Annotated in this window: 96 protein-coding genes (1 of these 96 only partly in view); 29 read left to right on the top strand and 67 right to left on the bottom strand. The window is 71.9% G+C overall.

What is annotated here, in order from left to right:
- Positions 1–125: 125 nt before the first annotated feature.
- Both ACWD0F_RS12235 and ACWD0F_RS12230 read right to left on the bottom strand, forming a co-directional pair.
- A complete protein-coding gene (locus tag ACWD0F_RS12235) occupies positions 126–1,301 on the bottom strand; it encodes a hypothetical protein (RefSeq protein WP_449874565.1) in 1,176 nt (391 codons plus the stop codon).
- A gap of 70 nt (positions 1,302–1,371) precedes the next feature.
- Complete coding sequence (locus tag ACWD0F_RS12230) at positions 1,372–3,210, bottom strand: AMP-dependent synthetase/ligase (protein ID WP_449874563.1); 1,839 nt, start codon at positions 3,208–3,210, stop codon at positions 1,372–1,374.
- Between the two features lie 149 nt (positions 3,211–3,359).
- Between ACWD0F_RS12230 and ACWD0F_RS12225 the strand changes: the two genes are divergently transcribed.
- Both ACWD0F_RS12225 and ACWD0F_RS12220 read left to right on the top strand, forming a co-directional pair.
- A complete protein-coding gene (locus ACWD0F_RS12225) occupies positions 3,360–4,838 on the top strand; it encodes a peptide MFS transporter (RefSeq protein WP_449874561.1) in 1,479 nt (492 codons plus the stop codon).
- Positions 4,839–4,848: 10 nt separating this feature from the next.
- Entirely contained in the window at positions 4,849–5,457 is a 609-nt protein-coding gene (locus ACWD0F_RS12220; RefSeq protein ID WP_449874559.1) for a trimeric intracellular cation channel family protein, read from the top strand.
- Positions 5,458–5,548: 91 nt separating this feature from the next.
- Here ACWD0F_RS12220 and yczR read toward each other — a convergent pair whose 3' ends face one another.
- Positions 5,549–6,979 carry a MocR-like transcription factor YczR gene (gene yczR, locus ACWD0F_RS12215; RefSeq protein ID WP_449874557.1) on the bottom strand — a complete coding sequence of 477 codons (1,431 nt, stop codon included), beginning with the start codon at positions 6,977–6,979 and terminating at the stop codon, positions 5,549–5,551.
- A 63-nt stretch (positions 6,980–7,042) separates the two neighbouring features.
- Between yczR and yczE the strand changes: the two genes are divergently transcribed.
- The 3 genes from yczE (at position 7,043) to ACWD0F_RS12200 (ending at position 9,804) form a co-directional block, all read left to right on the top strand.
- On the top strand, positions 7,043–7,651 hold the full coding sequence (yczE, locus tag ACWD0F_RS12210) for a membrane protein YczE (protein ID WP_449874555.1): 609 nt from the start codon (positions 7,043–7,045) through the stop codon (positions 7,649–7,651).
- A gap of 79 nt (positions 7,652–7,730) precedes the next feature.
- On the top strand, positions 7,731–9,485 hold the full coding sequence (locus tag ACWD0F_RS12205; RefSeq protein WP_449874553.1) for a glycoside hydrolase family 15 protein: 1,755 nt from the start codon (positions 7,731–7,733) through the stop codon (positions 9,483–9,485).
- A 73-nt stretch (positions 9,486–9,558) separates the two neighbouring features.
- A complete protein-coding gene (locus tag ACWD0F_RS12200; RefSeq protein ID WP_449874551.1) occupies positions 9,559–9,804 on the top strand; it encodes a hypothetical protein in 246 nt (81 codons plus the stop codon).
- 16 nt (positions 9,805–9,820) lie between these two features.
- Here ACWD0F_RS12200 and ACWD0F_RS12195 read toward each other — a convergent pair whose 3' ends face one another.
- The 6 genes from ACWD0F_RS12195 to ACWD0F_RS12170 form a co-directional block, all read right to left on the bottom strand.
- Positions 9,821–10,735 carry a lytic murein transglycosylase gene (locus tag ACWD0F_RS12195; protein ID WP_449874549.1) on the bottom strand — a complete coding sequence of 305 codons (915 nt, stop codon included), beginning with the start codon at positions 10,733–10,735 and terminating at the stop codon, positions 9,821–9,823.
- A 66-nt stretch (positions 10,736–10,801) separates the two neighbouring features.
- On the bottom strand, positions 10,802–11,491 hold the full coding sequence (locus tag ACWD0F_RS12190; protein ID WP_449874547.1) for an MBL fold metallo-hydrolase: 690 nt from the start codon (positions 11,489–11,491) through the stop codon (positions 10,802–10,804).
- A gap of 185 nt (positions 11,492–11,676) precedes the next feature.
- Positions 11,677–14,970 carry a PQQ-dependent sugar dehydrogenase gene (locus ACWD0F_RS12185; RefSeq protein WP_449874545.1) on the bottom strand — a complete coding sequence of 1,098 codons (3,294 nt, stop codon included), beginning with the start codon at positions 14,968–14,970 and terminating at the stop codon, positions 11,677–11,679.
- Positions 14,971–15,063: 93 nt separating this feature from the next.
- Positions 15,064–16,374, bottom strand: a complete 1,311-nt coding sequence (locus ACWD0F_RS12180; protein WP_449874543.1) for a sugar phosphate isomerase/epimerase family protein — start codon at positions 16,372–16,374, stop codon at positions 15,064–15,066.
- A gap of 140 nt (positions 16,375–16,514) precedes the next feature.
- Complete coding sequence (locus ACWD0F_RS12175) at positions 16,515–17,690, bottom strand: ROK family protein (RefSeq protein WP_449874541.1); 1,176 nt, start codon at positions 17,688–17,690, stop codon at positions 16,515–16,517.
- Between the two features lie 356 nt (positions 17,691–18,046).
- Positions 18,047–20,563: a glycoside hydrolase family 3 protein gene (locus ACWD0F_RS12170; protein ID WP_449874539.1), complete on the bottom strand. Its 2,517-nt coding sequence runs from the start codon at positions 20,561–20,563 to the stop codon at positions 18,047–18,049.
- Between the two features lie 742 nt (positions 20,564–21,305).
- Between ACWD0F_RS12170 and ACWD0F_RS12165 the strand changes: the two genes are divergently transcribed.
- Positions 21,306–22,265: an arabinan endo-1,5-alpha-L-arabinosidase gene (locus ACWD0F_RS12165; protein ID WP_449874537.1), complete on the top strand. Its 960-nt coding sequence runs from the start codon at positions 21,306–21,308 to the stop codon at positions 22,263–22,265.
- 82 nt (positions 22,266–22,347) lie between these two features.
- Here the strand turns inward: ACWD0F_RS12165 and ACWD0F_RS12160 are convergent, their stop codons facing one another.
- Complete coding sequence (locus ACWD0F_RS12160) at positions 22,348–23,355, bottom strand: MsnO8 family LLM class oxidoreductase (RefSeq protein ID WP_449874535.1); 1,008 nt, start codon at positions 23,353–23,355, stop codon at positions 22,348–22,350.
- 196 nt (positions 23,356–23,551) lie between these two features.
- Between ACWD0F_RS12160 and ACWD0F_RS12155 the strand changes: the two genes are divergently transcribed.
- Positions 23,552–24,658 (top strand): substrate-binding domain-containing protein, encoded by a 1,107-nt coding sequence (locus ACWD0F_RS12155; RefSeq protein ID WP_449874533.1) that lies wholly within the window; start codon positions 23,552–23,554, stop codon positions 24,656–24,658.
- On the opposite strand, the gene ACWD0F_RS12150 is transcribed toward ACWD0F_RS12155, so the two are convergent.
- Entirely contained in the window at positions 24,653–26,638 is a 1,986-nt protein-coding gene (locus tag ACWD0F_RS12150; protein WP_449874531.1) for a DUF2264 domain-containing protein, read from the bottom strand. The genes ACWD0F_RS12155 and ACWD0F_RS12150 overlap by 6 nt on opposite strands.
- Before the next feature lie 308 nt (positions 26,639–26,946).
- Here ACWD0F_RS12150 and ACWD0F_RS12145 point away from each other — a divergent pair, with 308 nt between their 5' ends.
- The 4 genes from ACWD0F_RS12145 to ACWD0F_RS12130 are packed head-to-tail and all read left to right on the top strand — an operon-like array spanning position 26,947 to position 33,635.
- Positions 26,947–27,972 (top strand): LacI family DNA-binding transcriptional regulator, encoded by a 1,026-nt coding sequence (locus tag ACWD0F_RS12145; RefSeq protein WP_449874529.1) that lies wholly within the window; start codon positions 26,947–26,949, stop codon positions 27,970–27,972.
- Positions 27,969–29,969: a beta-galactosidase gene (locus tag ACWD0F_RS12140; RefSeq protein ID WP_449874527.1), complete on the top strand. Its 2,001-nt coding sequence runs from the start codon at positions 27,969–27,971 to the stop codon at positions 29,967–29,969. Before ACWD0F_RS12145 ends, ACWD0F_RS12140 begins: the two co-directional genes overlap by 4 nt.
- Complete coding sequence (gene yicI / locus ACWD0F_RS12135; RefSeq protein WP_449874525.1) at positions 29,966–32,233, top strand: alpha-xylosidase; 2,268 nt, start codon at positions 29,966–29,968, stop codon at positions 32,231–32,233. The genes ACWD0F_RS12140 and yicI overlap by 4 nt, the downstream gene beginning before the upstream one ends.
- Before the next feature lie 10 nt (positions 32,234–32,243).
- Positions 32,244–33,635, top strand: coding sequence for a GH1 family beta-glucosidase (locus ACWD0F_RS12130; protein WP_449874523.1), 1,392 nt, complete (start codon positions 32,244–32,246; stop codon positions 33,633–33,635).
- Here ACWD0F_RS12130 and ACWD0F_RS12125 read toward each other — a convergent pair.
- From ACWD0F_RS12125 to ACWD0F_RS12095, 7 genes are all read right to left on the bottom strand, one after another.
- Positions 33,632–34,462, bottom strand: coding sequence for an SAM-dependent methyltransferase (locus tag ACWD0F_RS12125; protein WP_449874521.1), 831 nt, complete (start codon positions 34,460–34,462; stop codon positions 33,632–33,634). The two genes, ACWD0F_RS12130 and ACWD0F_RS12125, sit on opposite strands and share 4 nt — an antisense overlap.
- A 57-nt stretch (positions 34,463–34,519) precedes the next feature.
- Entirely contained in the window at positions 34,520–35,575 is a 1,056-nt protein-coding gene (locus tag ACWD0F_RS12120; protein ID WP_449874520.1) for a uroporphyrinogen decarboxylase family protein, read from the bottom strand.
- Positions 35,576–35,596: 21 nt separating this feature from the next.
- Positions 35,597–36,238, bottom strand: coding sequence for a nitroreductase family protein (locus tag ACWD0F_RS12115; RefSeq protein ID WP_449874519.1), 642 nt, complete (start codon positions 36,236–36,238; stop codon positions 35,597–35,599).
- A gap of 141 nt (positions 36,239–36,379) precedes the next feature.
- The gene (locus ACWD0F_RS12110) at positions 36,380–37,543 is read right to left on the bottom strand and encodes a globin domain-containing protein (protein ID WP_449874517.1); all 1,164 of its coding nucleotides are present in this window, start codon (positions 37,541–37,543) and stop codon (positions 36,380–36,382) included.
- Positions 37,544–37,583: 40 nt separating this feature from the next.
- Positions 37,584–38,045, bottom strand: coding sequence for an RrF2 family transcriptional regulator (locus ACWD0F_RS12105; protein ID WP_449874515.1), 462 nt, complete (start codon positions 38,043–38,045; stop codon positions 37,584–37,586).
- Between the two features lie 37 nt (positions 38,046–38,082).
- On the bottom strand, positions 38,083–39,183 hold the full coding sequence (locus ACWD0F_RS12100) for a glycoside hydrolase family 53 protein (RefSeq protein WP_449874513.1): 1,101 nt from the start codon (positions 39,181–39,183) through the stop codon (positions 38,083–38,085).
- Between the two features lie 12 nt (positions 39,184–39,195).
- Complete coding sequence (locus ACWD0F_RS12095; RefSeq protein WP_449874511.1) at positions 39,196–41,181, bottom strand: beta-galactosidase; 1,986 nt, start codon at positions 41,179–41,181, stop codon at positions 39,196–39,198.
- Between the two features lie 180 nt (positions 41,182–41,361).
- Between ACWD0F_RS12095 and ACWD0F_RS12090 the strand changes: the two genes are divergently transcribed.
- The 5 genes from ACWD0F_RS12090 to ACWD0F_RS12070 all read left to right on the top strand — a co-directional run bounded on the left by ACWD0F_RS12090 (position 41,362) and on the right by ACWD0F_RS12070 (position 46,367).
- Positions 41,362–42,687 (top strand): ABC transporter substrate-binding protein, encoded by a 1,326-nt coding sequence (locus ACWD0F_RS12090; protein WP_449874509.1) that lies wholly within the window; start codon positions 41,362–41,364, stop codon positions 42,685–42,687.
- On the top strand, positions 42,684–43,568 hold the full coding sequence (locus ACWD0F_RS12085) for a carbohydrate ABC transporter permease (protein ID WP_449874507.1): 885 nt from the start codon (positions 42,684–42,686) through the stop codon (positions 43,566–43,568). Before ACWD0F_RS12090 ends, ACWD0F_RS12085 begins: the two co-directional genes overlap by 4 nt.
- Positions 43,568–44,446 carry a carbohydrate ABC transporter permease gene (locus tag ACWD0F_RS12080; RefSeq protein ID WP_449874505.1) on the top strand — a complete coding sequence of 293 codons (879 nt, stop codon included), beginning with the start codon at positions 43,568–43,570 and terminating at the stop codon, positions 44,444–44,446. Before ACWD0F_RS12085 ends, ACWD0F_RS12080 begins: the two co-directional genes overlap by 1 nt.
- Complete coding sequence (locus ACWD0F_RS12075; RefSeq protein ID WP_449874503.1) at positions 44,443–45,438, top strand: LacI family DNA-binding transcriptional regulator; 996 nt, start codon at positions 44,443–44,445, stop codon at positions 45,436–45,438. The genes ACWD0F_RS12080 and ACWD0F_RS12075 overlap by 4 nt, the downstream gene beginning before the upstream one ends.
- Positions 45,439–45,536: 98 nt before the next feature.
- On the top strand, positions 45,537–46,367 hold the full coding sequence (locus ACWD0F_RS12070) for an SAM-dependent methyltransferase (RefSeq protein ID WP_449874501.1): 831 nt from the start codon (positions 45,537–45,539) through the stop codon (positions 46,365–46,367).
- Between the two features lie 45 nt (positions 46,368–46,412).
- On the opposite strand, the gene ACWD0F_RS12065 is transcribed toward ACWD0F_RS12070, so the two are convergent.
- The 5 genes from ACWD0F_RS12065 to ACWD0F_RS12045 form a co-directional block, all read right to left on the bottom strand.
- On the bottom strand, positions 46,413–46,787 hold the full coding sequence (locus tag ACWD0F_RS12065; protein ID WP_449874499.1) for a YchJ family protein: 375 nt from the start codon (positions 46,785–46,787) through the stop codon (positions 46,413–46,415).
- Positions 46,788–46,850: 63 nt separating this feature from the next.
- Positions 46,851–47,687, bottom strand: coding sequence for an NAD-dependent protein deacetylase (locus tag ACWD0F_RS12060; protein ID WP_449874497.1), 837 nt, complete (start codon positions 47,685–47,687; stop codon positions 46,851–46,853).
- Positions 47,688–47,886: 199 nt separating this feature from the next.
- Positions 47,887–50,466 (bottom strand): hypothetical protein, encoded by a 2,580-nt coding sequence (locus ACWD0F_RS12055; protein ID WP_449874495.1) that lies wholly within the window; start codon positions 50,464–50,466, stop codon positions 47,887–47,889.
- Between the two features lie 11 nt (positions 50,467–50,477).
- Positions 50,478–51,899, bottom strand: coding sequence for a hypothetical protein (locus ACWD0F_RS12050; RefSeq protein ID WP_449874493.1), 1,422 nt, complete (start codon positions 51,897–51,899; stop codon positions 50,478–50,480).
- Complete coding sequence (locus ACWD0F_RS12045; RefSeq protein WP_449874491.1) at positions 51,899–54,403, bottom strand: hypothetical protein; 2,505 nt, start codon at positions 54,401–54,403, stop codon at positions 51,899–51,901. Before ACWD0F_RS12045 ends, ACWD0F_RS12050 begins: the two co-directional genes overlap by 1 nt.
- A 442-nt stretch (positions 54,404–54,845) precedes the next feature.
- Here ACWD0F_RS12045 and ACWD0F_RS12040 point away from each other — a divergent pair, with 442 nt between their 5' ends.
- The 3 genes from ACWD0F_RS12040 (at position 54,846) to ACWD0F_RS12030 (ending at position 59,671) form a co-directional block, all read left to right on the top strand.
- Positions 54,846–55,952, top strand: coding sequence for a PP2C family protein-serine/threonine phosphatase (locus tag ACWD0F_RS12040; protein ID WP_449874489.1), 1,107 nt, complete (start codon positions 54,846–54,848; stop codon positions 55,950–55,952).
- 93 nt (positions 55,953–56,045) lie between these two features.
- Entirely contained in the window at positions 56,046–57,209 is a 1,164-nt protein-coding gene (locus ACWD0F_RS12035; RefSeq protein ID WP_449874487.1) for a pyridoxal phosphate-dependent aminotransferase, read from the top strand.
- 149 nt (positions 57,210–57,358) lie between these two features.
- Positions 57,359–59,671: an ATP-binding cassette domain-containing protein gene (locus ACWD0F_RS12030; RefSeq protein WP_449874485.1), complete on the top strand. Its 2,313-nt coding sequence runs from the start codon at positions 57,359–57,361 to the stop codon at positions 59,669–59,671.
- Positions 59,672–59,745: 74 nt separating this feature from the next.
- Here the strand turns inward: ACWD0F_RS12030 and ACWD0F_RS12025 are convergent, their stop codons facing one another.
- Both ACWD0F_RS12025 and ACWD0F_RS12020 read right to left on the bottom strand, forming a co-directional pair.
- Positions 59,746–60,627: a hypothetical protein gene (locus ACWD0F_RS12025; RefSeq protein ID WP_449874483.1), complete on the bottom strand. Its 882-nt coding sequence runs from the start codon at positions 60,625–60,627 to the stop codon at positions 59,746–59,748.
- A 33-nt stretch (positions 60,628–60,660) separates the two neighbouring features.
- Positions 60,661–61,557 (bottom strand): S66 peptidase family protein, encoded by an 897-nt coding sequence (locus ACWD0F_RS12020; protein WP_449874481.1) that lies wholly within the window; start codon positions 61,555–61,557, stop codon positions 60,661–60,663.
- 147 nt (positions 61,558–61,704) lie between these two features.
- Between ACWD0F_RS12020 and ACWD0F_RS12015 the strand changes: the two genes are divergently transcribed.
- The gene (locus ACWD0F_RS12015; protein ID WP_449874479.1) at positions 61,705–62,589 is read left to right on the top strand and encodes a sulfotransferase family protein; all 885 of its coding nucleotides are present in this window, start codon (positions 61,705–61,707) and stop codon (positions 62,587–62,589) included.
- On the opposite strand, the gene ACWD0F_RS12010 is transcribed toward ACWD0F_RS12015, so the two are convergent.
- From ACWD0F_RS12010 to ACWD0F_RS11960, 11 genes are all read right to left on the bottom strand, one after another.
- Positions 62,561–64,447 (bottom strand): ABC transporter ATP-binding protein, encoded by a 1,887-nt coding sequence (locus ACWD0F_RS12010; protein ID WP_449874477.1) that lies wholly within the window; start codon positions 64,445–64,447, stop codon positions 62,561–62,563. The two genes, ACWD0F_RS12015 and ACWD0F_RS12010, sit on opposite strands and share 29 nt — an antisense overlap.
- Before the next feature lie 186 nt (positions 64,448–64,633).
- Positions 64,634–65,455 (bottom strand): enoyl-CoA hydratase/isomerase family protein, encoded by an 822-nt coding sequence (locus ACWD0F_RS12005; protein ID WP_449874475.1) that lies wholly within the window; start codon positions 65,453–65,455, stop codon positions 64,634–64,636.
- Between the two features lie 148 nt (positions 65,456–65,603).
- Positions 65,604–65,819, bottom strand: coding sequence for a helix-turn-helix domain-containing protein (locus ACWD0F_RS12000; protein ID WP_020547488.1), 216 nt, complete (start codon positions 65,817–65,819; stop codon positions 65,604–65,606).
- Positions 65,820–65,932: 113 nt separating this feature from the next.
- Positions 65,933–67,531, bottom strand: a complete 1,599-nt coding sequence (locus ACWD0F_RS11995; protein ID WP_449874473.1) for an ABC-F family ATP-binding cassette domain-containing protein — start codon at positions 67,529–67,531, stop codon at positions 65,933–65,935.
- Positions 67,532–67,642: 111 nt separating this feature from the next.
- Complete coding sequence (locus tag ACWD0F_RS11990) at positions 67,643–70,234, bottom strand: exo-rhamnogalacturonan lyase family protein (RefSeq protein WP_449874471.1); 2,592 nt, start codon at positions 70,232–70,234, stop codon at positions 67,643–67,645.
- Between the two features lie 76 nt (positions 70,235–70,310).
- A complete protein-coding gene (locus ACWD0F_RS11985) occupies positions 70,311–71,225 on the bottom strand; it encodes a carbohydrate ABC transporter permease (protein ID WP_449874469.1) in 915 nt (304 codons plus the stop codon).
- A gap of 11 nt (positions 71,226–71,236) precedes the next feature.
- On the bottom strand, positions 71,237–72,211 hold the full coding sequence (locus ACWD0F_RS11980; protein WP_449874467.1) for an ABC transporter permease: 975 nt from the start codon (positions 72,209–72,211) through the stop codon (positions 71,237–71,239).
- 60 nt (positions 72,212–72,271) lie between these two features.
- Complete coding sequence (locus tag ACWD0F_RS11975; RefSeq protein ID WP_449874465.1) at positions 72,272–73,774, bottom strand: extracellular solute-binding protein; 1,503 nt, start codon at positions 73,772–73,774, stop codon at positions 72,272–72,274.
- A gap of 53 nt (positions 73,775–73,827) precedes the next feature.
- On the bottom strand, positions 73,828–74,457 hold the full coding sequence (locus tag ACWD0F_RS11970; RefSeq protein WP_449874463.1) for a YesL family protein: 630 nt from the start codon (positions 74,455–74,457) through the stop codon (positions 73,828–73,830).
- Between the two features lie 381 nt (positions 74,458–74,838).
- A complete protein-coding gene (locus ACWD0F_RS11965; protein WP_449874461.1) occupies positions 74,839–75,855 on the bottom strand; it encodes a LacI family DNA-binding transcriptional regulator in 1,017 nt (338 codons plus the stop codon).
- 193 nt (positions 75,856–76,048) lie between these two features.
- Entirely contained in the window at positions 76,049–76,702 is a 654-nt protein-coding gene (locus ACWD0F_RS11960) for an acVLRF1 family peptidyl-tRNA hydrolase (protein WP_449874459.1), read from the bottom strand.
- A 131-nt stretch (positions 76,703–76,833) separates the two neighbouring features.
- Here ACWD0F_RS11960 and ACWD0F_RS11955 point away from each other — a divergent pair, with 131 nt between their 5' ends.
- Positions 76,834–77,898 carry an EAL domain-containing protein gene (locus ACWD0F_RS11955; protein ID WP_449874457.1) on the top strand — a complete coding sequence of 355 codons (1,065 nt, stop codon included), beginning with the start codon at positions 76,834–76,836 and terminating at the stop codon, positions 77,896–77,898.
- 55 nt (positions 77,899–77,953) lie between these two features.
- Positions 77,954–79,228: an aminotransferase class V-fold PLP-dependent enzyme gene (locus ACWD0F_RS11950; protein ID WP_449874455.1), complete on the top strand. Its 1,275-nt coding sequence runs from the start codon at positions 77,954–77,956 to the stop codon at positions 79,226–79,228.
- A 68-nt stretch (positions 79,229–79,296) separates the two neighbouring features.
- Here ACWD0F_RS11950 and ACWD0F_RS11945 read toward each other — a convergent pair whose 3' ends face one another.
- The 18 genes from ACWD0F_RS11945 to ACWD0F_RS11860 form a co-directional block, all read right to left on the bottom strand.
- Positions 79,297–79,899, bottom strand: a complete 603-nt coding sequence (locus ACWD0F_RS11945) for a response regulator (protein ID WP_449874453.1) — start codon at positions 79,897–79,899, stop codon at positions 79,297–79,299.
- The gene (locus tag ACWD0F_RS11940) at positions 79,896–81,038 is read right to left on the bottom strand and encodes a sensor histidine kinase (RefSeq protein ID WP_449874451.1); all 1,143 of its coding nucleotides are present in this window, start codon (positions 81,036–81,038) and stop codon (positions 79,896–79,898) included. Before ACWD0F_RS11940 ends, ACWD0F_RS11945 begins: the two co-directional genes overlap by 4 nt.
- On the bottom strand, positions 81,035–81,769 hold the full coding sequence (locus ACWD0F_RS11935) for an ABC transporter permease (RefSeq protein ID WP_449874449.1): 735 nt from the start codon (positions 81,767–81,769) through the stop codon (positions 81,035–81,037). Before ACWD0F_RS11935 ends, ACWD0F_RS11940 begins: the two co-directional genes overlap by 4 nt.
- On the bottom strand, positions 81,769–82,653 hold the full coding sequence (locus ACWD0F_RS11930; RefSeq protein WP_449874447.1) for an ABC transporter ATP-binding protein: 885 nt from the start codon (positions 82,651–82,653) through the stop codon (positions 81,769–81,771). The genes ACWD0F_RS11935 and ACWD0F_RS11930 overlap by 1 nt, the downstream gene beginning before the upstream one ends.
- A gap of 69 nt (positions 82,654–82,722) precedes the next feature.
- The gene (locus ACWD0F_RS11925; RefSeq protein ID WP_449874445.1) at positions 82,723–83,265 is read right to left on the bottom strand and encodes a carbonic anhydrase; all 543 of its coding nucleotides are present in this window, start codon (positions 83,263–83,265) and stop codon (positions 82,723–82,725) included.
- 85 nt (positions 83,266–83,350) lie between these two features.
- Positions 83,351–84,196 (bottom strand): ATP phosphoribosyltransferase, encoded by an 846-nt coding sequence (gene hisG / locus ACWD0F_RS11920; RefSeq protein ID WP_449874443.1) that lies wholly within the window; start codon positions 84,194–84,196, stop codon positions 83,351–83,353.
- Between the two features lie 60 nt (positions 84,197–84,256).
- A complete protein-coding gene (locus ACWD0F_RS11915; RefSeq protein WP_132516046.1) occupies positions 84,257–84,520 on the bottom strand; it encodes a phosphoribosyl-ATP diphosphatase in 264 nt (87 codons plus the stop codon).
- A 241-nt stretch (positions 84,521–84,761) separates the two neighbouring features.
- Positions 84,762–86,456 (bottom strand): DEAD/DEAH box helicase, encoded by a 1,695-nt coding sequence (locus ACWD0F_RS11910; protein WP_449874440.1) that lies wholly within the window; start codon positions 86,454–86,456, stop codon positions 84,762–84,764.
- Between the two features lie 297 nt (positions 86,457–86,753).
- Positions 86,754–87,113 carry a metal-sulfur cluster assembly factor gene (locus ACWD0F_RS11905; RefSeq protein ID WP_449874438.1) on the bottom strand — a complete coding sequence of 120 codons (360 nt, stop codon included), beginning with the start codon at positions 87,111–87,113 and terminating at the stop codon, positions 86,754–86,756.
- Positions 87,110–87,550: a Fe-S cluster assembly sulfur transfer protein SufU gene (gene sufU / locus ACWD0F_RS11900; RefSeq protein WP_449874436.1), complete on the bottom strand. Its 441-nt coding sequence runs from the start codon at positions 87,548–87,550 to the stop codon at positions 87,110–87,112. The genes ACWD0F_RS11905 and sufU overlap by 4 nt, the downstream gene beginning before the upstream one ends.
- Before the next feature lie 2 nt (positions 87,551–87,552).
- A complete protein-coding gene (locus tag ACWD0F_RS11895; protein ID WP_449874434.1) occupies positions 87,553–88,809 on the bottom strand; it encodes a cysteine desulfurase in 1,257 nt (418 codons plus the stop codon).
- A complete protein-coding gene (gene sufC, locus ACWD0F_RS11890; protein ID WP_449874432.1) occupies positions 88,806–89,552 on the bottom strand; it encodes a Fe-S cluster assembly ATPase SufC in 747 nt (248 codons plus the stop codon). Before sufC ends, ACWD0F_RS11895 begins: the two co-directional genes overlap by 4 nt.
- 5 nt (positions 89,553–89,557) lie before the next feature.
- Complete coding sequence (locus ACWD0F_RS11885; RefSeq protein WP_449874430.1) at positions 89,558–89,875, bottom strand: Rieske (2Fe-2S) protein; 318 nt, start codon at positions 89,873–89,875, stop codon at positions 89,558–89,560.
- The gene (gene sufD, locus ACWD0F_RS11880; RefSeq protein ID WP_449874428.1) at positions 89,872–90,993 is read right to left on the bottom strand and encodes a Fe-S cluster assembly protein SufD; all 1,122 of its coding nucleotides are present in this window, start codon (positions 90,991–90,993) and stop codon (positions 89,872–89,874) included. The genes ACWD0F_RS11885 and sufD overlap by 4 nt, the downstream gene beginning before the upstream one ends.
- Positions 90,993–92,405, bottom strand: coding sequence for a Fe-S cluster assembly protein SufB (sufB, locus tag ACWD0F_RS11875; protein ID WP_449874426.1), 1,413 nt, complete (start codon positions 92,403–92,405; stop codon positions 90,993–90,995). The genes sufD and sufB overlap by 1 nt, the downstream gene beginning before the upstream one ends.
- On the bottom strand, positions 92,402–93,115 hold the full coding sequence (locus ACWD0F_RS11870) for a helix-turn-helix transcriptional regulator (protein WP_449874424.1): 714 nt from the start codon (positions 93,113–93,115) through the stop codon (positions 92,402–92,404). The genes sufB and ACWD0F_RS11870 overlap by 4 nt, the downstream gene beginning before the upstream one ends.
- 92 nt (positions 93,116–93,207) lie before the next feature.
- On the bottom strand, positions 93,208–94,590 hold the full coding sequence (locus ACWD0F_RS11865; RefSeq protein WP_449874422.1) for a multidrug effflux MFS transporter: 1,383 nt from the start codon (positions 94,588–94,590) through the stop codon (positions 93,208–93,210).
- Positions 94,591–94,684: 94 nt separating this feature from the next.
- The gene (locus ACWD0F_RS11860; RefSeq protein WP_449874420.1) at positions 94,685–95,461 is read right to left on the bottom strand and encodes a VOC family protein; all 777 of its coding nucleotides are present in this window, start codon (positions 95,459–95,461) and stop codon (positions 94,685–94,687) included.
- A 147-nt stretch (positions 95,462–95,608) separates the two neighbouring features.
- Between ACWD0F_RS11860 and ACWD0F_RS11855 the strand changes: the two genes are divergently transcribed.
- A complete protein-coding gene (locus tag ACWD0F_RS11855) occupies positions 95,609–96,517 on the top strand; it encodes an ABC transporter ATP-binding protein (protein ID WP_449874418.1) in 909 nt (302 codons plus the stop codon).
- On the top strand, positions 96,514–97,302 hold the full coding sequence (locus ACWD0F_RS11850) for an ABC transporter permease (RefSeq protein WP_449874416.1): 789 nt from the start codon (positions 96,514–96,516) through the stop codon (positions 97,300–97,302). The genes ACWD0F_RS11855 and ACWD0F_RS11850 overlap by 4 nt, the downstream gene beginning before the upstream one ends.
- A 2-nt stretch (positions 97,303–97,304) precedes the next feature.
- Here the strand turns inward: ACWD0F_RS11850 and ACWD0F_RS11845 are convergent, their stop codons facing one another.
- Entirely contained in the window at positions 97,305–98,507 is a 1,203-nt protein-coding gene (locus tag ACWD0F_RS11845; protein WP_449874415.1) for an MFS transporter, read from the bottom strand.
- Between the two features lie 121 nt (positions 98,508–98,628).
- Between ACWD0F_RS11845 and ACWD0F_RS11840 the strand changes: the two genes are divergently transcribed.
- The gene (locus ACWD0F_RS11840) at positions 98,629–99,618 is read left to right on the top strand and encodes an EamA family transporter (protein WP_449874413.1); all 990 of its coding nucleotides are present in this window, start codon (positions 98,629–98,631) and stop codon (positions 99,616–99,618) included.
- 386 nt (positions 99,619–100,004) lie between these two features.
- Here the strand turns inward: ACWD0F_RS11840 and ACWD0F_RS11835 are convergent, their stop codons facing one another.
- The 8 genes from ACWD0F_RS11835 to ACWD0F_RS11800 are packed head-to-tail and all read right to left on the bottom strand — an operon-like array spanning position 100,005 to position 107,331.
- A complete protein-coding gene (locus ACWD0F_RS11835) occupies positions 100,005–100,673 on the bottom strand; it encodes a GntR family transcriptional regulator (protein ID WP_449874411.1) in 669 nt (222 codons plus the stop codon).
- A gap of 14 nt (positions 100,674–100,687) precedes the next feature.
- A complete protein-coding gene (locus tag ACWD0F_RS11830) occupies positions 100,688–101,680 on the bottom strand; it encodes an ornithine cyclodeaminase family protein (protein ID WP_449874409.1) in 993 nt (330 codons plus the stop codon).
- Positions 101,677–102,642: a proline racemase family protein gene (locus ACWD0F_RS11825; RefSeq protein ID WP_449874407.1), complete on the bottom strand. Its 966-nt coding sequence runs from the start codon at positions 102,640–102,642 to the stop codon at positions 101,677–101,679. Before ACWD0F_RS11825 ends, ACWD0F_RS11830 begins: the two co-directional genes overlap by 4 nt.
- 14 nt (positions 102,643–102,656) lie before the next feature.
- Positions 102,657–103,658: a proline racemase family protein gene (locus tag ACWD0F_RS11820; protein WP_449874405.1), complete on the bottom strand. Its 1,002-nt coding sequence runs from the start codon at positions 103,656–103,658 to the stop codon at positions 102,657–102,659.
- Positions 103,655–104,548, bottom strand: a complete 894-nt coding sequence (locus ACWD0F_RS11815) for a dihydrodipicolinate synthase family protein (RefSeq protein WP_449874403.1) — start codon at positions 104,546–104,548, stop codon at positions 103,655–103,657. Before ACWD0F_RS11815 ends, ACWD0F_RS11820 begins: the two co-directional genes overlap by 4 nt.
- 23 nt (positions 104,549–104,571) lie before the next feature.
- A complete protein-coding gene (locus ACWD0F_RS11810) occupies positions 104,572–105,918 on the bottom strand; it encodes an FAD/NAD(P)-dependent oxidoreductase (RefSeq protein ID WP_449874402.1) in 1,347 nt (448 codons plus the stop codon).
- Entirely contained in the window at positions 105,915–106,157 is a 243-nt protein-coding gene (locus ACWD0F_RS11805; RefSeq protein WP_449874401.1) for a (2Fe-2S)-binding protein, read from the bottom strand. Before ACWD0F_RS11805 ends, ACWD0F_RS11810 begins: the two co-directional genes overlap by 4 nt.
- A 31-nt stretch (positions 106,158–106,188) precedes the next feature.
- The gene (locus tag ACWD0F_RS11800; protein WP_449874399.1) at positions 106,189–107,331 is read right to left on the bottom strand and encodes an NAD(P)/FAD-dependent oxidoreductase; all 1,143 of its coding nucleotides are present in this window, start codon (positions 107,329–107,331) and stop codon (positions 106,189–106,191) included.
- A 90-nt stretch (positions 107,332–107,421) separates the two neighbouring features.
- On the opposite strand from ACWD0F_RS11800, the gene ACWD0F_RS11795 reads away from it, so the two are divergent.
- Both ACWD0F_RS11795 and ACWD0F_RS11790 read left to right on the top strand, forming a co-directional pair.
- Positions 107,422–108,405 (top strand): COX15/CtaA family protein, encoded by a 984-nt coding sequence (locus ACWD0F_RS11795; RefSeq protein ID WP_449874397.1) that lies wholly within the window; start codon positions 107,422–107,424, stop codon positions 108,403–108,405.
- 64 nt (positions 108,406–108,469) lie between these two features.
- Positions 108,470–109,165 (top strand): SanA/YdcF family protein, encoded by a 696-nt coding sequence (locus tag ACWD0F_RS11790; protein ID WP_449874395.1) that lies wholly within the window; start codon positions 108,470–108,472, stop codon positions 109,163–109,165.
- A 22-nt stretch (positions 109,166–109,187) separates the two neighbouring features.
- Here the strand turns inward: ACWD0F_RS11790 and ACWD0F_RS11785 are convergent, their stop codons facing one another.
- The 4 genes from ACWD0F_RS11785 to ACWD0F_RS11770 all read right to left on the bottom strand — a co-directional run bounded on the left by ACWD0F_RS11785 (position 109,188) and on the right by ACWD0F_RS11770 (position 112,746).
- A complete protein-coding gene (locus ACWD0F_RS11785; protein ID WP_449874394.1) occupies positions 109,188–110,372 on the bottom strand; it encodes a PrsW family intramembrane metalloprotease in 1,185 nt (394 codons plus the stop codon).
- Positions 110,359–111,354: a cation diffusion facilitator family transporter gene (locus ACWD0F_RS11780; protein ID WP_449874392.1), complete on the bottom strand. Its 996-nt coding sequence runs from the start codon at positions 111,352–111,354 to the stop codon at positions 110,359–110,361. The genes ACWD0F_RS11785 and ACWD0F_RS11780 overlap by 14 nt, the downstream gene beginning before the upstream one ends.
- Entirely contained in the window at positions 111,351–111,734 is a 384-nt protein-coding gene (locus ACWD0F_RS11775) for an ArsR/SmtB family transcription factor (RefSeq protein ID WP_449874390.1), read from the bottom strand. Before ACWD0F_RS11775 ends, ACWD0F_RS11780 begins: the two co-directional genes overlap by 4 nt.
- A gap of 67 nt (positions 111,735–111,801) precedes the next feature.
- Complete coding sequence (locus tag ACWD0F_RS11770; RefSeq protein ID WP_449874388.1) at positions 111,802–112,746, bottom strand: heme o synthase; 945 nt, start codon at positions 112,744–112,746, stop codon at positions 111,802–111,804.
- Between the two features lie 271 nt (positions 112,747–113,017).
- Between ACWD0F_RS11770 and tkt the strand changes: the two genes are divergently transcribed.
- Entirely contained in the window at positions 113,018–115,111 is a 2,094-nt protein-coding gene (tkt, locus tag ACWD0F_RS11765) for a transketolase (protein ID WP_449874386.1), read from the top strand.
- 7 nt (positions 115,112–115,118) lie between these two features.
- Positions 115,119–115,343 carry the 5' portion of a transaldolase gene (gene tal, locus ACWD0F_RS11760; protein WP_449874384.1) on the top strand. The gene runs 867 nt beyond the window's last position, so the window shows 225 of its 1,092 coding nt (coding positions 1–225); its start codon is at positions 115,119–115,121; its stop codon lies beyond the right edge, outside the window.

Here is a 115,343-nt window from a genome sequence, read left to right as displayed (position 1 = left end):
CGTTTGTTACCGCCCCAACTCGGGGCACGTCAACCAATGACGCGTAAGGGTAAGGAATAGTTGCGACATTGTTGATCACAATTCCGCAACAACGATTTTGCGACGTTCCCTAATTCAATTATTGATTAGGTGCTTTGTAGGGATTTTGATACGTCTGTTGCGTAATGTCCTGTTCCTGGGTAGCGGATGCGCCAGTAGCCGCCCGTACGGTCCGGCACCGTGCTCATGAACGCCCCCGCCGCGTCGGTCGTCGCCAGCGCCACGCGTTCCCACGTCGCGGTGGGATCGGCGCGCCACAGGACTTCCAGCGGCTGCTTGGCGAACGGGCCGTAGTCGGTGAGGCCGCGCGGGTCGATCCTGGTCAGCGAGCCGCGCAGGCGTACGCCCGCCGCGGACTTCTCCGCGCGTACGGAGGAGAGCCTGCTCTCCCGCCTGAACTGGAACGACGCGTATTCGGTGACCGTCGTCCCGCCCTGGCCCCTGGCGGTGGCGGTGATCGTCCAGGTGCCCGTGGGATAGAAGCGGTTCAGTCTCTTGTCGGGCAGGAAGCGCCAGGTCTCCCATCCGCCGCTCATGCGGGCCGCCCCGGCCGCCGGGGCCACCATCTGGCGCCAGACGAGCCTCGGTGACACGGCGGGCGGCACGACGGCACCGGGGCGCGCGTCACCGGCGGAGACCGCGGCGGGCGGTGCGGGAGCGGCGTTCGGCTCCGGCCGCATCGGAGCGACGGCGGCCGGCGCCTCCTGGACCGGTCCCTGCTGGACTGCCTCGGGCCAGGCGGGCCCTTGCTGAACGGGCGCGGGCCGGGCGGGCCCCTGCTGCGTTTCGGGCCGGGCCGGGCCCTGCTGAAGTTCGGGCCAGGCGGGCCCCTGCTGGACGGGCTCGGGCCGCGCGGGCTGGTGCTGGATCGGCATCTGCTGGACGGGCTGGGGTTGGGCATGTATGGGCTGATCGGGCGCCGGTTGGGCCGGCGCCGGCTGAGCGGGGGCGGGGCGTACCGGCACCGGCTGGGGCCTGCCGATCGGTGCGGGCAACGGTCGTGGCGCGTCGAGCACGGGCGGCTTGCTGATGAGGAGCGGCGCCGGCGGGGCGCCCGGTTCGACCTTGACGGTGACGCCGTCCTTGCCGCTCGCCCCCTTGGCGATCACATCGATCACCAGGCGGACGGAGCCGAGCGCCCCGACCACGGGATGGGCCGGGCGCACGGTGATGGCGCGGATGACAGGCTCGGTCGCCGCGGCGGACGCTGGTATGGAGAGCGACCCCGCCGCGAGCGAGACGAGCAGAAGACTTCTGGTCATGATCGAGACGGTAGGAACCATCCGGTAATGACCAGGACCCCGACACACGCCACGTATGGCAAAGCCGGGATCAACCGGAGTAGAGGCTTTCGATGACGTCGGCGTACTTCGCGTGGATGATCCGCCTCTTGAGCTTGAGGCTCGGGGTCAGCTCCTCGGTCTCGGCGGTCCACTCGGTGCCGAGCAGCGCCCACTTCTTCACCTGCTGCACCCGGGCCAGCTTGGCGTTCGCCGCCTCGACCGCGGCGCCCACCTCCTTGAGCACGTCGGAGTGCCCGGCCAGCTCGGCGAGCGAGGCGAAGGTGATGCCGCGCGCCTGCGCCCAGCCCGGCGCCACCTCGGCGTCGAGCGTCAGCACGGCCACCGGGTGCGGCCGGTTGTCGCCGTAGGCGAGCGCCTGGCCGATGAGCATGTGCTCCTTGAGGTGGTTCTCGATCTCGGCCGGGGAGATGTTCTCGCCGCCGGCGGTGATGATGAGCTCCTTCTTGCGGTCCACGACGCGGTAGAAGCCGTCCTCGTCGACCGAGCCGATGTCGCCGGTGTGCAGCCAGCCATCGGCGTCGACGAGCTCGGCGGTGGCCTCGGGCCGGTTGAGGTAGCCGCCGGTGTCGAGCGGGCTGCGGGTGAGGATCTCGCCGTCCTCGGCCAGGCGGACCTCGACGCCGGGCTCGGCCCTGCCGACGGTGCCGAGGCGATAGCAGGCGGGGCTGTTGCCGGTGAAGGCGCCGGTCGTCTCCGTCATGCCGTACACGTCGATGACCTTGAGCCCGAGCCCGGCGTAGAAGCGCTGCACCTCGCCCGCGAGCGGCGCGGCGCCGGTGGCCGTCCACTGGGCGCGGTCGAAGCCGATCATGCCGCGGATGATCGACAGGAGCGAGGCGTCGGCCTTCTCGTAGGCGGCCTCGATCTCCGGGGTGATCGTGCCGCCGTACTGGCCGGCCTCGACGTAGGCGGCGCCGGCCGCCATGGCCTGGCGGACGGCCTCCTGCTGCTCCGCGGGCTGGGTGGCGAGGACGGCGAGCAGCCGGGCCATCATCTTCTCCCACACGCGTGGCACGCCGAAGAACATCATCGGCCTGACCTGCCCGAGCGTCGCCCCGAGGTTGGCCAGGTCGGTGCAGAAGTGCACGTGGGAGACCTTGACCAGGGGCAGGTAGAGGCTGAGGATGCGCTCGGCGATGTGCGCGTAGGTGAGGTAGGAGATCTGCGTGCCCCGGACCGGCAAGGTCGTGAGACGGTCGGTGGCGGCGACCTCGTACAAGACGTTCTTGTGGGTGAGGGGGACGCCCTTGGGCATGCCGGTGGTGCCCGAGGTGTACAGGACGGTGACCACGTCGCCGGCGGTGACGGCGGCCGAGCGGGCCTCGACCTCGGCCGCATCGGCGGCCAGCCGGGCGCGCCCGAGGGCGAGGAAGTCCTCCCAGGCCAGGTAGCGGTCGTTCCCGGCGGGGGCGCCGTCCAGCATGATGATCTTGCGCAGGCCGTCGAGGCGGTCGAGCACCGGCTGCCAGCGGGCCAGCTCGGCCGGGCCGCCGAGCACCGCGTATCTGGCGGACACGTCGCCGGCGACGAACGCGATCTGGTCGGGCGCGAACGTCGAGTAAACCGTGCAGCCGACCCCGCCCGCGTGCACGGCGCCGAGGTCGGCGAGCACGTGCTCGCTGCGGTTGACCATCATGAGGGTCACGGCCTCACCGGGTTCGAGCCCGAGGGCGACGAACCCGGCCGCGATCTCCAAGACACGCTGCCTGGCCTGCGCGTAGGTCAGCGTGCGCCAGCCGTCGCCCTCCGGGTCGGAGTAGGCGGGCGCATCCGGATGCTCCTCGGCCGCCTGTCTGAGCTGGTCGCAGATGGTATGGCCGGCGATCTGCCGCTCGATCTCGGCCCGGACCTCGAGGACTTCGGCCATGGCGCCCGCCTCCAGTCAGTATTCACTTGCATGAATGGGATGCATCGCACCACACCGGCGGGACAGCGGCAAGACCTACGAAGGAAAGATCCGTGTCCGTGACGTAGGGTGATCACCTGAACGCGTTACGTGCCATCGGGGGGCTCCACATGACAGGCGGCAGGACGTTCTTCGGGCACCCCTGGGGCCTGGCCACGCTGTTCTGCACGGAGATGTGGGAGCGCTTCAGCTGGTACGGCCTGCGCGCGATCCTGGCCACCTTCATGGCGGCCTCGCCGGCGCAGCAGGGCCTGGGCATGCCCCAGGAGACGGCGCAGGCGGTCGTCGGCGTCTACGGCGCGCTGATCTATCTGGTCGCGCTGCCGGGCGGCTGGGTCGCGGACCGGATCCTGGGCGCGCACAGGTCGGTGTTCTGGGGCGGGTTCGTCATCATGCTGGGGCACATCAGCATGGCGATCCCGGTGACGTCGCCGGTCTTCGTCTGGCTCGGGCTGCTGCTGATCATCGTGGGCACCGGCCTGCTCAAGCCGAACATCTCCGTCATGGTCGGCCGGCTCTACCCGGAGGCCGACGACGGGCGCAGGGACGCCGGGTTCTCGCTGTTCTACCTGGGCATCAACCTGGGCGCCTTCTTCGCGCCCCTCGTGGTCGGCTGGCTGGCCACCGGCGGGCGCTGGCACCTGGGCTTCAGCGCCGCGGCCGTCGGCATGGCGCTCGGCCTCATCCAGTACGTCTGGGGCGGCCGGCACCTGCGCGGCATCGGCGAGCGCCCGGGACTGCGCCTGTCCCCCGCCGAGCGCCGCCGCTTCGGCCGCCTGTCCGCCCTCGGCGTGGCGGTGGTCGTGATCGCGCTGGCCGTGTGGGCGGCGACCGGCACGTTCAGCGTCGACCGGTTCACCGTGGTGCTCACGGTCGTCATCCTGATCGTGCCCATCGTGTACTTCACCTACATCCTGCGCGGCAGCCACAACCTGACCGAGGACGAGCGGATCCGGATGAAGGCCTACATCTGGCTCTTCGTGGCCGCCGCCATCTTCTGGATGATCTACGACCTGGCGCCGAGCAAGCTGCTGTTCTTCGCCGCCGACCACACCGAGTTGTCGCTGTTCGGCATCCCGATCCAGGCGGCCACGACGCAGTCGTTCAACCCGCTGTTCATCATGATCTTCGTGCCGGTGTTCGCGGTGCTCTGGGTGCGGCTGGGGACGCGGGTGAGCACGCCGCAGAAGTTCGGCTTCGCGCTGGTCATGGTGGGGCTGAGCTTCGTGGTCATGGCCCTGGTGGCGTCGCTGGCGCAGAGCGGGAAGGTGTCGGTGCTCTGGCTGGCGCTGGTCTACCTGATCCAGGTGTTCGGGGAGTTGTCGCTGAGCCCGGTCGGGTTGTCGGTGACGACGAAGCTGGCGCCCGAGGCGTTCAAGGGCCAGATGCTCGGGATCTGGTTCATCGCGGTGTCGGTGGGCGACGCGGTCGGCGGGCAGACGGGGCGGCTCGGCCGGGTGTTGTCGGAGCCGGCGTACTACCTCGTGCTGGCCCTGATGGCGATCGTGGCGGGGGTGGCGCTGTTCATGTTCACCCGGCGGCTCCGGGTGATGATGGCCGAGCATCACGTCGCGGCGGACATGCGGTAGACATTCCGACGTGTCCGAAATTCTCGACCTGGCCGGCATCTTCGTCTTCGCGCTGTCGGGGGCGCTCATGGGCGTGCGCAAGCAACTCGACGTGGTCGGGATGGGGGTGCTGGCCGAGATGACCGCCCTCGGCGGCGGCGTCGTGCGGGACCTGATCCTGAACGTGCGGCCCATCGCCTTCCAGAGCCTGGGCTACGTGCTGGTGCCGGTGGCGGCGACGGCGATCGTGTTCTTCTGGCACGGGCACGTGGCCCGGCTGATGCCGGCCATCCTGGTGCTGGACGCGGCCGGGCTGGGGCTGTTCTGCGCGGTGGGCACGGAGAAGGCCCTGGAGTACGGGCTCAATCCGCTGCACGCGGCGCTGCTGGGCGTCACGACCGCGGTGGGCGGAGGCATGCTGCGCGACGTGCTGGCCGGGGAGATCCCCACACTCCTGTACGACCGGCAGCTCTACGCGCTGCCCGCGCTGCTCGGGTCGGCCGTGATGGCCGGGCTGTGGTGGAACGGGTGGCACGGCTGGCCGGCGACGCTGGCGGCGGCGGTGCTGGCGTTCGGCTTCCGGCTGGCGGCGATGCGGCGCAACTGGCGCGCGCCGCTCGCCCGGGGCGTCACCGACTGACGGGGTGCCGCTGACGGGTGCCGCTGACCGGCCGCCGCGACGGGCCGTCGCTGACGAGGCACCCGCCGACCGGGCGGCGGCGGGTCGGGGGTCACACCATCGCGCTGAGTGAGTCGGCGGGGCGCCGGCCGCCGAGAGGGCCCCGGTCGCGGGCGGCGCGCAGGCGGAGGACCGCGTCCGTCACGATCTGGGGCGGCAGCGTGAACGGCACGCGCACGTAACCCTCCAAGGTGCCCTCCAGGCCGAACCAGGGGCCGGGCGCGAGGCGCACGCCGTGGCTGGCCGCCGCCTCGGCGAGCGGGGTGGCGGCGGCGCCGTTCAGCCGGACCCAGAGCGTGCCCCCGCCGCGCGGCACCGTGAACGTCCACTCCGGCAGATGCTCGCGCAACCCCGCCACCAGCGCGTCGCGGGAGGCGCGCAGCGTGCGGCGGCGCTCGGCCCGCGTCTCCTCCAGCCGGTCGAACAGCCGCGCCACCACCAGTTGCTCCAGCACCGGGCTGGCGATGTCGACGGCCGCGCGGTGCGTGGCCAGGCGGCGGGCCAGCGCGGCGGTGGTGCGGATCCAGCCGATGCGCAACCCGCCCCACCACAACTTGGAGGCCGAGCCGACGCTGATCACCCGGTTGTCGGTGTCGAACACCCCCATGGGCGCCGTCCGCGGCACCTCGTCCAGCGCCAGCTCCATCCAGGTCTCGTCGATGAGCAGCGGCGTGTCCGCGCGCCGGGCCGCGCTCGCGACGGCGGCGCGGGTGTCGTCGTCCATGAGGGCGCCCGTCGGATTCTGGAAGTCGGGCATGAGGTAGGCCAGGCGGGCCCCGGACTGGCGCATGGCCCCGCTCACCAGGTCGGCCTGCCAGCCCTCGTGCGAGATCCCGACCGGGACGATCCGGGCGCCGCGCCGGCGGGCCGCGTCGATGACGTGCGGGTACGTCGGCGACTCCACCAGCACCGGGTCACCCGCGCCGACGAGCAGCCCGACGATGAGCTGGATGGCGTGCTGGGAGCCGGTGGTGACGACGATCTGCTCCGGCCGGGTGGCCAGGCCCCTGGCCGTGTAGCGGGCGGCGACGCGCTCCCTGAGCACCGGCAGGCCCACCGGGTCGTAGCCGTTGCCCATGCCGTACCTGGGCAGGTCCTCGACCGCCTCCATCATCGCCTCCCGCAGGAGCGAGGGGGCGGGCGGGGCCGCGGCGTGCAGCGGGATCAGGCCGTCGGCGTCGGTGCCGAGCCACGGGTTGTCGGCCGTCGTGGCGGGGTCGGGCAGGGCCGTCCAGCTGCCCGAGCCCTGGCGGCTCTCCAGGTAGCCGCGCTCGCGCAGCAGGTCGTAGGCGGAGGTGACCGTGGTGCGGCTGACCTCGAGGGTCTCGGCGAGGTGGCGTTCGGCGGGCAGGCGTACGCGTACCGGGATCTGGCCGTCCATGATCAGGGCGCGGACGCCGTCGGCGAGCGCGCGGTAGTAGGGGCGGGCGCCCCGGTCGACCTGGACCAGCCGGGCCACCTGAGCCGCCGAGAGATGCCTCATAAGGCCACTTTTCGCCATTGGCTCTGTTTTGGCAAGCCGGAAAGATGCCACTCTAGGACCATTATGAGTGAAACAACCGTCCCCCGTCCCCGGCTGGCTTCCTTCCCCGCCCGTCTCGCGCGCCTGTACGGCGGGCTGGCGCTGTACGGCGCCGGCATCGGGCTCCTGGTGGAGTCCGGGCTGGGCAACAATCCCTGGGACGCCTTCCACCAGGGCGTGGCCATCAGGGCGGGCCTGTCGATCGGCACGATCATCATCCTGGTCGGCGCCTCGGTGATGCTGCTGTGGATCCCGCTGAAGCAGCGGCCCGGCATCGGCACCGTCAGCAACGTGATCTTCCTGGGACTCTTCGCCGACGCCGCGATCTTCCTGCTGCCCACGCCGTCACAGCTCCCCTTCCAGGCCCTGTACCTCCTGCTCGGCGTCCCCGCCGTCGCCCTGGCCACCGTCCTGTACATCGGCGCCGGGATGGGCCCGGGGCCGCGCGACGGCATCATGACGGGCCTGATGCGGCTCGGCCTGTCCGTGCGGCTGGGCCGCTTCCTCATCGAGATCAGCGTGCTGGCCCTGGGCTGGCTGCTCGGCGGCACCGTGGGCGTGGGGACCCTGGTGTTCGCGCTCGCGATCGGGCCGTTGACGCAGCTCTTCAGCCGATGGTTCCCTCTGATGTGATCCCGCGGCCGGATCGGGCATGACGCGACATGATCGGATCCGGCCGCGGGATCGCCCCCGCGCCGAGTAGCGTCTAGGCATGCGGATCGAGGATTATGCGCTGATCGGAGACATGCAGTCGGCGGCGCTCGTGGCCAGGGACGGCTCGATCGACTGGCTCTGCCTGCCGAGGTTCGACTCCCCCGCGTGTTTCGCGGCGCTGCTGGGCAGCGAGCGCAACGGGCACTGGTGGCTGGGGCCGACCGGCCGCAAGCCCGCCACGAGACGGCGCTACCGGCCCGACACGCTCATCCTGGAGAGCGAGTGGGACACACCGACGGGCACCGTCCGGGTGACCGACTTCATGCCGCCCCGCGACCGCAACCCCGACGTCGTCCGGATCGTGGAGGGCGTCTCCGGCAGCGTGGAGGTCTCCACGCAGCTCAGGGTGCGCTTCGACTACGGGCGCATCGTGCCGTGGGTGCGGCGTAGCAACGGCCACCTGCAGGCCATCGGCGGCCCCGACTCGGTGTGGCTGCACTCCCCCGTGCCGCTGAAGGGCGGCGACTACGCCCACCGGGCCACCTTCACCGTCAACGAAGGCGACCGGCTGCCGTTCGTGTTCACCTGGCATCCCTCGCACGAGCCGATGCCGCGGCAGATCGACTCGGGCGACCAGCTCCGCGAGACCGAGGCGATGTGGGCGGAGTGGGTGAGCAGGTGCACCTACGACGGGCCCTACCGCGAGGCCGTGGTGCGCTCGCTCATCACGCTGAAGGGCCTCACCTACGCGCCGACCGGCGGCATCGTGGCCGCGCCGACCACGTCCCTGCCCGAGGACCTGGGCGGGGTGCGCAACTGGGACTACCGGTTCTGCTGGCTGCGGGACGCGACGATGACGCTCGACGCGCTCATCTCCTCCGGCTATCTGGAGGAGGCCTCCGACTGGCGCTCGTGGTTGTTGCGGGCGATCGCCGGGCGGCCCCAGGACCTGCAGATCATGTACGGCGTCGCGGGCGAACGGCGCCTGCCCGAGTTGCGGCTCGACTGGCTCGACGGCTACGAGGACTCGCGGCCCGTCCGCATCGGCAACGAGGCCGTCAAGCAGTTGCAGCTCGACGTGTACGGCGAGGTGATGAACTGCCTGTACGTGGCGCGGACCCGCGGCCTGGGCCCCGACGACCGCGCCTGGGCCATCCAGCGGCAGCTCCTCGACTACGTGGAGGACCACTGGGACGAGCCGGACGAGGGGTTGTGGGAGGTGCGCGGCCCCCGGCGGCACTTCGTGCACTCCAAGCTGATGTGCTGGGCGGCGCTCGACCGGGCCGTCAAGTACGTCGAGCGGTTCGACCGCACCGGGCCCGTGGCGAAATGGCGGACGCTGCGTGACACCGTCCACGCGGAGATCTGCGACAAGGGGTTCGACGCGCAGCGCAACACCTTCACGCAGTCGTACGGGTCGTCGGAGCTGGACGCGTCGCTGCTGATGATCCCCGTCGTGGGCTTCCTGCCCGTCGACGACCCCCGGGTGACGGGGACGGTGGCGGCGATCGAGAAGGAGCTCATGTCGGACGGGTTCGTGCTGCGTTATCCGCTGGCCGACGACAACGACGTGGACGGGCTGCCCGGCGGTGAGGGCGCCTTCCTGGCCTGCAGTTTCTGGCTGGTGGAGGTGATGGCGATGCAGGGGCGGAAGGACGAGGCCAAGGAGTTGTTCGAGCGGTTGCTGGCGCTGCGCAACGACGTGGGGCTGCTGGCCGAGGAGTACGACTCGCGCTACGGCCGCCTGGTGGGGAACTTCCCGCAGGCCTTCAGCCACGTGCCACTGATCCACGCCGCCCGCGCCCTGTCGTGACGCTTCGCCGGGTCAAGGTGCTCACCTATGAACATCCTTGATCTGCCGGGCACGCGCCGATCTCATGGCGTTCATGTCCGATTCACCCGTCCATGACGGCCGCGTAGGAGAAGTCCTGGCTGCCGACGTGGGTGCGGCTGTAGTACCCCGGCCAGAAGTCGGTGAGCCGCCCGGCGCGGACACGCTCGTGCTGACGGGCGGCCACGTCCGGCCCGTCTGGCAGGACGGCCTGATGACCCTGATCACCATGCCCGCCGCCGGCGGGCGCGTCGCCCCCGCCGAGGTGGCGAACCCGACCCCCTGCTGCGCCGACCACTGAGCACCGGCGCCGGGGCTCACACCCCGGGGCCGGTCAGGCGGCGCTCGCCGGCCGTGGTGAGGACGAAGACCTGCCAGTTGTAGTAGACGTAGTAGTTTCTGGTGTCCCGCTTGATCTGGCGGGCGTGCAGCAGGATGGCGTCGACGTAGGCCTGGGACGGGTTGTAGGCGTGCAGCGCCCGCTGGTAGTCGCGCGGGGCGCCGGTGGCGCGCAGGTAGTTGGCCGCCGCCATGACCGCGTCCTTCGGGTCCTGGATGTCGCCGCCCAGGCCGTACGCCTTCCAGGTCGCGGGCATGAACTGCATGGGCCCCTGGGCCCCCGCGTGACTGGCCGAGCGCACCCTGCCGAACTTGGTCTCCGCGAACATGACCGCCGCCAGCACCTCCCATTCGACCCCGAACCGGCGCTCGGCCTTCTTGAAGTGGCCGAGGAGCTCGGCGGCCGGGCGAGGAGCCTGGACCTTGAACACGGCGGTGGGCTTGATGGGGCGGGCCAGGGCGAGCAACTCGCGGATGGCCGCCGTGTTGTCCTTGGCCTGGGCGGCGAGGGCGGACGGCAGCCGGGCGAAGGCGCGGGCGGCGACCTTGGGATGGCGGGCGGCGTAGCGGTAGAGGCGCTGGTGATACAGGGCCAGGCGCTCGACGTCCGCGGGCGGGGCGCCCTTCTTGGACCAGGCGTCGACGGCGTCGTGCAGGGCGGCGGTGGTCCGCTTCAGGGCGGCCGCCAGGCCGGCGGCGTCGCCGGGGATCGCGGTGTCGGGGGCGGGGAGCGTCCGGCCCGGGGGCGCCGTCGTCACGGCAGGGGTGGCGGCGGGGGACGGCGCCGCCTGGGGTGCGCCGGCGGCGGGTGGCACGACGCCGCAGGCCGGCACGGCGATGAGGGCCGCGACCGCCGCCGCGGTGAGGATGCGATGTCTCAGGCGTTCCTCCATGGAGGGCCAACCTACCGTCCAGGGATCATCTCCGCAGGACCACGATCACAGCCGGGCGGTGCGGCCCTACAGCCGCACCTCGCGCAGGCGGGCCGAGGCGTCCCCGGTGATGGGGTCGCCGTGGCCGACGCAGACGAGGGACAGGTCGAGCTCCGCCAGCCGCCGGAACGAGCCCGCCGCCGCCTGCCGGTCGGCGTTGAAGACCCCGAGCATCGTCATGCCGCCGACGTTGGCGATGGTGTCGCCCGCGAACAGCAGGCCGTGGGCGGGCAGGTGGACGGCGATGCTGCCGTCGGTGTGGCCGGGGATGGCCAGGACGCGGGCGCCGCCGCCGAAGTCGAGCTCGTCGCCGTCGGCCAGCTCGCGGTCCACCCGGACGGGCCGGGGCTGCGGCATCGGCGGCAGGCTCTCGAACAGCTCCCGCTCCCAGGCGGGCAGGGTGGCGAGGTCGGGCAGTTGCTCGGCCCGCTCCCCGCGCAGCACCGGCGCGTCGGGGGCGCCCGCCATGACCTGCGCCGTGCCCGCGTCGATCTCGGCCAGGCCGCCCCAGTGGTCGGTGTGCCCGTGGGTGACGACGACGTGGCGCAGGTGGCCGAGGGTCAGCCCCAGGCTCTCGACGGCGGCCGTCAGCGCGGGGCCCGTGCCGGGCTCACCGGCGTCGAGGAGGGTGAGCGCGTCGTGCTCGCGCCACAGGTAGGCCTGCCCCACGCCGAAGCGGAGCAAGTGCAGGGAGGGAAGCAGCTCCACCATCTCCATGTGCGGCAACTTACGGCACGGCCGTCGCAAGGACGAGAGCCGTTCGCTGCGGGCGCAGGGACGCGGCCGACCCGGCTGCACCGTGCGGCCGTTCGCCGCGGGCGCGGGGACGCGGCCGGCCGGCTGCGCCGTGCGTGCCCGGCTCGGGCCCTGGCTGAGGCCGAGCCGGGCACGCGGTCCACCGCCTACGTGGTGCGCAGCCGTTCGATCAGGGCCTGGGCGTCGCGCACCAGCGCGCCCCGCACCGCCGCGTCGCGGACGTTGCCCCGCTTCTCGGCGATCTTCACGAACCGCTTGAGCGCGTCGATCGCGAGCGCGGGCCTGCCCCGCTTCTCGTGCCGCTCGGCCTGGTCGAGCTGGTCGGCCAGCTCACGGGCGGCCTTGGACGTCACCGACCCCGCCGCCTTGAACCGCGCGAGCAGCGCCCGCACGTCGGCGTAGGAGGTCGTGGTCGAGAACGTCACGGTCCCGGTCGTGACCCGGCCCGCCTGGTCGGTCGCGGTGCCGGTGAAGACGTGCTGCCCCAGCGCCAGCGTCCAGAGCTGGAGCGGCGCCCCGGACGTGACCGCCGTGCCGTCGATCTTCGCCGTGACGGAGGCGACGCCCGAGACGGCGTCGGCCGCCGAGACGACGGGGGTGATCGAGGCCGAGTCGCCGTAGGCCCTGGCCTCCACCCCGCTCGCCGACACCACCGGATCCGTCTTGTCGATCTTGACGGTGAGCGTGCCGGCGGACACGTTGCCGCCGTTGTCGGTGGCGCGGTAGCGGACCTCCCTGGCGCCCTCGGTGGTGAACGTGACCGGGTTGTTCGCGTTCAGCCAGGTGACGCCGCCGTCGAGCGAGTACTGACGGCTGGCCACCGTCCCGTTGTCGGTGGCGGTGACGGTGAGCGTGACGTCGCCGGTGTACCAGCCGTTCGCGCCGTCCGGCTGGGCCGGGTTGAGCACCGCCGTCACGACCGGCGGGCTGGTGTCGCCCACGCCGCCGCCCTGGAAGGTGAACGCGTCCACCTCCACGCCGCCGGTCGAGGTGACGTACAGGCGGCCCGTGCCGGCCGGGGCGCCGGCCAGCGCGGTGGTGACCGTCTGCCAGCCCTCTCCCGGCGGCACCGTCACCGTGGCGAACGGCTCGGCCGCCGGCGACGACCAGCGCAGCGAGAGCGTCCCGGCGCCGGAGGCCCTGGTCTGCACGCCGGTGATGCCGGCGAAGTTCACCGGGTCGTAGGCGAGCCAGTCCCCGGCGTCGAAGGAGGTCACCTTGAACTTGCCGGACGCGCTGTCGTCGGGCGCGTCCGTCACGCCGCTGGTCGCGTCGGCGTGCTCGGCCTGCGTCAGCTTCGGGTTCAGCAGCAGCGTGGCCTCGCCGAGCGCGCCCGGGATGCCGTTGGCGCCGTTGTCGCGGTAGGTGACGACCACCACGCCGTAGATGTTCTCCGTCTCACCGTGCTCCGGCGCGCTCGCCGGGGTCGGCCACGCGCCCGCGCAGCCCGTTCCGGTGGTCTCCGGGTGGGCGTGCGTGTCGTGGCCGAGGCCGAACGTCCACTGCACCCGCGAGCACACCGGCGTGTCGCCGTCCTCGGCGTCGGACACCCCGATCGTGAACGGCACCCCGTTCCCCCAGTCGAAGAACCCGCCGTTGGGCGGGGTCTTGATGGTCACCACGGGCGCGGTGTTGCCGACGGTGATCTCGGCCGAGGTGAGCCCCGCCCGGCCACCGGCGTCGGTCACGCGCAGCCGCGCGACGTACTGCCCCAGCTCGGTGTAGGTGTGGGTGGCCGTCGCCCCGGTGGCGTCGAAGGAGCCGTCGCCGTCGAAGTCCCACTCGTACGTCAGCGTCCCCGGCTCGGTGTCCGTCGATGACGTGCCGTCGAAGGCGACGGTCAGCGGCGCCGAACTGCTCGAGGTCGGGTCCGCGACCATCCTGGCCTGCGGCGTCTTGTTGCCCGGCGTGTAATCGATCCGGTAGAGACCGGCGTCGGGATTGGCGCGGAAGAACCCGTCGCCGTACTCCAGCACGTACAGGGACCCGTCCGGCCCGAACTCGATGTCCATCGGGCTGTCGGTGATGGGCTGGGCGGCGCCGCGCAGCGCGCTGTTGGGCAGGAAGTGCTCGATCGCGGTGACCGGCCCGTCCGGGTAGGTCAGCGTGAACGCCGCCAGGTAGTCCTGCGAGAACTCCGCGAAGAACGCCTTGCCGTCCCAGTACGCCGGCAGCTTGGCCGGCGCGGGGTTGTCCGGGTCGTAGTGGTAGATCGGCCCGCCCATCGGCCCCTGGCCGCCCTGCGGGTCGAAGTCGACGAGCCCGGCCCACGCGGCGGGCTGGTGGGTGTTGTTGTCGCCGTAGTACAGGTCGGCGGGCACGGCGGGCGGAAGCTGCTCGATGCCGGTGTTCCAGCGCGAGGTGTTCAGCGGCCCGGCCGCGCAGTCGAACCACTCCCCCGGCTGGGCGGTCGCGAAGTCCCAGTCGTTGTAGTTGAAGTCGTCGCCCGTGCAGTACGGCCAGCCGCTGTTCATCGGCTTGACCAGCGGGGTGATGTTCCACTCGACGTAGCCGAGCGGGCCGCGCTGGGGGTCGCCGGTGCCGGCGTCCGGCCCGTAGTCGGCCCATGACAGGGTGCCGGTCTCGGCGTCCACGTCCATCCGGAACGGGTTCCGCACGCCGGTCACGAAGATCTCCGGCCGGGTGCCCGCCGTTCCGGGCGGGAACAGGTTGCCGGCCGGCACCGTGTACGAGCCGTCGGCGGCCACGTTGATCCGCAGGATCTTGCCGCGCAGGTCGTTGCTGTTGCCCGCGCCGCGCCGCGAGTCGAAGCCGGGGTTCATGCCGGGGGCGTCGTTGTTGGGCGCGAACCCGTTGGCCCCGGGCGTGCTCGCCGGTGTGTTGTCGCCGGTGGCGAGGTAGAGGTTGCCGGCGGCGTCCCAGTCGAGGTCGCCCGCGACGTGGCAGCACTGGCCGCGCTGCGTCTCGACCTTGATGATGACCTGCTCGGTGGACAGGTCCAGCGCGCTGCCCGTCCACGTGAAGCGGGAGAGCTGGTTGTAGCCCTTCCACTGGTTCCAGTACGTCTCGTCGGCCCCGGCGGGCAGCGAGTTCGGCGCGGACCCGGCCGGGGTCGTCGCCGGGTACGGCGCCGACATGGTCCTGGGCGCGTAGTAGAGGTAGATCCAGTGGTTCTCGGTGAACGCCGGGTCCAGCGAGATCGTCTGCAGGCCGTCCTCGGAGTTGGCGTAGACGGGCAGGGTGTTGATGATCTTCGTGACGCCGGAGGCGGGATCGGTCAGCCGGATGTCGCCGTTGCGGGCGGTGTGCAGGACCCGCCGGTCCGGCAGGACGGCCAGATCGATCGGCTCACCCACGTTCTTCGTCAGGGTGATCTTCTCGTAGCTCGACCACTCGGTGGCCGGATCGTGCGCTCGCGCGGGTAAGGCGACCGCGGTGACGGCCACGAAGACCGCCAGCGCAGTGAGGGTACGCTGCATGGTGATGCTGCTCCTAGGACGAGGAGTGTCAGTGCCCGGGCCGCCACGCCCGCCGCGGCAACGGCAGGGATCGCGTGGCGGTCCGGCCTTGCCTCAGCCGCGCAGGGCGGCCATGTTGCGGTAGCTCAGCTCGGCGTAGCTCAGCGACTGCGCCGGGTCCGCGCCGGGCGCGTTGTCCTGCTCGTACATCGGGTTGTGCCACTCCCTGGCCCGCAGCCTGGAGAAGAAGCGGGCGTAGTCGATGTCGCCGGTGCCGAACGGCACCATGTCGTAGCCGTTCCCGCCGGCCGGGTTGGACGTCCCGTCCTTGGCGTGGAAGAGCGGGAACCGGTGCTCCCTGGCCCGCACGGTGGCGAGCGGGTCGAAGACGTCCGTCCGCTGCGAGCCGTCGGGCGCGGTGTAGACGCGGTGCTTGAACTGGGCCACGTGCGCCCAGAAGATGTCCATCTCGAAGTGCACGCGCCTGGGGTCGCTGATCCGGAAGAAGTACTCCAGCTTGCGGATGCCCGAGGAGCGCGTCGGCCTGCCCTGCTCGTCGAGGGGGCCGCTGTCGAGCAGGAAGGCGTAGGCCGCGTCGTGGTTGTGGGTGTAGAGCTTGATCCCGGCGTCGCAGGCGATCGAGCCGAGCTGGTTCCACTTCTCGGCCGCGACGTCCCAGTCCGCCTTGTACGCGCTGCCCGTCGGGTCGGCGCCGGTGCCCATGTGGCCCAGCCCGAGGATGTTCGCGATCTCCAGCACCTGCTTGAACCGGTCGGTGTCCTCGGGCGTCAGCGGCCACGACGCCGGGATGAACCCGTGGTTGCCCTCGGCCTCCAGCCCGTTGTCGTCGAGCCAGCGGCGCAGCAGCCGGGCGCCGTCGACGCTCTCCAGGTTCGCGCCGCCCTCGGCGTTGGCGTGCTGCCGGTAGCCGGCGAACTCGACCTGCTTGTAGCCGATCCGGGCGAGCGCCTCCAGCACGCGGCGGAAGCCCGACGGCAACTCCGTGGCCAGCGGGTCGCGCGAGATCGCGTCGCGCACGGTGTAGAGGATGATGCCGCGCTTGTCCCGCGGGATCAGCGCCCGGTGGGAGGCCGCCTGCGCGGGCTGGGCGAGCGTGACGGCCGCGGCGATGCCGGTGGTGGCGGCGAGCAGCCGGCGGCGGCTCAGCCCCAGCGCCCGGCGGAGCGTCTCACCCCGGGCCCGCTCCTGCTGGACCAGCTCCTCACGGTCGTGCGAGACGCGGTCGTGCGAGAGGCGGTCCTGCGAGAGGCGGTCCTGCGAGAGGCGGTCCTGCGAGAGGCAGTCCTGCGAGAGGCGGTCGTCCGGGGCACGGGCGTCCGGGACGCGGTCGTGTGCGGCGTGGTTCTCCGGGGGGCGGGCAGGATCTTCGTGGGCATGCCGATGGCGGGCATGGGGATGGCTCACGCGCGATTCCCTTCCTTGAGGGACGCGTGCGCCGACCACGTCGCTGCTGATCTCGCCCCGGGATCCGCGAGCATGCCACCGCCGCGGAGCTTGAGACGATCACCATTGTTACTACGCCGTCGTGACGGGGTCAATGGTGCTCAACCGGCGACCGCCCGGTCGATGGCGTCCGGCGCGAGCACGTGCTCGACCACCATGACGGCCGCGCCTATGACGCCCGCCCGGTCCCCCAGCTCGCTGGCCCTGATGCCGAGATGCTGTGTGGCCAGCGGAAGCGACCGGCTGTAGATCGTCTCCCGCACCCCCGCCAGCACCTGCTCGCCCGCCTCGGCGATGTCCCCGCCGATCACGATGACCGATGGGTTGAAGAAGTTCACGATCGAGGCCATCACGGCGCCGACCTCCCGGCCGGCCTGACGGACGAGCCGGGTGGCGCGCAGGTCGCCGGCGCGCATCAGCGCCACCACGTCCCTGCCGCCCCTGGCCTCGATCCCGGCCGCGCACAGGGCCGCCGCCATGGACGCGCCGCCGGCCACCGCCTCCAGGCAGCCGGCGTTGCCGCACCGGCACGGCGCCTCGGCGCCGGCGACCCGGATGTGCCCGACGTCCCCGGCGGCCCCCTGCGCGCCGCGGTGCAGTTTGCGGCCCGAGATGATGCCGCAGCCGATGCCGGTGCCGATCTTGATGAAGATGAGGTGGTCGACCGAGGGCCGGGCGGCCCAGTGCTCGCCGACCGCCATGATGTTGACGTCGTTGTCGACCAGCACGGGGGCTCCGAGCCGCGCGCCCAGCCACTCGGGCACGGCGAAGCCGTCCCAGCCGGGCATGATCGGCGGGTTCACCGGCCGCCCCGACCCGTGCTCGACCGGCCCCGGCAGGCCGACGCCGACCCCGCACACCTGCCCGGGATCTCGCCCGCCGTCTTCCAGGAGCTCCTGGAAGACGGCGGCGACCGCGCCGAGCGTGCGCTCGGGCCCCGCGTCGATGGGCAGCTCCACGGCCCGCTCGGCGAGCACGGTCATGCCGAGGTCGGTGACGGCCAGGCGGGCGTGGGTGGCGCCCAGGTCGGCGGCGAGGACCACCCGGGCTCCGCCGTTGAACGCGAACATCGCCGCGGGCCGTCCCCCGGAGGAGATCGAGTCGTCGCCGGCCACCACCCACTGCCGGCCGATCAGCCCGTCGAGCCGCTGCGACACGGTGGATCTGGACAGCCCGGTGAGCTCCGCCAGCTCCCCGCGGGTCCTGGCCCGCCCGTCCCGGAGGATCGACAGCAGGGCGCCCGCCCCCGTGCTGGTGTGGCCGTTGGGTCCTGGCATACCTGCCAGCTTACTTCGAATATCAACTGACTTATGTTGACAATAATTGAAAGTCGGATCTATCGTCCCGAAATATGCGGGACATATGCGGTCAACAACCCTCATATCCGGGGGTTGTCCGGCGATTCCCGAGCCCCGGCCCGGGACCACTGTTCGACGTCTGAGCTGTCCGTCCCTCTGGAGGATTCGGTCCGGCCCTCACCCGCCGTCGCGCCGAGACGCGGGCCCCCTGGGATGCCATCCGGCCCGGGTCCTCCCCGCGGCGGGCTGCCTTTCGATCGGTTGCCCGCCGTTCCGCGATCCGCCGGCCGGCCGGCGGGCGGCGAAGGGCGCGCCGGGCCGGCTCAGGGGTCGTCTCATCCGACGGTGATGTCCTGGCGCAGGCGCAGGTCCCGGGAGGAGGACCCGACGTGGACGGTGCGGCGGCCGGCGGCGAGCACCCATCCGCCGGCCGACCAGTACTCCAGCGAGCGCCGGGCCACCGTCACCGTGACGCGGCGCACCTCACCGGGCGCCAACCGCACCCGGCCGAACCCGGCGAGCGTCCTGGGCGGCATCGGCACGGGCGGGCCGGCCGGCGGCGTCAGGTACACCTGGGCCACCTCCACGCCGGTGCGGCGGCCGGTGTTGCGGACGGTGAAGGAGACGCTCAGGCCGCCGCCCGACGGGCGCACCGCCAGGTCTCCGTACGCGAACCGGGTGTAGGACAACCCGTGCCCGAACGGGAAGAGCGGCTCGATCCCCCCGGCGTCGTAGTGGCGGTAGCCGACGAAGACGCCCTCGTCGTAGCGGGCGACCCCGCCGACGCCCGGATAGCGCTCCGGCGACGCGGCCGGCGCGTCCTCGGCCCGCCGGGGAAACGTGACCGGCAGCTTGCCGCCCGGACTGGCACCGCCGAACAGGAGCGTGACGGTGGCGTCGGCGCCCTCCTGGCCGGGGTACCACATCTGCAGGATCGCCGGCACGGCGGCCAGCCACGGCATGAGCACCGGATCGCCGGTGTTGAGGACGACGGCGGTGCGGGGGTTGGCGGCGGCGACGGCGGACACGACCGCGTCCTGGCCGTCCGGCAGCGCCAGGCCGGCGCGGTCGACGCCCTCGGTCCCCTCGTTGTAGGCGAAGACGAGCACCGTCCTGGCCTTCCCGGCCAGCCGGGCGGCCTCGCGCACGGCCTCCTCGCGGCGCTGCGGGGTGATCCAGGCCAGCCTGACCCGCAGCGGCGTGCCGGCCATGCCGGTGGCGGCGATGGCGATCGGCGTGGGCCGCCCGGCCTCCAGGCGGACGGCGGCGCCGGCGTTCGTCAGGCCGCCGGAGGTCGCGATGAGGCTGCTGTTGCCGCCGAACATGGCGCCGGCGGAGCCGATCCGGACGCCGTCGACGGTCAGCGAGATGGACCCGCCGAACGACGGCAGTCCTCCCGCCCCCTGGACGCGCAGGTCGTACTCGCCACTCTCCGGGGCGGTGATCGTGCCGGTCCAGGTCCAGGAGGAGCCGGCCGGCAGCGCGTTCGCGCCGGTGTGGTCCACCTGGGCGGCGGGCTCCGGCGGGCCGCCCCGCTGGGCGCGCAGCAACGACAGCGCTCCGGCGGGCACCGGCACGCCTTCCAGGTCCACGCCGGTGGCCCATCGCACCCGGCCGCCGGAGCCGGCGCGGCGGCGCAGGACCGTCAGCGGGCTGTCGGCGCTCGCGGGGATCACCCGCGCGCTGCCTCCGCCGCCGACCAGCGGGATGGCGGCCGTGGGGCCGATGACGACGAGGTCGGCCAGGTCGGCGCGGCCCAGCGGCAGCAGGTCGTGCTCGTTGCGGAGCAGGACCGCGCCCGCCAGCGCGATCTCCCGCGCGGTCCTGGCGCCGGCGGCGGCGTCCATGGGCGGGCGCGGCCGGCCGCCGCCGAGCAGGCCGAACCGGTCGAGCTGCACCAGGACGCGGCGCACCGCCGTGTCGACCACGGACTCGGGCAGCCGCCCCGAGGTGACGGCGGCGACGAGGCCGGCGAAGTTCGCTCCTGTCGGCATCTCCATGTCGAGACCGGCGGTGATGGCGGGCACGGCGCTGTGCGTGGCCGACCAGTCGGACATCACCCAGCCCGGGTAGCGCCAGTCGTCGCGCAGCACCTCGGTGAGCAGGTGCCGGTTCTCGGCCGCGTACTCGCCGTTGACGCGCGGGTAGGCCGCCATGACCGAGCCCGTGCCCGCCGCCACGGCGGCCTCGAACGCCGGCAGGTAGATCTCGCGCAGGGTGCGCTCGTCCACCCGCGCGTCGACGCTGCGGCGGGCGTTCTCGAAGTTGTTGGCGGCGTAGTGCTTGACGGTGGCGATGAGGCCCTCGCCCTGGATGCCGTGCACCTCGTCGGCCACGATCGCCGCCGCGAGCAGCGGGTCCTCGCCGAACGTCTCGAAGTTGCGGCCCGCCTGCGGCACCCGGACGATGTTCGTCATCGGCGACAGCAGCACGTCCATGCCGAGCGCGCGGCCCTCCCGTCCGATGACGGCGCCGAACCGCCTGGCCAGATCGGGCGCGAACGTCGAGGCGAGCGCGACGGGGGCGGGCAGCGCGGTGGCGCTCGCCGTGACGCGCACCCCGGCGGGGCCGTCGGCCAGGCGCAGCTCGGGGATGCCGAGGCGGGGCACGCCGGGCACGTATCCGGCCTGGCCCTTGGGGGCGGGATCGGTGCCGCCGTGCAGCAGCGAGACCTTCTCCGCCAGCGTCAGCCGGCCCAGCAGCGCGTCGACGTCGGCGCGGCCCGCGCCCGGCACCCGGGCGAGAGCGTCGGCGCGGCGGCCGGTTCCCAGCATCGGGGCGGCGGCGGCCGCCGCGCCGAGCAGCTTGACCGCGTCGCGGCGGGACAGGGCGGGACGGAGGGCTGCGGCCATGGGTACAGCTCCTTCGGGGAACGGGCGGGCGGGCTTGGTCGCGCCTGGAACATACGAGCCGGGCGCGGGCCCGCGATAGCGCTTTCACCGCTGGACGGAAGACTTTTGCGTCACCACCGTGAAACGGGAGCGCGGGTTGACCTGCGGAGGTGGCGGCCATGACCGTCGGCCTGGTGCTGCCGGCCCACGCCGCCCGAGGCGCGGGGAGCGCTACCTAACGCTGATCCGGCGCTACCTGGCGCTGATCCGGCGCTCTGGCCGGTGCTTCATCACAACTCACGAAGACAGCGCGGGAGGCCCGCTGTTACGTTGCGCCATGAAGAGAATCGTCGCCACCGTAGCGATCGTGGCCGCGAGCCTGTTCTCTTTCTCGGTCGCCTTCGCACCGCAGGCCGGGGCCCACGGCGGGACCATCCACACCAACCATTGATCCGTTTCCGCGCTCGGCGCCCCCTCACCCGTTGAGCGCGGAAACACCCGCGCGGCGCAGCTCCGATAGGTGATGTTAGCGTTAACATCAGCGACCGAAACAGCCCTGAACCTACGAAGTCTGACAAGGACCGTCAAGGCCATCCGTCCGCGAGGCAGGCATCCTCGCAGTTCAGCGAGGCGCCGTCGATGTAAGTTTCACACCTGCCGCTCCCCAGGTTGACACCGGCGAAAAGCCGCGCCTACATTGCGTCCGACGCCGGCGCAGCGTCCGATGGGCGGACCGACCCCGTCCACTCCCCTGGGAGGACCCTTGCGCCGCCTGTCCCGTCTCCTTCTCGCCGTCGCGACCGCGCTGCCGCTCACGGGGGCCGCGCTCGCCTATCCCGATCCAGGCCGGGTCACCGGAGACGTCGTCGTGCACGACCCCACGATGATCCGCACCTCGTCCGGTTACGTGATCTACTCCACGCACGGCTACCTGGAGGCCCGCACCTCCACCGACCGGATCGCGTTCACCCGCGCCGGCTCCGCCTTCCGCACGCCGCCGTCGTGGTGGCGCACCTACTCCTCGGGCAACGACCCGTGGGCGCCGGACATCTCCCAGCAGGGCGGGAGGTACCTGCTGTACTACGCGGTCTCCAGCTTCGGCTCCAACAACTCCGCCATCGGCCTGGCCACCAGCTCGACCGGCCAGCCGGGCTCGTGGACGGACCAGGGTGTCGTGTACGCGACCACCACGAGCGCCGACCACAACGCCATCGACCCGAACCTGCTGGTCGACGCCTCGGGCCGGTGGTGGCTGAGCTTCGGCTCCTACTGGACCGGCATCCGCATGATCCGGCTGAACCCGGCCACGGGCAAGCGGCTCTCCTCCGACCAGACGCTCTACCATCTCGCCACCCGGCCCGACGCCCCCTACGCCGTCGAGGGCCCCGCCATCGTCCGGCACGGGAGCCACTACTACCTGTTCGCCTCCTACGACCGGTGCTGTGCGGGGACGGACAGCACGTACAAGATCAAGGTGGGCCGCTCCACCAGCCCCACCGGGCCCTACACCGACCGCTCGGGGCGGTCCATGCTGAGCGGCGGCGGCACGGCCGTGCTGGAGACCCATGGCCGCTTCATCGGCCCGGGGGGCCAGAGCATCCTGCACGACTCGGACGGCGACCTGCTCGTCTACCACTACTACGACGGCGCGGCGAGCGGCACGCCCAAGCTCGGGATCAACCTCCTCGGCTGGGACTCGGCCGGCTGGCCCTACGCCTACTGATCGCCCTCTCGAAGCAGGTGAGCGCCGAAGAGCCGCCCGGGCACGATCCGCTCGGGCGGCCCCGCCGGATGAAGCCCTTTTCTCATCGGGGAGGGCCGTTGGGCGCGCGCGGGTCCAGCCCGAACGCCTCGGCCAGCAGCCGGTAGCAGCGCAGCCGGTCGCCGTGGTCGTGGATCATGTTCATCACGATCAGCTCCGCCGCGCCGAGGCCGTCGCCCAGGCTGCGCATGAGATCGCGGACGCGCTCGGGCGGGCCGGCGAAATACCGCGGCCACTCGGTGACCTCGCCCTCAAGGGGATGCGGCCCGCGCGCCAGCTCCGCCGCCGCGTCCCCGGCGGCGGCGATGGCGCGGACGTCGCCGGCGAAGAGCCGCTTGCGCGCCAGCAGGTGGCTGGCCAGCAGGCGCTGCGCCTGCGCGTCGGTGTCGGCGACGTACGCGCCCACACCGAGGATGAGCAGCGGTCGCGGCCCGGCGAAGTTCTTGGTGTACACCTCGACGGCCTCGCGGGTGGTGTGCGGGCTGATGAAGTGCGCGTACGCGTACGGCAGCCCGAGCCGGGCGGCGGTGACGGCGCTGCGCACGCTGGAGCCGAGCAGCCACACCGGCGGCACGGCGGGCACCCGCGGCATGACGGTGATCGGCGCATGCCCGCCGGAGAAGTCCTCGCGCAGGTAGGCCAGCAGCGCGGCGAGCCTGGCCTCGAAGTCGTCGGCGGGCGGATCGTCCCAGCGCATGGCCCGCGCCTCGGCGGGTCCGGCCCCGCCCGACCGGCCGACGCCGAGGTCGATGCGGCCCGGGTGGAGCGCCTCCAGCACGCGGAAGACCTCGGCCACCTTGAGCGGGCTGTAGTAGGGCAGCAGCACGCCGCCCGAGCCGACCCTGATGCCGGACGTCCGCGCCGCGATCGCCGGGATCAGGATCTCGGGGGCGGGGCCCGCGTGGGACACGATGCCGTGGTGCTCGGCGACCCAGTAACGCTCGTAGCCGAGCCGGTCGGCCAGTTGGGCCAGCTCCAGCGTGTTGTGCAGGGCCTGGGCCGGAGCGGTTTCCGCCGCCACGGTGGACTGGTCGAGCACGGACAGTTTCACCGGTCGACTCCTCGGGGGTCGGGAGACGGTCCCAGTCAAGCACGGGCCAGCGGGCGCGCGCGGATCACTCCTGGCAGCCCCGTTGCTCCTGGTGGTGGAATCGTTCGATCATTTGGCCGCGGGCTTTATTCATCTTCGATCAGGTTCGATCGGTACGATGGCCGCATGGGATCGACACCAAGGTGAAGGGGTGCGCATGACGGTCTCCGACGCGCAGGGCCAGTTGCCGGCCGAGCGGCGCGCGCGGCTGATGGAGCTGCTGCGGCGGCGCGGGATCGTGCGGGTGCACGATCTGGCCTCGGAGCTGGCGGTGTCGGCGATCACCATCCGGCGCGACATCACGCTGCTGGCCGAGGAGGGGGCCGTCCGGCGGGTGCGCGGCGGCGCGGCGCTGGCGGAGGAGCCGTCCCGGCCGAGGAGCGCGCCGGCGGACCGCGCGGGCGGAGGGGACGAGGCCGCGCCGATGACGGTGGGGATGGTGGTGCCGTCGCTGGACTACTACTGGCCCGACGTCATCCGCGGGGTGCGCGAGGCGGCCGGCGAGGCCGGGGTGCGGGTGGTGCTGCGCGGGGCGACGTACCAGGTGGCCGACGAGCGGCGGCAGCTCGCCTCGCTGGTGGAGACCGTCGGGGTGGACGGGCTGCTGGTGGCGCCGACGACGGAGAGCGACGAGGGCGAGGCTCTCGTGTTGTGGTTGCAGGCGGCCGGGCTGCCGGTGGTGCTGATCGAGCGGGCGGCGGCGGTGGGACCGTACCGCGAGGCCATGGAGTCGGTGGTCAGCGACCACGCGCTGGGAGCGGCGATGGCCGTGCGGCACCTGGCCGAGCTGGGGCATCGGCGGGTGGGCGTGATCACGACGCTGTCCAGCCCGACGGCGCCGCACGTGCGGGCCGGATGGCGGCTGGCCTGCGCGGAGCTGGGCCTGGTGACGGACGGCGTGCCGGACGTGCGGACGGTTCATCGGCGGGATCCGGGATGGATGCGGGCGGTGGACGCGGTGCTCGACGCCTGCGCGGCCTCGGGGACGACGGCGCTGCTCGTGCATTCCGATCCGGAGGCGATCTCGCTGGTGGAGCGGTGCCAGGATCGCGGCATCCGGATTCCCGGGGATCTGGCCGTGGTCACCTATGACGACGAGGTGGCCGAGTTGTGCGATCCGCCGCTGACCGCCATCCGGCCGCCCAAGGCGGCGATCGGGCGGGCCGCGTTCGGGTTGCTGGCCGCGCGGCTGCACGATCCCGAACGGCCCGCGCACCGGATCGTCATCGGGCCGCAGCTCATCATCCGCGACTCGTCCTCATGACCGGGTGAGCAGGGCGGCGACGTCGAGGGCGTCGACGGTGCCGTCAGGCCAGGCCACCCGGACTGAAGACGGGCCGTCCCAGGTCACAGCGGGCGGCTGATCCGCGTCGGTCTCGGCTGATGGGCGGTGCACGGACAGGTGGATCGCCGCGTCGTACCACCTGCCTGTCTGCGCCGCCGTGGCCGTCGCGCACCACGGCACGAGGGTCCACGGGGCGAGCGGGGAGGCGTCCTCGGCCGAGGTCACGCCGTGGTCGTCCAGCCCGGCGCCGGCGCGTACCAGGGAGTGCGCCGTGCCGTCGGCGGCCGCGCTCCCCGTGCCCGCGTGCGGCGCCGACGCGGGAAGGGGCCAGCCGCCGATGCGAAGCCGCCCGGCCCCGACGGCGGCCCCGACGGCGGCAACGGGGTCGGCATCGGCGGGGTCGGGGGCTAGGCGGACGAGGCGGAGCTCCCAGGGCCCGCGCACCAGGCTGAGCACGTGCGTCCACGGCCCCAGCCGCACCTCACCCGAGCGCCCGTGCCCGTGGTCGGGGCCGGCGTCCGGCTCGACCCAGTGGGCCCGCCAGCGCGACGCCCCGGCGAGCGTCCCCGTGGCGAGCCGGTCGAGGAGGAGCGTCTCGAAGCCGGTGCGATGGCTGGGCGCTCCGGAGGCGTCGAGCAGCACCACCGACTGGTCGAGGGGATGGCCCGCGTGCTCCCCCGCGAGGACGGGAGAGGTCGCGGTCGAGTAGCCGAGGCGCGCGTACAGGGGCGAGTCGCTCAGGTGGGACCCGGGCAGGGAGTGGTCGGTGCCGTGGTTGGTCACCCGCACGACGCCGTCGCCCCGCGTGCCGCTGACGAGCCAGCCCGGCGCGCGGACGACCCGCTGGAAGTCGCCGGTCTCGACCGGCAGGGGCTCCTCGACGGCCGTCCACACCGGGTGATCGGCGGGCAGGGTCAGGCCGAAGAAGCCCTTGGCCGCCCAGTACGGCGAGCCGGGCCCCGAGTAGGACTGCGCGATCGGCCGCCACGGCCCGTGCCAGCCCAGGGTGAGCAGCCCGTCCTCGTCCGGCGCCCCGTGCTCGGCGAAGTGGCGCGCGATGCCGGACGCGGCGCGGCGCAGCAGGCCGGGAGCGGGGTCGGTGAGGCCCGCGCGGGCGCCGAGCCAGAACTGCGCCGCCGCGGCGAACCGGTAGGTCAGGCTGCGCCCCTGAATGAGCGGCGACCCGTCGGCCCCCACCAGGTGGACCGCGTCGCGCAGGTACTCCTGGAGCCGCCCCAGGTACACCGGCCGCCTGGCCTCGGCCTCCGGCTCCCCCGCGGCCATCTCGGTCCAGAGCAGCGGGTAGAACTGCAGCGCCCATCCGGCGTAGTGGTCGTAGGCGCGTTCGGCGCCGTCGGCGTACCAGCCGTGCTCGCGGGCGAAGCCGTCGGAGAGCGCGAGCCCGGCCGCGATGTCCGCCCGCGAGGACGGCCCGCCGACGGAGGCGAGGAACTGCTCGACGACGATCTGGAACCAGACCCAGTTGATCGGCGGGTAGCCGGAGCCGATCGCCGGGGCGAGGTAGGCGACGACGCGCTCCTGGACGGCGGGCTTGAGCCGGTCCCACAACCAGGGCCGCGTCAGGTGCAGGACGAGGGCGATCGAGGCGGCCTCCACCTTGGCCTGGCTGTGCTCGTCGAGCCGCACCCAGCGTTCGGGCGAGTGCGGGTCGGTGCCGGTGGCCAGGCCCTCGGCGTACCACTCCATCAGGCCGAGCGGGTCGGCGCCGCCCTCCCCCGCCACCCGGAACCCGGCGGCGAGCAGGGTGCGCGCGTAGCCCTCCAGCCCGTCGACGGCGCTCCCGTAGCCGCCCGGCCGGCCGGGGAACGTGATGCGCGCGTGGCCGGGCGAGCCGTGGCGGCGGGCCGCCAGCAGGACGCGGTCGGCGAGCGCCGCCCAGTGGTCCCTGGTCCATCCCGTGTACGGCGAAAGCCGCCGGTCGTCGTACGCGCGCATCATCCGGCCGCTCCTCCACGTGACTCCGGGCCGACGCGATCGTGACACCGGCCTTTCCGGCACGTCAAGCCTCGGCGAACCAACGTAGCCACATCTTGATTGCACCTGAGCGTTGCTGATCGATGAGACCTCTAGCGGCCTTGGCCGATCGCACCTGAGTTAACCTGATCGTCTCCGGATGAGACGCCGGGATGGAAGAATGTCCGATTTACGCCGTTGACATCACCACAAAACGGACTTTAGGTTGATGCGAAACGTTTCGACAACCGCATCGGCCTCCCGGCGGCCGACCGTGTCCAGAGGCGGAGTGCATGTCCTCGTTACGTGACGTGGCCGAGCGTGCGCAGGTCGCGGTCAGCACCGTCTCCGCCGCGCTCAACGGCACCCGCCCGGTCGCGGCGGCCACCAAGAGGCGCATCGAGCAGGCCGCCGCCGAGCTCGGCTACCGCCCGAACCTGCTGGCCAGAGGTCTGCAGAGCAAGCGCACCCGGATCCTGGCGCTGCTGTACCCGGCGCCGCGCAGCGGATTCGGGCTGACCGAGATGCAGTTCGCGACCGGCGCCGCCGAGGCGGCCGGCGAGCTGGGCTACCACCTGCTGCTCTCCCCCGAGACCGCCGACCCGATCGCGGAGCTCCGGCACCTGACCGGGCTGGGGCTGGTGGACGGCGTGCTGCTGATGGAGGTGCCGCTCGACGACCCGCGCACGGACTTCCTGGCACAGGCGGGGGTGCCGTTCGCGATGATCGGGCGCACCCGCGAGCCGGGCTCGATCGACTACGCCGACATCGACTTCGCGGCGACGGCCAGGGACGCGGTGGCGCACCTGGCCGGGCTCGGCCATCGCGAGCTGGCCTTCTTCAACCACTCGACCGACGCCTACGCCGCCCAGTACGGGCCCGCGATCCGGGCCGGCGCCGAGTTCGAGCGGGCCGCCCGCGCGGCGGGCCTCGGTTACGCGGGCGGCCTGCGCGCCGGCTCGGCCGAGGAGGGCCGCGCGGCGTTCGAGCGGCTCATGAGCGAGCATCCTGGCGTCAGCGCGGTGGCCGTGATGGACGACCACGCGGCCGTCGGGGTGCTGGCGGGCGTGGCGGCGCGCGGCCTGCGGATCCCGGACGACCTGACGCTGATGCTCGTCCTGACCTCGGCCCGGGTCGCCGAGATGTTCCACCCGAGGCTGACGACGATGGAGCCGCCGAGCGCGGAGCTGGGCCGGCTCGGCGCGCGCATGCTCATCGACCGGCTGCGCGGCGACCCGCCGCCGCAGCAGCGGCTCCTGCCCTGCCGCCTGGTGATCGGGGACAGCTCCGCAGGACCGCGCGAGGGAGGGGATTCATGACGGGCATGCGCACGCTCACCGACGGGCGCGGCCTGCTGTTCGGCGGGGACTACAACCCCGAGCAGTGGCCGGAGCACGTGTGGGCCGAGGACGCCGAGCTGATGCGGGCCGCCGGGGTCAACCTGGTCACCGTCGGCGTGTTCAGCTGGGCGCGGATCGAGCCCGAGCCGGGCGCGCGGGACTTCGCCTGGCTGGACCGGGTGCTCGACCTCATGGGCGAGGCCGGCATCGCGGTGGACCTGGCCACCCCCACGGCCTCGCCGCCACCGTGGCTGGGCCACCGCTGGCCGCAGACGCTGCCGGTCGACGAGCAGGGCCGCCGCCTGTGGTACGGCTCCCGCAACCAGTTCTGCCCGTCCTCGCCGCGCTACCGCGAGCGGGCCCTGGCCATCGTGACCGACCTGGCCGACCGCTACGCCGGGCATCCGGCGCTGGCCCTGTGGCACGTGGGCAACGAGTACGGCCAGATCTGCCACTGCGACGAGTCCGCGGCCGCGTTCCGCGCCTGGCTGCGCGAGCGCCACGGAGACCTGGACACGCTCAACGCGGCCTGGGGCACCACGTTCTGGAGCCAGCACTACGGCGACTGGGCCGAGATCGTCCCCCCGCGCCACGCCCCCTACATGATCAACCCGGCGCAGCGGCTCGACTGGCGGCGTTTCTGCTCCGACGCGCTGCTCGACCACTTCAAGGCCGAGCGCGACATCCTGCGCGAGCGCACCCCCGGCGTGCCCGTCACCACGAACTTCATGGGCCTGTTCAAACCGGTGGACGCCTGGAAGTGGGCGCGCGAGGAGGACATCGTCTCCAACGACTGCTATCCCGAGCCCGGCGACCCGCTCTCCCCCGCCAGGACGGCGCTCACCCACGACCTGATGCGCGGCCTCGGCGCGGGCCGGCCGTGGCTGCTGATGGAGCAGGCCACGGGTGGCGTCAACTGGCGCCCGCACAACCTGCCCAAGCCGTCCGGCCAGTTCCGGCTGGAGTCGCTGCAGGCGCTGGCGCGCGGCGCCGACGGGCTCTGCTACTTCCAGTGGCGGGCCTCGGCGTTCGGCGCCGAGCGCTTCCACGCCGCGATGGTGCCGCACGCCGGCGCCGGCACCCGGCTGCACGCCGAGGTCCGCGCGCACGGGCAGGAGTTGCGCCGGCTGGCGTGCGTGGCGGGCGAGCCGGTGCCGGCGCGGGTGGCGATGGTGTTCGGCTGGGAGAGCTGGTGGGCGCTGGAGGAGCGCGGGCGGCCCAGCGACCGGCTGAACGCCGACGAGCAGCTCCTGCGCTACTACCTGCCGCTGTGGGAGCGCGGCGTGGCGGTGGACGTCGTGCCGCCGTCGGCCGGGCTGGGGGCGTACGCGCTGGTCGTGGTGCCGAACCTGTTCCTCATCGGCGACCGGGACGCCGCCGCGCTGACGGCGTACGCGCGGGCCGGCGGGGTGCTGGCGGTCGGGCCGTTCTCCGGGGTCGTGGACCCGCGGGCGCACGTGCGGGCCGGGCGCTTCCCCGCGCCGCTGCGCGAGGTGCTCGGCGCCTCCGGCGAGGAGTGGCTGCCCGCCCCCGACGGGCCGGTGCGCTGCCGGTGGGCCGGCGGCGCCGCGTTCGACGCGCACACCTGGACCGAGCTGGTCGCCGCCGAGGGCGCCGAGGCGGTGGCGGAGTTCACCGAGGGCGACCTGGCGGGCCGGCCGGCCGTGCTGCGGCACCGCGTCGGGGAGGGCGTCGCCTGGTACGTCGCGACGATGCCCGGCCAGGACGCGCTCGCCGAGCTGACCGGGCGCCTGCTGGCCGACGCCGGCGTGCGCGGCGTCCTGCCGGACCTGCCGGCCGGCGTCGAGGCCGTCCGCCGCGGCGACGTCCTGTTCCTGCTCAACCACGGCCCCGGGACAGCGCACGTGCCCCTTCCCCATCCGGCGCACGACCTGCTGACCGGAGCCGGCGTGACCGGCGAGGTCACGCTGACGCCCCGCGCGGTCGCCGCCCTACGCCCCTGCGTTCCGGCATGAAGTTCAAGGACGGCCACTGGCGGATGCGTCCCGGGGTGCGCGGCGACTACGCCACCGCGGCCCACGACGTGACGGCGGACGCCGGCTCGCTGCGGGTGCTGGCCCCGACCCGGGAGATCACCCGGCGCGGCGACACCATCGACGGCCCCGTGTTGCGGGTGGACCTGTCCGCCCCGATGCCGGAGGTGATCCGGGTCCGCGTGGTGCACTTCGCCGGGTCCGTGCCCGGCTCGCCCGCCTTCGAGGTGCGCGACGAGGCGCCCGAGGTGACGATCGCCGTGGACGGCGAGGCGGCGAGCCTGACCAGCGGCGCCCTCACGGTGCGGGTGCGCAGGGACGCACCCTGGGAGATGACGTTCAGCGCGGGCGGGCGCGAGCTGACCCGCAGCGCCGGCAAGAGCCTGGGCGTCATGACCGACGCCGGCGGGCGGCACTTCCTGATGGAGAACCTGCGCCTGGGCGCCGGGGAGCTCGTGTACGGGCTCGGCGAGCGGTTCGGCGCGTTCGTGCGCAACGGGCAGTCCGTCGACATCTGGAACGAGGACGGCGGCACCAGCAGCGAGATCGCCTACAAGAACATCCCCTTCTACCTGACCAACCGGGGTTACGGGGTGTTCGTCAACCATCCCGGGCGGGTGTCGTTCGAGGTGGGCTCGGAGACGGTGTCGCGGGTGCAGTTCAGCGTGGAGAGCCACGACCTGGAGTACCTGATCATCCACGGGCCGGCGCCGGCCGACATCCTGCGCCGCTACACCGCGCTGACCGGCCGCCCGGCGCTGCCGCCCGCGTGGTCGTTCGGGTTGTGGCTGTCCACGTCGTTCACCACCGGCTACGACGAGGCCACGGTGACGTCGTTCGTGGACGGGATGGCCGAGCGGGAGCTGCCGCTGAGCGTGTTCCACTTCGACTGTTTCTGGATGCGGCGGTTCCGGTGGTGCGACTTCGAGTGGGACCCGGAGGTCTTCCCGGATCCCGAGGGCATGTTGCGCCGGCTCAAGGAGCGGGGGCTGCGCGTGTGCGTGTGGCTCAACCCGTACATCGGGCAGGCGTCGGAGCTCTTCGGCGAGGGGACCGCGGCCGGGCACCTGCTGCGCCGGCCGGACGGGACCGTCTGGCAGGATGATCACTGGCAGGCGGGCAGGGCGCTGGTGGACTTCACCTCCCCGGCCGCCCGCGCGTGGTATGCGGGCAAGCTGCGCGGGCTGCTCGACATGGGGGTGGACACGTTCAAGACCGACTTCGGCGAGCGCATCCCCACGGACGTCGTGTACGCCGACGGCTCCGACCCCGGGCGCATGCACAACTACTACGCGCTGATCTACAACCAGACCGTCGCCGACGTGCTGGCCGAGCGGCGCGGGGCGGCCGACACCGTGGTGTTCGCGCGCTCGGCCACGGTCGGCGGGCAGCGGCTGCCGGTGCACTGGGGCGGCGACTGCGAGTCCACCTACGAGGCGATGGCCGAGTCGCTGCGCGGCGGGTTGTCCCTGGGGCTGGCCGGGTTCGGCTTCTGGAGCCACGACATCGGCGGCTTCGAGGGGCGGCCCGATCCGGCGGTGTTCAAGCGGTGGGTGGCGTTCGGGTTGTTGTCGTCGCACAGCCGGTTGCACGGGAGCGGGTCCTACCGGGTGCCGTGGTTGTTCGACGAGGAGTCGGTGGACGTGCTGCGCGCCTTCACCCGGCTGAAGGCGCGGCTGATGCCCTACCTGTACGGCGCCGCGGTCCAGGCGGCGACGGACGGGCTGCCGGTGATGCGGGCGATGCAGCTGGAGTTCCCCGGGGACCGGGCCTGCGACCACCTGGACGCGCAGTACATGCTGGGCCCGGACCTGCTGGTGGCCCCGGTGCTCTCCACCGAGGGTGACGTCTCCTACTACGTGCCTGAGGGCGCCTGGACCCGGCTGCTCGGCGGCGAGACCGTCCAGGGCCCGGGCTGGCGTACCGAGCGGCACGGGTTCGACAGCCTGCCGCTGCTGGTGCGGCCGGGCGCGGTGCTGGCCACGGGCGCCCGCGCCGACCGGCCCGACTACGCCTACGCCGACGGCGTCACCCTGACCGTCTACGAGCTCCCCGACGGAGCCGCCCGCACCATCACCGTGCCCACCCCGGACGGCGGCGTCGGCGCCGTGTTCGAGGTGTCCCGCTCGGGTGAACGCGTGACGGCCCGTCGCAGCCAGGGCGCGCCCGCACCCTGGACCCTGCGGTACGCGGACGCCCGCGGCACCGCCGGGGCCGGCACCGAGCACATCGAGATCACCCTCTAGGAGCAGCCGCATGACCGCTTTCCCCGAGAACTTCCTGTGGGGCACCGCCACCGCCGCCTACCAGGTCGAGGGCGCCTGGGCCGAGGACGGGCGCGGCCCGTCCATCTGGGACACCTTCTCCCACACCCCCGGATTGGTCACCAACGGCGACACCGGTGACGTGGCCTGCGACCACTACCACCGGCTGGAGGAGGACCTGGACATCCTGGCCGAGCTGGGCGTCGGCGCGTACCGGTTCTCGATCTCCTGGCCGCGCGTGCAGCCGGGCGGTCGCGGGCCGCTCAACCGGCCTGGCGTGGACTTCTATGACCGCTTGGTCGACGGCCTGCTCGCCAGGGACATCGCCCCGGTGGCCACGCTCTACCACTGGGACCTGCCGCAGGAGCTGGAGGACGCGGGCGGCTGGCCGGAGCGCGACACCGCGCTGCGCTTCGCCGAGTACGCGCGGCTGATGGGCGACGCGCTCGGCGACCGCGTCCGCACCTGGATCACCCTGAACGAGCCGTGGTGCTCGGCCTACCTCGGCTACGCCTCCGGCGTGCACGCCCCGGCCAGGACCGAGCCCGCCGCCGCGCTGGCCGCCGTGCACCACCTCAACCTGGGCCACGGCCTGGCCGTCCAGGCCCTGCGCGCCACCGCGGCCCGGGACGCGCAGATGTCGGTCACGCTCAACCTGCACCACGTGCGCGGCGTGTCCGAGCGGGACGCCGGCGCGGTGCGCAAGGCGGACGGCCTGGCCAACCGGGCCTTCCTCGGCCCGATGCTGGAGGGCGCCTATCCGGGCGACCTCATCGCCGACACCGCCTCGGTGACCGACTGGGCCTTCGTGCGCGACGGCGACGAGGCGACCGCCTGCCAGCCGCTGGACGTGCTCGGGGTCAACTACTACAACCCCACGCTGGTGCGCCACTGGGACGGCGGCACCGCGCGGGAGACCTCCGACGGGCATCAGGACGGGGCCGCCTCGCCGTGGATCGCCTGCGAGGACGTCGAGTTCGTCCAGCAGCCGGGGCCGTACACGGAGATGGGCTGGAACATCGACGAGACGGGCCTGACCGAGCTGCTCCTGCGGCTGCACCGCGACTATCCGGGCACGCCGACGATGATCACCGAGAACGGCGCGGCGTTCGCCGACGTCGTGGCGGCCGACGGGCGCGTCAGGGACGAGCGCCGCGTCGACTACCTGCACCGGCACCTCAGCGCGGTGGCCGAGGCGATCGCGGCCGGCGCCGACGTGCGCGGCTACTTCGTGTGGTCGCTGATGGACAACTTCGAGTGGGCGCACGGGTACGCCAAGCGGTTCGGCATCGTCCGGGTGGACCACGACACGCTGGAGCGCACCTGGAAGGACAGCGCCCACTGGTACCGCGACGTGGTCGCCTCCGGCAAGCTGCCCTCCTAGGGTTTGCGGGCCACGCCTCCGACGAAGGTGTGGTAGGTGATGCCAGGAGTGGCGTGGTCTCCCTCGTCGGGGCGCCACTCCGGCAGCGGCACCAGGCCGGGCTCCAGCAGGTCGAGCCCGTCGAAGTAGGCCAGGATCTCCGCACGGGTGCGCCACCGGCCGGTACCGAGGTTCTCGTTGAAGATCTTCTCGGCCGCGAACGCCTGCTGCGACACCTCCGGCAGCGCCTCCCCCGGGTTGTGGAAGTGGGAGATGACCACGTGGCTGCCGGGGGCCAGCGGCGCCACGAGCCGGGCCAGGACCGCGCCCGGGTCCTCCTCGTCGCCCAGATGGTGCAGGAGCCCGAACAGCAGCAGGCCGACCGGCTCGGCGAAGTCGATCAGGGCCCGCGTCTTCGGGTCGTCGAAGATCTTCTCCGGCTCGCGGGCGTCGGCGTTGACGATGGCGGTGGTGTCGTCCACGGCCAGCAGGGCGCGGCCGTGCACGAGCACGATCGGGTCGTGGTCGACGTAGACGACCCGGGTGCCCGGGGCGGCGGACCGGGCGATCTCGTGCACGTTGCCCTGGGTGGGCAGGCCGGAGCCGATGTCCAGGAACTGGCGGATGCCGGCCTCGGCGGCCAGGTGGCGGACGGTGCGGCGCAGGAACTCCCTGTTGGCCAGGGCCGCCTCGGGCGCGTCGGGCGCGACCCGCAGCGCCAGCGCGGCCACCTGGCGGTCGACCTCGTAGTTGTCCTTGCCGCCCAGCATGTAGTCGTAGACGCGGGAGACACTGGGCTTGGTGGTGTCGATGCCGTGCGGCGCGCTTTCCTGCTCGCTCTCGGGCACTGTCGGCTCCTAGGTTTTCCGGGGGGTCAGGCTCATGATCCTAATTCCGAAACCCCGTCAAACACCGGCATTCGACACACCTAGTTCGGCGCGGAGCAGGCGGGCCGCGCCTGCCATGGCGCGCATCTTGCCCTCGGCGGAGGCGCGCGGCAGATACTTCATCCCGCAGTCGGTCGCGATGACGATCCGCTCGGGCGGGACCCGGTCGAACGCCCGGCGCACCCGGTCCGCCACCACCTCCACCGGCTCGACCTCCGGCGTGGACAGGTCGATCACCCCGAGGATGATCGTCTTGTCCTTGAGGTCGGACAACACCCCGAGGTCCAGCCCCGACTGCGCGGTCTCGATCGACACCTGCCCGACCGGGCAGCCGGCCAGCTCGGGCAGGAACGAGTACGCCTCGGGCCGCTCGTGGATGATCGCGGCGTACCCGAAGCAGACGTGCACCGCCGTCGTGCCGCTCACCCCGTCCAGGGCGGCGTTCAGCGCGGCGAGCCCGTAGGCGCGCGCCGCGTCCGGCCGGGCCTGCAGGTACGGCTCGTCGATCTGCACGATGTCGGCCCCGGCCGCGAACAGGTCGCGGATCTCGGCGTTGACCGCGGCCGCGTAGTCCATGGCGGCCGCCTCGGCGTCGGGATAGTGGTCGTTCTGCGCCTGCTGGCTCATCGTGAACGGCCCGGGGACGGTCATCTTGACCCGATGATCGGTGTGCGCACGCAGGAACCGCAGGTCGCCGACCTCGACCGGGCGCGGCCGGCGGATCGGGCCGACGATGCGCGGCACCGGGTTGGGGTGGCCGCTGCGGTCCAGCGCCGTGCCGGGGTGGTCGAGGTCGACGCCCTCCAGGGCGGTGGCGAAGTGGTTGGAGTAACTCTCCCGGCGGATCTCCCCGTCGGTGACGATGTCGAGCCCGGCGCGTTCCTGGGCTCTGATCGCCAGCTCGGTGGCGTCGTCCTGCGCCTGCGCGAGCAGCGGCGGCGGGACGCGCCACAACTCCTTCGCGCGGACGCGGGGCGGGAACCGGCCGGCCAGCTTGGCGCGGTCGATCAGCCAGTCGGGCTGGGCGTAGCTGCCGACCAGCGAGGTCGGCAGCAGCGGCGGCGGGGAGATCACGGGGCCCTCCTTCACACGGTCTTACCAGCGGTCGAGATGCAGCACCTCGTCGAGCGGCTGACGCGAGGCGGGCTTGAAGGTGTCCCCCGTGTAGTAGGCGGTCGGGAGGAGCACGCCCTGACGCACGTCGTCCGGGATGCCGAGCAGGTCGGCGATCTCACTCTCGTACGCCAGGTGCAGGGTCGTCCAGGCCGTGCCGAGTCCCCGGGCCCGGGCGGCCAGCATGTAGCTCCACGCGGCGGGCAGCAGCGACCCCCACAACCCGGCCTGGCTGCCCTCCGGCAGCCCGTCCCCGCCCACGGAGAGGCACCCGATGACCAGCACCGGCGCATCGCCCATGTGCTCGCCCAGGTAGACCGCGCTGTCGGAGACCCGCTGCTGCTCGGCCGACCTGACCGGGTCGTCCTTGAACAGCGCGCCGGCCGAGCCGCCTGAGGCGTGGTAGACCTCGAAGGAGCGGCGATAGTAGTCGCCGATCGCCTTGCGCGTCTCCGGGTCGGTCACCACGATCCAGTGCCAGCCCTGCCGGTTGCCGCCGCTGGGGGCCTGGAGCGCGACCTCCAGGCACTCCCTGACCAGCTCCATCGGCACGGGACGGGTGAGGTCGAGGCGCTTGCGGACGCTGCGGGTGGTGGTGAGCAGCTCATCTGGTTCGATCGTCATGCGGCCATCATGCAACGCCGGCGGATGATCCGCAGGGTCCGCCCGGCCGGTTCCGGGCCGCGAACCCGCCGCGACCGGGCCTTCAGGCCGTGAACCCGTCTCGGCCGGGCCTGCAGGCCGCGAACCTGTCTCGGCCGGGCTTCAGGCCGCGCCCAGCCACAGGTCGGGGCCGAACACCTCGTAGTGGATGTCGCGCGGCGCCACCCCGGCCGCGATCAGCCGGCCGCGCGCCGCCCGCATGAACGCCACCGGGCCGCACATGTAGACCACCGCGCCCGGCGGGATCTCGACCCCGGCCAGGTCCATCCGGCCCGCGCGGCCGCCGCCGCCCGCCTCGTACCAGAAGACGCGCTCCCCGTCGGGCAGGGCGGCGGCGAGCCGCTCCATGTCCGCGCGCAGGGCGTGGTCGGCCTCGGAGCGGTCGGCGTGCAGCAGCAGGACCCGGCGGGTGTCGCCGGTGTTCACCAGGTGCTGCAACATCGCGGTCACCGGGGTGCAGCCGATGCCCGCCGAGACGAGCACGACCGGGGCGTCGTCCTCCTGGAGGGACACGTCGCCGAACGGCGCGGACAGCGTCAGCTCGGCACCCTCCCTGGCGGTGGCGTGCAGCAGCGCGGACACCTCGCCGTCGCGCTTGACGGTGATCCGGCGCAGCCCGTCCGCGCCGTGCCAGGACAGCGTGTACTGCCGCGACTGGCGCACGCCGTCGGGCATCCGCACCCGCACGCTGACGTACTGACCGGGCCGGGCGGGCGGGACCGGCTCGTCCCCGACCGGCCGCAGGACGAGTGACACCACGTCCGGGGTCTCCTCGCGCCGCTCGATCACCTGCCAGGTCCGCCAGGTCTCGCCCTCGCGCACGCCGGCCTCGGCGTAGATCTTCGCCTCCATGGCGATCAGCGCGCCGGCCATCAGCCAGTAGACCTCGTCCCAGGCGGCCGCGACCTGCGGGGTGACCGCGTCGCCGAGCACCTCCGCGATCGCGCCGAACAGGTACTTGTGCACGGTGACGTACTGGTCGACGGTGACGCCGACCGCCGCGTGCTTGTGCGCGATCCGCGACAGCAGCGCGTCGGGGCGCTCCTCCGGGTGGTCGAGCAGCAGGCCGGCAAAGGCCGCAACCGCCCCGGCCAGGGCCCTGCGCTGCTCGCCGTTGCGCTGGTTGCCCCGGTTGAACAGCCCGTCGAGCAGCTCGGGACGCTCGGCGAACATGGTGTCGTAGAACCGCGCCGTGATGGTGTCGAGCTCCGCCCCGACGACGGGCAGCGTCGCGCGGACGACCGCCACGCTCTCCTCGGACAGCATGAGAGAACCCCCAGAGATAAATTGGTATCTGGGATTCATATTATGAGGCGGGTGCGGCGGCCCTCTCCCCGGGGGCCGTCAGGGACAGCAGCACCGCTCCCGTCGGGGCGGCGACCAGGGACTCGACGGTCACCAGGTCGAGCGAGGCGTAGAAGGCCTCCTGCGCCTGGCGCAGCGCGGACCGCAGCCGGCAGGCCGCCCGCAGCGGGCAGGGCGGGTCGTCCTCGCAGCCCACCACGTCGCCCGCGCCCTCCAGGCTGCGCACCAGGCCGCCGACCGTCGCGGCCCGCCCGGCCCCGGTGAGCTGCAGCCCGCCGCCCCGGCCGCGCCTGGCCTCCACCACGCCCAGCTCGCTGAGCCTGGCGACCGCCTTGGCGGCGTGGGTGTAGGGGACGGCGAGCAGGCCCGCGATGGCCCGGGTGGTCAGCAGGTCGTCCGGCCGCCCCACGGCCAGGCGCATCACGATGCGCAGGGAGATGTCGGTGAAGGCGGTCAGGCGCATACGTCCACCGTAGGCGACCGCCTCCACCAGGTGTGCTTCAGAGACGGCCGAGCACCGACATGGCCGGCAGGGCCCGGTCGGCGTAGTCGAACAGGGCCTGGTTCTCCCAGCCGTTCCCGGTCGACGGGTCGGCCGGGTCCCAGCCGTTGCCCTGGACGCCGGTCCAGGTGGCCTCCCAGGTGAACAGCCCGAGGCCGAGACCGCCCGGCACCTGGCGGACGATGTCGGCGACCTTGGCGAGCATCGCCGACTGCCCCTGCGGCGTCGCCGGGTAACCCGGGTACGGCTCGGCGGAGACGATGATGTTCTCCCAGTCGTCGTCGTCGGCCGTGGTGAACGGGTACGCGGTCTCCACCACGACCACCGGCTTGCCGTACCGGGTGGCGACGTCGTTGATGTTGGCCTGGAAGGCCGCCAGCGTGCCGTGCCAGTACCCGTAGTACGACAACCCGATCACGTCGTACCGGATGCCGTTCGCGCCGGCGTTGTCGAACCACCACCGGTACAACCCGTTGTCGCCCCCGTTGGCCAGGTGCAGGACCACCTTGGTCGAGGCCGACACCCTCTTGACCGCGTCGTACCCGGCGTTCAGCAGCGCCGCCGTGTTCGCCCAGGTGGAGTTGGCGCCGTCCGGCCAGAGCAGGCCGCCGTTGATCTCGTTGCCGACCTGCACCATGTCGGCCGTGGTGCCCTGGCGGCGCAGCGCGTCGAGGACGTCGAAGGTGTGGTCGTACACGGCCTGCCTGAGCTGGTCGAGCGGGAGCGCCTGCCACGCGGCGGGCTTGAACTGCTTGCCCGGGTCGGCCCAGGTGTCGGAGTAGTGGAAGTCCACCAGCAGCCTCATGCCCTGCGCCTTGATCCGCTTGGCGAGCGCGAGGACCTGCTTCTTGGTGTTGTAGCCGTCGGCCGGGTTCACCCAGACCTTGAGCCTCATGTAGTTCAGGCCCGCCTGCGCCAGGATGCGCAGCGCGTCGCCCCTGCGCCCCCGGGCGTCGCGGTAGACGCCGCCGAGGGCCTCGGACTTGGCGAGGCTGGAGACGTCGGCGCCCCTGATCGGGAGCCGGGCGTGGGCCTGCGCCGGTTGCTGCGCGCCGAGGAGGGCCGCGAGTAACAACAGCGCGGTCAGGATGCGTTTCATCGAGGGGTCTCCCTAGGGTTGGGGGGATTCCGCTATGACCGTGACCGCGCCGGCCGCGACGGTGACCGAGCCGTCATGGCGGACGCCGTCGAACAGGCTCGTGCCGGTCACCCCCTCGACCGTCACGGGCGCGTCGCCGTGGTTGATCAGGAAGACGTGGCCGCCCCTGCGCACCAGTTCGAGGGTGTCGGGCAGGCCACGCGGGCGCGGCACGCCCGCGTGGTCGAGCACCTGGCCGAGCAGGTCGCGCAGGCCGGTCACGGGAGCCGTGGCCAGATACCAGGCCGTGCCGGCGCCCAGGTCGTGCCGGGTGAAGGCGGGGTGGCCCGCGTCGGGTCCGTCCGCGAAGTCCCGTACGGCGACCGCGCCGGCCGCCCGGACCCGCTCCGACCAGATCCGCGCGGCCTCTCCCGAGGTCAGGGTCACGCTCTCGTGCTCGCGCAGGGGGTGGAACTCCTCGATCGACAGGCCGAGCAGCTCGCGCAGCGCGCCGGGGTGGGCGCCCGGGTGGATGGTGTCGTGCTCGTCCACGATGCCGGAGAAGTAGGACACCAGCAGGTTGCCGCCCGCTTCGACGTACCGGTGCAGGTTCTTGGCGGCGGCCTCGGCCAGCAGGTACGAGCTCGGCGCCACCACCACCCGATACCCCGAAATATCAGCGGAAGGGTGGACGAAGTCCACCGTGACGTGCTCCCGCCACAACGCCTCGTAGAAGGCGTCGATCCGCTCACGGAAGGTCAGATCGACCGACGGCCGCCAGTCCAGCTCCAGCGCCCAGTACGCCTCCCAGTCCCACACGAGCGCCACCTCGGCCCGCACCCGGCCGCCCCGCACCCCGGCCAGCTCACGCAGGTCGGCGCCGAGCCGCACCACCTCGCGCCACTGCTCGGAGTCGGTCCCCGCGTGCGGCACCAGCCCCGAGTGGAACTTCTCCGCCCCGAACCGCGAGGCTCTGAACTGGAAGAACAGCACGCTGTCCGAGCCGCGGGCGACGTGCGCGAGGCTGTTGCGGCGCATCTCGCCCGGCCGCTTGGCGATGTTGCGCGCCTGCCAGTTGACCGCCCCCGCGGAGTGCTCCATCAGCATCCACGGCGCGCCGCCCGCCACCGAGCGCGCCAGGTCGGCCGACATGGCCAGGTCGATGTGGTTGTCGGGCTGCTCGGCCCGCAGGTAGTGGTCGTTGGCGATCACGTCGAGCTCGCGGGCCCACTGCCACAGGTCGGCGGACTTGCAGTTGACGGTGCCGGCGAAGTTCGTGGTCACGGGCAGGCCAGGGGTGATCTCGCGCAGGATGTCGCGCTGCAGCGTGTAGTGCGCGCGGTGCTCGCCGTCGCTGAAGCGGGCGTAGTCGAGCCGCTGGGCCGGGTTGACGACCGTGTGGTTGAAGCGGGGGGCGTCGATCTCGGACCAGTCGGTGTAGGACTGGCCCCAGAAGGTGGCGCCCCAGCTCTCGTTCAGCGCCGGGAGGTCGCGGTAGGTGTGCCGGAGCCAGTCGCGCCAGGCGGCCACGCTGTGCTCGCAGTAGCACTCGCCGAGCGGCGCCCCGTACTCGTTGTGCACGTGCCACATCGCCACGGCGGGATGGCCCCGGTAGTGCTCGGCCATCGCCCGCACCAGGCTCGCGGTGGCCTCGCGGAAGGCCGGGGCGCTGGAGCAGGCGCTCTGCCGGCCGCCGAACCCGATCCGCGTCCCCTCCCTGGTCACCGGGAGCGAGTCGGGGTGCCGGGCGACGAACCAGGCGGGCGGGGCGGCCGTCGGCGTGGCCAGGGCCACCGAGACGCCGCCCGCGTGCAGCCGGTCGAGGATCTCATCCAGCCAGCCGAACTCGTAGCGCCCGCGCGCGGGCTCCATCGGCGCCCAGGAGAACATGCCCAGGCTGACGAGGTTGACGCCGGCCTCGCGCATCAGGGCCACGTCCTCCTCCAGGACCTCGCGTGGCCACTGCTCTGGGTTGTAGTCCCCGCCAAAGGCGATACCGGCAGGACGCTCCGGATACATCCATCCCCCTAGAGATTCTTCTGTGAACGTGCACAGTAATCCTCACCTCGGCACCAGGGGAACCGCTACCGGCAAATTGCTTGCTGCAGCAGGAGGTTAACGAGAACGTAACGACCCCTTGACGGCTATTTCGCGGCTGTTCCACTCTGTGCACGTTCACAGAACCTTCTGGAGGTACGCATGCGCGCCCACCCCCTTGGAGCAGCCCTGGCCGTCGTGCTCACGGCCACCCTCGCGAGCTGCGGCTCCAGCGAACCCGCCGAACCCGGCGCCGGCCCCAAGGCGGCGCAGAGCCGGACGGCCGCCGCCCAGGGACCCGTCAAGCTCACGTACTGGACCTGGGCCCCCAACATGGACAAGGTCATCGCGGGCTGGAACCAGAGTCATCCGGACATCCAGGTGACGGTCAGCAAGCAGGCCGGCGGCGACGACGCGGCCGCCAAGTTCCTCACGGCGGCCAAGGCCGGCAACCCGCCGGACCTGGTGCAGGCGGAGTATCAGCACCTGCCGTCGTTCATCGCCGCCGACGCGGTGGCCGACGTCAAGGCGGAGACCGCCGCGATCAAGGGCCAGTTCAGCGAGGGCCTGTGGGGCCTGGTCACCCTCGGCACCGACGCCGTCTACGCGATCCCGCAGGACAGCGGCCCGATGATGCTCTTCTACCGCAAGGACCTGTTCGACAAGTACGGCCTCGCGGTCCCGAAGACCTGGCAGGAGTACGGCGAGGCCGCCCGCACGGTCCGCGCCAAGGACCCGAAGGCCTATCTCGGCACGTTCTCCAGCAAGGACCCGGGAGCGTTCACAGGCTTGGCCCAGCAGGCGGGGGCGCAGTGGTGGTCGATCAGCGGCGAGTCGTGGAAGGTCGACATCGCCGACGAGCCCACCAAGAAGGTCGCCGACTACTGGGGCGCCCTGGTCAAGGAGGGCGCGATCGACGACATGCCGTTCTTCACCCCCGAGTGGAACAAGGCGCTCAACGACGGCAAACTGCTGACCTGGCCGTCGGCGATCTGGGCGCCGGGCGTGTTGTCGAGCAACGCGCCCAAGGCCAAGGGCAAGTGGGCCGTGGCTCCGCTCCCCCAGTGGAACGCGGGCGAGAGCTTCAGCGGCTTCTGGGGCGGCTCGTCGGTCGCCGTGGCCGCCAAGTCGCCGAACAAGGCCGCTGCCGCGCAGTTCGCCACCTGGCTGAACACCGACCCCGCGGCTCTGGACCTGCTGGTCAAGGAGGCCGCGATCTACCCGGCCTCGACCCAGGCGCAGGCGGCGCTGACCCAGGCGCCCGACTACTTCTCCACCCAGCCCGACTTCTGGCAGCAGGCCGCGGCCGTGTCCGCCGGGGCGCGCGGCTTCACCTTCGGGCCGAACGTCGGCGTGACCTACAACTCCTTCAAGGACGGCTTCGACAAGGCGCTGCAGAACAAGTCGCCGTTCTCCGAGGCCGTGCAGGGCATGCAGGACGCCACCGTCGCCGACATGCGTAAGTCCGGCTTCACGATCGCGTCATGAAGCGCTCGGAGAGGGGGGCGTGGCCGTACCTGTTCCTGACCCCCGCGATCGTGCTGTTCACGCTCTTCCTCGCCGTGCCCATCGGCTACACCGCCTATCTGGCGATGCGCCGTACCAGGGTCTCCGGGCTCGGGCTGGGCAGGGGCGCGCGCCGGGAGGTCTACGTCGGGTTCGACAACTTCTCGGCCGCGCTGACGGACGCCGAGTTCTGGAGCGGTTGGTTGCGGGTGCTCGGCTACGGCACGCTGGTGCTGGTCGTCATGCTCGGGCTCGCGCTGCTGTTCGCGCTGCTGCTGGACACGGCGCGGGTGCGGCTGGCCCGCTTCTCCCGGATCGCGATCTTCCTGCCGTACGCGGTGCCCGGGGTGGCGGCCACGCTGCTGTGGGGCTTCCTCTACGTGCCCTCGCTCAGCCCCATGCGGCAGATCCTGGACATCGACTTCCTGGGCGCGACCACCATCACCTACTCCATGGCGAACGTGGCGGTGTGGGGCGGGACCGGCTTCAACATGCTCGTGCTCTACACCACGCTCCGGGCGATCCCGCGCGACCTGTACGAGGCCGCGCGGCTCGACGGCGCCTCCGAGCTGCAGATCGCCGTCCGCGTCAAGATCCCGATCCTGACCCCGGCGATCATCCTCACCACCGTGTTCTCGATCATCGCGACCGTCCAGGTCTTCACCGAGCCCACCGCGCTGCGCCCGCTGACGAACACGATCAGCTCCACGTGGAGCCCGCTCATGAAGGTCTACCGCGACGCGTTCGTCACCGGCGACCTGTACTCGGCCGCCGCCACCTCGATCGTCATCGCGGCGATCTCGCTCGTCCTGTCGTTCGGGTTCCTGCGCGTCGTCCGCGACCGCGCCTTCGGGGAGGGCTGATGGCCGGGGTCACCGCCACCACCACGCACCGCCGGGCGCGCGCGTCCGCGCGCGTCCCGCTCGGCCTCGCGCCGACCGGGCTGCTCCTGCTGGGCGCGATCTACTGCCTGTTCCCGGTGTGCTGGGTGATGATCGCGGCCACCAAGTCGCCCGGCGAGCTGTTCACCACCTCGACGCTCTCCTTCGGCACCGGCTTCCTCGACAACGTGACCGAGCTGTTCGCCTACCGGGACGGCGTGTACTGGTCGTGGGTGGTCAACACGCTGCTGTACGCGGGCGGCGGCGCGCTGCTGTCCACCGTCGTCTCGGCCGTCTCGGGATACACGCTGGCGAAATACCGCTTCCCCGGCCGGAACCTGATCTTCAACCTGCTCATCGGCGGCATCCTGGTGCCGGCCGTGGTGCTGGCGGTCCCGCAGTATCTGCTGTTCTCCAAGATCGGCCTGGCCGACAGCTACTGGGCCGTGCTGCTGCCGCAGATCCTGCACCCCTACAGCATCTACCTGGCCCGCATCTACGCCACCGCGGCCGTCCCCGACTCGCTGCTGGAGGCGGGCCGCATCGACGGGGCCGGCGAGTGGCGCCTGATGTCGCGGGTGGCGATGCCGCTGATGGTGCCGGGCATGGTGACGATCTTCCTGTTCCAGTTCGTGGCGATCTGGAACAACTTCCTGCTGCCGTTCATCATGCTCGGCGACGACGGCAAGTTCCCGCTGACGGTCGGCCTCTACACGCTGCTGGCCGCCGGCGCGAACCAGCCGTCGCTCTACAACCTGATCCTGACGGGCGCGTTCCTGTCGCTCGTGCCGCTGATCGCGCTCTTTCTCACGATGCAGCGATACTGGAGGACCGACCTGTCCTCCGGAGCCGTGAAATGAAGCGCCCTACGATCCACGATGTCGCCGCCGCCGCGGGCGTCTCCCGCGGCACGGTGTCCCGCCTGCTCAACGGGGACAAATATGTGAGCCCGGCGGCGCGCGTGGCCATCGAGCAGGCCATCTCCGAGACCGGCTACGTCGTCAACCGGGCCGCCCGCAGCCTGGTCACGCAGCGCACCGGGTCGGTCGCGATGGTGTTGTCGGAGCCGCACGAGAAGTTGTTCGAGGACCCCAACTACAGCACGCTCATCCGGGTCGCCATCAGGATGCTGGCCGAGCGGGACCTGTCGCTGGTGATGATGATGGCCGGCGACGAGGGCGACCGCGAGCGGGTGGTCCGCTACGTGCGCGGCGGCCACGCCGACGGCGTGCTGCTGGTCTCCACGCACGCGGGCGACCCGCTGCTCGACGCGCTGCGCACCGGCCCGCCCGCGGTCTCCTGCGGCGCGGTCATCGGGCGCGAGACCGTCATCCCGTACGCCGCCGCCGACGAGCGCCTCGGCGCCCGCCAGATGACCGAATACTTCGTCGGCCTCGGCCGCCGGCGGATCGGCATGATCACCGGGCCGATGGACACGCCGGGCGGCATCCAGCGGCTCGAAGGCTTCGCCGACGTGCTCGGGCGCAAGGCCACCCAGAAGCTGATCGCCCACGGCGACTGGACCCAGGCCAGCGGCGAGCGCGCGATGACCGAGCTGCTGGCGCGCGCGCCCGACGTCGACGCGGTCTTCGTGGCCTCCGACCTGATGGCGGCGGGGGCGCTGGCCGCGCTGCGGGCCGCGGGGCGGCGGGTGCCTGACGACGTGGCCGTGGGCGGGTTCGACGACTCCTCGGTGGCGATCTCGACGCATCCGCCGCTGACGACGATCCGGCAGCCGCTGGCCAGGATGGCGCAGGAGACCGTCCGGTTGTTGCTGGCGCTGATCGACGGGGCCGGGCACGTGGAGCCGGTGATACTGCCGACCGAGCTGGTGATCCGGGAGTCGGCCTGACAGCATGCCGGGCAAATGCCGAAAAACTCGGAAATGCTGGGCTTGACGAGCGTACGATCTTGCGAACCGTCTCTCCGACGCAGGCTAAGGAGCCGACCGTGGCCGACAGCGAGCAGGAGCGCGCGCCGCAAGGGGTGGACACCACCAGACCCAGCGTCTCCCGTGTCTACGACGTCATGCTCGGCGGCAAGGACAACTACGAGGTCGACCGCCAGGTGGCCGCGAGGGCGCTGGAGATAGCGCCGGACGCGCCCGAGGCGGCCAGGGCCAACCGGGAGTTCCTCGGCCGCGTGGTGCGGTTCCTGGCGGCGGAGGCCGGCATCCGGCAGTTCCTGGACATCGGGTCCGGGCTGCCGACGCAGGGCAACGTGCACGAGATCGCCCAGTCCACGGCCACCGGCACCCGGGTCGTCTACGTCGACCACGACCCGATCGTGCTCGTCCACGGCCGCGCCCTGCTGGCGGTCGACGACGACACCGCGATCGTGGCGGCCGACCTGAGGGAGCCCGAGGCCATCCTGGCCCATCCGGACGTGCGGCGGCTCATCGACTTCGGCGAGCCGGTCGGGTTGCTGATGTTCGCGATCCTGCACCACCTGACGGACGCCGAGGACCCGGCCGGGACCGCCGCGCGCCTGATCCGGCACCTGCCTGCGGGCAGCTACCTCGCGCTCTCCCACTTCCACAACCCGGGCCCGGCCCTCCCGGAGGTGTCCGAGCAGGCGTTCGAGGCCGAGAAGATCTTCAACGAGACGCTGGGCACGGGCCGCTGGCGCACCCGCGAGGAGATCCTGACCTACTTCGACGGCCTGGAGCTCGTGCGGCCGGGCCTGGTGCCGCTGCCGGAATGGCGTCCTGACTCCGGCGATCAGGCGGAGCCCGGCATCACCTATCACACGTTCGTCGGAGCGGTCGCCCGCAAGCCCTGAGGCCGCCGGTCGGAGCGGTCGCCCGCAAGCCCCTGAGGCCGCCGGTCACCTCGCGCCCGCGTACACCCAGCGCCCCTCGAACCGGACGAACCGGCTGAGCTCCTCCATCTCGCCCGGCCGGCCGCGATCGACGTAGTGGGCGCGGAAGCGCACGGTGCCCTCGGTGTGCACGACGCTGCCGCCGGTGCACTCCAGCACCTCCAGCCGCAGCCACCGCACCTTCTTGTCGAGGTCGAGCCGGGCCGGACGGTCGTCCGGATGCCAGGTGCGCAACAGGTAGGCGGCGTCCGCGACCCCGAAGGCGCTGAATCTGGAGCGCATCAGCCGCTCGGCGGTGGCGGCCACGCCCTCACCGCGGTGCAACCTGCCGCAGCAGTCCTGGTAGGGGGCGGGCAGGCCGCAGAGACAGGAACGAGGCATGCGCCCATTCTGCCCTGACCCAGGCGATGAGCCGCTCCAGGACCGGACGCCCTCACTGCCCTCCTACGGTGCCCCGAGGCGGGCGGTCAGGTCGCTGAGGGTGGCGCCGAGCGGGGCGTCCAGGGTGAGCGCGGCGTCGGCGTCGCCGCCGGTCGGCCCCTGGTTGACGATGGCGATCGGGATGCCCAGCTCCGCCGCCTTGCCGACGAACCGCAACCCCGACTTGACCGTCAGCGACGACCCGAGCACCAGCAGCGCCCGCGCCCCCGCCACGAGCGCGAAACACTCGTCCACGCGCAGGCGCGGCACGTTCTCGCCGAAGAAGACCACGTCGGGCTTGAGCAGCCCGCCGCAGCCCGCGCAGTCCACCACCTGGAACCCGGCGACCTGCGCGTCGCTCAGCACCGCGTCACCGTCGGGGTTGATCACACCGGCGGCCTCCCAGCCGGGGTTGGCCTCCCGCAGGCGGCGCTCCAGCTCGGCGCGCGGGGTGCGCTCCCGGCACGACAGGCAGACCACCCGGTCCAGCCCGCCGTGCAGCTCGATCACCCGCCGTGCCCCGGCCGCCTGGTGCAGGCCGTCGACGTTCTGGGTGATGATGCCGGTCAGCAGTCCGCGCCGCTCCAGCTCGGCCACGGCCCGGTGGCCGGTGTTGGGGCGGGCCAGCCCCATCTGCCGCCAGCCGACGTGGCTGCGCGCCCAGTAGCGCCGCCGTGCCTCCGCGCCGCCGACGAACCGCTGGTAGGTCATCGGCTCCGCCGGCCTGGCGCGGCCCGTCGGCCCCCGGTAGTCGGGAATCCCCGACTCCGTCGACAACCCGGCCCCGCTCAGCACCGCCACGCCTCCCCCACCGACCAACTCGGCCAGCACGGCGGGCGCGGCCGCGACCGGGTGCCTCATGGTGCTTCCTGTCACATGTCCATGGTGCCCGACGCCACGACCTGCCCGTCCCCCGGCCTCGGTGGCCGGTTCCGAACGCCACGACCTGCCCGTCCCCCGGCCTCGGTGGCCGGTTCCGAACGCCACGACCTGCCGTCCTCCGTCCCCGGTGGCCGGCTGCGAGACCATGACCACCCGCGCGCCGGGTGCCGCGATCCCCTCACCCGCCGTCTGCGGGCTCCCCTCGGACGAAGCACCCGAGACGCAGCTCAGCGCACTGCCCCTCGCCGTCCACCCGCCACCACGACGCGTCCGGCGCGGGCAGCATCTCGGTGACGATCACCTCCGCGGGTTCGCGCCTGGCCAGGTCCTCGACCGCGAGCGGATCGCAGAAATCGACGTAGAAGGGCCGGGACTCGGCGGGATGCCGGACGAACACGTGCCGGGGCAGACCGTGTTCGCCGCGTAGCCGATGCACGGCCAGCCATCGGTCGAAGGCGTCCGCGCCGCGTTCCGCCGGCAGCGGCAGACGCCATCGGGCCCGCTGATAGACGACGTCGTCGATCATGACGCGCGGCGTGCGCGCGCCCAGATCGACGAGTACGGGCGCGAGCGCGGGCAACGACACCGCCCGATACGCCTCCGTGCTGACGTCGCCCGGATGGAGCCGCATCCGCCGCCCGCGTACGTCCACCGCGTCGCCCCGGGCGGGCACCCGCACCTGCGCGACGGGAACCACCTGCTCACGCGGCTTCACCGACCACCCGCCCGCCTCGATGGAGAGCCCCGGCGGCTCGGGCGCCGGCCGCGACGCGCTCCGTGGCCGGACGACCGTGGCGGCGCCCTCGCGTGGCACTAAGCGGGCGGCTCGCTCGACGTAGGCGTCCCAGAGCAGGTCGGGCGCGGAATGCAGCCCGCTTTCCAGACCCGCGTAGAGGAAGCCGCAGTCGTGGTGCAGCTCCGACAACACCCAGGTGGCCGTGGCCAGATCGGCGCCGGCCGCCATCAGCCCGGGGCCTGGCATGCAGGGATCGAGCCGCTCACCCGCCCGTGCCCACAACCCGGCCGTGGCCGCCGCCACGTCGCGGCTCCTCAGCCGGACGACGTCCTGCCCGTGCGCCGCCGCCTCGGAGACGAGCCCGGCGAAGATCTCGCCGAGCGCTCTCGTCCGTACCGGGGTGCCCGTGTGGAGGTCGGCGGCGGCCAGCCTGGCCAGCGATCCCGGACGGCCGCCGAGCGCCGCCCGCACCGCGTCCCTCGCATCCTCCCGGGCGAGCAGCGCGGCCAGCGAGCAGAGCGGCAGCACCGCCGTCAGCGCCGCCCGCAACCGCGCCAACGCCGCACCGCCGATGGTGACACGCTCGCTGTACGGGCTCGTCCTCCGCTCATCGAAGATCTGCCCGGCCTCCGGCGCCTGCCCGCGCTCTTGGCGCCCGAGGCGGCCGCCGAGCTCCTCGGCGACCCGCCCTGCTTCCTCGAACCACCGGGCCCGCTCCGGCCAGGGCGCGGCCGCGTACCGATCGCGAAGCCCGGCCAGCCTCGCCACGCCGACCAGCGCAGGCGAGAGGCCGCCGAGAGAGCGCGGGCCGACGGCGGCGAGGTCGGTGAGCGGAGTCAGGCCGGCCGCGCCGAGCGGACGCGGACCGGCGGCGGTGAGGGGACGCGGGCCGGCGGCGAGGGCGAGGGCGGTGAGCGGACGGGGCTCGGCGGCGGCCAGCCGGTGGCGGGAGACGACCACGGCCACCCCCAGCTCGCGAACGTGCCCGGCGACGGTCTCCGGCCCGAGGCCGAGCTCGGCGCCCAGCTCGGCGACGGTCCGCCCGCCGCCCGCCCCGCAGACGGCCCGCCACAACGACAACGCCGGCTCCGACACCCGCACCCGGACGCCGTCGGGTACGTGTTCCAGCATGGGCGCCCAGCCGTGCAGGGGCGGCTCCCGATACACCGGGCTCGGCCACACGCGCAGCTCCGGCTCCGGTGTGCCCCGGTCGAGCGCGACCCGCAGCCGCTCGCTCAGCCAGTCACCGGCCTCGACGGCCACCCGCGCGCCCCCCGGCTCGCCGACGTGCAGCGCGGCGGGGCTCTCCGGGTCGAGCCGCGCGTACAGCACGGGCCCGGCGGCGTTCCCGCAGGTGGCGGCTAACCGGCGCAGGTGCCGGTGGGCGGTCGCCGTGAGCAGCCGCGACCGCCTGGCCGTGCCGTCGCCGGGACGCCGGGCCAGTGGATGCCGGACGATCGCCTGGTAGAAGCCGGGGTCGGCGAGGAAGGCGCCGTGGCGTACGGCTTCGTCGTCGTAGGCCTCGGCGACCTTGCGGCGCGCGACGAGCCAGGCGGCGGCGTGGGCGCTCCTGGCCGCGGCCCGCGCCGAACCGGCGGCGACGACGGCGCACTGCCAGCGCCGCACCCACTCTCCGAGCCCGAGCGACTCCAGCAGGCGGATCTCGTCGCCGCTCAGCGGCGCGCCGGCGCGTACGGTTCTGAGGCAGCGCCTGGCCACGGCCCGCTGCTCGGGCGGCAGGCCCAGCACGGACTCGCGCAGGGCGGCGGCACTGCGCTCGAAGCGGCGGCGGTCGGCGGCCAGGCGGCGCTGGGCGGCGAGCAGGCGCTCGGTGAGGCGGCGCAGATCGGGGTGGCCCAGGCCGTCGAGCAGCCGGACGGGCAGCCCCGTGGTGCGCATCAGGACCCAGGGATGCACCTCGACGACCAGATCGCCGCCCCCGGCGGGCATCCGCCAGCGCAGCTCCCCCGCCGGGCCGCGGTCACCATCGCGCTTCAACGACGCCTCTTCTGGATGTCTCATGACCACTCCCCTCACCCCCGCAACACGCCGGCCGCGGCCAGCTCGCTGGTCAGCCGCCGCCGGGCCGGCTCGGTCAGCCCGTCGAGCGCGTGCGGATCATCGGCCGCCAGCCGCGCGACCGGCACCACCTGTCCCTGGCCCAGCCGGAACGACCGCCACGACCGCAGGCTGACCGCGAACGTCTCCGCCCCGTCGGACCCGCCTCCCGCGACCACCTCCGCGCAGGGATCCCACGCCGGAACGGAATCAGGACCGGCGCCGGAAGGGGCGGCGCCGGGCGGCCCACCGGCGACGGAACAGGCGGCGAGCCGCCCGGGCAGCAGCCCGGGAAGCCGCCCCAGCCACTTTTTGATCACGGCCGTGACCTCGTACCCCCGCATGGTGTCGGGCGCGTCGAAGTCGATCCACCGCGCCAGGTCGTCGCCCGCCTTGGGCGGGAAGCGCAGGCTCTGCCCGGCCCACGCCGACCGGATCCCCATCCGGAACGGCCGCAGCCCCGCCGCCCGCACCCCGCCGGCCCCGTCGGCCAGCAGCTCCAGCGACTCCCCCACGACGCCCGCGTCCATGCCCGGCGCTCCCACCACCAGCTCACACGTCACCGGCACGTCCGGCGCGATGGCCGCCATCAGCCGCCGCAGGCTCACGGTCATGCCCGTCGTCCCGGTGACGGCGGCGAGGAAGTCGATGCGCGTCACGCTGATCGTCAGGCCGCGGCAGCGGGCCAGCGTCTCCTCGGTGAAGGTGTTCACCCGCACCACGTCGAGCCGTCCCGCCCACGGTCCGCGCTCGGGCGGCCGGCGGGCGCCGGTGACCCAGCGCACGCGTTCGGCCGGGCCGGTGTCGCGCGCCTGCCACTGCGGGCTGATCACCCGCGCCGGCGACCAGGCCAGCCACCGGACCCCGGCCAGTTCGGGCACCCGCCGCAGCGCCGCGACGTGCTCGGCCACCAGCCGCCCGCAGAGCGTCACCCGCGCCGCCCCCAGGGCCCGCACCAGCGCGAACGCGGCCGGCAGTTGCCGCTCGGCGTCGATCACGACGTAGGCCCGCCGCCCTTTGGCCACCTCGCCGGCCAGCTCGATCTCGGGCCGGAACAGCTCGCACCGCCCGGCCGCCCCGAGCACGTCCCGGCTGCTCTGCGTGCTGCCCTCGGCCAGCGTCAGGTCGTCGATGGTGAGCCGGACGGCCGGGTCGCGGGCCAGCTTGAGCGCGGCGCCCACCGCTCTCAGATGCGCGTCGTCGAACGCCTTGCGCTCCAGGATGGCCGCCGCCGCCCGCCCGAACAGCGCGTGCCCGCCGTCGGGCGCGGCCCGCAGGGCCGCCGGGTCGGCCAGGCGCTCGACGACGCGCGCGTTGAGGTCGAGCACCTCGGTCCCGGCGGGGGACAGGATCTCGGTGGTGAAGTCGGTGAGGGGAGGAACGACGAGCAGATCCATCAGCAGCCCTCTCGCGGCCAGGGGTAGGGGTGCGGTGCCAGGGCGGAGGTCGAGTCCGCGCAGGAGGGCGGAGGACCGCCCGCCGGTCTGAGGTAGACGCAGCGCAACTCGGCGGCGAAGTGCTGCCCGGCGTCACGCAGCCAGCACTCCCCCGGCCCCGGCAGCGTCTCCGTCAGGGTGAGCCCGCCGCCCGCCAGGTGGGCCAGGCCCTCGATGAGCGCGGGCGAGCGGGTGTCCACGTGGATCGGCCGGCGCTCGCGCGGGGAGGAGGCGAAGAACGTCTGCGGCAGCTCGTGGGCCGCGCGCAGCCGCGCCATGGCCAGCAGCAGCTCGCGGTCGCCGGCGGCCTGCCCGATCGCTTCGAAGTCCGCCGCCCCGATCCGCCAGCGCCGCCGCGAGATGACCACGTTGTCCCAGGTCAGCCGGGGCACCAGGGGGAGGTCGCGCAGGTCGGGGCGGCGGATCCTGGGCAGGGCGAGCGCCGTGTGCAGCGCGGTGTCGTGCTCGCCGTTGTGGAACAGCAGCGGCTCCTCCATCCCCTCGGCCCGCAGGACGGCGTGCCGGCCGTCGCTGCGCACGTACAGCTCGTGCAGCCCGATGCGCCGCCGCTCCGGGTCGGCCGCCACGCCGCCGAACTCCAGCACCGGGCCGGGGAACTCCAGCGGCGGCGGCCCGCCAGTGCGGGGGGAGATGGCGTTCAGCGCGGTGAACCCGGTGAGCGCCCGCCTGATCGCCGCGTCCCTGGCCGCGACGAGCGCGGCCCCGTCCGGGTGGAACTGCGTGTCCCACGGTGTGAGCAGCGCCGCGTCGTGCAGGTCGCCGAGGATCAGGGGGGTGATGCCCGGCTCGTACGCCGCCGGCGACGGCGCGGCCACCAGCACGTCGGCCGCGCACAACACGGGCGCGGCCGGGGCCGGGGGGTCGCCGAGCAGGCCGGCGAGGTCGAGGCGGGTGGTGCCCGGCGGCGCGGCGCGCACGAGGGCGGCGATCCGCTCCGCGAGCCGGTCGCCGTACTGGATCCGCAGGTCGCCGGCCGCGCGCAGCACCTCCGCCATCGCGAACGTGCCCCTGCCGAGCCGCCCGGCGAGCAGCCGGTTGGTGCGCAGCCTGGTCTGCTCGGCCTCCTCGGCGAGCAGGTCGAGGACCCGTGGCACGCGGCGTTCGAGGTCGGCGGCGAGCGCGTCGCCGACCTCGACCCGCAGCGTGCCGGCGGCGGCCTCGTACACGATGACGTGGTCGTCGCCGGCGCGCTCGTCGCCGGATCGGCCGTCGCGCCGCCCGCCGCCGGCCAGGGACCCGATCCGGCTCTGCAGGGCCAGCTTCACGTCGGCGGAGGCGGCGGGATAGCGGCCGAGCAGCTCGGCGATCTCGGCGACGCGGCGCCCCACCGGCAGGCCGCTCGCCGGCGCGGGCCGCAGCCCCGCGAGGACCCGTCTTCGTTGCGGGGGCACGCCCGGGGCGAGCCCGCGCCCGGGCACCGTCGTGATGCCCCGGAGGTCGCGCCCGGTCACGGGGCCCTGGGGAACGCCGGAACCGCCCGCGGACCGGACGGTGTCCCTGCCCGAGCCGTGCCGGCCGGTCTCGCCCGGTTCGGCGGGCAGCCGTTCGCGCAGCCAGCCGAGCGGGTCGGGGATGGTGGCGGGCGGGCACAGGTCGTGGGTGAGCAGCCCGCGCCGCACGGCCACGGCCAGCGCGGCGGCGGCGCGTTCCAGCCCGGTGCCCGACTCGGCGGCGATCTCGGCCAGCGTGCGGGTCCCGTCGCAGTGCCCGACGAAGGCCGCCCCGTCGGCCGGTGCGCCCGCCCCCGTCCTGCGCCGTGGCACCAGCCCGGCGACGAGTGCGGGATCGGCCAGGATGCGCTGCTGGAGCGCCTCCCCCACCCGGGCCGCCGGGAACGCGACGCGCTGGGGGCAGTCCTGGTGGCCCGACCAGATGTAGCCGCCGGCCCGGCCGGGCTCGATCCGCCCGTAGTTGATCGGGCCGGACGCGCAGGTGGCGCCGAGCCGCTGCACGTGGGCGGCGAGCCGCCGGCGCAGCTTGGCCTCCTTCGTCCCCCGCCGCAGATCGCGGTAGAGGCCGGGTGAGGTGCACACGAGCGCGTCGAGGAAGCGTTCGTCGGCCACCACGCCGGCCACCGCCGCCCGGGACAGCGCCGAGTCGCCCGAGACCACGCCCGCCAGGGTGAGCCGGGCCTCGTCGAGCTGTCCGGTCACCCGGTTCCAGTCCGCCAGCCAGCCGCCGGGCGCGGGCGCGTCCCGCGGCAGCGGGCGCAGGTCGCGCAGCCGGTTGCGCAGGCCGCGCGGCAGCCGCCCGCCCCCGGGACGGGTCTCCTCCGCCGGGGCGCCGTGCCGGGCGAGCAGGTCGAGCGCCTGCCGCTCCAGCCGTACGACGTCCGTGGCGGCCTCCGCCGCCCGAGGGTAGATCAGGGACAGGACGAGCTCCCAGGGGAACCCGGCGCTCCGGACGATCACGCTCGGCAGCAAGGTCCAGTCGTGTTCGCTCACACGGTCACCGGCCTCTCCCTTTCCTGACAGAAATTGTGCGCGTGCTTCTCAACTCAGATGCTTACAAGATCATTTTGCCCTGTCAATGCATTCAGAGATTAAAAGTAAATGAGAGTTGATCACTCTTAGCAATCGCACCGCAGGGAAAATTACCCGTCAACATCAACAAACCCCGCCATATAGGGCAGAGCTGTTTACTTTCCGTAGTCACCCACCTATCCTGCCTGTACAGCGGCACCGGCGACATGCGGCCATGAATACGTCGCGCCCCAATCATTGGACCGCCGAAACGCGAATTCCCGCGTTTTCCGCCGCGCCCCCGATAATCGCGCGTATTCTCCCGGCCCCATTCAGCAAGGGCAAGGTGGGGTCAAAGGGGCGCGCCATCGCGGATGCGGGGAGCCCCGGCTGATAGAAGGTGATACCGGGGGTGAAGGGAGTCGTGACAGGTGCCGAACGGCGGCGGCGCGGGCTGAGCCTGCTCTCGACGCCGGTCTTCGTGGCGGGGCTGGTCGTCGTCACCGTGGTGATCGCCGGGCTGGACACACTGACGCACACGTCGGTGCGCCTGCTGCCCCTGCTGGTCTTCCTGCCCGCGATCGCCTCGGGACTGGGCACCGTGGCGCAGACCGTCGTCGCGTCGATCTGGGCGCTGCTGGTGGTCACGGGACTCCTGCTCTACGTGGGCGCGGAGGCCGACGACACAGGGCTGGCGGCCGTCTTCACCGCGCTGTTCGGGGTGCTGAGCGTGCTGGGCTGCCGATTCCGGGTGCGGCGCGAGGACGAGGTGCGCCGGCTGCGCTCCGCCTCGGCGGCCCTGCAGCGGCAGCTCGTGCGCCCGCTGCCGCTGCGCACCAAGAACGTGATCGTCGACGGCCTCTACCTGCCGGTGGAGGAGGACACGACGGTGGGCGGCGACATGTACGAGGTGGCGCCCCACCCGAACGGCACCCGGCTGCTGATCGCCGACGTGCAGGGCAAGGGCCTGCCGGCGATCGGGACCGCGCTGGCCGTGCTGGGGGCCTTCAGGGAGGCGGCCTACCGGGAGAAGACGCTCACCGGCCTCGTCGACGCCCTGGAGAACGCCGTCGTCCGGCAGAACACCTTCGCCGCCCAGACCGGCGAGCCCGAGCGCCTGGTCACCGCCCTCGTGCTCGACATCGGCCGGGCCCGGCTGGTCGAGGCGGTCAACTGCGGGCACATCGCCCCCTACCTCATCCAGGACGGCGACGTCCAGCAGGTCAGCCTCGGCGAGCCCGCCGTCCCCCTCGGCCTGGCCGCGCTGACGCCGGCGCGGCGCCGGCACACCTGGTTCGCCTTCCCCGCGGGGACGAAGCTGCTGCTGTGCACCGACGGCGTGACCGAGGCCCGCGATCCCGCGGGCCGCTTCTACCCGCTGGAGGAGCGGCTGCGCGTGTGGGCGGGCGACCCGCCGCGGCGCCTGGCCGAGTCGCTCGTGAGCGATCTGCGGCGCTTCACCCGGGCGGCGCCGCGCGACGACATCGCGATCCTGACGATCCGCAGGTCCGACCGGCGCGCCGGGTCATGAACGGCCGGGCATGACCAAGACCCGCAGATCTGGTGAACCACTCCGGTCATCGGCGCGTACCTCCACACATCGGACATGGTCCATGGAGGTGTCGTGGAGCTCAGCCTCTTGCGTGCGCAGGCGCACAGCCCGTCGTACTTCTCACTCATGCGCAGCTCCTCGGGAGAGCGCGCCCCGGTGGACTTCTGCATCCCGTGCAACCCGTATTTCCCGACCCCGGACATTTTCGACCACCTCGGCAGAAACCTGGAGACGATCCTCAAGTTCTATCCGAGCGACGCGGGCACGATCACCGAGGAGCTCTGCTCCACCCTCGGGCTCCATCCCAAGACGGTCGCCATGGGCAACGGCTCGACCGAGCTGATCACCTGGATCGACCACCTGCTGGTGCGCGAGAGCCTGGCGGTGCCGATCCCGACCTTCGGCCGCTGGACCGACCAGCCGCTGGAGACGGGCAAGCGGGTGGACATGTACCCGCTGATCGAGAGCCGCAACTTCGCGCTCGACGTGAACGACTACGTCTCGTTCATCCGCATGCGCGGCTCCCGGGTGGCGGTGATCTGCAACCCGAACAACCCCGACGGCGGCTACCTGCCCAAACACGAGGTGGTGCGGCTGCTCGACGAGCTGATCGACCTGGACCTGGTGATCGTGGACGAGTCGTTCGGCGACTTCGTCGACGCCGAGCCGTACCCGGGGGTGGCCGCGGAGGCCGCCGTCCGCCCGAACGTGATCGTGCTGCGCAGCCTGGGCAAGAACTTCGGCCTGCACGGCATCAGGTTCGGCTACATGGTCGCCAACCCGGCGCTGGCCGCGCGCGTCCGCGACGCGCTGCCGAAGTGGAACCTCAACTCCTTCGCCGAGATCGTGGTGTTCATGATGCGGCAGTTCATGGCCCAGTACCACGAGAGCCTGCGGCATCTGAACGCCGACAGGCGGGCGATGTTCCAGCAGCTCAGCACCATGCCCGGACTGTCGGTGTTCGCCTCGCAGGGCAACTTCCTGCTGGTGAAACTGCCGCCGGGGCACGACGGGGTGCCCCTGCGCGACCACCTGCTCAGCGAGCACGGCGTGTACGTCCGTGAGTGCGGCAACAAGCTGGGCACGACCAGTCAGTTCCTGCGGCTGGTGGTGCGCCCGCAGGAGGACGTGCGGCGGCTGCTGATCGGGATGACGCAGTTCCTGTATTCGGGCAGCCTGCACGAGATCCCGGTCATCGGCCTGCACCACCGGCACGTCAACCCCCTGTCGGCGTGATCGCGGCCATCGTCTGAAGCGCCCGTGGGAGTGCGCACGGGACCGAGCCTGGCGAGGAGCCCGTCCCCGTATGTTGTACGGTACAGCGTACGGGAACGGCTCCGTGTAGGCTGTCCCGGCTATCCCCTTACGGCATAAACAATCAGACGATGGAAGGTCTCGTGGTCGTCTTCAACCGCCAGGCAGCCCAGCACCACGATCACAGCGCCGCCGACAGCCACGACCTGATCCAGGTCCGCGGCGCCAGGGAGAACAACCTGAAGGGCGTCTCCCTCGACATCCCCAAGCGGCGTCTCACCGTCTTCACCGGAGTCTCGGGCTCCGGCAAGTCCTCGCTGGTCTTCGACACGATCGCGGCCGAGTCGCGCCGGCTGATCGACGAGACCTACACGGCGTTCGTCCAGGGCTTCATGCCCAGCCTCGCCCGCCCCGACGTCGACTCCCTGCGCAATCTGAGCGCCGCGATCATCGTCGACCAGGAGCGGATGGGGGCCAACGCGCGCTCCACGGTCGGCACCGCCACCGACGCCCACACCATGTTGCGGATCATCTTCAGCCGGGCCGGCCGGCCCTACGCCGGCTCCGCCTCCGCCTTCAGCTTCAACCGCGCCGAGGGCATGTGCCCCGAGTGCGAGGGCCTGGGCAAGACCTCCGACATCGACGTGGACGAGCTCGTCGACCGCGGGTTGTCGCTGAACGAGGGGGCCATCAAGGTCCCGGGCTTCGCGGTCGACACCTGGTACTGGCAGGTCATGGCCAATTCGGGCCTGTACGACCCGGACGTCAAGCTGCAGGACTTCACCCCCGGGCAGTGGGAGGACCTGCTCCACAAGCCCGCCACGAAGATCAAGTACGGCTCCAACACCTTCACCTACGAGGGCCTGATCATCAAGGTCAGGCGGCAGTACCTGGCCAAGGACCGCGAGTCGATGCAGGCCGGGGCGCGGGCGTTCGCCGACCGTGCGGTCAAGCTCGTCCACTGCCCCTCCTGCGACGGCACCCGGATCAACGAGGCCGCGCGCGCCTCCCTCATCGACGGCCGTAACATCGCCGGCTGCGCGGCCATGCAGATCAACGACCTGGCCGCCTTCGTCCGCGGCATCGGCGACCCCTCCGTCGGCCCGGTGCTGGAAGGGCTGGGCTCCACGCTCGACTCGCTGGTCGAGATCGGGCTCGGCTACCTGAGCCTCGACCGCGAGTCCGCCACCCTGTCGGGCGGCGAGGCGCAGCGGGTGAAGATGGTGCGCCACCTCAACTCCAGCCTGACCGACGTCACCTACGTCTTCGACGAGCCCACGGCCGGGCTGCACCCGCACGACATCCAGCGGATGAACCAGCTCCTCCTCCAGTTGCGCGACAAGGGCAACACGGTGCTCGTCGTCGAGCACAAGCCGGAGACGATCGAGATCGCCGACCACGTCGTCGACCTCGGCCCCGGCGCGGGCACCGACGGCGGCCGGCTCTGCTACGACGGCGACCTCGACGGGCTGCGCGCGTCGGGCACCCTCACCGGCCGCTACCTCGACCACCGGGTACGGCTGCGCGAGCACACCCGCGAGCCGGCCGGGCACCTGGCGATCACGGGCGCCACCCTGCACAACCTCAAGGACGTGAGCGTCGACATCCCGCTCGGGGTGCTCACCGTGGTCACCGGCGTGGCCGGGTCGGGCAAGAGCTCGCTGATCCACGGCTACCTGTCGGGCCGGGACGGCGTGGTCGTGGCCGACCAGTCGCCGATCCGGGGCTCGCGCAGGAGCAACCCGGCCACCTACACCGGCCTGCTCGACCCGATCAGGACCGCCTTCGCCAAGGCCAACGGCGTCAAGGCCGGCCTGTTCAGCGCCAACTCCGAGGGCGCCTGCCCGGCCTGCAAGGGCGTCGGCCTGATCTACACCGACCTGGTGATGATGGCCGGGGTGGCGTCGGTGTGCGAGAAGTGCGAGGGCAAGCGGTTCACGCCGCAGGTGCTGACGTACACGCTGCGCGGCAAGAACATCAGCGAGGTCCTGGCCATGCCGGTGGCCGAGGCCCGCGCGTTCTTCACCACCGGCCAGGCCCGCACCGTCCTCGACCGGCTGGCCGCGGTCGGCCTCGGCTACCTGGGGCTCGGCCAGCCGCTCACCACGCTGTCCGGCGGCGAGCGGCAGCGGCTCAAGCTCGCCATCCACATGGCCAGGAACGGCTCCACGTACGTCCTGGACGAGCCCACCACGGGCCTGCACCTGGCGGACGTGGACCAGCTCCTGGCGCTGCTCGACCGCCTGGTCGAGGACGGCAACACGGTGATCGTGATCGAGCACCACCAGGCCGTGATGGCGCACGCCGACTGGATCGTCGACCTCGGCCCCGGCGCGGGTCACGACGGCGGTCAGGTGGTGTTCGCCGGCACCCCGGCCGAGCTGGTCGCCACCGGCTCCTCGCTCACGGCGATCCACCTGCGCGCTTACGTGGCCCAGGACTAGCCGCCCGGAGACCCGCACGCCGGCCGTTCTGGCGGCTCTGAGCCGCCAGGCGCGCCGTGGCCCGTTCTGGCGGCTCAGACCGCCAGGCGGGCCAGCACTCGGGCGAAGTCGGGCGGGGGCGCCACCACGAGCCTGATCTGCCCGCGCCGGGTGACGATGTCGGCCCTGATGAGCGTCAGCTGCCCGTCATGCCACCAGTAGACCTGCGGGCTCAGCCCCTCCGTGCGCGCCGCGTGCACCCGCAGCCGCTCGATGGCCCGCACCACGCCGATCCCGTCCACGGGATGCACCAGCAGCGTGTACGGGTCGGGCAGCACCACCAGCGCCCCGTCGGCCGGCACGGCCAGATAGTCGCCGAGCCAGCGCAGATGCGTGGCCGCGGCGGGGGTCATGCCGGTCAGGCGCGTCACCGGGGTGCCGGAGAGCTCGATCTGCTCCAGGCTCAGGCGCTCGTTCCGCCGTACGTTGGCCACGGCCAGGTCGAGCGCGCGCGCCGTGGGCACCGGCCAGCAGCCGGCCTCCTCGGGCCGCACCGCGCGGGAGCCGGCGGTGAGCAGCTCGACCAGGTCGGCGTTGAGGTGGCGGCCCACCACCCTGGTCAGGTCGGGGACCTCGTCCACGGCCTCGACCCGGATCCGCAGCAGCGGCATCGCCTGCTCCAGATCGCAGACGTCCAGGCGATCGCCGGCGGTGGCGACGGCGTGCGTCAGGTGCTCGGAGGCCAGCATGGGCCAGTCCTCCCTGGCTCTGCGCCCCGCCTCGCGCCGCAGCCCGGTGAGTCTGACGACCAGCTCCTCGTCGCCTGCGAGCCTCCCTCTGAGGGTCACGGAGGAGCCGTCATGGGCGAACTCGAAAGAGTATCCGAGGGACTCCGCGACGAGGGCGAGCAGCGAGTCGAGATCGACGTCCTCGACCGACCGGCGCGAGGGCTCGCGGCCACGCTTGAACAAACTCACGTGCCGTGTCCCTTTCTGTCGGATTCGTCCCTCCTACCTTGCCCGCTTCCCATTGCGGTTCGGACCAGCCAGGGAGCACGATTCGGTATCGATAACCCCAACTTCCCCCAGCCACACGCTCATCTGTGGTGAACCGTGCCCCACGGGAAGCCCCGCCAGCACGGGCACGCCGAGCGGCAGCAGGCGATCGGCCAGCACCGGATGGGGATCGCCGCAGCCCACCCATGAGCCGAGCGCGATCCCGCGCACCCCGTCGAACACCCCCGCCTGCAGGAGCTGGGTCAGCATGCGGTCGATCCGGTACGGCTCCTCCCCGATGTCCTCCAGGAACGCCAGCCGCCCGCCGAACGACGGTTGCCACCGCGTGCCGCACATCGAGGCCAGCAGCGACAGGTTGCCGCCGGTGAGCACCCCTTCGGCGCGGCCCGGCGACACCACCCGGTCGCCCAGGACCGGCGCGGCCGTGCCGAACAGGGCGGCCCGCAGGCTCTCCCAGGTCAGCGGCTCCGGGCCGGTCTCCGACCCGGAGAGGACGTCGCAGGCGGCCATCGGCCCGTGCAGCGTCGGCACGCCCAGCTCGATGGCGAACGCGTTGTGCAGCGCCGTGATGTCGCTCGACCCGATGAGGACCTTGGGGCCCGCGGCGCGCATCGCGTCCCAGTCGAGCAGGCCGAGCAGGCGGCCGGCGCCGTACCCGCCCCTGCTGCAGAGCACCGCGGAGACGGCCGGGTCGCACCAGGCGGCCTGCAGGTCTGCGGCCCTGGCGGCGTCGCCGCCCGCCAGGTAGGGAAGCTCCTGCCGGTCGAGCACGTGCGCGCCGGCCGTCACCTTGAGCCCGAGCCCCTCCAGGCGCTCGATGCCGCGCCTGAGCAGCGCGGCGTCGGGCGGCCCCGACGGCGAGACGATCGCGACGGTGTCACCTTGCTGCATCGATCAGCTCCTGTACGAGTGCGGGTGGCCGGCCCCGCGGCCCCCGATGGCCGGCGCGGCCGGAATCCGGGAGATGCCCGCTTCGGTAAGCACCGACACCGGCATTGGCTCCTTCACGCGGGAAACGGTGTCACACTTACCTGTCGTATGCGACTTCCGCCCCACATCCTCGTGGTCAACGGCATCAAGGTCCGCCGGCCGGTCTTCCTGATCGGCGCCCCGCATTCCGGCGCGGACCTGCTCGCCCGTGCCGTGAAGAGAGCACCCGGCTTCCACGTGACGATGGGGCGCGCGAGCGTGGCGCACGTGGTCTACGCCTTCGCCCGCAAGCCGTCCATCGCCGCCACCTCGGGGGCCGTGCGCGTCCTGCGCGACGCGTTCGCCGAGTCGTGGCAGGTGCTGCCCCGGTCCTGCGGCGCGTGCGCCGAGCCGTGCAGGGAGGCCGGCGGCGTCACCGGGAACGGCCCGTGCGTGGCGGCGAGCGACGTCACCCGCTTCGGCGACGGCAGCCCCGACCTCATCTACAGCGCTCCCGTGCTGCTCCAGGCGTTCCCCGACGCCCGTTTCGTGCAGCTCATCCGCGACGGCCGCGACGTCGTGACCGGCATGCTCGACGATCCGGCCTGCCTGGCCTGGTTCAAGCCGTCGATGCTGGCGGAGCGGCCCGAGTTCCCCAACGCCTTCCTCGGGGTCAACAAGGACGAGCACCTCGACCGGTGGAAGGGCATGCCGGTGGCGGGCAAGAGCGCCCTGCGCTGGCGCAGCGCCGTGCGCCTGAGCGCCGAGCTGCGCAGGACGCTGCCCGCCGAGCAGCTCCTGACGCTGCGCTACGAGGACCTGGTCGGCAAGCCGGCGCAGTCGGTGGCCACGCTGGCGGAGTTCCTGGAGACGCGGGTGCCGAAGGTCGTCCTGTACGGCAGCGACGTCCCCAAGGCCGGCGTCTGGCGCACCCGGCTCCGCCAGGAGGACCTGGAGCTGGTGGAGAAGGTGGCCAGGGAGGAGCTCAGGCGGCTGGGCTACCTGACGAGCTGAACTGCGTGCGGTGCAGCTCGGCGTAGAGCCCGCCGCGGGCCAGCAGCTCCTCGTGGCGGCCGCGCTCGGCGACGCGGCCGTCGTGCACCACGAGGATCTCGTCGGCCTCCCTGATCGTCGACAGCCGGTGGGCGATGACCAGCGACGTGCGCCCCTTCAGCGCGGTCTTCAGCGCCACCTGCACGGCCGCCTCCGACTCGGAGTCGAGATGGGCGGTGGCCTCGTCGAGCACGACCACGCGCGGCGCCTTGAGCAGCAGCCGGGCCAGCGCGATGCGCTGCTTCTCGCCGCCGGACAGCCGGTAGCCGCGGTCGCCCACGACGGTGTCGAGCCCGTCGGGCATGCCCTCGACGAGATCACCGATCTGCGCGGCCCTGAGAGCCCCCCAGATCTCCTCGTCGGTCGCCTCGGGCCTGGCATAGCGGAGGTTGGCCCCGATCGTGTCATGGAAGAGATGGGCGTCCTGCATGACCACGCCCACGGAGTCGCGGAGCGAGTCGAGCGTGGCGTCGCGCACGTCGAGGCCGTTGAGGCGCACGGCGCCCTCGTTGACGTCGTAGAGACGCGAGACCAGTGAGGTCATCGTGGTCTTGCCCGCGCCGGAGTGGCCGACGAGGGCGATGAGCCTGCCGGGACCGGCGGTGAAGGAGACACCCTTGAGCACCGGCTGCGAGGGGCCGGTGTCCTGCCTGGCCACCGACTCCAGCGAGGCCAGCGAGACCTCCTCGGCGGCCGGATAGCGGAAGAACACGTCGTCGAACTCGATCGTCACGGGCCCGCCGGGCACCGGGACGGCGCCGGGTCGCTGGGCCACCATGGGCTTGAGGTCGAGGATCTCGAAGACGCGGTCGAAGCTCACGAGCGCGGTCATCACGTCGACGTGCACGTTGGACAGCGCCGTGAGCGGGCCGTACAGGCGCATCAGCAGCGCGGCCAGGGCCACCAGCGTGCCCAGCTCGAAGACGCCGGAGACGGACAGGACACCCCCGATGCCGTAGACCAGGGCGGTGGCGAGCGCGGCTACGAGGCCGAGTGCGACCCGGAACACGGTGCCGTACATGCCGACCGTCACGCCGACGTCCCGCACCCTGGCGGCCCGGCCGCCGAACACCGCCGCGTCGTCCTCCGGGCGGCCGTAGAGCTTGGCGACCATGGCGCCCGCCACGTTGAACCGCTCGGTCGTGACCGAGCTCATCTCGGCGTCGAGCTGCATCTGCTCGCGGGTCAGCACCGACATCCGCCGGCCGACGTATTTGGCGGGCACGATGAAGACCGGCAGCAGCACCAGCGCGGCCAGCGTCACCTGCCACGACAGCACGAGCATGGCGCCCAGCACCAGGACCAGGCTGACCACGTTGGACACCACGGACGACAGCGTGCTCGTCAGCGCGCGCTGGGCGCCGATCACGTCGGTGTTGAGCCTGCTGACCAGCGCGCCGGTCTGGGTCCGCATGAAGAAGGCCACGGGCATGCGCTGCACGTGATCGAACACCTCGGTGCGCAGGTCGTAGATCAGGCCCTCGCCGATGCGCGCCGAGAACCACCGCTGGACCAGCGTCAGCCCGGCGTCGACCAGCGCCAGCACGCCGATCGCCACGGCCAGCCCGACCACGACACCCGGCCGCTTGGGCAGGACGCCGTCGTCGATGATCGCCTTCATCAGCAGCGGGCCCGCGATCACGATCACCGCGCCCGCGACGACCAGCGCCAGGAAGGCCGCGATCTGCCGCTTGTACGGCCCGGCGTAGCGCGCGATGCGCCGCACCGTGCCGGGGCGCAGCCGCTGGCCGGCCACCGAACGGTCACGGCGCCATGACGCCATCGTCTGGGGGCCGAAGCCCCCTCCCATCATCGCCATACGGGGGACCCTCCTTCTTCCCCCGGCACAGCGCCGCCGAGGCGCAGCGCGATTCCCGGGTCAGCTCACCGCGTAACCGGGCCCGCGCGCCGGCGTGCAAAACCGCCGTGCCCGGCCCTCCCGACTCCAGCACCCTACAACCGCCCACCGGCACCGCCGGGCAACGGCGAACGACTTCGGTCCAGGTCAGCCGAACATGGCTTTGAGCCGCGCGGCCTGCTCGATCCCTTCCGCCACACTCTGCTCCTCCAGGGTGCGTGCCTGCGCCCCCTGGAGGAGTCGCTTGGTCGCGGCGGCCGCGTCACGGTTGGTGGCGAGCAGCTCCGCGCTCTTGTCTGTTACGGCTTGTTCCAGGTCGCCCCGAGCGACCACTCGCTCCGCGAGGCCGATCCGCATGGCCTCGTCGGCGTGCACGATCCTGGCCGTCAGGCAGATGTCGATCGCCTTGGCCAGACCCACCAGCTCCACCAGGGGCTTGGTCCCCGTCAGATCGGGCACCAGGCCCAGCGCGGGCTCCTTCATGCAGAAGGCGACATCATCGGCCACGATGCGCAGGTCACAGGCGAGCGCGAGCTGGAACCCCGCGCCGATCGCGTGCCCGTGCACAGCGGCCATGGAGACGATCTCCGGGCGGCGCAGCCACAGGAACCCCGCCTGTGCCTGCCTGATGCTTTGTCCGAAGGTTTTTTCGTCGCTCGCGGCCGCCGAGCCGAACGAGCCCTGTCCAGGCACCCCCTCAGGTGTGAACATCCGCAGGTCGATCCCTGCCGAGAAGGACGGTCCCTCACCTTTCACGACGACGACGCGCACCTGCTCCGGCAGGCTTTCGCCGATGCGAGCCAATGCCGACCATGTCGCGAACGTCTGCGCGTTCCGCTTTTCCGGCCGGTTCAGCGTGATCGTCGCTATCTCACCGTCCACCTCGAAGAGAAGTCCGATCTCCGCCAGTCTTTCGGCAGAGACGTCCTCCGTGAACCCCCCACGCTGCCGCGCCTGCGCTTCCGCCATCGCCCGCTCCCTCCAGTCCCGGCCGCGCACGGATGCGCCACCGGGACGCTGACCGTCGCGCCCGAGCATACAGAATATGATTCTGGCTCGGGCGCGACGGCGGCTGACTAGGGACGGGCGGCTGCGGTCGCACGTTCCGAGGCGGCCGTCAGCGCTTGGACTTGCCTCGGGTCGCCCCGCCGCGTCCGCGCAGAGTCACTCCGGACTCGCTGAGAATGCGGTGGATGAACCCGTAAGACCGACCGGTCGAAGCGGCCAGGGCGCGGATGCTTTCGCCCGCGGCGTAGCGCTTCTTGAGATCGCCGGCCAGTTTTTCCCGGTCGGCCCCGGTGACCCGGGTGCCCTTCTTCAGTGTCTCGGCCACGAGTACCTCCTGTAGTGCCGGACTTCCGCAGCGTTACTCCGCCATGATCAGTCATTTCAGCGGGATCGGCTACCTACTCCACGGGAAAAGATCCGTACCCACTCAAATTAAGATCAGGCAAGTGCCACAAGATCGGAAAATTCGTCGCTCCATGCGTCTTCAGTTCCGTCCGGTAGCAAGATCACCCTATCCGGTGACAGGGCGTCAACGGCACCCTCGTCATGTGTGACTAGGACGATTGCTCCTGAATACGACCTCAGAGCGTTGAGAACCTGCTCGCGGCTGACCGGATCGAGGTTGTTCGTGGGCTCGTCGAGGAGCAGCACGTTGGCGCTGGAGAGCACCAGGATCGCCAGTGCCAGCCGGGTCTTCTCGCCGCCGGACAGGACCCCGGCGGGCTTGTCGACGTCGTCGCCGGTGAAGAGGAAAGATCCGAGCACCTTGCGGAGTTCGGTGTCGGTGAACTCGCCGCCGGCCGAGCGCATGTTCTCCAGCAGGGTGCGCCCGGAGTCGAGGGTCTCGTGCTCCTGGGCGTAATAACCGACCTTGAGGCCGTGACCGGGCCTGATCTCGCCGGTGTCGGGCTGCTCGACGCCGCCGAGGATGCGCAGCAGCGTGGTCTTGCCCGCGCCGTTGAGGCCGAGGATGACGACCCGGTGACCTCGGTCGATGGCCACGTCGACGTCCGTGAAGACCTCCAGCGACCCATAGGACTTCGACAAGCCCCCGGCCATCAGCGGGGTGCGCCCGCACGGCTGCGGGTCGGGGAAGCGCAGCCGCGCCACCTTGTCGCTCTGGCGCTCCTCCTCGGTGCCCGACAGCAGCCGGTGCGCGCGGCGCATCATGTCCTGGGCCGCCTTGGCCTTGGTGGCCTTGGCGCGCATCTTGTCGGCCTGCGCCATCAGCGCGCCCGCCTGCTTCTCGGCGTTGGCGCGCTCGCGCTTGCGGCGCTTCTCGTCGGTCTCGCGCTGCTCCAGGTAGACCTTCCAGCCGACGTTGTAGTGATCGATCGCCGACCGGTTGGCGTCGAGGTGCAGGACCTTGTTGACCGTGGCTTCAAGAAGCCCGACGTCGTGGCTGATGATCACCAAGCCACCTTGATGAGATCGCAAAAAATCACGAAGCCACCCGATTGAGTCCGCATCTAGGTGGTTTGTCGGCTCATCGAGAAGGAGAGTTTCCGCTCCGCTGAAAAGAATTCGTGCCAATTCCACGCGGCGTCGCTGACCGCCGGAAAGCGTTTGCAAGGGCTGTCCGAGCACGCGGTCGGGCAGGCCGAGACTGGAGGCGATGGAGGCCGCCTCGGACTCGGCCGCATAGCCGCCGAGCACATGCATCTGATCTTCGAGCCTGCCGTACTTCCTGACGGCCTTCTCACGGGTGCGCTCGTCGGCGGAGGACATGCCGATCTCGGCCTCGCGCAGCTTGCGCAGGACCTCGTCCAGGCCCCTGGCGGACAGGATGCGGTCGCGCGCCAGCACCTGCAGGTCGCCGACGCGCGGGTCCTGGGGCAGGTAGCCGACGGCGCCGGTCGTCGTGACGGTGCCGGCGGCGGGCAGACCCTCGCCGGCCAGCACCTTCGTCAACGTCGTCTTGCCGGCGCCGTTGCGGCCGACCAGCCCGATCTTGTCGCCGGGGTTGACCCGGAACGAGGCCTTCTCGATGAGCAGGCGCGCGCCCGCGCGCAGCTCTATATCATTAGCGATGATCATGTGACCGGAACACTCCCGAGCTAGGAAACAAGGTTTGGGCGTGCGACGCCGGTCAATCGGGAGTATGCATACACATCAGTGTAGGGCCCGCACCGCGAGCCCCACCTCTGGTTAACGGTCCGCCAGATGCTCCCCGATCAGCGCCAGGTTGCAGATGGCGGCCAGGCCGTACTGCGCGGCGTCGTTGGTCGAGACGAAGGGCGCCTCCCGCACGGGAGAGAGCACGTTCGGCCCGTCGACCAGGGTGAGCTCCCAGTTCCGCCGCCGCTGCAGGGGGTTGCTGTTGAGCTGGTCGCCCTCGTCGACGAAGAACTTCCGCCACGCCCACCCGGCCAGCTCGGCGTCCCCGTCGCGCGCGGCCGCGTACGCGGTGAGCCTGCTGTGCGCCTGGATCAGCGAGATCCCGGCCAGCGGCCGCCCCACCTCGGCCTCCTGCCGCTCCGGCGTGGCCAGGTAGAGCCGGCAGTAGCGCAACCACGCCGCCTCGAACCCGGGCACGCCCAGGTCGAGCGCGATGAGCTCCGCGCACACCTCCGGCAGCCCGAACAACGACGACAGGTGCGAGACGGAGATCGTGTCCCGGGTGGCGCCGAAGCGTCCCGTCGCCAGGTCCAGCCGGCCCTCGCCGGTGAGGAAGCCCTGGGCCATGGCCCCGATGTCGGCCATCGTGCCGAGCAGCCGGTCTCTGGCCCGCTCGTCCCCGTGCCGCTCCCAGCGGGTCAGCCACGCCGCCGCCAGCGCGCCCCAGTCGGTGCCGAGCCCGACCGACAGCGCCGACAGGTCAGGCGTGTAGACGTCCTCGCGCACCTTGCGCGCGGGGTCGAGGACGGTGAACGTCTCCTCGGGCGCGCTGAGCTCGTCCATCAGGTCGCCGGTGCGCTCGTCGGCGGTGAGGTAGTAGTAGAAGCGCCGGTAGGCGGCGTTGGAGATGCGCACCTGCTTGCAGCTGCAACCCCAGTGCTGCACGTTGTGCCGGCTGCCCAGTCCCTTCCACCTGCCGAGGTGGTAGACGTCGACCTCGCCGGTGTGGCGGGTCATGGCCTCGGCGAAGCGGAAGACATCGGACCTTCCGGTGCGCAGATACTGCAGCCACAACCACAGATCGGGCGAGAGCTCGGAGTTGTCCCACGCGTAGCCGCCGACGTCGTAGCGCCAGGTGTGCCGGTCGGCGTCGTAGGTGTGCATGACGTCGCCGTAGTCCCAGAAGCCGTACCACCTGCGCTGCTCCCGCTCGCGCTCGTACAGGTCGAACAGGAAGTCCAGCCGGTCCTCGATCGCCGCGTGCGCGGGCGTGGAGCGGTCGGGCGGCTCCCAGACGCCGAACACGCCCGCCTCGCGCATCCGCTCGGGCGAGACGGTGAGCAGGGCGGGCTCGTTCATCGCGGCGGCGCAGGCGGCCAGGGCCGGCGCGGCGGGGGTGGCCGCGCAGGCCCGCAGGGTCAGCTCGTGCGTGCGCGCCACGCCGTGGGCGTCGCCGAAGCCGGGCTCGTAGTCCTCATAGGTCACCTCCAGCCCCTCCAGTTGCGCGGCGAAGGTGTCCTGGCCCATGCCGTCGTGGTAGAAGCGCAGGTCCATGGCGGGCGCGGAGGGCGACCAGAGCCAGACGGTGGCGGTGGCCAGGTCGGTGGCCGCGTTCCTGACGTCGAGGCGGGTGGGGTGCAGGCGCCAGAAGTCGCGCAGCCCGAAGGCCAGGCCGCCGCCGGCGCCGCCGACGTAGCCGTACCCGGACGAGCGGGTGCCGGCCGGGATCGTCACCCAGGCGTGGCCGGCGGCGGTGCGCTTGCGCAGCGTGAAGCCGTCGGCCGAGCTCTGGTCGAGGGTGTAGTCGTTCCACGCGGGGATGAGGTGCAGGCGGCCGGCGACCTCGGGGGCGATCGCGCCGCACGGCCTGCCCTCGGTCTGCGCCCGCCGTACGGACTCGCCCGGGTCGAGGCGCAGGCCGGTCAGGCCGCGCACGGCCTCGGTGAGGAAGCCGCCCGCCCCGGCCAGCCGCACGTGCCTGTCGTGGAGCTCGTCGCGCATCGGCACGTCGGCCCGCAGGCCGAGGCCCGCCAGGAAGTCCCGACCGGGATCGCCGTCATAGACGAAGGTGTGCGTGATCCGCACGTCCTCGGCGCCCGCGTAGAAGTACAGGCGCACGGTGAACGGCAGCCAATCGCCGTGGCGGCCCTCCAGCCGGACCACGGCGCGCAGGGGGCCGTCCTGCTCGACCGTGACGCGTTCGACCACGCCGGTGGCCTGCTCGCGGGCCGCCGGGCCGCCCTCGTCGGGGGTGGGCTCGCGCTGGCGGAGGCTGACCAGGCGGACGTCCCTGGCGATCTCGCGGCTCCCGCGCGCGATCGAGCGGGCCAGCGTGCCGCCCGACTCCTCGATCGTCCACCGCACCACGCCCGTGCCGACGGTCAGCACACCGCCCTCGCGGGCGACGGTGACGGGCGCAGTGGGCACAGCGGGCGCAGTGCCCGCGCGTACCGGCTCGAGGCGGTACGCCGGCGTCGGCGGGCGCGCGCCGATCGCGTGGGCCGTCCACTTGACCGAGCCGTCGGGCCAGGTGGCCGTCACCCAGCTCTGCACGGGCACCTCCCGCCCGCCGGCGTCGGCCAGCCCGAACGGCGTGTCCTTCGCGACCGTGCCGCGCGGCCACGGCACTCCCCAGGTCACCCCCTGCTCCCCGGGCCGATCCAGCCAGCGAAGTTCGGTCATCGGCTCTCCTTCGGCCGCCAGGGCGTCGATCGCGGCCGCCTCGCCGGAGCCCGGCGGCCCGGCGGCATGGTGCGGGTCACTCCTTGACGCCCCCGATCAGCACGCCCTTGGCGAAGTGTTTCTGCAGGAACGGGTAGAAGAACAGGATCGGCAGCGTGGCGATCACCACGACCGCGAACTTCAGTCCCTGCTGGGGGAAGAACACCGCCGAGTCGAGCGCGCCGATCGCGTTGGCGGCGTCGGGGCTGGTGAGCTGCCGGACCAGCACCTGCAGGGTCCATTTGTTGTTGTCGTTGATGTAGAGCAGCGGGGACATGTAGTCGTTCCAGATGCCCACCGCGTAGAACAGGGAGAACGTCGCGATGATCGGCTTGGACAGCGGCAGGACGATCTTGAAGAAGACGCCCATCTCGTTGCAGCCGTCGATGCGCGCCGCCTCTTCCAGGGCCTGCGGCAGCTCCTGGAAGAAGGACTTCACGATGATCAGATAGAACGGGTTGATCGCCAGCGGGAGGATCAGCGCCCAGTAGCTGTCGAGCATGCCCAGGTCGCGCACCACCAGGTAGGTCGGCACGATGCCGCCGCCGAAGACGAGCGTGAAGATCACGAGGTTCAGCACCAGGGTGCGGCCCGGCAGGTACCGCTTGGCCAGCGGATAGGCCATGGTGAACGTCAGCAGGACCTGGAGCACCGTGCCCACGGCGGTGATGACGATCGTGGTGACCAGCGACCGCAGCAGCGTGTCGTTGGCGAAGATGTACTCGTAGGTGCTGGTGACGAACTTCTCCGGCCACAGGAAGAAGGGCCGCGCGGAGATCTCGCCCTCCGAGGCGAACGACCCCGCGAGCACGTAGAACAGCGGCAGCACGGTGATCAGCGCCAGGGCACCGAGCAGGACGACGTTCAGCGTGTCGAACACCCGGCTGCCCGCCGAGCTGTAGTGCTTGATCGGCGCGCCCTCGGGCGCGCCGGCGGAGGTGGTGACGGACATGAGGGCGCTCCCTAGAACAGTCCGCGCTGGCCCAGGCGCTTGGCCAGCCAGTTGGAGCCGAAGATCAGGACGACACCGGCCACGCCCTTGAACAGGCCGACCGCGGTGGCGTAGCTGTACCCGCCCTGGGTGACGCCGACGTAGTAGACGAAGGTGTCGAACACGTCCGCGACCGAGCGGTTCAGCGAGTTGGTGAGCAGCCAGATCTGTTCGAAGCTCTGGTCGAGGAGGTTCCCGGAGGTCAGGATCGCCATGACCACGATGGTGGGGCGGATGGCGGGCAGCGTGACGTGCCAGAACTGCCGCCAGCGCCCGGCGCCGTCCATGCGGGCCGCCTCGTACAGATTCGGGTCCACACCGGCCAGCGCGGCCAGGTAGATGATCGTGCCCCAGCCGGACGTCTTCCACAGCAGCTGCATGATGACGAGCGGCCTGAACCACCCCGGCTGTGCCATGTAGTCGGCCTTGGCGCCGCCGGTCAGCCCGTGGATCCAGCTCGCGACCACCCCGAAGTCCACCGAGAACAGCAGGTACGTCAGGGAGAAGACGATCGTCCAGGACAGGAAGTGCGGGATGTAGATCAGCGACTGCACGTACCGCTTGTACATGCTGACCCGCAGCTCGTTCAGCATCAGCGCGACGATGATCGGAGCCGGGAAGACGAACAGCGCCGTCAGCAGCGCGAGGAACAGCGTGTTGAAGAGCAGCCGGCCGAAGTCGGGGCCGGTGAACAACTCCTCGAAGTGCTTCAGGCCGACCCAGGCGCTGTCGGCGTAGCCGAGGAACGGCACGAAGTCCTGGAAGGCGATGGTCAGGCCGTACATCGGCAGGTACTTGAAGAGCGCGAAGTAGGCCAGGCCCGGGATGAGCATCAGGTAGAGCCAGCGGTAGCGCAGCAGCGCCGTGCGCACCGGCACCCTGGCCCCGCCACCCCGCTTCACCTTGGGTGCCGTCTTCGTGGCAGGCGGCGCCAGGTCGGTGGCCACAGCGGCCTCCTTTCACAGACAGAGGGCCCGGGCGGGTCCCGGGCCCCTGGACGGATCGGCTCAGCCGCCTACCTTGGCGATCCCGGCCTGCAGCTCGGTGAGGATCTGGGTGCCGCCGGCGTCGTGCCAGCGCTGGAACTCGGCCTTGAGCTGCTCCTCGGTGATCTCGCCCGCCAGGAACTTGATGCGGGCGTCGGTGGGCAGCGGGTTGAGCGTGGCGCCCTTCTCCACCGCGGTGGTCGAGATCACCGGCAGGGAGGGGTCGTGCACCGCCGTCTGCAGGTCGAGCTCCATCAGCTCGTCGCGCTCCTTGATCCATTCCTTCTCGGCCTGGCTGGGGCGCATCCACTCGTAGGCGTCGCCCGCGACCCCGACGCTGGAGGTCGTGCCGAGCTGGATGAAGGCCTTCTCCACGTCGTTGGCGATGACCTTCATCGCCTGGTCCTGGTCGTTGAGCTTGACCGCGAAGCCGTCCTCGACCTTGAAGTTGCGCCCCTCGATCCCGTTGTTGAGCAGGATGGAGCCCTCCTTGGCGGCCAGCTTGTCCAGCACCTTCAGCACGTCGTCGAGCTGCTGCTCGGTGCGCACGCGCTGCTTGGAGACGGCGACGATGCCGTTGTAGCCGGTGAAGGGGTAGGAGAACTTCTTCCCGTCAGGCCGGGCGAGGTTGCCCGCCATCGCCACCTTCTTGTCGTACGTCGCGGCGTCCAGCTCCTTGAACCCGTCGTAGAGCTGGCCGGCACGGACGTTGACGTCGATGATGATGCCGCCCTTGCCCTGGATGAACGGGTCGTTCCACTTGGCGGTGTCCAGGGTGGCCCAGTCGGCGTTCACCAGGCCCTCGTCGATGAACTTCTTGATGTACTTCTGGGCCTCCCAGAACTCGGGCACCTCGAACTCGGGCACGAGCTTCCCGTCGCGCGTCCCGTAGTTGTTCGGGGTGCCGAACCAGACGTCGATGACGTTGTAGGGGCTGGAGGCGGAGAAGGAGGTGCCGGGCCACTTCGGCAGGATCATGCCGTAGGTGTCCTTCTTCCCGTTGCCGTCCGGGTCCTTCTCGGTGAACGCCTTGGCGATGGCGTAGAGGTCGTCGGTCGTCTTCGGCATCTCCAGGTTCAGCTTCTCCAGCCAGTCCTTGCGGATGACGACCGCGGACCGCAGCAGCGGGCGCACCCGGTAGATGCCATAGTTCCTGCCGTCGGTCTTGGAGTTGAGCCAGGCCTGCTCCGACTTGGGCTTCAGGTTCGGGTACTTGTCCAGCTTGTCGGTGAGGTCCCAGAACGCACCGGCCTTCGCGGCCTTGACGAACGACGGGCCCTTGTTGTCCTGGATGACCACGACGTCGGGCAGCGAACTGGACGCGAGCGTGACGTTGGTCTTCTCGTTGTAGTCGGCGTTCGGCACCCACGTGATGGCGAGCTTCTTGCCGGCCTGCTTCTCGACCGCCTGCTGGATCTCGCCCTTGGGGTCGGGTGCGGTGCCGAACAGCGGGACCATCATGGTCAGCGTGTTGTCGTCCGCCTCCGCGCCCTCGCCTCCGCCAGAGCAGGCCGTGGCGGCCATAGCAGCCGTTAGCGTTAACACCCCGGCGATGAGCCGCCGGCGACGGGATGCGCTCATGAGTTCCCTTTCGAATGCAGGCGCGCCTCGTTCTCCTGGAAGAAGCGCAGGCAGAGCCACGTGTTGAGGTAGATCCACGCGCCGAAGCCGATCACCGCGGCGAGGATGGGCGCCGCCGAGGTCGCGAAGGCGATGGCGGACAGGGCTAGCAGCAACAGCACGGACGAGGCCGGACGCAGCAGCGCCAGCTGTGCGGCCTTGGGCCAGTAGGCCCGCAGCGGCAGGTCGTAATGTACGTAGAGCGGGCCGACCTGGGCCCCGACGGCCGCGAGCGCGATGAGCGCCACGAAGGTCGCGACGCGCAGCGCTTCCGTGCCCGGTCCGAGAGCGGCGAGGTACAGGTAGTTGCCGATCAGCACGGTGGCGAGGGCCGCCGCCGGCAGGACCAGCAACGAGGCTCGGACGAACTCCCGTCGGTAGACGGTCCAGAATTCGGTCCAGCCCTGAAACGTTTCATTTCGGACATGCCGACGGGCCAGGGTGTAGGCGGCCACGGTGGCGGGCCCGAGCCCCAGGACCACGCCGCCCGCGAGGGTGAACACGATCCACATCAGATTCAGCCGGACCGCCCAGATGAGCTCTGAACAGGCAGCTTGGAACCTGAACGACAGGGCGGGATGGTTCATCCGGCACCACCTTCTCGTGGCCTGTGCACGGATACGGGGGTGAGTGTTGCCCCGTGGTTCCTGCTCAGTTACAAGCGAATGAACGGCGGGTTGGTGCGAAATTAGTGTTGAATCGACTCAAAGTCAATGACGCAATACCTGGAGATTTCGCACATCCCGCTGGGCGATGCCGTCCGATGGAAGCCGATCTTGCCTCCTGCCAGCGCCGGACCCCGATCGGGCCGTCATCCGTCCAGCGGAACGAGACCGAATCGTTGACCGGCGCCATCGCGGCGCGCCAGGGCACGGCGTCAACGCGCAGCGCCGTCGCACGACGCCGTCGGACAGCGCCATGGGACAGCGCCGCCGCACAGCGGTGCTCGGCTCGCGGGTCCTGTCCCGTCAGTCGCGGCGCAGGGCGGTGGACGCGCGGATCACCAGGTCGGGCTGGAAGATGACCTGCCGGTGCCGATGCTCGCCGGGCTCGGCGACCTCCTCCAGCAGCAGGTCGATGGCCGTGCGGCCGAGCAGGTCGCGCGGCTGCCGGATGGACGACAACGGCACCGCCGCCGCGGCCGCGAAGTCGATGTCGTCGTAGCCGATGATGGCCAGATCCTCGGGCACGCGCAGCCCGTGCGTGGCCATCGCCTGCAGGAGGCCCAGCGCCATCATGTCGTTGGCGCAGAAGGCGGCCGTGGGCCGCTCCCCGGGGGGCAGAGCCGCCACGCGTTCGCCGATGGCCCGGCCTTCGGCGACGGTGAGCGTGGGCGCGCTGGAGGTGAGCAGCTCGACGGCGCCCCCGGCCGCGGCGACGGCGCCGGTGACGCCCGCGTGCCGGTCGGCCACCTGCCTGATGGACGGCGGCCCGCCGGCGAACAGGATCCGCCGATGCCCCCGCTCGATCAGATGGGCCCCGGCGATCTGCCCGCCCAGCCGGTCGTCGACCGCGACCGAGCACTGCAGCCCGGTGGCGGGACTGTCGACCAGCACCACGGGCGTGCCCCGGGCGGCCAGGTCCTCCAGCCAGGCGCTCTCCATCCCGACGGGGGTGATCAGGATGCCCATCACCCGCTGCTGTTCGAGCTGGTCGAGGTGGCGGCGCTCGCGGCCGGGGTCGCCGGCGCTGTTGCAGAGCACCACCATCGTGTCGTGGTCGTCGGCCACCGACTCGGCGCCCTGGGCCACGTCCACGAAGAACGGGTTGGCCACGTCGAGCACGACGAGCCCGACCGTACGGCTGCGCCCGACCCGCAGGTGGCGGGCCACCTCATTGCGGACGAAGCCCAGTTTCTTGATCGCCTCGAAGACGCGTTCGCGGGTGGCGGGGGACACGATCTCCGGGCGGTTGAGCACATTGCTCACCGTGCCCACAGAGACGCGCGCAAGCTGCGCGACCTCCTTGATGTTCCTGGTCGCCATCGATCCTCACGAGGCCGTGCTGCTGGACATGCAATGATCGCCGTCTCGGCGGCCGCTGCGCGCGACCCACCGGACGTGCGCGAACCGCTGCTCGCGGCGGACCGCTGGGCGCGGCCGTACCGTGAACTCGCTCATCATAGCGGCATTCAAGATTCTTTTGAATCGTCTCAATACCGCAAAACCGGCACGGCGGTCAGGACGGGTCGATGACGCGGACGCGGACCGCCCGGAAGGACGCGGGCGTGTCCCGCAACACGGCCAGCCTCGGATCGGGCACCACCAGGAACGGCTCCGTCTCCAGCGCCAGCAGCGGCTCCAGCCGCCGATCGGCCCGCAGCCCGTCCATCGCCCGCCGATCCCCGCCGAGCACCACCCCGTCCAGCTCCCCCAGGTACGGCGACAACACCCGCACCGCCGTCTCCACCGCGACGTCGAAGGCCTGTCCCGCCTGGTTCTGCCGCCGCCTGGCGAAGCGCTGCTGCGACCACCCGCCGGCCGCCGTGCGCCCCTGCACCAGCCGCGACCCCACCTTCGATGCCACCAGCGAGGAGCCCTCGAAGACGCCGGCCGCGTAGCCGCCGAGCCGCACCAGGAACACCCCCACCCGCCGGGCGGCCCGCGCATGGGCGACCAGCCGGGCGACGTGCGGCGGCCCGGGAGGCATGGGCGGGAAGGGCACGTGCAGCTCGGCCACGGCCCCGTCATCGGCCAGCAGCCGGACGACCTCGTCGGCACGGGCGGCCGTGAAGGGCCCGTGGCGATCGGCGAAACCGTCGATCCACGGATGCAGGCGCTCCGGCGGCACCATGACCCACCGGCCGCCGCCCTTCGCCGGGCGCGCAGTCATGTCCGGAAGGCTAGCCGAAAACGCCGGGCGGGCCGCTCGCCGCACCGGCCGGCGGCGCGGACAGGCCAACTCCACACGACAAGCACGTCCTTAAACCGAAATATCGGTTAATTTTGACTCCTGGGGCTTATGTGACACCAGACGACCGCCGGATCATCGATGATGTGCCGTCCTCCCTGCTCAGCAGCCCCATGGTGGATCTAGACACCGGGGCCGTCATCGCGCACCCGGCCGTGGTGGACAACACCGGCACGCTCAGGGCCACCCCCCTGCCCATGATGCTGGAGCTGCCCATCCACCTGGTCCTGGCCGGCACGGGCGCGCTGGCCCCGCTGCACGAGTCGCTCAGAAGAGCACGACGGCACCCGCGCGAGGCGATCCTGCTGCTCACCGGATCGTGCCAGGACCAGGACCGGCCCCTGCTGCGGGTCGGACTGAACAGCCTGCGCACGATCGGCTACCTGATCGGCTTCAGCGACGTGGGCGCCGCCGGCGCGGCCCTGGACGTGGTCGCGGACGCCTCCCCGTACCTGCTGGCCCTCGACCCCGACCTGGTCGCGCGCATCCCGGGCGACCACCGCGCCGTCGCGGTGGCGCGCTCGGTGGTGGCGCTGGCGCGCGGCCTGGGCGCGCACGTCCTGGCTCCGGGCGTCGAACGCGAGCCGCAGGTGGCGGTGGCCCGCGGCCTCGGTGTCCGCCTGGCGCACGGCCCGCTGCTCGCCCCGGGACCCGACGGCAAGATCCGCGTGCCGCTCCCCCTGGCCGACGAGTCCCCCACCGCGGCGCTGCTCGGCCCCCGCGTGCAGGAGCTGCTGATCCCCGCGGTGACGCTGCCGGCGGAGGCGACGACGGCGGAGGAGGCGGTGGCGACGTTCGGGCACGAGCCGACGATCACCAGCGTGATCCTCGTGGACGAGTACCAGCGGCCCAAGGGCAGCCTGGACCGCAGCCGCTTCCTGCTGTCGTTCGCGGCCCGCTACGGCCACGCCCTGCACGGCGCCAAACCCGCGCATCGCCTGGCCGACCCGCCGCGCACGGTGCCCAGGACGACCCCGGTCATCGCGGCCATGCAGGCGGCCGGCCGGGACGCGGCCCGGGTCTACGACGACCTGGTGGTGACCGACGAGATGAACCGCTGCCTCGGCATCGTCCGCGTCTCCGACCTCATCAGGCAGGTGAGCACGATCAGGACCTGATAACGACTCACGCCCGGCCCTGGGCGGCGGCACGGCGGCGGGATAGGAAGAAGGCATGCCGCTGAACAGGCGGGCCCTGCTCGGCGCCGGGATGCTGGCCGGGGCCGCCGCGTGCACCGACGCCCGCCCCACACCGGCACCCACCGGCTTCGACCCCCGCGACTGGGGGTCGGTGCGCGCCCAGTTCGCGCTGGATCCGGCCTACGCGCAGTTCGCGGCGTTCGTCCTGGCGCCTTCCCCCGCGCCGGTCCGCCAGGCGATCAGAACGCACCGCGACGCCCTGGACGCCGACCCCGAGTACGCTCCCGAGGGCGGTGACCAGGCGGCCCGCGAGGCCGCCGCCCGCTACCTGGGCGCCGAGCCGGCCGGGATCGTGCTGACCGACAGCACCACGATGGGCCTGGGCCTGCTCTACTCCGGCGTCCGGCTGCGCCCCGGGCAGGACGTGCTGACGACCGAGCACGACTTCCTGGCCACCCACGAGGGCCTGCGTCTGCTGGCCGAGCGGACGGGGGCGAGGGTGCGCAGGGTCAGGCTGTACGACGACCCGGCGCGGGCCGCCGCCGACCGCATGGTGACGGCCGTCAAGGAGGGGCTCGGCCCGCGGACGAGGGTGGTCGCGATCACCTGGGTGCATTCGAGCACCGGCGTCCGCGTGCCCGTCCGCGCCGTCGCCGACATGCTGGCCGAGGCGAACAAGGGCCGCGACGAGCACGACCGGGCGCTGCTGTGCGTGGACGGGGTGCACGGGTTCGGGGCGCTGGCCGACGGGGTGGCGGACCTGCGCTGCGACTTCCTGGCCAGCGGCACGCACAAGTGGCTGTTCGGGCCGCGCGGCACCGGCGTCGTGTGGGGCCGCGCCTGGGACACGATCGCGCCGACCCTGCCCAGCTTCAGTCAGGCCGCGTTCGACGCCTGGCAGAGCGGCGGGCAGCCGGGCGCCGGCACGGCCGAGCTGGTCACACCGGGTGGTTTCAAGGCGTTCGAGCACCGGTGGGCGATGCCGCAGGCGTTCGGCTTCATGACGGCGATCGGCAAGGACCGGGTGCGGCGGCGTACGGAGGAGCTGGCCACCCGGCTCAAGGCGGGCCTGCGGGAGCTCGCGCACGTCACGCCGGTCACCCCGCGGGCGCCGGAGTTGTCGGCCGGGCTGGTGTGCTGCTCGATCCGGGGCATGGAGCCGTTCGAGGCCGTGCGCCGGCTGCGCGAGCACAAGGTGATCGCGAGCGTGACCCCCTACAGTCCTTCGCTGCTGCGGTTCGGCACGAGCATCGTGACGACTCCCGAGCAGGTGGACCAGGCGATCAAGGCGGTGGCGGGGCTGGCCTGAGCGGGACGACTCCCGAGCACGTGTTCCAGGCGATCAGGGCGGTGGCGGGACTGGCCTGAGCGGGCGCGTCACAACCAGCCCTGGGTCCTGGCCCGCTGCACGGCCTCGATGCGGTTGCGGGTGTGCGTCTTGCCGATGGCCGAGGACAGGTAGTTGCGCACGGTCCCCTCCGACAGGTGCAGCCGCCCGGCGATGTCCCCGATCGTGGAGCCGTCCGCCGCCGCCAGCACGTCGCGCTCCCGCCCCGACAGCGGGTTGGGCCCGGCGCTCAGCGCGGCCGCGGCCAGCGCCGGGTCGATGACCCGCTCCCCCGCGTGCACCCGTCGGATGGCCGCCGCCAGCTCCCTGGCCGGGCTGTCCTTGACCAGGAACGCCACCGCCCCCGCCTCCATCGCCGCCCGCAGGTAGCCGGGCCGCCCGAAGGTGGTCAGGATCATCACCCGGCAGCCGGCCACCCGCTCGTTGATCGCGGCGCAGGCGGCCAGCCCGTCCATGACGGGCATCTCGATGTCGAGCAGCGCGATGTCGGGCCCGACCGCCGCGGCGACGGCGACGGCCTGCTCGCCGTCAGCGGCCTCGCCGACGACCTCGATGTCGGGCTCCAGGCCCAGCAGCGACGCCAGCGCGCCGCGTACCATGCCCTGGTCCTCGGCCAGCAGCACCCGGATCACGCGCCCGCCTCCGCTCCGGCCGGGACCAGCACCCGCAGCCGGTGCCCGCCGTCCGCCGCGGGGCCCGCCGTGACCGTGCCGCCGGCCGCCGTCACCCGCTCGGTCAGGCCGCTCAGCCCGCTGCCCGGCTCGTACGCCTGCCCGCCGCCGCTCCCGTTGTCCATGATCTCCAGCATGGCCTGCCGGCGATCGAACGTCACCCTGATCTCACAGGAGGTGGCCCGCGCGTGCCGGACGACGTTCGTGACGCCCTCGCGCACCGACCAGCCGAACAGGCCGTCGAGCGCCTCGGGCAGCGGTGTGCCCGCCACCCGCATCTCGACCGCCACCCCCGCCGCGCGCAGCACCGCCCTGGCGTTGTCGAGCTCCTCCGGCAGGCTGCGCTGCCGGTAGCCGGTGACGGCCTCGCGTACCTCCACCAGCGCCTTCCTGGCGACGGACTCGATGTCCTGGAGCTCCTGCCTGACCTTGGGCGACTCCCCGGCCAGCCGGCCGGCCAGCTCGCTCTTCAGCACGATCAGCGACAGGCTGTGGCCGAGCAGGTCGTGCAGGTCGCGGGCGATGCGCAGCCGCTCCTCCATGGCCGCCAGCCGGGCCACCTCGTCCTGCGCCAGGCGTAGCTTGAGGGTCAGCCCCCGGCTGTTGCGGATGCTGATGAACAGCACCCCGAGCGTCACCACCTGCAGGCAGAGCACGATGAGGCCGTCGGCCGAGCTGCCGTTGAGCAGGCCGGCGGCGATGACGACGATCAGGTTGACCACCATGGCCGGCAGCGCCGCCACGGCCGGCAACGTGAACCCGTAGAGCACGACCGTGTAGACGGGCAGGCTGAGCCACGAGCCGCCGAAGGCGAGCGCGCCGGTCACCCCGAGCACGGTGGTCACCCCCAGCAGCGGGTACGTCCAGCGGCCACGTTCCAGGAAGTTCTTGGCGCTCAGCACGGTCGACAGGAAGGCGCCGACGAACAGGAGGAGCAGCAGGCCCGCCCAGATCGCGCGGGCCCCCGTGAGCACGCCCGTCACGATCTCCGTGATGGGGAAGACCAGGTAGACCAGCCCCACGGAGATGCCCAGCAGCCGCCGCTTGGGCGACGGCGTGCCATCGGCCTCGCCAAAGCTGATCTTCTCCGCGAACCTCATGCCCGTACGGTAACCCGGCGGTAGGCGTACACCGCCGCGCCCCCGAGCACGACCGCCCATCCGGCGACCACGAGCACGTCGGTGACCGGCAGGCCGTGACCGGCCACGATGCTCTGGCCGAGGCTGGCGTAGTGGAACGACGGCGTCAGATCCGCGATCGTCCGCATCGTGTCCCCGAACACCTCGGGCGGGAACCAGAGCCCCCCGGCCAGCGCCAGGGCGAACATGCAGATCATCGCGGCGGGCTGGGCCGCGTCGGCCGACAACACCGACCCGATGGCCAGCCCCAGCGCCACGAACGGCAGCACGCCCAGCCACATGGTGGGCAGCAGCTCCAGCCAGATGCCGACCGGCAGCGACACGCCCTGCAGGACCACCGCGACCAGGCTCACCAGCACCAGCGACGGCAGCACCAGGAACATCGCGACGACCAGCTTGGTGACGATGATCGCCCAGGCCGGCAGCGGGGTGATCTGGAGCTGCCGTAACCACCCGGACTGCCGCTCGGCGGCCCACGGGACGGCCGAGCTCATCATGGAGGAGGCCAGCGCCCCGTAGGCGGCCATCGACACCATCAGGACGACGCTGTAGGAGACCCCGCCCGGATCGGTCTGCGCGCCGTAGATGTTGGCGTTGATCACGTAGAGGACGACGGGGAAGGCGAGCACGAAGATGAGGTAGCGCCGGTTGCGCAGCATCCTCAGGGCCTCGGTCTTGGCGTAGTAGAGCATCAGGACTCCTTGGTGAGAGCGAGGAAGGCGGATTCGAGGTCGGCGCCGGAGAACTGGAGGCCGCGCACGTCGAGCGTGGTGCCCCGGTAGAGCCCGGCGAGGGTGGCGTCGGGGTCGGAGGTGTGCAGGGTGGCCGTGCCGGCCACGACGTCCACGGCGGTCACGCCGGGCAGCCGGTCGAGCCCGGCCACGGACTGGTCGCCGATGGCGAAGCGCACGCGCCGGCCGCCCGCGCCTGCCTTGATCTCGGCGGCGGTGCCGTCGGCCGCCAGCCGCCCCTTGGCGATGACGATGACCCGGTCGGAGTGCTCGTCGGCCTCCTCCAGGTAGTGGGTGGCGAACAGGACGGTACGCCCGTCGGCCGCGTAGTCGTGCATACCGGCCCAGAACCGCAGTCTGGACTCCACGTCCATGGCCGCGGTCGGCTCGTCGAGCAGCAGGATCCTGGGGCCGCCCGCGAGGGCCAGGGCGAATTTGACCCGCTGCGTCTGGCCGCCGGACAACTTGTTCGCCCGGCGGCCGGCCAGGTCTGACAGGTCGGCGAGCTTGAGGATCGTGTCCAGGTCGAGCGGGCGCGGGTAGAGGCGGCGGACGAGGTCGATGAGCTCCTTGACGGAGAGCTCGGGGATGAGCGCCCCGTCCTGGAGCATCGCGCCCATCTCGCCGGCCGCGACCGCCTGGGCCGGACTGCGGCCGTGCACGGCGACCGTGCCGCGGCTGGGCTGGAGCAGGCCGAGCAGCAGGTTGATGGAGGTGGACTTGCCGGCGCCGTTGGGCCCGAGCAGGGCGACGGTCTGGCCGGGCTCGATGGCGAGCGAGAGGTCGTCGACGGCGAGCACGTCCCCGTAGTGCTTGCTGACGTGGTCGAACACGATGGCGTTCATGGAAGAAACGCTAGAGCCCGGGAGCCGGCGGGGTCAGTGTGATCCTTCCGGCGTTGACCATGACATTTGTCAGGCCAGGCGGGCCACCAGGCCGGTGTCGAGGCTGTAGTAGGCGCCGATGACGGTGGCGGTGCCGTACAGGAGGGGGTCGGATCGCAGGCGTGCGACGGTGCGCAGGATGTGGGCGCGGACCATGGGCTCGACCTGGCCGTCGGAGGTGGCGTAGGCGGGCTCCAGGGCGGCGACGATGTGCGGCAGCTCGCCGGGAAGGGTCTCCCGGCGGGATAACGCGCGGGCGGCGGCCGTGACCGCGCCGCAGCGCTGGTGGCCCAGGACCACGACGAGGGGGGCCCGGAGATCCTGCGGGCCGTACTGGACGGCGGCGGTGACCAGCGAGTCGAGCGTGTGCGCCGCGGTGCGGACGACCAGCAGGTCGCCGAGGCCGACGTCGAACACGCCCTCCGGCGGCACCCGCGAGTCGATGCACGACAGCACCACCGCGTACGGCGACTGGCTCGTCGCCACCTGTCTTCTGTGCTGCGGGTCCTGGCGCGGGCGGTGGGACGTGCCCGCCGCCCAGCGCCGGTTGCCCTGCTCCAGTGTTGTCCACATCTGCCTGGCAGTGCCACGCCAAGCGACCGGTTCGTCACGCACGGGTGCGATATGCCCGCGACGCGGCTGGCCTAGCGGGCAGAGGTCACAGACGGCAGGCGTAGATGTCGGTGACCAGGATGGCTCTTGCGCCGATGTCCCAGAGCTGATCCATCACCTGCTGGTGGCCCTTGCGCCGGACCATGGCCCGCACCGCGACCCATCCCTCACGGTGCAGGGGCGAGACCGTCGGGCCCTCCATGCCGGGCGTGAGCGCGATGGCCTCCTCGATCCGCTCGGCGCGGATGTCGTAGTCCATCATGACGAAGTCGCGGGCGTGCACGACACCCTGGAACCGGCGGGTGAACTGGTCGACGGCCGGCGTCTCCGGGGCGCTCTGCCGCTTGATCAGCACGGCCTCCGATCGCATGATCGGCTCGCCGAACACCTCCAGGCCGACGTTGCGCAGCGTGGTGCCGGTCTCCACGACGTCGGCGACCGCGTCGGCCACGCCGAGCCTGATGGCGGTCTCGACGGCGCCGTCGAGCTTGATCACCCGGGCGTCGACGCCCTGATCGGAGAGGTATTTGTCGAGCAGGCCCGCGTAGGAGGTGGCGATGCGCCTGCCGTCGAGGTCCTGGACCGAGGTCATCGTGCCCGCCGTGGCGGCCAGCCGGAACGTGGAGCCGCCGAAGCCGAGCGGCATGATCTCCTCGACCGGCGCACCGGAGTCGATCAGCATGTCGCGGCCGGTGATGCCGACGTCGAGTGTGCCCTCTCCGACGTAGACGGCGATGTCGCGGGGACGCAGGAAGAACAGCTCGCAGCCGTTGGCCTCGTCGACGAGGAAGAGCTCCTTGCTGTCCCTGCGCGTGCGGTAGCCGGCCTCTTTGAGCATGCTCTGGGCGGCCTCGCTGAGCACGCCCTTGTTGGGTACTGCCAGACGCAGCATGTCAGGTCCTTCTGGTTGGTCTCACTGTCGCTGTCTCCAGGTGACGGGCGCCGCCGCGCCCTAGAGATGCTTGTAGACCTGGTCGAGCCCGATGCCCTTGGCGATCATGAGCACCTGCACGTGGTAGAGGAGCTGGGAGATCTCCTCGGCGGCCCTGTCGTCTGACTCGTGCTCGGCGGCCATCCAGCTCTCGGCGGCCTCCTCGACGACCTTCTTGCCGATGGCATGGACGCCGGCGTCGAGCGCGGCCACGGTGCCCGAGCCCGCGGGCCGGGTCGTGGCCTTCTCTGACAGCTCGGCGAACAGCTCTTCGAAGGTCTTCATGGTCTCTCTCGTCGTTCGGCTGACGTGCCTGTTAAGCCTAGTCTGCGATAGAGGGTGACGCTGCCTCGCGTCCGCCACGCGAGACGGCGTGCCTTCCATCAGCGTGTACAGCTCACCCCGTACACGCCCTGCGGGTCCGGAAACGGCACCGCCCGCCGTGCGACTGGGTCGCGCGGCGGGCGGTGTGCGGTGCTGGTGGTGCTCGTCGTGCTGATGTGCTCGTCGTGCTGGTCAGAGACGATCAGCGCTCGAAGCGACGGCCGGCCGAGGTGTTGCGGCGGTAGCCGCCGCCGGTGCCACGCTCGTCCACGGGGCCGCCGGAGCGGTAACCGTCACGCGGCGCGGCGCCACGGTCGTCCGAGCGGAACCCGCCGCCGCTGCGCGGGGCGCGGTCGTCCTGGCGGACAGGCCGGTCGTCGGAGCGGAAGCCGCCCGTGCGGGGGGCGCGGTCGTCCTGGTGGAACGGCCGGTTGTCCCGGCGGCGGTCGTCGTTGAACGTGCGCGGCTCGGCCGCACGCGCGGCCGGACGGTCGCCGTCGGTGTGCCGGCGGGGGCGCCGGTCGTCGCCGGGGGCGAACGGACGGTCGCCGTCCTCGTGCCGGCGCGGACGGCGGTCGCCGCCGCCACTGCCACCGCGACGGCCGCCGCCACGACGGTCGTTGCCGCCCTCGCGGCGCGGGCGCAGCGGCTTGCGGACGTCCGGCTCCCACACGGCGACGGGCTCGCCGCTCGGCACGCGGCCCCCGGTCACCTCGGCGATCCGGGGATGGCCGGGAGTGGCCTTGAGGCGGAACGGGTGGATGCCGGCGCGCCGGGTGAGCGCGTCGGTCGCGCGGCGCTCGTTGGGGAGCACCAGCGTGACGACGGTGCCCTTCTCGCCGGCGCGGGCGGTGCGGCCGCCGCGGTGCAGGTAGCTCTTGTGGTCCTGCGGCGGGTCGACGTGCAGCACCAGGCTGATGTTGTCGACGTGGATGCCGCGCGCCGCGACGTCGGTGCAGACGAGCACGTTGACGGAGCCCTCGCGGAACTCGGCCAGGATGCGCGTGCGCTGGTTCTGGCGCTTGCCGCCGTGCAGGCCGCCGGACTTGACGCCCACCCGGGCGAGCTGCTTGCACAGCCGGTCCACGCCGTGCTGGGTGCGGACGAAGATGATCGTACGGCCCTCGCGGTTGGCGATCTCGGCCGTGACGTCGAACTTGTCGTCGCGCGTGACCTGCATCACGTGGTGCTCCATGGTGTCGACCGGCGAGGTCGCGGGGGCCACGGAGTGGGTGATCGGGTTCTTCAGGAAGCGCTGCACCAGCTTGTCGACGTCGCCGTCGAGCGTGGCGGAGAACAGCAGCCGCTGGCCGCTGGTCGGGGTCTGCCCGAGCAGCTCGGTGACGACGGGGAAGAAGCCGAGGTCGCACATGTGGTCGGCCTCGTCCAGGACGCTGACCTCAATGCTGCCCAGCGAGCACTCACCCTGACGGATCAGGTCGCCCAGGCGGCCGGGGGTGGCGATGACGACGTCGACGCCACGCCGCAGCGCCTCGATCTGCTTGCCCATGGACATGCCGCCGACGATGACCTTCATCCGCAGGCCCAGGCCGCGGCCCAGGGGCTCAAGGGCGTCGTGCACCTGGAGCGCCAGCTCACGGGTGGGCACGAGGATCATCGCGCGGGGGCGGCCGGGGGCCGGCCGCACACCGGCGATACGGGCCATGGTGGGCAGGCCGAAGGCGAGGGTCTTGCCGGAGCCGGTCTGGCCGCGTCCGAGGACGTCGGCGCCGGTCAGCACGTCGGGGATGGTCGCAGTCTGGATGGGGAAGGGACTGTCAATGCCTTGCTTGGCCAGTCCGGTCACCAGCGGCTTGGGCAGGCCAAGCAGCTCGAACTCAGACGGGCCCGGCTCGGGGGTGTTCTCACCGAGCGAGGGCATGACAGCGTCAAGCATGGTCACGAAGTTCGTGCCTTTCAGTCGAAGTGGCGCGTCACTTCTGCGAAAGGACGAGCCGGGACGTACGGCATGGCCGTACTCGTTTCAAGATGCGCCTACCGTCGGGGCGGGCCGCAAGGGGGGATACACCAGGCACCGGCCGCAGGCGGCGCGAGACGCGAGATGATGCGTCAGGTGTATCTGGTGCCAACGCCGGGATGCTATCGGAAATTCCCCGGATAGGTCCGGACCTTCCGAAACCCCCTGGCACGCTGAAGCGGCTGGCGCTGACGCCAGCCGTAGCAGCAGAAAAGATCAGACGTTAAAGCCTAGCATACGAAGCTGCTCGCGCCCCTCATCGGAGATCTTGTCCGGGCCCCATGGCGGCAGCCAGACCCAGTTGATCTTCACGTCGGACACCATGCCGTCGAGCGCCGAGTGGGCCTGGTCCTCGATGACGTCGGTCAGCGGGCAGGCCGCGCTGGTCAGCGTCATGTCGATGGTGGCCACCGGCGCTCCCTCGTCGGCGGGGTCGAGGTGGAGCCCGTAGATCAGGCCCAGGTCGACCACGTTGATGCCGAGCTCGGGGTCGACGACGTCCTTGAGCGCCTCCATGACCTCCTCGACGGTCGTCTGACCGTCGAACTGGGTCGGCGTCTCCACTGGCTTACTCATAGGGCCGCACTCCTCACAACCGCGTCCTTATAGGCCATCCACGAAAGCAACGCACATTTAACACGCGCGGGGAACTTGGCCACGCCCGCGAACGCGACCGCGTCGCCGAGCACCTCCTCGTCGGCCTCCACCTTCCCCCGGCCCTGCATGAGCCGGGTGAACTCGTCGACCACGGAGAGACTCTCCTCGATCGTCGAGCCGGTGGCCAGCTCGTGCAGCACAGAGGCGGCGGCCTGGCTGATCGAACAGCCCTGTCCGTCGTAGGAGACGTCCAGGACCTTGCCGGTGTCGTCCACCTTGACCCTGAGCGTGATCTCGTCACCGCACGTCGGGTTCACGTGGTGAACCTCACTGTCGTACGGCTCACGGAGCCCCCGCCCCTGCGGGTGCTTGTAGTGCTCCAGGATCAGCTCCTGGTACATCGACTCGCCGATCATGGCTATGCGAACACCTTCTGGACGTGATGGAGGCCGCGCACCAGGGCATCGATCTCGCCCGTGGTGTTGTACAGGTAGAACGACGCCCGCGTGGTCGCCGGTATTCCGAAGCGCAGGTGCAGCGGGCGGGCGCAGTGGTGTCCCACGCGTACGGCGACGCCGAACTGGTCGTCGAGGATCTGCCCGACGTCGTGCGGATGGATGCCCTCCAGCACGAAGGACACCGTGCCCCCGCGCCGCTCCATCGAGTCGGGCCCGATGATGCGCAAGGAGGGCAGCTCACGCAGCGCGTCGAGCGCGTAGGCCGTCAGCGTGCGCTCGTGCGCCTCGACGGCCTCCATGCCGACCTCGGTGAGGTAGTCCACGGCGGCGCCGAGCCCGATGGCCTCGACGATCGGCGGCGTGCCCGCCTCGAACTTGTGCGGGACGGCCGCGTAGGTCGAGTGGTCCATCCAGACCGCCTCGATCATCTCGCCGCCGCCCAGGAACGGGGGCATGGCGTCGAGCAGCTCGCCCCGGCCCCACAACACGCCGATGCCCGAGGGGCCGACCATCTTGTGACCGGTGAAGGCCACGAAGTCGGCGTCCAGCTCGGCGACGTTCACCGGGTGGTGCGGCACCGACTGCGACGCGTCCAGCATGATCAGCGCACCGACCTCGTGCGCCCGCCTGGCGATCTCGACGACCGGGTTGACGGTGCCGAGGACGTTGGACTGGTGGGCGATCGAGACGATCTTCGTCCGCTCGGTGATCACGTCGGGCGCGTAGTCGAGCCGCCCGTCGTCGGTGACGCCGAACCACTTGAGCGTCGCGCCGGTGCGCTGCACGAGCAACTGCCACGGCACGATGTTGGAGTGGTGCTCCATCTCGGAGATGACGATCTCGTCACCGGGGCCCAGGGTGAAGCGCGGATCGGTGTTGGCCCGGTTGCCGAAGGAGTAGGCGACCAGGTTGAGCGCCTCGGAGGCGTTCTTGGTGAAGATGACCTCGTCGCGCGACGGCGCCCCGATGAAGCCCGCGATCTTGTCGCGGGCGCCCTCGTAGGCGTCCGTCGACTCGGCGCCGAGCACGTGCATGGCGCGTCCGACGTTGCTGTAGTGCAGCGCCAGATGGTCACGCATGGTCTCGATGACCTGATTGGGCTTCTGGGAGGAGTTGCCCGAGTCGAGATAGACGAGCGGACGCCCGTCGGGCAGCTCGCGGGAGAAGATCGGGAAATCCTTCCTGATCTTCTCCACATCGAAGCTGATGGAGGTCATGCAGATGCCTTCGTGTACTGCTCGTAGCCCTCGGCCTCGAGCTTGTCCGCCAGTTCCGGGCCGCCCTCCTCGACGATCCGGCCGGCCGCGAACACGTGCACGTGGTCGGGCTTCACGTAGCGCAGGATGCGGGTGTAGTGCGTGATCAGCAGCACGCCGGTGTCACCGGAGGCGCGGAAGCGGTTGATGCCCTCCGACACCACGCGCAGCGCGTCGACGTCGAGACCGGAGTCGGTCTCGTCGAGCACGGCGATCTTCGGCTTCAGCAGCTCCATCTGGAGGATCTCGTGGCGCTTCTTCTCGCCGCCGGAGAAACCCTCGTTGAGGTTGCGCTGGGCGAAGGCGGGGTCGATGGACAACGCGTCCATGCCGGCCTTGAGGTCCTTGGCGAACTCACGCAGCTTGGGCGCCTCGCCGCGGACCGAGGTGACGGCCGAGCGCAGGAAGTTGGACACCGACACGCCGGGGACCTCGACCGGGTACTGCATGGCCAGGAACAGGCCCGCGCGGGCCCGCTCGTCGACCGACAGCTCCAGCAGGTCCACGCCGTCGAGCAGCACCTGGCCGCTGGTGATCGTGTACTTGGGGTGGCCGGCGATCGCGTAGGCGAGCGTCGACTTGCCCGAGCCGTTGGGGCCCATGATGGCGTGCGTCTCGCCGGACTTCACGATCAGGTTGACGCCGCGCAGGATTTCCTTGTCCTCGACGGCGACCTTCAGGTCACGGATCTCTAGGGTGGACATGTTCGCTATGACTCCTTCGAGAGCGAGACGAGGACGTCGTCGCCGTCGACTTTGACTGTGTAGACGTTCACGGGCTTGGTCGCGGGCGGGCCGGTGGGCTTGCCGGAGCGGATGTCGAAGCACGAGCCGTGCAACCAGCACTCCAGGGTGCCGTCGTAGACCTCACCCTCGCTGAGCTTCACCTCGGCGTGGGAGCAGACGTCGTGCAGGGCGAAGACGACCTCGCCCTTGCGCACGAGCGCGACCGGGATCTCTCCCACCTCGACGCCGATGACCCCTTCGTCAGGGATGTCATCGAGCTTGCAGACCTTCTCGAAACTCATCTGGCGAGCTCCGCATCGACGGCGCTGAGCACTCGCTCGCGAATCTCCTCGATCTGGATCTTCTCGATGAGCTGGCCGAGGAAGCCCCTGATGACCAGACGGCGAGCCTGGTCGTAGGGGATGCCGCGGGCCTGGAGGTAGAAGATGTGCTCGTCGTCGAGGCGGCCGGAGGCGGAGGCGTGCCCCGCTCCCGCCACCTCTCCGGTGAGGATCTCCAGGTTGGGCACCGAGTCGGCGCGGGCGCCGTCGGTGAGGATCAGGTTGCGGTTGAGCTCGTAGGTGTCGGTGCCCTCGGCCTCGACCCTGATGATCACGTCGCCGATCCAGACGGCGTGCGCGTCCTGACCCTGCAGCGCGCCGCGGTAGTCGACGTTGCTCTTGCAGTTGGGCTGAGAGTGGTCGACCAGCAGGCGGTGCTCCAGGTGCTGCCCGGCGTCCACGAAGTAGACGCCCGACAGGTCGGCGTCGCCGCCGGGAGCGCTGTAGGAGACGCTGGGCGACAGGCGTACGAGGTCGCCGCCGAGCGTCACCGCGAAGCTGCGGAAGGTCGCGTCCTTGGCGAGCCGCGCATGGTGGTGGGAGACGTGGACCGCGTCGTCGTCCCAGTCCTGCAGGCTGACGACCCTGAGCGTGGCGCCGTCGCCGACGACGAACTCGACGTTGTCGGCGTAGACGGCGCTGCCCTTGTGGTCGAGCACGATCAGAGCCTCGGCCATCGGCTCGACCTTGACCACGATGTGGCCGTAGGACGCGCCGTCACCGGAGCCGGTGAGCGTCAGGACGGTCGGCTTGGACGTGACGACCTCGCGCGGCACCGTGATCACGGTGGCCTTCTCGAAGCTGTTCCACGCCTGCGCGCTGACCCGGTCGGCGGGCGTGTAGGACTTGCCGAGGCGCGGGTCGTCGCGGCCGACGGTCTCGACGACGACCTCGGGGGCCGCGTCCACGTCCACGCGGACGTGGCCCGCGGGCTCTGCCTTGCCGGTGTGCAGGCCCTTCAGGCGAGAGAGCGGCGTGAAGCGCCACGCCTCCTCGCGCCCGGTCGGGACCTCGAAGTCGTCCAGGTCGAAGGACGCCTTCTCGTGCAGGGTCGACAAGGGCTTCTCGTTCAGGCCCATCAGCCGACGGCTCCTTCCATCTGCAGCTCGATCAGCCGGTTGAGCTCGAGCGCGTATTCCATGGGCAGCTCACGGGCGATCGGCTCGACGAAGCCGCGCACGATCATCGCCATCGCCTCGTCCTCGCCGAGCCCGCGGCTCATGAGGTAGAAGAGCTGGTCCTCACTGACCTTGGAGACCGTGGCCTCGTGCCCCATCGAGACGTCGTCCTCGCGGACGTCGACGTAGGGGTAGGTGTCGGAGCGGCTGATCTGGTCGACCAGGAGCGCGTCGCACTTGACGGTGCTGGCGCTGCCGTGGGCGCCCTCCTCGATCTGCACGAGACCGCGGTAGGAGGTGCGGCCGCCGCCGCGCGCCACCGACTTGGAGATGACCGTGGAGCTCGTGTTGGGCGCCAGGTGCACCATCTTCGATCCGGCGTCCTGGTGCTGGCCCTCGCCGGCGAACGCGACGCTCAGCGTCTCGCCCTTGGCGTGCTCGCCCATGAGGTAGACGGCCGGGTACTTCATCGTGACCTTGGAGCCGATGTTGCCGTCGATCCACTCCATGGTCGCGCCCTCGTAGGCGACGGCGCGCTTGGTGACCAGGTTGTAGACGTTGTTCGACCAGTTCTGGATGGTCGTGTAACGGCAGCGGGCGTTCTTCTTCACGATGATCTCGACGACCGCGCTGTGCAGCGAGTCGGAGGAGTAGATCGGCGCGGTGCAACCCTCGACGTAGTGGACGTAGCTACCCTCGTCCACGATGATCAGGGTCCGCTCGAACTGGCCCATGTTCTCGGTGTTGATCCGGAAGTAGGCCTGCAGCGGGATCTCGACCTGGATGTTCGGCGGCACGTAGATGAACGAGCCACCGGACCACACCGAGGTGTTGAGCGCGGCGAACTTGTTGTCGCCCACCGGGATGACGGAGCCGAAGTATTCCTTGAAGAGCTCTTCGTGCTCCTTCAGGCCCGTGTCGGTGTCGACGAAGATGACGCCCTTCTCCTCAAGGTCCTCACGGATCTTGTGGTAGACGACCTCGGATTCGTACTGGGCGGCGACGCCGGCGATGAGGCGCTGCTTCTCCGCCTCGGGGATGCCGAGCTTGTCGTAGGTGTTCTTGATGTCGGCGGGCAGCTCGTCCCAGGAAGCGGCCTGCTTCTCGGTCGAGCGCACGAAGTATTTGATGTTCTCGAAGTCGATGCCGGTGAGGTCGGAGCCCCAGGTGGGCATCGGCTTCTTGCCGAAAAGGCGCAGGCCCTTCAGTCGCAGGTCGAGCATCCACTCCGGCTCGTTCTTGAGCGCGGAGATGTTGCGGACGACCTCCTCGGACAGGCCACGTTTTGCCGCCGACCCGGCGGCATCCGAGTCGGCCCAGCCGAACTTGTAATTGCCGAGGCCTTCCAGCTCCGGGCGGTCGGTGACAGTCACCTTCCGGTCTCCTTGCTCTCTACGTTGAGGTTCTTGGCCTTGTACGCGCCATCACCCAGTGATTGCGGGCTCACGTGCGTCGTGCAGACCCCGTCGCCGTGTGCGATCGTGGCCAGGCGCTGCACCGGGGTGCCGAGCAGTTGCGCGAACGCCTCCGTCTCGGCCTCACAGAGCTGCGGGAACTCCGCGGCCGCGTGTGCCACCGGGCAGTGATGCTGGCAGAGCTGGTCGCCGCCCGACTTGGCCTTGCTGGCCGAGGCGGCATACCCCTCCGCTGACAGCGCCTGCGCCAGCACTTGCACGCGCTGGTCCGCCGGCACCGTCCGCATGACCGGCTCCAGCCGCGTCAGCAGGCTCGACACCTGCGAGCGGGCGAATTCGGCCACCGCTTCGTCTCCCAGGCGCTCGGCCAGGAAGCGCAGCGCGCTCCCGGCCAGGCCGTCGTAAGCGTGCTCGAAGGCACTGCGCCCCGCGTCCGTGATGGCGAACAACTTGGCCGGCCGGCCGCGACCACGCTGGCCGCGCGGCCGAACCGTGCGAGGCTCGATCATCCCGTCGGCCAGCAGCGCGTCCAGGTGACGGCGGACGGCGGCGGGCGTGAGCCCGAGCCGCTCGCCCAGCGCGGCGGCCGCGACGGGACCATGCTCAAGAATCAGCCTGGCGACACGCGCGCGGGTGCCGCGCTCGCTGCCTGGCTCCATCGTGGGCATGTTTTTCACAACATCAGTGTGCCGTAATTCCTTCCCACTTCACAAATGGATCTGACCAGGGGCGGGAATGGAATTAATCACGCAGGGTAGCCTTACCTAACCTGAGGTCGGCCCAGAATCGTGAAAATCACGGCCGAGCAGCACATGAGCCCGAGCATGACACAGGCCATGGGCACGGCGGTCCCGCTCCCGGCGAGTCCGACCAGCGGGGCCGCGGCGGCGCCCAGCGCGAACTGCAGCACGCCGAGCAGGGCCGAGGCGCTGCCCGCCACCTGGGCGGGCTGCGAAGCAAGGGCGAGCGCGCCGGTGGCGGGCAGCGTGAGGCCCTGGCCGAGCATGATGACGAACAGCCCGGCCACGATGCCCCCCAGGCCGAACAGTCCGGAGAGCGCGACGATCATCAGCAGGACCGCGCCGGCCAGGCTGATGACGAGGCCGGCGCGGACCAGGAGGGCCGGGGGGACCCGTCCCGACAGCCGGCCGCCGATCTGGGCCGTGACGGTCAGGGCGAGGGCGTTGAGGCCGAAGATGAGGGAGTACTGCTGGGGCGTGGCGCCGTACACCTCCTGCAGGACGAACGGCGAGCCGGAGATGTAGCCGAACATCGCCGCGAACGCCAGCCCCGCCGTGAGCGCGGAGCCCATGAACGCGCGGTCGCGCAGGAGCCCCCCGAACGTGGTCGCGGTGTGCTTGAGCCCGCCGCTCTCGCGCCGTTCCGCGGGCAGCGTCTCGCGTACGCCGGGCAGCACGGCCAGCAGCAGCACCAGCCCCGCCACCGACAGCGCCACGAACACGCCCCGCCAGGAGGTGACCGCCAGCAGTTGCGCCCCGGCGATGGGGGCCAGGATCGGCGCCAGGCCGCTGACGAGCATGAGCGTGGCGAAGATGCGGGCGATGGCGGCGCCGTCGTAGAGGTCGCGGACGACGGCCCGCACGATGACCAGGGCGGCGCCGCCCAGAATGCCCTGAAGCAGGCGGAAGGCGATGAGCATGGGCACCGAGGGCGCAAACGCGCACAGCAGCGAGGCCACCATGAACCCGGCCACGCCCACGATCAGCGGCACCCGCCTGCCGCGCACGTCGCTCACCGGCCCGGCGATCACCTGGCCGACGGAGACGCCGATGAGGCAGGCGGTGAGGGTGAGCTGGACCTGGGCGGGGGCGCTGAGCATCTCGGAGGTGATGGCGGGCAGCGCGGGGAGGTACATGTCGATGGAGAGCGGCCCGATCGCCGACAGCGCCCCCAGGATCAGCAGCAGCAGCCCGCGGCGGCGCTTGGCGGTCTGCCCTGCGGCGTGTTCGGCGATCTGCCCTGCGGCGCGCTCAGCGGACTGCCCGGCGATCTGCCCTGCGGCGCGTTCGGCGATCTGCCCAGCGGACTGCCCGGCGGACTGCCCGGCAGCGTGCTTGGCGGACTGCCCGGCGGCGCGCTTGGCGGTCTGCCCGGCGGCGGACGTGGCTTCTGCCACGGACATGCGTGAACACCTCTCCCTCGTAGGTCGTGGACCCACGAGGGCCGAGGGAGTCAACCGTGATTCGGTCCTCCGAATTCCCGGTTATCAGATGAATTCAAGCGATTTCGCGTAATTGGATGACGGACAACACCGCACCCTGCGGATCGGCGAACAGCGAGAACCGTCCTGGCGGGCTCTCGGCGCCGTCGACCATGACGTGCGCTCCCGCCTTCGCCGCGGCCGCCGTGGTGGCGTCGACGTCGGCGACGGCGAAGTAGGTCATCCAGAAGGACGGCGTCTGCGTGGGATAGTCGGCGAACATCCCGATCATCCCGCCGATGACCGGCTCGCCCAGGTGCCAGTCGGTGTATTCGGCGCCCGAGAGGTCGAGCGGCTCCGGCCGCCAGCCGAAGACCTCCGCGTAGAAGCGCTCGGCGGCGGGCTCGTCGCGGGTGACCAGCTCGTTCCAGCAGAGGGAGACGGGCTCGTTGACCAGCTCGGCGCCGTGGTGCTCGCCCGCCTGCCAGGCCGCGGCCCGCGATCCGTCGGGCGCCTGGAAGACGGTCATGCTGCCTTGGTCGAAGACCGCCATCGGCTCCATGGTGACGGTGCCACCGGCCTTGCGGACCCGCTCGGCGACGGCGGCGACGTCGTCCGTGGCGATGAACGTGTTCCACGCCGAGGAGCCCTCCCCTGTCATGACCGGGCCCAGCCCGGCGACCTTACTGCCGTCGTGGACGAACATGCCGTAGCCGCCCGCCGCCGGATCGTCGATCATGTCGGCCCGCCAGCCGAAGACCTCCTCGTAGAAGCGGATGGAAGCCTGGACGTCGATGCTGGACAGATCAACCCAGCACGGAACCCCGGGGTCGAAACCACTGCGTCGCGACATTGGCCACCTCCTGTGACGGGGAATTCACCGCCAGCGTCGCACCCGGGACCGACACTTTCCGGAAAATGACCGGGTCGGGACCTGTCCACAACCGGCCACGCTCACCTGCGGCCCGGACCGCCCGGCACAGTCCCTAAACTCGTGGCCATGGAATCCCCAGCCGTCGAGATCGTCGACCTGGTCAAACGCTACGGCGGAACGACGGCCGTCGACGGCCTCACGCTCCGCGCCGAGCGCGGCGCCGTCACCGCGGTCCTCGGCCCCAACGGGGCGGGCAAGACGTCCACGGTCGAGATCTGCGAGGGGTTCCGCGCCGCCGACGCGGGCACGGTCAGGGTGCTGGGCCTGGCTCCCACGCGGTCCGAGCTGCGGCCCCGGGTCGGCGTCATGCTGCAGGCGGGCGGCGTGCCGCCCGCGATGCGCTGCGGCGAGTGGCTGCGGCTGGTCTCCCGCTTCCACGCCCGCCCGCTCAACGCGCACGCCCTGCTGGAGCGCCTCGGGCTGGCCGGCCACGCGCGCACGCCCTACCGGCGGTTGTCGGGCGGGCAGCAGCAGCGGCTGTCGCTGGCCGCGGCCGTCATCGGGCGGCCGGAGCTGGTCTTCCTCGACGAGCCGACGGCCGGTCTCGACCCGCAGGCCAGGCACGCCTGCTGGGAGCTGGTCGGCGAGCTGCGCGGGGCCGGCGTGTCGGTGGTGCTGACCACGCACCACATGGACGAGGCCGAGCGGCTGGCCGACCACGTGGTGATCATCGACAGGGGGCGGGTGGTGGCCGAGGGCAGCCCCGCCTCGCTGACGGGGGCGGAGCGGCAGCTCAGGTTCAGGGCCCGGCCGGGGCTGGCGCTGGAGGAGTTGCTCAACGCGCTCCCGGCCGGCAGCGCGGCCAAGGAGTCGCCGGCCGGCCACTACATCATCGAGGGCCAGGTGGGCCCCGAGCTGCTGGCCACGGCGACGGCCTGGTGCGCGGCCGAGGGCGTCACGGCCGACGACCTGCGCATCGAGCGCCGCACGCTCGAAGACGTCTTCCTGGAGCTGACCGGCAAGGAGCTGCGATGACCGCGCACGACGGGACCTCCGGCGCGCTCGACTTCACCCCGTCCCCCGGCGCTGCGCCGTTCCCGCGCATGGTGCTCGCCCAGGCCGGGGCGGAGGTCCGGGCGATGATGCGCAACGGCGAGCAGTTGCTGCTCACCCTGATCATCCCGGTGCTGCTGCTGGTCGGCTTCTCGGTCGCGCCGCTGATCGACGTCGGCGGCGGCAGCCGGGTCGACTTCCTGACGCCCGGGGTGCTGGCGCTGGCCGTCATGTCGACGGCGTTCACCGGGCAGGCCATCGCGACCGGCTTCGAGCGCCGCTACGGGGTGCTGAAGCGGCTCGGGGCGACCCCGCTGTCCAGGGCCGGGCTGATGCTCGCCAAGACGGCCGCCGTCGTCGCCGTGGAGGTGCTCCAGGCCGTGGTGATCGTGGTCGTGGGGCTGGCGCTGGGGTGGCGGCCGCACGGGTCGTTTCTGAGCGCGGCGCTGCTGGTCGTGCTGGGGACGGCGGCGTTCAGCGGGCTGGGGCTGCTCATGGCGGGCACGCTGCGCGCGGAGGCGACGCTGGCCGCGGCCAACCTGGTCTACCTGGTGCTGCTGGGCGCGGGCGGGGTGATGTTCCCGCTGTCGAAGTTCCCCGAGTCGGTGCGGCCGGTGCTGGAGGCGCTGCCGATCTCGGCGCTGACGGGCGGGCTGCGCTCGGTGCTCGCGGAGGGCGCCGCGCTGCCACTGGGGCCGGTGGCCGTGCTGGCGGCCTGGGCGGTGGTGTCGCTGGCACTGGTCTCACGCACGTTCCGCTGGGAATGACCTCATTCGGGCTGGGGTTGGGCGGGTTCCGGGCGGAGGGCGCCGTAGCGGCGCCTGGTGAGGGCGGCCACCACCGTCAGCGGGACCGCGGCGGCCGCCGCCAGGCCGAACAGCAATCCGTACGCCCCGCGCTCGGCCAGCGGCCCGGCCGCCCACGACGAGACCGCGCTGCCCACGAAGAGCGCTGAGGCGAAGAACGCGATCGTGGTCCCCCGGGCCTCCGGCACCACGGAGGTGGCCCACGTCTGCAGCGAGGAGTGCAGGAACGACCAGCCGCCGCCGAGCAGCAGCGCGGTGACGGCCACCGTCGGCATGCTGACGTGCACGGTCACGATCAGGAACCCCAGGCAGAGCTGCGCACCGCCGACGGTCATCAGCACGGGCGCCGGCCAGCGGCCCGACAGGCGCTTGACCAGCTTCGAGAACATCCACAACCCCAGCCCGTAGGCGGTGATGCCCAGCCCCGCCACGGCCGTGGACCACCCGATGTGCTCCAGGGCGGTGGCCAGGAACGGCATCGCGCCCAGCATGATGGCCCCTTCGGTGAACGCCAGCCCGAAGACCAGCAGCGCCCACCGCTGGCCGAGCACCGCGCCCAGATAGCGGACCACCCCCGGCGCGGCTCCCTGGGCTCGGGGCGGCTCGGGAAGCGAGCCCAGCGTCAGCGCGCACACCAGGCCGCAGAGGGCCGGCACGACGAACGCCACCCGCCAGTCGACCAGCCCGGCGAGCACTCCGCCGAAGCCCGTGGCCAGCGCCGTGCCGAGGGCGGCGGCGCCCATCAGGTCGGTCAGCGCGCGCTGGCGCACCGCCGGCCGGACCGTGTCGCCCACGTACGTCAGTCCCGTGGGGATGACCGCGCCGAAGCAGGCGCCCGTCACGATCCGGGCCGCCACCAGCGCCCCGAGCGCCGGCATCAGCGCCGAGACCACCCCGGCCAGCGCCGCGCCGAACAGCGCCCCGCGCATCACCCGCACCCGGCCGAACCGGTCCGACAACACGCCCCACAGCGGCTGCGTCAGCCCGTAGGCGAGGTAGTAGCCGCTGGCGGCGACGACCGCGGCCGACAGCGGGACGTGCAGGTCCACCGAGATGAGCACGAGCATGGGGCTCACGGCGAAGCGGTCGAAACTGCTGACGAACGAGGACACGGACAGGGCGAACGGCGGCCGGGTCAGGTCGGTGGAGACAACGGGGGATTTCATCCGTACACAGTCCATTTGTCCAGATAAATGATCAAAATCAAACTACTACACAGGCGAATCAGGGAATGTCACCGGGCTCAAGTACGCTCACACGGTTGCCCATCGTCTCCCGAGGAGCTCCGTGACCGCCTTCGCCCTCGACGATCCGATCGATCGCGGCTCCGGCCTGCCCCGGCCGGGAAGCCTGCCTCGGCCGGGAAGACTGGTGCGCACGGCCGCCGACTCGGTCCCGCCCTCCGGGCTCGTGCTGCTGTCCATCGTCTCGGCGCAGCTCGGCGCCGGATTCGCCAAGGAGCTGTTCGCGGCGCTGCCGCCGAGCGCGGTGGTGTTCCTGCGCATCACGGCCGGCGCGCTCATCATGGGGGCGCTGGCCCGGCCGAGGCTGAGGGGGCTGTCCTGGCGTGACTGGGCGGTCGGGATCGGCTTCGGCGTCATCCTCGCCGTGATGAACCTGTCCTTCTACCAGGCCCTGTCGCGGCTGCCGATGGGCATCGCGGTGGCGGTCGAGTTCCTCGGGCCGCTGGTTCTGGCGGTGGTCGTCTCGCGGCGCCGGCTCGACCTGCTCTGGATCGGCCTGGCGGGAGGCGGCGTGGCGCTGCTCGCCCCGTGGGGCGATTCCACCGCGGTGAGCTGGGTCGGCATCGGGTTCGCGATGGCCGCGGGAGCCTGCTGGGCCGGCTACATCGTGTTGTCGGCGGCGGCCGGGCGGCGTTTCCCGGGCGCGAGCGGACTGACGTTCGCGATGATCGTCTCGGCCGTGCTGATCGCTCCCGTCGGCGTCGCGACCGGCGGGGCCGAGTTGTTGCGGCCGGAGCTGGTGCTGATCGGGCTGGGCGTGGGGCTGCTGTCGTCGGCGATCCCGTACACGCTGGAGCTGCAGGCGCTGCGGCGGATGCCCCAGCACGTGTTCGGCATCCTGATGAGCGTGGAGCCGGCGGTGGCGGCGGTGATCGGAGTGCTGCTGCTGAGCGAGTTCCTGGCGGGGCAGCAATGGGCGGCGATCATCTGCATCGTGGCCGCCAGCCTGGGATCGACCCGGATGAACCGGGAACGCAAACCGCCGGTCCCACCGGGCGACCACCCGGACGGACCGGCAGCACCGGCCGCCTGAACCGCTTGGGATCAGTCCTGCGGCGCCACCCGCCTGAGATCGGCCCTGATGCACCTGCGGCCCAGAACGCTTGAACCGTTTGTGCCGGAGGGGCGCCGGATCGAGGTGGGGTGCCGCCGCGCGCCCGTGGAGTGGGGTCTCGGGCGCGCGGCGGAGGGCTCGGCTCAAGGTGGGCGGGTGTGCCGAGCCCGCGAAGGTCAGCGGAGTGCGGGTGTCCGCTTGACCAAGCTGACGCCATCCACCGGGACCGGGGATGGCGGGTCCGCTGAGGACCGTGTCGAAGGGGCTCCGGCGCTCGCGCCAGGCGTCGCTCGGTGGGCCCGATCCGAGATTACCGCCATCAGGGAGTGCCCGATCCCCAAATATCGGAACTTAGTACGGGTAAATCAGTGTTCGGCCCATATTCCGCGTACGTGCCCGATGTGCTCCGCCATGATCTGCCCCACGGCCGCGCCGTCCCCGATCTTGAGCGCGTCGAGCAGCGCGAGGTGCTCCCTGGCCGAGTCGCCCAGCGAGCCGCGCTCGGAGAGCTGGGACAGGCCGTAGAGCCTGGCCCGGTTACGCAGGTCGCGCACCACCGACACCAGGTGGGCGTTGCCGGACAGGGTCAGCAGCTCGACGTGGAAGCGCAGGTCGGCGTCGACGTAGGCGAGCAGGTCGCCGCGCTCGCTGGCCGAGACGATCTCCTCGGCGATGGGCCTGAGCCGCTCGAACTCCTCCGCCCGCGAGCTGTCGGCCAGCCTCGCCGCGGTGGGCACCTCGATGAGCTGCCGGATCTCGGTGAGCTCGTCGAGATCGCGGTCGGACAGCTCGGTCACCCGGAAACCCTTGTTGCGCACCGCCTCGACCAGGCCCTCCTTGGCCAGGTCGAGCATGGCCTCGCGGACCGGGGTGGCCGAGACGCCGAACTGGGCGGCCAGCACCGGCGCGGAGTAGACCACCCCCGGCCGCATCTCACCGGTGATCAGCGCTGCGCGCAGCGCGTGCGCGACCTGCTCGCGCAGGCTCTGCCTCTCCCCCACCATCGGCAGGTCGAGCCGGTCCTCGGCAGCCATCCGCCCATCCCTTCCTAAGTCCAGGCCTCATAAGCGGCGGCCGCGACCACGAGATCCTCCCACGCCATGCCCGTGCTCTTGAACACGCGCGGCCCAGGACCCGCGGCCACCCTTCCGGCGACCAGCTCGGCGAGGTTGCCGGCGAGATGGCCGGTGGTGATCGTACCTTGACGCAGGGGGATGACCACATCTCCGGCCTCCTCCAGCGCGGTCGCCCTGGCCTCGACGACCACGGTGGCGCGTGCGACGAGGTCGCCGTCGAGCTCGCGCGCCCCGGGCTCGTGCGAGCCGACCGCGACGACGGTGACACCGTCGCGGGCGAGCTTACCGGGGAACAGCGGCCGCCTGGCGGTCGTGCAGCAGGCGATGAGATCCGCCACCGCCACCGCCCCGGCCACCGCCTCGGAGACGTCCGCCGTACCCGTCGCCGCGCCCGCGCCGCCGGCCTCGGCGATGGGCTCGCCGGCCAGCGCGCGGGCGGTCAGGCCCAGGTCGCGGCAGCGGCCGGCCAGCGCCTCCGCGCGGCCCGGGTCGCGGGCCACCACCGTCACCTCCGTGACGGGCCGCACCGCGCGGAACGCCAGCACGTGCCCCCAGGCCTGCGGCCCGCTGCCGAACACGACCAGCTTCCCGCCGGCGGAGTCGGCCAGATGGCGGACGGCCAGCGCGGAGACGGCGGGGGTGCGCAGCGAGGTGAGCGCGATGCCGTCCATGGCGGCCAGCGGCGTCAGGGTGTCGCCGTCGAGCAGCAGGTACGTCCCCTGGACCCGGGGCAGCCCGCGCGCTGGGTTGCCGGGCGCGATGCTGACGGCCTTCACGCCCACGTAGCCGCGCGTGGCGGCGGGCATGAGCAGGAGCTGGCCGGCGGGCACGGCCACGACCGGGCGTTGCGGCGTCGCCTCCGGGTCGAGCCCGGCGCGCAGCGCGTCCTCCAGGAGGTCCACGGCCCGGCCGACCGGCACCAGCCGCTCCAGTGTGGCGGCGTCGAGATAGGGCAGCTCGCTCATCGCAGCACGAACCCCTTCGGGAACGGGTCGCCGGGATCGAGCTCGAAGACGTGCCTGCCGGTGCGGTAAGCCATGCCGTCGATCTCGACGATGACGCCCGCGCCGGTCTCGGCCACGGCCCGTGCCACGAAGCGGCTGCCGACGATGCCCTGGTGGATCATGTTCCCCGCGTGGCCGCCGGCGTGCAGCAGCGCCGTCCTGGCCGCGGTGCCGGAGCCGCACGGTGAGCGGTCCACCTCGCCGTCGGCGAACACGGTGACGTTGCGCTGGCGCGCGATCCCGTCGACGTCCGGCAGCTCGTCGTGGAAGATCACGCCGTAGACGCCGGACAGCCGCTCGTCGGCAGGGTGCTCGGCGGCGGGATGGCCGGCCAGCCCGGCCTTGACGCGGGCGGCGTGGCCGATGAGGGCGTTCAGGTGCCGCGGCTCGACCGACAGGCCGAACGCCGAGGCGGGCACCGAGGCGTAGACGGCCCCTCCGTAGGCGACGTCCACGGTGACGCCGGCGACCCGGACGTCGCGCGCGATGACGTAGGAGGGGACGTTGACGAAGGTCACGGCCTCGACGCGGCCCCCGGCCGTGCGCACCCGGGCGGTGACCCGCCCGGACGGCACGTCGACGACCACGTCCGTGTGACCGTCGGGCTCCGCCTCGACCAGCCCTTCGTGCACCGCGTAGACGCCCAGCGCGATGGTGCCGTGGCCGCAGGCGGTGGAGAAGCCGTCCTTGTGCCAGAACAGCGCCCCCAGGTGCGCGCCCGGGTCGTCGGGCGGGACGAGGAAGCAGCCGTACATGTCGGCGTGCCCGCGCGGCTCGTGGCACAGCAGCCGCCGCACGTCGTCGAAGTCCGCGATGGCGGCGGAGCGCCGTGACAGGACGCCGGCGCCCGGGATCTCCGGCACGCCGCCGGTGACGATCCGGAACGGCTCCCCGGCCGTGTGGTAGTCGACCGTGGTGATCACCGCTCGCGGTCCCCTCACAACTCGAACCCGGCGGGGAAGGGGTCGCGCGGGTCGAGGAAGTACTGGGCGGTGCCGGTGATCCAGGCGCGGCCGGTGATCGACGGGACGACCGCGGGGGTGCCGCCCACGGAGGTCTCCTCCAGGAGCCGGCCGATGAACCGGGTCCCGATGAAGGACTCGTTGACGAAGTCGCGGCCGAGCGGCAGCTCGGCCTTGGCGTGCAACTGCGCCATGCGGGCGCTGGTGCCGGTGCCGCACGGCGAGCGGTCGAACCAGCCGGGGTGGATGGCCATCGCGTGACGCGAGTGGTGGGCGTCGGAGCCGGGGGCGGCGAAGTAGACGTGGTGGCAGCCCCGGATGCGGTCGTCCTCGGGGTGCACGGGCTCGTCGGCGGCGTTGACGGCCTCCATGGTGGCCAGGCCGGCGGCGATGATCTCGTTCTTGGCCTTGCGGTCGAAGGGCAGGCCGTAGGCGTCGAGGTCCACGATGGCGTAGAAGTTGCCGCCGTAGGCGAGGTCGTACGGGATCCGCCCGAAGCCCGGCACGGTCACGGCGGCGTCGAGCCTGTCGCAGTAGGAGGGCACGTTGCGCAGCGTCACCGACATGGCCATGCCGTCCTTGACGGCGACGTCCACCTCGACGAGGCCGGCGGGCACCTCCAGGCGCAGGGTGGTGACCGGCTCGACGACCTCCACCATGCCGGTCTCGACCAGCACGGTGGCGACGCCGATGGTGCCGTGCCCGCACATCGGCAGCAGCCCCGACACCTCGATGAACAGCACGCCGAAGTCCGCGTCGGGCCTGGTGGGCGGCTGCAGGATGGCGCCGCTCATGGCGGCGTGGCCGCGCGGCTCGCTCATCAGCAGGGTGCGCACGTGGTCGAGGTGGTCGCGGAAGTGCACGCGCCGCTCGGCCATGCTCGCGCCCGGGATCACCCCGATGCCGCCGGTGATCACCCGGGTCGGCATGCCCTCGGTGTGGGAGTCGACGGCGTGGAAAACGCGGTTGGTCCTCATCGCAGCCCTTCTGCCAGTGCCTTCTCGGTCGCGGCCCGCACCACGACGGCCTGCTCGGCGGTCAGCGGCTGCCTGGGCTGCCTGCACGGCCCGCCGTGGCGGCCCGCGAGGTCCATGGACAGCTTGATGGCCTGCACGAACTCCGTCTTGGAGTCCCAGCGCAACAGCGGATGCAGCCTCCGGTAGAGGGGCAGCGCGGTGTCCAGGTCACCGGCGACCGCGGCGCGGTAGAGAGCGACACTGGCGGCCGGCAGCGCGTTGGGGTAGCCGGCGATCCAGCCTACCGCTCCCGCCACGGCCAGTTCGAGCAGCACGTCGTCGGAGCCGATCAGCAGGTCGAGCTCGGGGGCCAGCTCGGCCAGCTCGTACGTCCGCCGCACGTCCCCGCTGAACTCCTTGACCGCCACGATGAGCCCCTCCTCGTGCAGCCTGGCCAGCAGCGCGGGAGTGAGGTCCACCTTGGTGTCGAAGGGGTTGTTGTAGGCCACGATCGGCACGCCGGCCTTGGCGACCTCGCGATAGTGCGCCACGACCGCCCGCTCGTCGGCCCGGTAGGCGTTCGGCGGCAGCAGCAGCACCGAGCCGCAGCCGGCCGCGCCCGCCTGCTCGGCCCAGCGGCGCGACTCGGCGGCGCCGTACGCGCCGGCTCCGGCCATCACGTTGGCGCCGCCGACGGCCTCGACGGCGGTCTCGATCACCTGGACGCGCTCCTGCGCGGTGAGCGTCTGGTATTCGCCGAGCGAACCGTTCGGCACGACGCCGTCGCAGCCGGCCGCGACCAGCCAGCGGCAGTGCTCGGCGTAGCCGTCGAAGTCGACGGAGAGGTCCGCGCGCAGGGGCAGCGCGGTGGCCACCATGACGCCGTGCCAGGGCTTGCTGCGGTGTTCCATCGGGAAGTCCTCCAGGTAGGGGGTCAGTGAGCGGGGAGATCGTCGGCGGCGCGGCTGAGGGCGTCCAGCGTGATCGGCTGGGCGATCGGGCGGCGGGGCGGCTGGGGCCGCTCCCCGGCCAGGCAGGAGACGGCGTAGCCGCAGATGCGGCCCTGGCACCAGCCCATGCCGGGCCTGGCCAGCAGCTTGATGGAGCGCGCGTCGGTGGCGCCGAGGGCCTGCGCCTCGCGTACGCGCGCCAGCGGCACCTCCTCGCACCGGCACACCAGCGTGTCGTCGCGCAGCCAGCCCTGCCAGCCGGGCTGGACGGGGTAGGCCCGGTGCAGCGCCGCGCCGAACGCCCGCCACCGCTCGCGCCTGCGGGCGAGCACGCCGTCCGCCGGGAGGTCCGCGCCGCGCGCGTCGGACACGACGGACCGGCCCGCGATGCGTCCCTCCAGCTCCGACAACCGCCGGCCGCCGACGCCCGTGGGCTCGCCCGCGGCCCAGACCCCGGGAACGCCGGTGCGCTGCCCGCCGTCCACGCTGAGCACGGGACTGCCGTCCGCGTCGTGCCGGGTCTCGCAGCCGAGCTGGGTGCCGAGCTCGATCTGCGGGACGAACCCGTAGCCGGTGGCCACGGTGTCGCAGGCGACGACGCGGGTGGCGAGAACGTTCCAGTCCCGGTCGAGGCGGGCCACGGTGGCGGCCTCCACCTCGCGCTCGCCGTGGACCGCGACGACCGCCTGCCGCGTCCGGTAGGGCACCCGGTGCCGGGCCAGGCTCGCCGCGTACGCCGCCGCCTCCCCGGCCTTGCCCAGGGCCAGCAGCGGATGCCTGGCCAGCCCGAGCCCGCCGTTGGCCTCGAACACGCCGAGCACCCGCGCGCCGGCGGCGGCCAGGCCGGAGGCCACGGGCAGCAGGAAGGGCCCGGTGCCGGAGACCACCACGCGCCGGCCGGCCACGACGCCGTCGCCCTTGAGCAGCGCCTGCGCGCCGCCCGGGGTCAGCACGCCGGGCAGGTCCCAGCCGGGGAAGGGCAGCGGCCGGTCGTGCGCGCCGGTGGCGATCAGCAGCCGCCGCGCCCGCACCGTGACCGGCTCGCGCCCGGAGATCAAGCAGTGCACCAGGAGGTCGCCGTCCGGCTCGCGGGAGACGTGCCACACCTGGTGCCGCAGCAGCAGGTCGGCCCGGTCGCCGAGGTCGCCGGCCAGCCGCAGGAACCGGTCCAGGCCGGGCGCCTTGCCGGGCGTGGCGGAGTGGCGGAAGTACTGGCCGCCGAGCCGGGCGGCGGAGTCGGCCAGCGCCACGCGGAGCCCGGCCCGCGCCGCCGTGAGCGCGCCGGCCACCCCGGCGGGCCCGCCGCCGATCACCATCAGGTCGTAGGTCATGACGTGGTCACCTCGTCACCGGGCGCGGCCTCCAGCAGGCAGGCCCGCTCGGGCGCCCGGCCGTTGACCGTGATCAGGCAGTCGAAGCAGACGCCGATCCCGCAGAACAGCCCTCTGGGCCGCCCGCCGAACCGGGTGTCACGCCAGGAGCGGATCCCGGCCGCGTGCAGGGCCGCCCCGATCGTCTGGCCGGGCACGACCGGGACGGGCCGGCCGTCGATCGTGATGTGGAAGGTCAACGGGACTCCTCACGGGAGGTGGCGGGCCGGCTCATGAGGGCTCCTCGGCGAAGCGTTCCGGGCGGAAGGGACGCAGGTCCAGGCCGGGCGAGACACCGGTGAGGAGCTGCGCGATGAGATGGCCGGTCGCCGGGGCCAGGCCGATGCCCGCGCCCTCGTGACCGCACGCGTGGTAGAGGCCGGGCACGCGCGGGTCGGCGCCGATGACGGGCAGGTGGTCGGGGCAGTAGGGCCGGAACCCGCAGTAGGACCTGATCGCGCGGACCTCGCGCAGCTCGGGGAAGAGCGCCACCCCCTGCGCGGCCAGCTTGGCCAGCACCGGCACCGACGTCGTCCGGTCGAAACCGACCCGCTCCCTGCTGGCCCCGATGAGCACGGTGCCCGCCGGGGTGGCCTCGACGACGGCCGACGTCTCCAGGTCGGCCGAGTCGCTGGCCACGTTGGTGACGTAGGCGGCGGTGTAGACCTTGTGGTTGATCAGGGGCCGCGTCAGCGGCTCCGTGACGAGGATGAAGCCGCGGCGGGGCAGGATCGGCAGGTGCACACCCGCGAGCGCGGCCACCTCGCCGCCCCACGTGCCGGCCGCGTTGATCACCGCGCCGCCGAGCACGTCGCCGTCCGTGGTGCGCACGCCGCTCACCCGCTCGCCCGACCGGATGAACCCCGTCACCGTGGTGCCCAGGCGCAGCCGGAGCGCGCCGTGGCCGAAGGCGTCGGCGCCGTGCCGGAGCAGGCGCGCGGCCGCGAGCATGGGCTGCACCTGGGCGTCCTGCGGGTAGAACACGCCACCGGCCAGGCCGTCCACCAGGTGCGGCTCGTAGTCGCGCAGCTCGGAGCCGGCCACCAGGGTGTGCTCGACCTCCTGCTTGCCCGCCAGCTCCGCGAGCCGCCGCCGGACCTCGGCGGTCTCGGCGACGACCAGCCCGCCCTTGGCCTCGAACTCGAACCCGCCGTGCCCGGCCAGCGAGCGCCAGAGCCGGTTCGACAACAACGCCAGCTCCAGCTCGGGGCCGGGCTCCTTGTCGGAGACCAGCACGTTGCCCTCGCCCGAGCCCGTCGTGCCGGCCGCCACGGGCCCCCGGTCGACCACGGTCACATCGAGCCCCGCCCGCGCGGCGTAGAAGGCGCAGGCCGCCCCCACCACTCCGGCGCCGACGACGATGACGTCGGACATCCCCACCTCCCGACAGTAATATGTCACATACCCTCAGGCTTTGAGAAGCCCGTTACGGGACCGGCGGGCCGGGCCCTTACCATCGATGACGTGAAGCTACCCACCGACCACGCCAACCCTCTCGTGCGCCGCCTGTCGTCCTGGGCGCCTGCCATGCGCTCGATGCGGGCCTGGGCGATGGCTTCCGTGGTGGTCAACGCGGGCATCGCGGTGACCGGCGCGGGCGTGCGGGTCACGGGCTCGGGGCTGGGCTGCCCCACCTGGCCCCAGTGCACGCCGGACAGCTTCATCCCGGTCGCCCATCCCGAGATCTCGATGCTCAACATGCTGGTCGAGTTCGGCAACCGGCTGCTCACGTTCCTGGTGCTGGCGGTGGGGGTCGGGTGCGTGCTGGTGGCGCTGCGGATGGCGCCGCGCCGGCGCTCCCTGGTGCTGCTCGCGGGGCTGCAGCCGCTGGGGGTCCTGGCCCAGGCCCTGTGGGGCGGGCTGGTGGTCAGCACCATGCTCAACCCGTTCACGGTCGGCATGCACTTCCTCATCTCCAGCGGCCTGGTCGCCGCCTGCTGGATGCTCTACGCCCGCGCGGGCGAAGGCGACGGGCCCGCCCGGCGGGTGGCGCACCGCGACGTCCGCCGGCTCGGCTACGTGCTGCTCGCCGCGGTCTTCGTGCTGCTGGTGGCCGGCGTGGTGGTGAGCGGCACGGGGCCGCACTCCGGTGACGTGATGGCCTCGCGCTTCGACCTCGACATCGAGGCGGTGGCGCGGCTGCACGCCGACATCGTCTACGTCGTGGTGGGGCTGACGTTCGCGCTGCTGTTCGCCCTCCACCTGACCAAGGCGCCGCGCCCGGCCCGGCGGGCGGCGCTGGCGCTGTTCGGGGTGGAGCTGGCCCAGGGCGTGATCGGCTACACGCAGTACTTCCTGGCCGTGCCGGCCGCGCTGGTCCTGCTGCACGTCCTCGGCTCGACGCTGGTCTGGATCGCCGCGCTCAGGGTGGTCACCTCGCTGCGCACCCGCACCCCCGAAACCGCCCCCGCCGCCCACTCCCCCACCGAAGCGGCCGCCACCGTCTGAGGTGGTATGCCAGGCTATGGGGAGCTAGGTCCGCTCCTCCCCCGGCCGTAAAGGGTGCGCTTTGTTGGGAAAAGTCCGCCCCACTCGAAAAGGGCTGCGCCGGACGTACCAGGGCCTGGTGGCGCTCAGCGTGCTCGCGCTCGCGCCCATGACGTGGGCCTGGCTGAGCAGCTCGGCGCACCGGGTGGCGGCCGAGGGCGACGGCTGGCTCGCGCGGGTGCCGGTGGCGCAGGCGGCGCTGGTGCTGGGCGCGGGCCTGTACGGCACGCAGCCCACGCCGATGCTGGCCCGCAGGCTCGACATCTCCGCCGAGCTCTACCACGCGGGCAAGGTGCGGGCGCTGCTGCTGTCGGGCGACAACAGCCGCAAGGACTACGACGAGCCGACCGCCATGCGCGACTACCTGCGCGCCAAGGGGGTGCCCGACGCGGTCATGGTGCTCGACTACGCCGGGTTCGACACGTGGGACTCGTGCGTGCGGGCACGCAAGGTGTTCGGGGCGCGGCAGGTGACCGTGGTGACGCAGGAGTTCCACCTGCCGCGGGCCGTGACGCTCTGCCGAACGGCGGGGCTGGAGGCCTTCGGCGTGGGCGACGACTCGACCGAGCAGTTCGCCTCCACCACCTACACCTACGCCGCCCGCGAGCTGTTCGCCACCGCCAAGGGGCTCGCCGACTCCCTGGTGCTGCACTCCGACCCGATCTACCCGGGCCCGCGCGAGGTCTCGCTCACCCGCATCCTGGATCAGCCGGGCGCGTAGCCGCGGGGCCGTCCCTGAAAGATCAGCCGGGCGCGTAGCCGGGGGGCGGGCTGCTCCTGGGCACCGACCGGGTGTGCGCCGACGGCACGGGGAAGTCGGCGCGGGCGGTGCTCATGCACTCCAGCAGCGCCCGCTGCTCCTCGTGGAAGGTCTGCTCGCCGACCATGTGCCGGCCCGCCCGCTCGTGCAGCAGCCCCAGCTCGGTGGCCGCGAGCTGGTAGTCGCGCATCGCGCGCAGCCCCCGCTTGCCGCCGTAGAGCTTGGCCCACTGCCGGGCCTGACGCCGCCGGGCGAAGGCCGACAACATGTGGATGTCGGCCTGGGTGACCAGCTTGGTCGGCTCGTACGGCGGCAGGTAACGCTGGATGAGGGCGACGATGCGCCGCCGGTCACGGAAGACCACGCCGATGAGCACGACCAGGACCAGCAGCAGCACGAGGTAGGCCACCACGAGCCCGGGGAAGCCGCCGTAGGAGGCCAGGCCGTTCCACAGGCCGTGCAGGATCATCGCGCCCGACCAGCCGGCCAGCACGTAGAAGATGCGCTCGGAGCCCGAACGCTGGGCCGCGTAGGCGACGCCGACCCCGATCATCGAGCTGAACAGCGGATGCGCCAGCGGCGACAGGATGCCGCGCAGCACCACCGTGACCGCCAGCCCCTTGACCCCGGCCTCGGAGTTGAGTGCGGCGAGGTAGTAGCTGACGTTCTCGCTCATGGCGAAGCCCAGGCCGACCATGCTGGCGTAGATGATGCCGTCGGTCGGCCCGTCGAGCTCGGCCTGGCGGAACTTGAGCAGGCCCAGCAGCACCACGCCTTTCATCGTCTCCTCGACCACGGGCGCGCCGAACGTGGCCGCGAGGTTGCGGGCGCTGGCCTCCGACAGCCGGGCGGTGTCGATGATGTAGTGCAGGTTGAGTGAGTTGATCACGCCCGCCACCAGCACGGCGATGCCCGCGCCCCAGGCGAAGGCGAAGATCAGGTTGCTGCGCGGCTCCGGCTCCATCCGGTCCAGCGCCAGCACCGCCGCCAGCAGCAGCGGCACCGGCGCCAGCGCCAGCATGAGCGCGATGAAGAACTGCACCGGAGCGCCGTTGAGCACGTCGAAGGAGAAGGAGACCAGAGCGCAGATGCCGGTGAGGACCAGCCCGATGATCAACGTGAACGACGGGCGGTCCTTCAACACCCAGCGTGGATCACGGGTCGCCATACGGTGACTTTAACGGATCAGAGTGCCGGGGTCCGTGCGGGTCTGCGCAGTGCGGATCGAGCCCTGGCAGGCCGTGATCGACCTGGAGGGTGGTGTGGCCGATGTCGAACCGCTGGTGCAGCAGGTCGGCGAGACGCGTGCGCACGCGGTGGCAGTCGGCGCCCTTGGCCACGATCACGTGCGCCGACAGCGTGGGGTACCCACTCGTCACCGTCCAGACATGCAGGTCGTGCACCTCCTCCACGTCCCGGTCCGCGGCCAGGACCGCGCCGATCTCGTCGGGGTCGAGGTCGCTGGGCGCCGCCTGGAGCAGGACGCGGCCCGAGTCGCGCAGCAGCCCCCAGCCGGCCTTGAGCATGAGCGCGGCCACGACGAGGGCGGCGATCGTGTCGGCCTGCCGGAAGCCGGTCAGCCAGACCACGACGCCCGCGACGGCCGTGGCGATGAAGGCGTACATGTCGTTGAGCACGTGCTGGAAGGCGCCCTCGACGTTGAGGCTGCGCCGGTTCGCCTTCGACAACAACCAGGCGGCCAGCGCGTTGACGGCGATGCCGGCCACGGCCGTGACCACGACGACCGGCCCCGACACCTCCGGCGGCTCCAGGAGCCGGCGCACGCCCTCGTAGACGAAGTAGGCGACCAGCAGCAGCAGCGTCACGCCGTTGATCTGCGCGGACAGGATCTCGGCGCGCTTCCAGCCGAAGGTGTAGGCGCCCTTGGCGGGCCTGGCGGCGATGCGCATGGCGACCAGGGCCAGCGCGATGGCGCTGGCGTCGGTCAGCATGTGGGCGGCGTCGGAGATCAGCGCGATCGAGTTGGCGATCACCCCGGCGACGACCTCGACGACCATGAAGCCGGCGATGAGCACCAGCGCGCCGATCAGATAGCGCTTGTCGGCCTCCGGCCCGACCGCGTGGCCGTGGCCATGCCCATGGCCACGGGCGTCACCGTGGTCGTCGCGGCGGCCGTGATCTCCGCTCATCCGGTCTCCCTCAGATGCTCCCGGCTCAGGTCGAGCAGCATGCGGACGTGGGCGTCGGCGAGCCGATAATAGATCATCCGGCCGGCCCTGCGGCTGGCCACGATGCCCGCCGTACGCAGCAGGCGCAGCGCGTGGGAGACCGCCGTGTCGGTCACCTCGACCGCGTCGGACAGGTCGCACACGCACAACTCCCCCGCCTCCAGCAGCGCGTACAGCAACCGGGCCCTGGTCGGGTCGCCGAGCAGGCGGAACAGCTCGGCCAGCCGCGTGGCCTCATCAGGGGTCACGAGGCGGTCACGGGTGGCCGCGACCCTGGCCGCGTCCGGCTCCTGCGCCACGCACCCGTCCAGTCCCGCGACAACATCTGAAGAGCTATTCATATGTGCACTATAGGAGCAATCCGGCAGAGCGGGCAAAGACCAGAGCCCGCCTGGGCGGGCGTCTCGGTCAGGACAGCAGCGGGTCGATGGCCACGGCGAGGAAGAGCAGCGCCAGATAGGCGTTGGACCAGTGGAAGAAGCGCATGGGCCGCAGGTCCACGCCGGTCTTGCCGGCGTTGAGCCGGGCCAGCAGGCGGTAGACCTCCCACAGGCACATGACGCCGAGCACGGCGGCCACGACGGGGTAGAACAGCGTGGTGCCGGCCACCGGCCACAACGCCAGCGAGCACAACACGGTCGCCCACGTGTAGGCGATGGACTCCAGGACGACCCGCCGCTCGGTGGCCACCACGGGCAGCATCGGCACCTTGGCCGCCGCGTAGTCCTCCTTGTAGCGCATGGCCAGCGTCCAGGTGTGCGGCGGCGTCCAGAAGAAGACCACCCCGAACAGCACCAGCGGCGCCCAGTCGAGCCGCCCGGTGATGCCGGCCCAGCCGATCATCACCGGCATGCAGCCCGCGATGCCGCCCCACACGATGTTCTGGGCCGTGCGCCGCTTGAGCAGCATCGAATAGACCAGCACGTAGAACAGGATCGCCGCGAGCGACAGCAGGGCGGCCAGGCCGTTGGTGGTGACCCACAGGCCAAGGGTGGACAAAATTCCGAGCACGATCCCGAAGATCAGCGCGCCGCGCGGCGACACCTGGTGTCTGGCCAGGGGCCGGCGGCGGGTGCGGCGCATCTTCTGGTCGATGTCGCGGTCGACGTAGCAGTTGAGCGCGTTGGCGCTGCCCGCCGATAGGGTGCCGAACACCATGACCGAGATGGACGTCCACAGCGGCGGCAGGCCGCCGGCCGCGAGGAACATCACCGGCAGCGTCGTGATCAGCAGCAGCTCGATGATCCGCGGCTTGGTGAGGGCGATGTAGGCCTTCACGGTCATGCCGATCGACCGCGGCGCCTTCACCTGGGGTGACGGGGCCGTGGCCTGCCTGTTGGTCAGCACCGTCAAGGCGCTTCCAGCCTGTGCGGAGTCAACGCGTAACCTCTGATAGAGCGGATCCTTGGATGGGCGCCGTGACGCCCCTGCGAACAACCAAACTGTAGTCGCAGGGTCGGCCGGTCCGGCCAATGGGGGGCTTGCGCCATGCATGGACTCGCGAGGGTGGAATGGGAATCGATCGCCAGCTCCACTCGGTTAGGGTCCCGTGTGGGCGGGATCGCCAACCGGCATAACCAATGACAACTAGACTCCGGAGACCGAGCACTTGAGCACCGAACTCGTGCCAGCCCTTGAATGGACCGACCTGGACAAGCAGGCGGTCGACGTCGTTCGAGCCCTGGCGATGGACGCAGTCGAGAAGGCGGGCTCGGGACACCCCGGCACCGCCATGAGCCTGGCTCCCGCCGCGTACCTGCTGTTCCAGCGCGTGATGCGCCACGATCCGACCGATCCCGACTGGGCCGGGCGCGACCGGTTCGTTCTGTCGTGCGGCCACACCAGCCTGACGCTCTACATCCAGCTCTACCTGTCGGGCTACGGCCTGACGCTGGACGACCTGCGGCGGCTGCGCCAGTGGGACAGCCTGACGCCGGCCCACCCCGAGCACGGTCACACGGCGGGTGTCGAGACCACGACGGGCCCGCTGGGCCAGGGCCTGGGCAACGCGGTCGGCATGGCGATGGCGGCCCGCCGCGAGCGCGGCCTGTTCGACCCGGACGCCGCGGCCGGCGCCTCGCCGTTCGACCACACCATCTGGTGCTTCGTCAGCGACGGCGACGTCGAGGAGGGCATCACCCACGAGGTCAGCGCCATCGCCGGTCACCAGAAGCTGGGCAACCTCGTCGTCGTCTACGACGACAACCACATCTCCATCGAGGACGACACCCAGATCGCCAAGTCCGAGGACGTGCTCAAGCGCTACGAGGCCTACGGCTGGCACACCGAGAGCGTCGACTGGACCGCCTCCGGTGACTACGTCGAGGACGTCGACGCCCTCTACGACGCGCTCGCGGCGGCCAAGGCCGAGACCGACCGGCCGTCGTTCATCCGGCTGCGCACGATCATCGGCTGGCCGGCGCCCAACAAGCAGAACACCGGCAAGATCCACGGCGCCGCCCTCGGCGAGGCCGAGGTCGCCGCCACCAAGGAGGTCCTGGGCCAGGACCCGGCCAAGACCTTCGACGTGCCCGCCGAGGTGCTCAAGCACGCCCGCGAGATCGCCCAGCGGGGCCGCGCCGAGCACGCCGAGTGGGAGAAGGGCTACACCGCCTGGCGGCAGGCCAACCCGGAGCGCGCCGCCGAGTTCGACCGCATCTCCCACCGCGTGCTGCCGGACGGCTGGGCCAAGGCGCTGCCGTCGTTCGAGACGGGCGGCTCGGTGGCCACCCGCAAGGCCTCCGGCGAGGTGCTGAGCGCGCTCGCGCCGGTGCTGCCCGAGCTGTGGGGCGGCTCGGCCGACCTGGCCGAGTCCAACAACACCACGATGAAGGGCGAGCCGTCCTTCATCCCCGAGGAGTTCCAGACCAAGGAGTTCCCGGGCAACCGCTACGGCCGCACGCTGCACTTCGGCATCCGCGAGCACGGCATGGGCGCGATACTCAACGGCATCGCCCTGCACGGCGGCACCCGCCCGTACGGCGGCACGTTCCTGGTCTTCTCCGACTACATGCGCCCGGCGGTGCGCCTGGCCGCGCTGATGAAGCTGCCGGTCACCTACATCTGGACGCACGACTCCATCGGCCTCGGCGAGGACGGCCCGACCCACCAGCCGATCGAGCACCTGTGGGCGCTGCGCGCGATCCCCGGCCTCGACGTGGTCCGCCCGGCCGACGCCAACGAGACCGCCTACGCGTGGAAGACCGTGCTGGAGCACACCGACCGGCCCGCCGCGCTCGCGCTGACCAGGCAGAACCTGCCGGTCTACGAGGGCACCAGCGCCGACGGCGTGGCCCACGGCGGCTACGTGCTGCGCGAGGCGTCCGACGGCCAGCCGAAGGTCATCCTCATCGCCACGGGCAGCGAGGTGCAGGTGGCGGTGGACGGCCGCGAACTGCTGGAGGCGCAGGGCATTCCCACGCGAGTGGTCTCCATGCCGTGTGTCGAGTGGTTCAAGGGGCAGGAATCCGCATACCGGCAGACCGTTCTGCCCTCGTCGATCAGGGCTCGCGTCGCGGTCGAGGCGGGCATCGCGCTCGGCTGGCACGAGTTCGTCGGCGAGTGCGGCGAAGTGGTCAGCCTCGAACACTTCGGCGCCTCGGCCCCGTACAAGACTTTGTACGAGCAGTTCGGGCTGACGGCGGAGCGCGTGGCGGCTGCGGCCAGGGCGAGCCTGGCCAAGCTGGGTCAGGACAAGGGCGAGACGACGGGAAACTGAAGACACGATGAGCGAGATCCTCAAGAAGCTGTCCGAGCAGGGCGTTGCCGTCTGGCTCGACGACATCAGCCGTGAGCGGCTGCGCACCGGCAACCTCGAGCAACTGATCCGCGACAAGCACGTCGTCGGGGTCACCTCCAACCCGACGATCTTCGCCGGCGCGCTCAGCAAGGGCGACGCCTACGACGCCCAGCTGCACGACCTGGCCGTACGGGGCGTCGACGTGGGCGAG

The organism is Nonomuraea sp. NPDC002799 (assembly GCF_053592075.1).
This window is presented reverse-complemented; position numbering and strand designations above follow the sequence as displayed.

Coding starts and splice junctions, on each gene's coding strand:
- ACWD0F_RS12155 (WP_449874533.1), top strand. CDS start 23,552: ATGACGGTCTCCGACGCGCAGGGCCAGTTGCCGGCCGAGCGGCGCGCG.
- ACWD0F_RS11940 (WP_449874451.1), bottom strand. CDS start 81,038: ATGAGGTTCGCGGAGAAGATCAGCTTTGGCGAGGCCGATGGCACGCCG.
- ACWD0F_RS11935 (WP_449874449.1), bottom strand. CDS start 81,769: ATGCTCTACTACGCCAAGACCGAGGCCCTGAGGATGCTGCGCAACCGG.
- ACWD0F_RS12095 (WP_449874511.1), bottom strand. CDS start 41,181: ATGTATCCGGAGCGTCCTGCCGGTATCGCCTTTGGCGGGGACTACAAC.
- ACWD0F_RS11775 (WP_449874390.1), bottom strand. CDS start 111,734: ATGAATAGCTCTTCAGATGTTGTCGCGGGACTGGACGGGTGCGTGGCG.
- ACWD0F_RS12150 (WP_449874531.1), bottom strand. CDS start 26,638: ATGATGCGCGCGTACGACGACCGGCGGCTTTCGCCGTACACGGGATGG.
- ACWD0F_RS11860 (WP_449874420.1), bottom strand. CDS start 95,461: ATGTCGCGACGCAGTGGTTTCGACCCCGGGGTTCCGTGCTGGGTTGAT.
- ACWD0F_RS12075 (WP_449874503.1), top strand. CDS start 44,443: ATGAAGCGCCCTACGATCCACGATGTCGCCGCCGCCGCGGGCGTCTCC.
- ACWD0F_RS11780 (WP_449874392.1), bottom strand. CDS start 111,354: ATGAGCGGAGATCACGGCCGCCGCGACGACCACGGTGACGCCCGTGGC.
- ACWD0F_RS11855 (WP_449874418.1), top strand. CDS start 95,609: ATGGAATCCCCAGCCGTCGAGATCGTCGACCTGGTCAAACGCTACGGC.
- ACWD0F_RS11830 (WP_449874409.1), bottom strand. CDS start 101,680: ATGAGCGAGCTGCCCTATCTCGACGCCGCCACACTGGAGCGGCTGGTG.
- ACWD0F_RS11845 (WP_449874415.1), bottom strand. CDS start 98,507: ATGAAATCCCCCGTTGTCTCCACCGACCTGACCCGGCCGCCGTTCGCC.
- ACWD0F_RS12030 (WP_449874485.1), top strand. CDS start 57,359: ATGGAAGGTCTCGTGGTCGTCTTCAACCGCCAGGCAGCCCAGCACCAC.
- sufD (WP_449874428.1), bottom strand. CDS start 90,993: ATGGGCCTGAACGAGAAGCCCTTGTCGACCCTGCACGAGAAGGCGTCC.
- ACWD0F_RS11895 (WP_449874434.1), bottom strand. CDS start 88,809: ATGACCTCCATCAGCTTCGATGTGGAGAAGATCAGGAAGGATTTCCCG.
- ACWD0F_RS12005 (WP_449874475.1), bottom strand. CDS start 65,455: ATGGCGGAAGCGCAGGCGCGGCAGCGTGGGGGGTTCACGGAGGACGTC.
- ACWD0F_RS12225 (WP_449874561.1), top strand. CDS start 3,360: ATGACAGGCGGCAGGACGTTCTTCGGGCACCCCTGGGGCCTGGCCACG.
- ACWD0F_RS11970 (WP_449874463.1), bottom strand. CDS start 74,457: ATGAACCATCCCGCCCTGTCGTTCAGGTTCCAAGCTGCCTGTTCAGAG.
- ACWD0F_RS12105 (WP_449874515.1), bottom strand. CDS start 38,045: ATGCGCCTGACCGCCTTCACCGACATCTCCCTGCGCATCGTGATGCGC.
- ACWD0F_RS12205 (WP_449874553.1), top strand. CDS start 7,731: ATGCGGATCGAGGATTATGCGCTGATCGGAGACATGCAGTCGGCGGCG.
- ACWD0F_RS11990 (WP_449874471.1), bottom strand. CDS start 70,234: ATGACCGAACTTCGCTGGCTGGATCGGCCCGGGGAGCAGGGGGTGACC.
- hisG (WP_449874443.1), bottom strand. CDS start 84,196: ATGCTGCGTCTGGCAGTACCCAACAAGGGCGTGCTCAGCGAGGCCGCC.
- ACWD0F_RS12115 (WP_449874519.1), bottom strand. CDS start 36,238: ATGACGATCGAACCAGATGAGCTGCTCACCACCACCCGCAGCGTCCGC.
- ACWD0F_RS11950 (WP_449874455.1), top strand. CDS start 77,954: ATGCCGCTGAACAGGCGGGCCCTGCTCGGCGCCGGGATGCTGGCCGGG.
- ACWD0F_RS12090 (WP_449874509.1), top strand. CDS start 41,362: ATGCGCGCCCACCCCCTTGGAGCAGCCCTGGCCGTCGTGCTCACGGCC.
- ACWD0F_RS12190 (WP_449874547.1), bottom strand. CDS start 11,491: ATGGAGATGGTGGAGCTGCTTCCCTCCCTGCACTTGCTCCGCTTCGGC.
- ACWD0F_RS11885 (WP_449874430.1), bottom strand. CDS start 89,875: ATGAGTTTCGAGAAGGTCTGCAAGCTCGATGACATCCCTGACGAAGGG.
- ACWD0F_RS12055 (WP_449874495.1), bottom strand. CDS start 50,466: ATGAGACATCCAGAAGAGGCGTCGTTGAAGCGCGATGGTGACCGCGGC.
- ACWD0F_RS11995 (WP_449874473.1), bottom strand. CDS start 67,531: ATGATCATCGCTAATGATATAGAGCTGCGCGCGGGCGCGCGCCTGCTC.
- ACWD0F_RS11870 (WP_449874424.1), bottom strand. CDS start 93,115: ATGCCCACGATGGAGCCAGGCAGCGAGCGCGGCACCCGCGCGCGTGTC.
- ACWD0F_RS11985 (WP_449874469.1), bottom strand. CDS start 71,225: ATGTCCGTCACCACCTCCGCCGGCGCGCCCGAGGGCGCGCCGATCAAG.
- ACWD0F_RS12200 (WP_449874551.1), top strand. CDS start 9,559: ATGTCCGATTCACCCGTCCATGACGGCCGCGTAGGAGAAGTCCTGGCT.
- ACWD0F_RS11865 (WP_449874422.1), bottom strand. CDS start 94,590: ATGTCCGTGGCAGAAGCCACGTCCGCCGCCGGGCAGACCGCCAAGCGC.
- ACWD0F_RS11915 (WP_132516046.1), bottom strand. CDS start 84,520: ATGAAGACCTTCGAAGAGCTGTTCGCCGAGCTGTCAGAGAAGGCCACG.
- ACWD0F_RS12235 (WP_449874565.1), bottom strand. CDS start 1,301: ATGACCAGAAGTCTTCTGCTCGTCTCGCTCGCGGCGGGGTCGCTCTCC.
- ACWD0F_RS11810 (WP_449874402.1), bottom strand. CDS start 105,918: ATGACCTACGACCTGATGGTGATCGGCGGCGGGCCCGCCGGGGTGGCC.
- ACWD0F_RS11815 (WP_449874403.1), bottom strand. CDS start 104,548: ATGGAACACCGCAGCAAGCCCTGGCACGGCGTCATGGTGGCCACCGCG.
- ACWD0F_RS12100 (WP_449874513.1), bottom strand. CDS start 39,183: ATGAAACGCATCCTGACCGCGCTGTTGTTACTCGCGGCCCTCCTCGGC.
- ACWD0F_RS12140 (WP_449874527.1), top strand. CDS start 27,969: ATGACGGGCATGCGCACGCTCACCGACGGGCGCGGCCTGCTGTTCGGC.
- ACWD0F_RS12175 (WP_449874541.1), bottom strand. CDS start 17,690: ATGCCAGGACCCAACGGCCACACCAGCACGGGGGCGGGCGCCCTGCTG.
- ACWD0F_RS12170 (WP_449874539.1), bottom strand. CDS start 20,563: ATGGCCGCAGCCCTCCGTCCCGCCCTGTCCCGCCGCGACGCGGTCAAG.
- ACWD0F_RS12145 (WP_449874529.1), top strand. CDS start 26,947: ATGTCCTCGTTACGTGACGTGGCCGAGCGTGCGCAGGTCGCGGTCAGC.
- yczE (WP_449874555.1), top strand. CDS start 7,043: ATGAGTGAAACAACCGTCCCCCGTCCCCGGCTGGCTTCCTTCCCCGCC.
- ACWD0F_RS12130 (WP_449874523.1), top strand. CDS start 32,244: ATGACCGCTTTCCCCGAGAACTTCCTGTGGGGCACCGCCACCGCCGCC.
- ACWD0F_RS11785 (WP_449874394.1), bottom strand. CDS start 110,372: ATGGCGACCCGTGATCCACGCTGGGTGTTGAAGGACCGCCCGTCGTTC.
- ACWD0F_RS11975 (WP_449874465.1), bottom strand. CDS start 73,774: ATGGCCGCCACGGCCTGCTCTGGCGGAGGCGAGGGCGCGGAGGCGGAC.
- ACWD0F_RS12060 (WP_449874497.1), bottom strand. CDS start 47,687: ATGAGGCACCCGGTCGCGGCCGCGCCCGCCGTGCTGGCCGAGTTGGTC.
- ACWD0F_RS12010 (WP_449874477.1), bottom strand. CDS start 64,447: ATGGCGATGATGGGAGGGGGCTTCGGCCCCCAGACGATGGCGTCATGG.
- ACWD0F_RS11820 (WP_449874405.1), bottom strand. CDS start 103,658: ATGAGGACCAACCGCGTTTTCCACGCCGTCGACTCCCACACCGAGGGC.
- ACWD0F_RS11800 (WP_449874399.1), bottom strand. CDS start 107,331: ATGTCCGACGTCATCGTCGTCGGCGCCGGAGTGGTGGGGGCGGCCTGC.
- ACWD0F_RS12230 (WP_449874563.1), bottom strand. CDS start 3,210: ATGGCCGAAGTCCTCGAGGTCCGGGCCGAGATCGAGCGGCAGATCGCC.
- sufU (WP_449874436.1), bottom strand. CDS start 87,550: ATGATCGGCGAGTCGATGTACCAGGAGCTGATCCTGGAGCACTACAAG.
- ACWD0F_RS12195 (WP_449874549.1), bottom strand. CDS start 10,735: ATGGAGGAACGCCTGAGACATCGCATCCTCACCGCGGCGGCGGTCGCG.
- ACWD0F_RS12015 (WP_449874479.1), top strand. CDS start 61,705: ATGCGACTTCCGCCCCACATCCTCGTGGTCAACGGCATCAAGGTCCGC.
- ACWD0F_RS12065 (WP_449874499.1), bottom strand. CDS start 46,787: ATGCCTCGTTCCTGTCTCTGCGGCCTGCCCGCCCCCTACCAGGACTGC.
- ACWD0F_RS11905 (WP_449874438.1), bottom strand. CDS start 87,113: ATGAGTAAGCCAGTGGAGACGCCGACCCAGTTCGACGGTCAGACGACC.
- ACWD0F_RS11835 (WP_449874411.1), bottom strand. CDS start 100,673: ATGGCTGCCGAGGACCGGCTCGACCTGCCGATGGTGGGGGAGAGGCAG.
- yicI (WP_449874525.1), top strand. CDS start 29,966: ATGAAGTTCAAGGACGGCCACTGGCGGATGCGTCCCGGGGTGCGCGGC.
- ACWD0F_RS11965 (WP_449874461.1), bottom strand. CDS start 75,855: ATGGCGACCAGGAACATCAAGGAGGTCGCGCAGCTTGCGCGCGTCTCT.
- ACWD0F_RS11930 (WP_449874447.1), bottom strand. CDS start 82,653: ATGAACGCCATCGTGTTCGACCACGTCAGCAAGCACTACGGGGACGTG.
- sufC (WP_449874432.1), bottom strand. CDS start 89,552: ATGTCCACCCTAGAGATCCGTGACCTGAAGGTCGCCGTCGAGGACAAG.
- yczR (WP_449874557.1), bottom strand. CDS start 6,979: ATGAGGCATCTCTCGGCGGCTCAGGTGGCCCGGCTGGTCCAGGTCGAC.
- ACWD0F_RS11850 (WP_449874416.1), top strand. CDS start 96,514: ATGACCGCGCACGACGGGACCTCCGGCGCGCTCGACTTCACCCCGTCC.
- ACWD0F_RS12110 (WP_449874517.1), bottom strand. CDS start 37,543: ATGCTGTCCGAGGAGAGCGTGGCGGTCGTCCGCGCGACGCTGCCCGTC.
- ACWD0F_RS11925 (WP_449874445.1), bottom strand. CDS start 83,265: ATGTGGACAACACTGGAGCAGGGCAACCGGCGCTGGGCGGCGGGCACG.
- ACWD0F_RS12050 (WP_449874493.1), bottom strand. CDS start 51,899: ATGGATCTGCTCGTCGTTCCTCCCCTCACCGACTTCACCACCGAGATC.
- ACWD0F_RS12185 (WP_449874545.1), bottom strand. CDS start 14,970: ATGCAGCGTACCCTCACTGCGCTGGCGGTCTTCGTGGCCGTCACCGCG.
- ACWD0F_RS12020 (WP_449874481.1), bottom strand. CDS start 61,557: ATGCAGCAAGGTGACACCGTCGCGATCGTCTCGCCGTCGGGGCCGCCC.
- ACWD0F_RS11910 (WP_449874440.1), bottom strand. CDS start 86,456: ATGCTTGACGCTGTCATGCCCTCGCTCGGTGAGAACACCCCCGAGCCG.
- ACWD0F_RS12080 (WP_449874505.1), top strand. CDS start 43,568: ATGGCCGGGGTCACCGCCACCACCACGCACCGCCGGGCGCGCGCGTCC.
- ACWD0F_RS11960 (WP_449874459.1), bottom strand. CDS start 76,702: ATGACTGCGCGCCCGGCGAAGGGCGGCGGCCGGTGGGTCATGGTGCCG.
- ACWD0F_RS12085 (WP_449874507.1), top strand. CDS start 42,684: ATGAAGCGCTCGGAGAGGGGGGCGTGGCCGTACCTGTTCCTGACCCCC.